Origin of the sequence: Neochlamydia sp. EPS4 (assembly GCF_000813665.1) — a bacterium.
Taxonomy (GTDB): Bacteria; Chlamydiota; Chlamydiia; order Chlamydiales; family Parachlamydiaceae; genus Neochlamydia.
Map to the genome: position 1 here is coordinate 1 of NZ_JSDQ01000030.1, position 88,965 is coordinate 88,965.

Here is an 88,965-nt window from a genome sequence, read left to right on the forward strand (position 1 = left end):
AGGTCGACTCACCTAGTTTTTGAAGAAGACAAGCAAAAATATAAAGACAAAACAATGGCACAAAATTTAAGTTGTTTGCGAAAAATGGCTTTAAATCTTTTAAAAAAGGATCCTCGCAAAGCATCTTTGCAAGCAAAGCGCTTGAGAGCTGCATGTAATATTACTTACAGAGAAGAACTTTTAAAAAATTTATTTATAATGCGTTAACCCTGAGTAGTAGTTCAGCCTGCAACTTAAAATTTTCATGATAAATAGCTTTATAGCTAAAATTGTAGTAGATAGGCCTCAATTTGATATTTGTGATAAAAATAAAGAAAACACGATCAACTTAAATCTTCCTGCAAATTTTCTGAATTTCTCTTTGCTAGAAAGCTTCCAAAAAATCATCATTATCTTCTTCAGAATATAGCCCTGGATTACCATAAATTTCAAGCGTCCTAAGCTTAGAAAGCTGAGGAAGAGAAGTTAGCTTATTATTGCTTAGGTAAAGCTCTTGCAGCTGAGAAAGCTGCCCAATGGTTGCAGGAAGAGCGGTGAGCTGGTTGTGCGCCAAGTCAAGCCCTTGCAGCTGAGAAAGCTGCCATAGCTCGGCAGGCAAAATTGTCAGCTGGTTGTTGCCTAAGTCAAGCGTGCGCAGCCGAGAGAGCTGCCCAATGGCTGCAGGAATAGAAGTTAGCTTATTATTGCTTAGGTAAAGCTCTTGCAGCTGAGAAAGCTGCCCTATCTTAGCAGGAATAGCGGTTAGCCGGTTGTTACATAAGTTAAGCGCTATTAGCTGAGAAAGCTGCCCGATTTCTGCAGGCAGGCTGGTGAGCTGGCCCTGGCTTAAATCAAGCCATTGTAGCTGAGACAGCTGCTCGATTTCTGTAGGCAGAGCGGTGAGCTGGTTTTGGCTTAAATCAAGCTCTTGCAGCTGAGAAAGCTGTCCAATGCCTACAGGAAGAGCTGTTAGCTGGTTGTTGTCTAAGCCAAGCCTGCGCAGCTGAGAAAGCTGTCCAATGGCTACAGGAAGACTGGTGAGCTGGTTGTTGCCTAAGTCAAGCGTATGCAGCTGAGAAAGCTGTCTAATGGCTGCAGAAATGCTGGTGAGCTGGTTGTTTTGTAGGTAAATCTCTTGTAGCTGAGAAAGCTGCCACAGCTCGGTAGGCAAAATTGTTAGCTGGTTGTTGTCTAAGTCAAGCGTGTGCAGCTGAGAAAGCTGTCCAATGGCTGCAGAAATGCTGGTGAGCTGGTTGCTGCTTGCATGAAGGTATTGCAGCTGAGAAAGCTGTCCAATGACTGCAGGAAGAGCTGTTAGCTGGTTGTTGTCTAAGTCAAGCCTGCGCAGCTGAGAAAGCTGTCCAATGACTGCAGGAATAGAGGTGAGCTGGTTGTTGTGTAGGTAAAGCTCTTGCAGCTGAGAAAGCTGCCCAATGGTTGCAGGAAGAGTTGTTAGCTGGTTGCTGCTTAGCCAAAGCTTCTTCAGCTGAGAAAGTTGCCATAACTCTGCAGGAATGGTCGCTATTTGGTTTTCGCCTAATCCAAGTAATTTCAGCTTAGCAAGCTGTCCAATGGATGCAGGAAGACTGGTGAGCTGGTTGTTGTCTAAGTCAAGCGTGTGCAGCTGAGAAAGCTGTCCAATGGCTGCAGAAATGCTGGTGAGCTGGTTGCTGCTTACATGAAGGTATTGCATCTGAGAAAGCTGCCACAGCTCGGCAGGAAGAGCGGTTAGCTGGTTGCCGCTTAACTCAAGTTTTTGCAGCTTAGTAAGCTGCATAATTTCTGGTGGTAAAGAGGTCAAGCGTAACTTATCTAAGTTCAGAGAGGTGATATCTTTACCGTACTCTTTTATCCACCGCGTTAGCAGCTCTCCTTTTTTCTTTAAAGGTAAAGCTTTAATGTGTGGTTGGTTTAAAAACCCTGTTCCCCCTGGTAGCTTCTGCCAGATTAAGAGGCGGTTAATATTCAGCAGATAGGAGGAATAATTAGAAAGGGTAAAAGCCTTGCTTTCCGTAGCATTTCCTTCAAATTCTACAGGAGAAAGAGAAGCGGCTAAGGTAAAAAGCTTCTGAAAGATGTAGGGTACTTTTTCTTCAATAGAAAGATTAGGCTTAATTTCATAAATCTCATCTAAAATGCCAGCTTGCGCTATGAAATTTCTGTTCTCCTCAGGAAAATGAACTTGGATGATTGCGTTGTAAAGAGAGGCCATAGAAATAGGTGTGATGGATAGAGGAGAAAGAGGTTGAATCTCTTTAGTAGCACTAAACAAAGAAGTGTTAGTAGTAGCAGGTCGAGATGTAGGGCTAAGTAAAGAAGCGGTAGAAATAGAGGTTTGAGGAGCCACTGTGGGAAGGGGAGAAGAGGGCTCTTGGTAGATTTGGCGCAATTTTTCGACAGCAAATTGCCTAATCTTTTTATTCTCTCCTAATAATTTTTCCGTCCATTTATAGCTTAGCTTATCTTTCTGGGTCAGTTCTTCACTGTCCTGGCTCATCAACTCTTCCAATTGATTCTCTAGCATTTTCTTTAAGGTTGAATGCTCTTGAATGGAAGGTTCTTCTAAAAGATTGAATAAGAGTTCGGTATAGCGCTCTTTATAAGAGTCTGCAGAAGGAAGGCTTTTTTCTTTACCTTTTTCTTTATTATCAAAACAAACAGGGAGCGGCTGTGAGGATGAAGAAGTTTCTGAGGAGCGTTTAAGGCAAAATTCAAGATAGGCTTGGGCTTTTTCATAGGTAGGAGTTAATTGCAAAGCTTGCAGTAAAGCTTCTATTGCGATTGCATGCTCTCCTTTTTCAGCAAGTTCCTTACCACGTAAGAAATGCCCTACAGCTTCCTCGCTAGGCTCATGCTTAAGCTCTTCTAAAGGATGGGATTCAGCCGTTTCAGCTAGGTGCCTGACCGTGTAGTTGGGTGCATGCCTTTCAATAAGCCTTCTATCTAGGGGGCAAAGTTTATTACGTGCTAAACATTGGATGACGGTATCTTCGTTAAAGGTATGACCACAAGGAAACAAAGTAACAGCTTGAGTCATCAGCTCTCCTGAGACCGCGTCTTCTATATTCTCTGAAACTGTAGTGCGGAAAGTTGTCAGGGTGCTAGAAGTAGAATTTGACGGCATCATATAAGCTCCTTAAGGTTTTTGTGGTAAGAAATTACCTTACCTTTTTGCCAAAAACTTACTCTTTTCCCTCTTTATTAAGCAATTTTTATTTTGAAAGTTAAAAAAGAGAAAGACTTTCCTGTATTTCACAGGTATATCTTATAGTCGATATCTTATCCAAAAACCGGATGGGAGGGCTGGTTGGCAATAAAGGTTAACTTTAATCTTAAAGTTGGGGCAAAAGATCCTCGATCGTGGTTTAGAGCTATTAACAAGCATACGATCTATTATGAAATAAATCTTGATGTCCTTTCAGGACAAAATTCCGCTAAGAAAAAAAATTATAATCGAAAATGTAAACGATCAATTAAAAAAACTTTATTAAATCGAGCATAAAAGGCATAAGAAGTGGAAGAAACTCTCTAGCCAATATGCTGGCAGGAATAGCAGCCTATTGCTATCAGCCAAAAAAGCCTTCTTTAAGGTTTGCTGGTCAAGAAACAGGCTTCTTGATTACCGCCTGAATAACCCAAAATTGAAGTTAATAGATGACCTTCATAAGAAATAGAGCGTGCGGAGGAGCGGATTTACCAGCACAGCGGCGGTCTTTAGAGGCAAAAATCTCAGGAATAGAGGAGATTGAACGTTTATTACAAGCAATCTCTAGAAGAGTACCCGTAATATTGCGCACCATTTTATAAAGGAAGCCTTCGGCTTCAAATTCTAAGCACAAACCTTCCTCGGTAGGAACGACGTCAAGCCTTTGGAGAGTTCTTATGGGGTCATGGGCCGCAACTCCTGAATGGGCTTCATTGGCAAAGGCAGTAAAATCATGAGTGCCTATAAAAAGTTGAGCTGCTTCTTTTAAAGAATTGCTGTCTATATTCTCGCCCACATGGAGGGAATACAAGCGATTGAAAGGATTTAAAGTAGGCTTAAGATGAAGATAATAATGGTAAATCTTTCCTTTTGCGCTATAGCGGGCATTAAAGTTAAGAGGAACATTTTCGAGGCTATGAATGCGAATATCTTTAGGCAATATCCCATTTAGAGAATGCAAGAAACGTCTAGGCTCAACTCGAAGGGAGGTTTTAAAGTTAGCCACTTGTCCTAAAGCATGGACTCCAGCATCTGTTCTTCCTGACCCTATTAAGGAGGTAGGGTGCCTTAGCACTATCTTAAGGGTTTCCTCAATCTTTTGCTGAATAGCTATACCATTAGGTTGAATCTGCCAACCATTGTACTGAGTGCCATCATAGGCAATAATCATTTTATAATTATATTCTTGCATCGTCTAGATAGGCTTATTGAGCAGATATTTAGCCAGGATAAGATCTTCGGCCGTGGTAATCTTAAGATTTGTATAGCATCCCTCCACTAATTTGACGGGATGTCCTAGATGTTCGACTAAGGAGACATCGTCAGTGACCTTTAAATGATTTTTAAGAGCATAAGCAAAGCCTTGTTCCAAAATATCTTTGCGAACTACTTGAGGAGTCTGAACTTCCCAATAGGTGGAGCGATCAGGTGTGTGCTTGACTATATGATTTCCGTCGTGCTCTTTAATCGTAAATTTAATAGGCATGCCAGCTGCGGCGGCTCCGTGCTGGAAGGCTGCTTTTAAGACACGTTGCACTAGGGGAGGGGTAATAATAGGGCGAGCAGAGTCATGAATGCAGACAAAGCCTGCTTGCGAGGTAAGAGCCTTTAAGCCATTGAAAACAGAGTCTTGCCGATGCCTACCAGGACAGGCAAACTTTAACGGTACTGAAAGCTCGGGAGAAGCAAAAAATTTTTGATAGGCAAGGTCACAAACTACTACAATTTCAATCACCTCAGGTAGGGCTTTAAAAACATCCAAACTATAAGTAGCGATGATCTTATTATGGAGAGTAAGAAATTGTTTAGGAGTAGCATTTTGCATGCGCAAACCTTGGCCCCCACATAAAAGAATAACGCTTACTTCTTGAGAAGTCATGATTTTAAGCCTCTAAGGTCAACAGAAGGAGTTCAGGCATAGAAAACCATCGAAAGGGCATGATACTCCCTATGCCCCGGTTGACATAAATCCATTTATTTTGCATGCATATTAAACCTTTTTTCAAGTAAGGATTTTCCATCAAAGTAAATTTTTTCCATAGCCAGGGAAGATTAACTTGGCCTCCATGGGTATGTCCACATAGGATAACATCCCAGGGAAAATTTAGCAAATGAGGTACAATGTCTGGATTGTGAGCAATGACAAGTCCAGGGAAATGGGGATCAACAGTTTGAAAAGCTAATCTAGGGGCATGCCGACCTGTGGAATACTCTTCCAAACCAATTATATTAATAAAGCTACCTTTTATGGGAATCAACAGGGATTCGTTTTTTAGTAATCGAAAATGAGTGTTTTTTAAAGCTTTTTCTAATTCCTCATGAGGTTTTACCGCCCTAGCATGATCTGTTACTCTTCTTGCCAAAATTTTATTTGTCCATAAACGTTTCAAAACTTTATTTATGGAGCCCGTAGAAGATGGGAGGACATCATACTCTCCTTTTTCATTTACAGAAACAAAAGCATTATAGTCATGATTGCCTAGAACGGCAAAGCATCCGTAAGGCGCTTTTAACGAAGCAAAAAATTGCTCGAGCCTTATCAAGTCACGAGAAAGAGAAAAACAAAGAAAATCTCCTGTAAATACAATGATATCAGGTTGGAAGCTTTCGATTTTTCTTTTAATTTTTTTTAGAAATCGCTGGGAAACTTGAGGATGAAGATGTAAATCTGAAAATTGGGCTATTTTTAATCCTTGTAGATCTTTAGGCAAATAGGGAATCTTAAACCTTTTGAAGGTCTTACTAACCAATTTATTTTCAATAAAACGTGGCCAAATCCCTATAATCGACAGACAGCACCAAAGGTCCCAAAAAAAATTAGGCAAATTAATAATAAATTTGTTGAGTCTATGGTTTTTTTTCATGGAGTTGTTAAAATTTTAAGGAAGAACCTTACAAATGAAAAGAAAAAAATGCTAACCATTAATATATAAGGCATTAAAGATTAGCATTTTTATAGAAGAGTCTAAGAACTAGCTGCTTCTGGCTCTTTAATATGCTTAGAAATCTTGCTTGTCATTTTAAACATATCAATACTCTGACTTCCAAGAACCTTAGCTAATTTAGCATCAGGATTGATATTTCTTTTATTTTGAGCATCTTGAAGATTATGCTTTTTAATATACTCCCATACTTTTTTTGTGATCTCCGTACGCGGCATAGAGCCTTGTCCGACGATTTCTGCCAATTCAGGGCTCACCTGTACGGGTTTCATAAAGGCTGAATTTTTTTTTGCCATCATTTACTCCTTATGCGTTGTTAAAGGATATTTCTTTCTTCCTACTGTTAAATCAAGTTAACTAGATTGTCTTGGTAACATTCCTAGCTAGGGGATTCTTTGTAGCGCTGTTTTCATTTATAAGTCAAAAGAAATTATAAGAAAAAAGCGTTAAGATCGGTTATTGGATTAGGGATAAAATCAAATTCTTTGCTATAAATGCTTCCATCTTAACCAAGTAAAAGAAAAATACCATGTCCACATCTACTTCTGCTATTCATTCTATCAAACATAGCCTTAAAAGGTTAAAATCTCTTAATGAGCAATTGAAAAATGCTAAGAAGATTGACGAGCGGCTTGACATATTGAATCGAAATCTCGAAGTACAAGCTTTTCTACAGCAAAACTCCTGCTTAAAGGATTTTCTTTTTTGCTGTAATGCACACGCACAAGTCATTATTAAGTCTTTATTAGCTTTAGGCCAAGGACCTATAATTTTCCAAGGGATGCACCAACATTCGAATCCTCATTTAGCTTTTACTCAATTAATTGAAAGCTTAGCACCTGTTGAAAACTTTTATGCAATGATGGGTGGCTTGGTTGGCTATCATTGTATGATGTTACAGCTTATTGAAGAAAAAGAATTAGGGAAGAAGGAAGATAACTTTTTACCACCTGCGGAACGTTATAGTAAGCCGCCAGGCTACGATATATCCCAGGAAACTTCTTTTGTAAGGAAGGCGATTCGAGAGGCTGTGGAAAAGATGCCTTTGATAGCAGAAATATATCCAGTAGGTGGAGCCGGGGATCGCTTAAGATTGCAGGACGAAAAAACTGGCGAAGATTTGCCTTCAGCAGAGCTGCTCTTTGAGGGGAGAACATTATTAGAAGGATTAATTCGCGATTTGCAAGCGCGCGAATACCTATATTATAAATTGACGGGAAAATATTTAATTGTTCCAGTGGCTATGATGACTTCTGATGAGAAGAATAATTATAGGCATGTCTTCGATATCTGTAAGCGGTCGAGTTGGTTTGGGCGGCCGCAAGATACGTTTGATTTCTTTAAGCAGCCTTTAGTGCCTGTCCTGACTAAGCAAGGAAACTGGGCAGTAGCAGAATCCATGAAAGTTATTTTTAAGCCCGGCGGACATGGAGTGATTTGGAAACTGGCAGTAGAAGCAGGTGTGATCGATCGTTTATTAAAGAAAGGTTACACTAAAGCTCTGGTGAGGCAGATCAATAACCCTGCCGCTTCGACTGATTATGGGCTGCTTGCTTTTAGTGGCTGTGGAATTCTAAATAACCAAAGTTTAGGATTTGCCTCCTGTCCGCGCCTGTTAAATACAGCCGAAGGTATGAATGTGCTGATAGAGAAAGAGAGTAATCAAGGATATGAGTACTGCATTTCCAATATTGAATATCCAGATTTTGTAAAAAGAAATATTCCCGAAATAGCTGAACAGCAAGGAGGCTTTTACTCGGCGCTTCCTGCAAACACTAATATACTATTCATTGATTTAATGGCGATTAAAAATTTAGTGGAGAGTTGCCCAATTCCTGGCATGTTAATTAACATGAAACATAAGGTCACTTGCCTTACTTTAGAAGGAAGAAGACAGCAGGTGTATGCAGGACGTTTAGAATCGCTTATGCAAAATATTGCCGATGGAATGACTACTCATTTTCTTCAGAGGCAAGAGCAGTTGCAAGCTAAAGACCTTGATACATTTGTTACCTATAACCGAAGAAGGAAAACCATTTCGGTGACAAAAAGAGCATTTACAGAAGGACAATCTTTTTTGGAAACCCCTGAAGGATGCTACTGGGATCAACTACAAAATCATTACGAATTGTTTACTCATTATTGCAAAATGCAGCTTCCCGAAGTTCCTAATGAGGATAAATACATTCAAGAAGGGCCTACTTGTATTACCTCCTTTCATCCCGCTCTAGGCCCTTTATATTCGGTAATTGCTCAAAAAATTCATGGAGGAAGTTTAAGTTTAAATTCCGAGATGGTCTTAGAAATTTCTGAGCTTATTCTGCAAAAAGTGAATATAAAAGGCAGTCTGTTAATTTATGCAGAAAATATAGTCGGCCATAAAAATGCCCAGGGGATCATCACCTATAGTGAAAAGGTAGGACGCTGTGTGTTGAAAAATGTATACGTGGTTAATCGAGGAATTAATAAAAAGCTTTCCTCTTCTTATTGGAAAAAGCAAATTATTAGAGAAGAATCTTTGAAGATTACCTTGAAAGGGTGTTCAGAATTTATTGCTGAAAATGTAACTTTAGAAGGAGACCTAGAGATTGAGGTGGCTGATGGAGAGCGTCTAATTGCTCAGAATAGGGAAGGAGAACTAACGTTTATTAGAGAGCAAATAAGGGTTCCTCGTCCTCTATTTACCTATTTCTTTGATAAAGAGGATAAGATGATTTTAGAAAAACACTTAGACACATGAATGCGTCTAAGTGTTAAATATGTACCTGGATTAAAAGGTATGACGAGAAAAGGTAACAGGATTGCGGCCAAAAGCAAACATCACTGCACCTGCAACAAATAGTAACGCACCTGCTGCTACTGTGGCAACAGCGCGAGCAACCTGCTGCTTTTTAGATTTAAGAGTCAAGCTTGCTCCTAATCCAGAGAGACCAGCTGTTCCTAAGATAGCTCCAACACCGTAACCAGAGCGGAGATAAGCAGGGAAATTTTTAAAAAAATCAACAGTTGCAAACCACATTCTGGCCACAAGTGTTTTAATTGCTCTAGCGCCATGGTTAAATTGGCGCCCTAGCCATGTTGCGCCTGACTTTACAGTATCTCCTAGTGATCTTACACTTAAAGAAGCCGTGCTTTGTACATTAGTAGTTTCGACCATAAAAATCCTCCAGGATTTCTTTTGAAAGTTAATAAAAAATATTTCAAACCAACCGAGCTTACATTTTTTCAGAAAGAAAATATCCTTACTATACGATTTGCCTCATTTTCTTGCAACAAAGAGGCAAGCTAACAAGAAATAGAAAATTTTTAATTTCTTTGCTTTCGATAAAGTTTGAGCTTGTCAAAAGTTCTTTAACTTTATAATTATCTCATCCTATCACTTTTTATATTAAAAGGAAAATTATTTTAAACGGCCTTTACTATACTGTTTAAAGAGGGTGTTATAGTAAAATTTTATTTTCGTGATTTAACTTTGCTTTATAAAATTGTTTAGGAATGATTGGCATAAAAGGACGAGTGAAAAAGATTTATGTCTCATCATCTTTCACACGATTAAGAAAAGAATAAAAGTTATGAAAAGCTTTTATTTCAGAAGGATTGTTTTTTTGAATTATTGCGCTAGATAGTAAGGGTAAGACAGTATTGAGAATCACCTTATCTTTCCAACTTTTTTTTAATAAAGGTATAGGTAAGGCTTGCTTTTGACTTTCGAAAGTATAATGATGCCTCCAATATTCGTCCGAGTAAGAGGGTAATCGATCTTTAATTCTATTGAGTAGTAGCTTCCAATCTTTTTTCAAATAAGCTTCAGGCCAGCCCTGGTGCCAGCATGCATATATTTCGGTAAATAAGGAGGGCATTAAAGGGTCTTGAATTAATTTGACTAAATAAGCTATCCCCCTGATGGGATGATTTAAAGGCCTTATTTGGTTTAGTAAAAGACGAATTGAGTGAGGGATAAGGGTGGAAAACTGAGTATAAATTTGAAGAAGCTCCTGATAAAAGAGGGAATCTTTCCATTTTAACTTGTATTTTTCAGCAAAAAAACCGCTCATTCCTAAAGCTATACTTAGAAGTTCATTCTCAGTTTTATCTTTGTATTTTAGAAGCCTTACAAATAATTCAAAGAACGCTTCCGCATTTTGCTTGTCTCCTAAGGCCATAGCAATTCCAGTGGGTAGAAGAAGGCGGGCATCTTCCATATGCCCTTTAAGATATTGAACTTTTTGGGCAAGCCCCCAACTTACAGATGAGGGCAAAAGATTAAATATTTTTTCCTCTGCAAAAGAGCTAGAGGGTGAAAAGCAAGAGGGATTATTTCCCAAAAATTTTCGATAAGGGTATTGTTCAATATCGATAAGTTGAAGGATTCTCGTTTGCGAAATTGTCAGATAAGGAGCTAGGTAAGTTTGATAAACCTTCTCTCCTTTTGCATTCTTTATTGGTGTAGGCGCAGCAGAAAGGGGAGGCCATAAACAGACATGTAAAATAACTTCTTTGTAACGGTTATCAGAGTCATGCTGTAAATTTGTCCAAGACTCACCCTCTAGGTGAACTTCAATGTCCCCCCTTAGCTCCTGATCGCCAATTTTAAGATGAGCGTTTAGAAAGACAGGGCCTGCTTCATGATTCCATATTCCTGGGGAAATGACTGTAATGGGTAGCTGATCGCTTGTTTTTAAGTTTTTAAAATATTTTTGCTCCCACCACATGGCTTGGAGGTGGTTTTCAGTCCAATAAAGATAAGGATACTTGGTTTCAGCAACATTATAGCTGTTTATAGCTAATAAGTTGGAATACCAATCATTTTCTTCTTCGTAAAGGGAAACGTGCATGACTGCTACCCACCTTTTAATATCTATCTATTTAAAATATTGCTTTTTTTTTGCACAAGAAAAAAAAGCTTATAAAGCGCTTAAGATATAAAATCATTTAAATAAAATAACAGGCTGCTCTTTATATTCTTTCGATAATTAAATCTAAATTAAATTTTATCCATATAGGAGGTTAACAACTATCCACCCTAGATGGTAAAGTTAAACTTTTCTATCCTATTTTAAGAAGTGAATTAAAAAATTTAATAATCTATAGACAAAGTTGTAAAACTTCTTCTTAGGTTTAATTTTTTGTGCCTTACCTATTATCAAAAGAAGTGGAAATAGATTAAACTAAATTTAACGAAAAAATGAGTAGGAAGAACGTAGGTACCCTATTAAAAAGCAATTATATCTACTTTGACTTTTTATGGCTCTATGAGATATATTATTTGACAGTTCTTAACTTATAAGGAAACCTATGAATTCGGAAACTCAGCAACGTTTAAAAATTATCGAAGATAAACTTTTGCATATGCTGAGGTATCTTTGACTTAGCTTCCAAAGAAGCACGCATTAAAGAATTAGAAGCTTTTATGGAAAAGCCCTCTTTTTGGGAAAATCACGAAAAAGCTCAGCTAGTAATCGAGGAAGCAAACACTTTAAAGGCTTGGAGCGTTCCTTATCAAAATTGCAAGGGGCTTTTCTGCGATCTTAAAGAACTTTTGCCTGAAGCTTATGCAAGTGGGGATGAAGCATTAGTGAATGAATTAGTCCAAGAACTGGATGGAGTAGAGAAAAAATTAAATGATTTAGAAATTCGCAAAATGCTTGCGGGTGAGCTAGATAATAAAAATTGTTACTTAAGCATTAACTCAGGGGCAGGAGGAACAGAAGCTTGCGATTGGGCTTTGATGTTATCTCGTATGTATCAACGTTGGGCAGTTAAACGCGGATGGAAAGTAGAGCTGATCGATAGGGTAGAAGGCGATGTCGCTGGTATAAAAAGCATTACCTTTAAATTTGATGGAGAATTTGCTTATGGGTATGCTAAAGCTGAGAAGGGTGTCCATCGTTTGGTGCGTATCTCTCCTTTTGACGCCAATGCCAAAAGGCATACAAGTTTTGCTTCCGTAGATGTAACTCCAGAAATTACTGATGATATTGTGATCGATATTAAGCCAGAGGAGATCCGAGTGGATACTTATCGTGCCTCTGGAGCTGGTGGACAGCATGTTAACAAAACGGATTCAGCTGTACGAATGACACATTTGCCGACCGGAATTGTGGTCTCTAGCCAGACTCAACGCAGCCAGGTGCAAAACAGAGAATCCTGTTACAAGATGTTGCGCTCAAAATTATATGAGAAAGAAGTAACAGAAAGAGAGAACGCTCTTAAAGCACTTTCAGGTGAAAAGAAAGAAATTGCCTGGGGCAGTCAAATCCGTAATTATGTTTTCCAACCCTATACTTTAGTTAAAGATACTCGAACTAAACATGAATCAGGAGATATCCAAGCAGTGATGAATGGTGAACTTGATGATTTTGTAAATGCTTATTTGAAGGAGTTTGAATGACAGAGAAAAAAAACTCTCCAGAAGGAATAGAGCTGCGCTATTCAGATTTAAGTGATGGAAAATATTTGAAGCAGTGGCTTTTAGATCCTAGCGTGGCCCGTTGGTTTCCTATGTTTGATGAAGTTGAAATAGATGATGCAGTGGCACGGTGGATAGGGTTTAGCCGGTATAAATGCAGCTTAACAGCCACCAAAGAGGGCGTTCCCTGTGGAATTACTACCTTATATTTACAGCCCTACCGCAAGCTTGCTCATCAGTGTGAATTTGGTATTATTGTGGCACCTGAAATGCGAGGGCAAGGCGTAGGAACTTTGCTAATTAGTAATCTTAGCCATATGGCGAAAGAAAACTTTAAGATTGAAGTATTGCATCTCCAAGTCTATGCCGAAAACCCTGCCATTAATCTTTATACTCGTATGGGCTTTCGAGAATTTGGAAGGCAGACGCATTGGATTAAAGAAAAAGACGGCTTCTATGTCGGACGAGTTTTCATGGAACGTTGGTTATAATAGTTAAGAATTCCTTGTTTTTTATTAAAATAATTTTATTATGTTATGACACTAACTGTTTTTCAACAAGAAGTCGAAAATTTATCAGGTATTAAATTAAAGCTGAAAATTAATGACAACCGCTCTACTATGTTAAGTGTACGATGGGAAACTGATTGTACGAGAGTTTCTTTACATCGCATGTTTTTAGAGGCTCCTCAAAATGTTTTAGATTCTTTGGCTTGTTACATTCGCCAAGAGCATAAGATGATTTCTTCTGAGATCAAAATCTTTATGGAAAATAGCCTTAAAAAGCTTGATTATTCGCATACCTTAGACAGATCCAAACTGTCCTGCCAAGGAAAGGTTTATAATCTCCAACATCTTTACGATGAACTTAATGATCAATATTTTGAAGGGAAAGTAAAATTATTTATTACGTGGTTTGGTAAACATACTCAACTTAATAAAAGGTGTGTGACTTTTGGCCTTTATCATCACCCTCTTAAGCTAATAAAAATTAATCGTTTGTTGGATAACACGAACATCCCGAAGTATGTAATTAACTACGTTATTTTCCATGAAATTTTGCATCATATTTGTCCTTCTTACATGGACGAAAAAGGCCTACATCGCATTCATAGCAAAGAATTCAAAGCAAAAGAAGAAAGTTACGAGCATTTTGACATAGCCCACCAATGGATTAAAAAACATCGGGTGCACCTTTTCGCGCATCTTGACTAAGCTTGCAGATTTAAAAAATGCTCTATAAATTAAAGGAATTTTATCATGGCTGGCCATAGTAAATGGGCAAATATTAAACATAGAAAAGGGAAAGCAGATGCTAAGAAAGGCAAAATATTTTCTCGTATTGCCAAAGAGATCATTAGCGCTGTAAAGGTGGGAGGAGGCCCGGAGGTAAAAAACAATCCTCGCTTAAGGTTAGCTTTGGAAAAAGCACGCGCGGCAAATGTCCCTAATGAAATTGTAGAACGGAACATTAAAAAAGCTTCTAATGCCGATCAAGCAGATTATACAGAGATGATGTATGAATTGTATGGCCATGGAGGAGTAGGAATTATTGTTGAAGTGATGACGGATAATAAAAATCGCGTAGCCTCTGAAATGCGCATTGCTACCAATAAAAGGGGGGGAACGATCGCTACGCCGGGTGCCGTATCTTTCAATTTTGATCGTAAAGGCATTCTTCAGATTAATAAAGGGCAGGCCCCTGAAGAAGAGCTGTTTTTAAAAGCCACAGAAGCAGGCGCAGAAGATTTTGATAGTGAAGATGGGATTTATCTCATCACCACAGATCCTACTGCTTTATATAGTGTTAAAGAAGCCTTAAATCAAGCGAATATTGCATGCGAGGAAGCTAGCTTAGAAATGATACCTAAGTCTTTTATAGAATGTAATGAAGAGTGTGCAAAAGCTAACTTGGCCTTAATAGAATGGTTAGAAGCGCTGGATGATGTAGATGCTGTTTATCATAACATGAATTTTTCAGAATAAGTAACGCATAGAAGGAATTCTCGGCTTAATTTTTATCTTTCCCATCAAAGCTTAAAAAGCTTTAAGGCTTTTTTTTCTTTGCTTCCATCTTAATAATCGCCTCGTATGAGGAAGAGTTGGTTAAAGCCTTACCCCCACCTTATCTCCCCAATTTTTTCTTAAGCTAGTTCTAAAGAGCACATAAAATTTTATTCATTTTTCCCTCGTAGCCAGATTTCAAAAAAAATGTTTAAAGTTTTTTGATGTTTTTCCCTGTCATACTTAAAAACAGGGTGGTTGTTACCCCTTATTAATTTTTCTAATGACAAGCTTAAGAAGGCTAAGCAGCAAATTTAGAAAGCGTGACCCTTTTGCTTACTTTCTTTTATTTAACTTTATCTACATTACCTTTTAAGAGAACTGTTTATAAACATTTAAATAAAAATCTTGGGGAATATTTAATATTAATAGTTTGTTAACCGCTAGCCATTTAGCCTATCTATTTAGTAAATACCAAAGAATTAATCGTTAAAGAGCAATTTGCTTTTTACTTGTGTAAAATATATTTTTGAATATATAGATGAATTTATTGGGCTTGTAATATTAGGAGGCATCTATGACGAGTGTATTAAACTCTAAAATAGTAAGTATGTTAGAAAACCCGCGGTTGGCAGAAAACCAAAAAGGCAATTTAAATGGGCGCAAAACGCTCCCTTTGCCTTACTATCTACTCAAGAGTGGAGCTGTTATCGGAGGAGTGGCTACAGTAGCTTGTGGCGTAGCTGCCATTGGCTTTTCAACCTTGCCTATGCTAGTAGCTGCATTGGCTTGTGGATTAGTATGTTTGAGCAGCGCAGTAGGCTCCTTTTATATTGAGCGTCTTAGCCACCCTAACAAATCTCATCCTCTTATTAATCCTCAGCTTCCTGAAAGGACGCATAATTATAATAAAATTGACGAATATCTTAAAAATGCTAATGAAAATCTCCTCAAGGCGGAGAACAATATAGAAAAGCATACGAGTGAAATAAATATTTTACATGCGCAACTGCGGCTAAAAGAAGCAGAAATAGAAGAGAAAAATAAGATGATTAAGAGTTATCTCAAGACTTTAGAAGAGGGCCGAAAAAATGTTGAAAAAGATTTACAAACCATTGTGCTTTTTTTAAAAGAGAAAGGTGAAAATGAGGTGCAAGTACAGCAAGTGCTTTCTCTCCTTAATCACATGCGCTCCCTCGCTAGGCGGCAAGAAAAAGAAGAAGAATCATCAGATTGTGATAACCTCTTAAAAGACTATCTTGATTTGAATGCGCGCTTGCTCTCTATTCTATCTATTCTTCCTCACTGTTTTGATAAGTATAGAGTCCAGATGAAAACGGAAAGCAATTTAGAAGGGGGAACTGTTAAAGGCGTCATTAATGTAAAGGATAACCGAGAAGTAGAAATTCAAAACTTGAAAAGCGAAGTGAAAAAACTGAAAGAAGAATTAGAAAAACAGTACGCCCATTACCAATTTATTGATCAGATAATCGACCAGAAACAGGAGTTGGAAAAGACCAATCTATCTAAAAGCCAGGAATCCTCTAATTTGTCGCACAGCTTTATAGTCGTAGAGCCTCATTTGTAGATCATCAAGTGTTCATAAAATTTCTTAGAGTTTTGGAGAATAGTGCCAAAGCTCTTTTTTATTTTTGCTCTCTAAAATTTAAAAAATCTAATCACGTTCATTTCTTACCCTCTTAGGCAAACTGAGAAATGCAACGCTTGCAAGAGAAAGGTTTACTTGGCTTAAGCCTAGGTTTGTTTAATTGAGTAGACGAGAGGTTATTTGGAGACTTTTAGCAGGAGGGATGCAAAGTAAATTCCATTCTTTATGCTAAGTAGACTTTTCCTTGTAGGATAACATAAAACACGCTAGATTAATTGCTTTCATCAATGAAATGGAAGTATCAAATGTCTCAAGCTAAAGTCCAAAGCGCCATTACTCCTACACGCGAACAAGATTATGCCGAATGGTTTCAGCAGGTAGTTAAAGCAGCTGATATGGCCGAGAACTCTCCTGTCAGAGGGTGTATGGTTATCAAGCCGTGGGGTTATGCAATTTGGGAGAATATCCAATGCCAGCTTGACGAGCGCATTAAAAAAAGCGGGCACGAAAATGCTTATTTTCCTCTCTTTATACCCTTAAGCTATTTAGAAAAAGAAGCTGAGCATGTAGAAGGATTTGCTAAAGAATGTGCTGTTATTACCCATCATCGTTTAGAAGAGAAAAATGGTCGTTTAGTTCCTACCGGAGAATTAGAAGAACCGCTTATTGTTCGCCCTACTTCAGAAACAATTATTGGAGAGTCTTTTTCGCGTTGGGTAGAATCTTATAGGGATCTACCTTTGCTAATTAACCAATGGGCGAACGTGGTACGTTGGGAAATGCGTCCCCGCATATTTTTGCGCACTACCGAATTTTTATGGCAAGAAGGGCATACTGTACATTCTACCGCCCAAGAGGCTTTAGATGAAACCCTGCGGATGCTAGAAATGTATAGAGAATTTGTAGAAAACGTTCTGGCTCTTCCTGTTATCATAGGAGAAAAATCTCCCGGTGAGCGGTTCCCTGGAGCTGTAAGCACCTACACTCTTGAAATGATGATGCAGGATCGTAAAGCATTACAAGGGGGAACTTCGCATTATTTAGGGCAAAATTTTGCTAAAGCTTCTAATATACGCTTTAGCAACAAAGCGGGGCAGGTGGAGTATGGGTTTACAACTTCATGGGGAATTACTACTCGTCTGATTGGGGGTATGATTATGTGCCATGGCGACGATGATGGCCTAAGAATGCCTCCACGTATAGCAGCAAAGCAAATTGTAATCATTCCTGTAGTCCCGAAACCTGAGATGGAAGATGAAGTGTGGGCCTATGCGGAGAAGATTGCGCGCAGCTTGCAAGAAGTTCAATATGCGGGGAGACCTCTCAGCGTGTGGATTGATAAACGCGACAAACGAGGCGGAGAAAAAAGTTGGGAGTGGATTAAAAAAGGAGTGCCTTTGCGTATTGAGGTAGGACCACGCGATATAGAAAAACAATCGGCAATTGTTTATAGAAGAGATAAACCTCATAAAGAAAAACTTTCCATGCAAATAGAACAGATTCCTACTGAAAGTTTAAGGTTATTAGAGGAGATTCAATCGACCCTTTATCAGCAAGCTAAAGAATTCCGGGATGGAAATATTCGCCGCGATATTCATACTTTTGAGGAGATGAAAAGCTTTTTTACTCCCTCCAACCTGGATAAGCCTGAAATTCATGGCGGATTTGTTCTTGCCAAATGGTGTGGAGAAGAGGGAACAGAAAAAATGCTTGATGAATTGAAAGTCTCTATCCGCTGCTTGCCCATGCATCAAAGCGGTACGCAGGGCCATTGCATTTTGACTGGGAAACCTGCTACCTTAGATGCTATATTTGCAAAATCTTATTAATCCTAGCTTCATTGCCTAGTATTCTAAGGCTCTAATCTCTTGCCTTTTGAGTTTTTTCTTAAAAAGGGCTTTAAGCTGTTAGATTTTTTATAGAGAGAAACTTACCAAATGTTATAAAAATTTTTTGTAGCTCTTTAAGTAGGCTGAAAAATTAGGAGATGAAGAAGAGAGAAGGAGTCTAAAGCTTTTAATCTACAGCAATAAAAAATGAGGGCTTGCTATCGGACATATAGCCAATGGCGAGCTACATTTAAAGAGGAAAAAATTTGCTTAGATTGTAGAGGATTGCGAATATTGTTAAGCTCTGTTTCTAATTTGTCGTCCATCTGTTTTTTTTGTTGTTGAAGCTCCTGCCAATTGTCATCAGTGAAATTTTCTTTTTGAGAAATAAAGGTGGTCAATTGCTCGGGAGAAATTTCCAGTTCTTCTAAAAAAGCATGGGTATCTTCATCTAGCTTTTCTAAACGAATAGCCAACTCTCGCATTTTCCTTTCATTTATATTGAGTTTTTCTTCTAAAATGTCGGGAGAAAACATAAATAACCTCTTTAAATGAACGATAACTAACACTTTATCATCAAATTAAATAAAATTCAATTATTCATTAGTATTTACTGCTTTTTTCAAGGATGGACCGTGCTAAATCTAATTTACTTTTTTCCTGTTTGTGGAGCTGTAATAGGAATAGTGAGCGTGCTTATGACCTACTTTCTGCTAAGAAGAAAGCTAAAGAGGAGCCAGCATGACTTGGTTGCTCAATTAGGTAAAACTCTCAATCAAATGGATTTATTGCCTAATGCTCAGGAGCTGTTGGAAGATAATTTACAGGAAATTATAGAAGATTTAAAAAATCAGATTCCTATGGGCGCTATGCTTTTTACTAAGGCAGTATCAGGAAAAGTTCAAGGTTTAGTCAAAGAGAATCTTTTAAAAAGAATGCCTGCATTAAAAGAAAAAGCCTTCATCTATCTATCTTCTAGAATAGAAGTGGAAAAATTGCTTTTACCTTTAGTTTACTCAGAGCTCTATACTCTATTATTTTATGGGGCGTTAATGGGATTTTTAGTAGGGTTACTCACTCTTATGTTGGTTTTTTAGAAAAGACAATCCAATAGAAGCAACAAGAATAACGAATATTACACTTAAGGTCACCCCAATAGGAAAATGTAAAAACCCTGAAAGCAGCATTTTTAATCCAATAAATACCAAAATGATAGCTAAGCCATAATGAAGATAATGAAAAAGGCGTAGCATGTTCGCTAGAGCAAAATAAAGGGAGCGCAGCCCTAAAACTGCAAAAATGTTAGAAGAGTAAATAATCATTGCATCCTGAGTAATACCCATAATGGCCGGGATGGAATCAATAGCGAAGACAACGTCAGTGGTCTCGATAGCTAAAAGTACAAGAAAAAGAGGGGTAGCGAAAAGTTTTTTCTCTCTTTTTACAAAGAAATTATCGCCTTCATAGCCTTCTGTTAAAGGAAAATAGCGTTTAAAAATTTTAATAATTAGGTTGTTTTCTGGGGAGTTGCCAGCAGTTGAAGCCTTCCCTAGCTTAACACCTGTAAAGATAAGGAATGCGCCGAATAAATAGATTACCCATGAAAAAGTCTGGATTAGAGCTATCCCGCATAGGATAAAGAAGGCCCTCATAACGATAGCTCCCCAAATGCCCCATAAAAGAGCTTTATGAGTGTAGCGCTCGGGAACTTTAAAGTAAGAAAAGATAATGAGAAAAACAAATAGATTATCTATACTCAAAGAATATTCAATAAGATAGCCTGTTAGAAAACTTAAGGCATCTTCAAGCCCTCTTGTCCAGTAGATCCCTAAATTAAAAGCTAGGGCGAGGCCGATCCAAAAACTTGTAGCAATGAGGGCTGTCTTTATGGAGAGTGTTTTTTCTTTAGCATGAAAGAATTTAAAATCCAACCAAATAAATATTAGAATGGCAAGATTGAAAAGAAGCCAAAAACTGATCGTGTTTTCAAACATAGGGTTGATACCTTAAGCCTTCATAATCGTTTATATTCCTGAATGAGTGGAACTTTTACTCGCCGTCTCTCATTTTCCTGCGCTGTTATTTTTCCCTATCTTTTTAGATTTTTAGCTTTAAGTAATGAAAGCAGTGGAAATTTACTTTACCTTTTGATTTTTTAAAAAATTAGCTTTTGCAGAAAGCCTCATCTTTTGCAGGCTATCCAAGAATTTTCTTTTTAAACTCTTTTGAAAAAGAAATAAAGTTTTTTATGTTTTTTGCTTGTTTTTTATAGAGACCCTCTCCTGTTCGATAGAACTTAACTCCTTTCCTTTATAAGCAAGCTTCTTTTGCTCTATTTAAAAAAATATGCGACTTCCTAAGATAGCTTGCTGCTAGGCCTATTCTATATTGAAACAGAATCTCTCATTCTATATCCTAGAAGGTAATTATTAGGTAAAGAAAAGGTTGGAGTATGCAATTAAAAAAGATAAAACTTTTCGGATTTAAGTCATTTGCAGAAAGCACTACTCTTGAATTTAACGAAGGGATTACAGCTATTGTAGGCCCCAATGGTTGTGGAAAATCTAACATTGCCGACGCTTTTCGATGGGTGTTGGGTGAGCAATCTGCTAAGTCTATGCGTGGGCATAAAATGAATGATGTTATTTTTGCTGGTACCTCTACACGTAAAGCTCTTAATTTTGCCGAAGTGGCTATAGTATTGGATAACTCTGACAAGACTTTACCCATTGAATATACCGAAGTAGCCGTTATGCGACGCCTTCACCGCAGTGGGGAATCCGAATACTTTATTAATGGTCATCAAGTACGCCTTAAAGACATCCATAGCCTTTTGCTTGATTCGGGTATGGGGAAAGATGCTTATTCTATCTTTGAGCAGGGAAAAATTGATCAGGTTATTAACTATACCCCTTTAGAAAGACGATATATTTTTGAAGAAGCTTCAGGAATTCTTCGTTTTTTGCAACGTAAACGCGAAGCTTTGCGCAAGTTAGAGCAATCCGATCAGAATCTTATGCGAGTTAAGGATATTCATTTAGAAGTTGAAAAGCAAATCATTGTTTTGGAGCAGCAAGCTGAAAAAGCGCGCCTTTTTAAAGAGCACAAGCAACAATTAGAAATTTTGGAAAAAGGCATTTTTGTTATTAAATATGACAACTTACAACATAGATGCCAAGAGATATTTAAAAAAGAAGAGACGCAGAAGTTGTTGCATGCGGAAATGTTAACAACTATAGAAGAAGTGAAAAAAGAATTACAAGCAGCCAAAGCTATTCAAGAAGAAAGTGAATTGGATTTACGTAAGCAGCAAGAAAAGCTTTATCAAACTCAAAGTGAAAAAGAAATTAAGAGACGCGAAAAACTTTCCTATCAAGAGCGTTTAAAAGAAACGGTTACAAAAGAAAAGCGCTGGCAGCACGAACTGGAAAATATGTTAGAAAAACGGCAGATGCGACAAGCTGAAAAAGTTAACATACAAAAACAGCAGCAAGAGAGGGAAGAGTGCTTACAACAAATGTTAACAGCTTCGCAACTGCAACGCGATAAAGTTAAAAGTATGGAAAACGAGTTGTCTGCCGTGCGCGAACAATATCAGCATGCTCAGCATAAGTTGATAAAATTTGTACAAGCCGAAAGTGAGATAGAAAGTAATCTTAAGCAAAACAATGTGCGATTAGAGAACCATCAAGAACGCCGAGAATATTTACTGAGCCGTCAAGAACGCTTAAATGAGCTAATTAAAGAACTGCAATCTCAAGTTATCGAAAAGAAGAAAATTGTGGAAGAAGTTGTTGAAATTGTAGATAACCAAAGAGAAATTTTAAATGAGCAAGAACAGCAGATTCAGGTATTGAGTGCTGAGATTAATGTCCTTCAATCTAATTATATAAGCTCTCAAAGTGAGCTAGCTGAAGATAAAGCACGCCAGAATGTTCTCTTAAGATTGCGCGAAGATAAAGAAGGCTTCACAGCTAGCAGTAAACACCTTTTGCAAGAATCATCCAATATTAAAAGCCCTTTATACAATAAGATTTATGGCTTATATGAATATCTAACCCCCCAAGAGGGAGCTGAAAAGGCTTTAGCCCAGATCATGAAGCCTTATGCACAAACTTTAGTGGTCCATACATCTCAGCATCTTAAAGAGGTAATAGAATATGCAGCCGCAAATAAGCTAAAAGACTTTTCTTTAATCTGCCTCGATCGTCTTACTGCATCATCCCTCGAGCTATCTCCTCTCTCTCCTAAGGCTAAAGAGTTAGCCCAGCTTGTTGGGGCTCCTGTAGGCTTAAAGCAATTTTTGAAGGATTGTTTTATCGTCGAAACATTAGAGCAGGCTGAAGAGCTTTCTGAAAATTTCCCTGAAGCTAGCATTTGGATAATAGATGGCTCTTATATCGATAGGCATCGTGTCTTTTTCTCGATTTCTCAAGGGGAAAATAATGTTTTTCTACGTGAAGCTGAACTTAAAGCTTTACATAAAAGCGTAGAGGAAAAAGAGCTACAAATAAATAATCTTCAGACGAGATTGAAAAAATTAAAAGAAAGACACACCCAACTTCAATTAGAAAGAAACGAGCTGGATAAAGGTATTCGTCGAGAGGAAATGAAGCTGGTAGAAGTAAACTTTGCTTTACAACGAACCCAAGGGGATCTAGAAAAAGCGTTAAATGAAGTTAAGCAGCTTGAGGCCGAAGATAAAGCTCTTGAGCTAGTTAGCGAGCAACTCTTAAACCTTCTTAGCGAACTTGAGTTAAAATATCATGATGCTAAAACAACCTTAGAAATTGAGCAAAAATTATCCACCTCTCTTCATGAAGAAGTAGAGAAAAGATTACATCTTTTAAAAAGTGCCCGTCATGAGATGCAAGAAAAAGAGGCTATTCTACAGGAGATAGCCGAAGAAAATCGCAAGCTTATCCATGCCTTAAATGTATTAGAAGTGAAGGATTTGGAGAGTCAACAACACGAAGAGCATTTGTTAGAAGAGATTGAAAATGGACAGCAAGTAAAAACACAGCTCAAGCAAAGTGTGCAAGAATTTGATTCCATGTTAGAAAAGACGGAAGGCAATTTGAAAGAATTGGTAAACTTGCTTGCAGGAAAAGAGCAAACAGTTGCAGAAAAAAAATTAACCCTTGCTGGAATAGATGAGCAATTATCTCGATACTACCAGGAGTTAAAACAGCTAGAGAATGAGCTCCATCAAACGGCCATTCAGTTAGCTCATATAGAATCTTCCCGCCAATCATTAGAGAATGAACTGCAGCAGCGCTATCAAATAACTATCCATGAAGTTAAAGCTTTAGATCTTCCTCTAGAAAAAAGTATGGAGCAAGGAGAGAAAAAAATTCGCGCTTTACGCCAAACGATAGAGTCTGCAGGTGATATCAATATGACTTCTATTCATGAATTTGATCAACATAAAGCTCGTTATGAATTTTTGAATCAACAGATTGATGATTTGAGCGGATCTAAACAAGAGCTTATACAAATCATTGCTCATTTAGAAGGAGAAAGTAGAAAGATTTTTAAGGAAACTTTTGAGCTGATTTGCCACAACTTTAAGAAAAACTTTAAAATTTTATTTAATGGAGGGGAAGCTGATCTTCAATTTACTGACACAGAAGATATTCTGGAAGCAGGCATAGAAATTATTGCGCAGCCCCCCGGTAAGCAGATGCGTTCGATTAACCTGTTGTCTGGGGGTGAGAAATGCCTAACAGCTTTAGCTTTATTATTTGCTATCTTTGAAGTTAAGCCCGCGCCTTTTTGCATTTTAGATGAAATTGATGCTCCCTTGGATGATACGAATGTGGAAAGATTTGTCAATGTCGTAAAACACTTCTTAGAAAAATGTCAATTTATCATCATTACCCATAATAAAATTACGATGTCGATTGCAGATGTGCTCTTTGGTGTCTCGATGCAAGAACGCGGAATATCTAAACTCCTCTCTCTTGAATTTTCCAACCACAGTGTTTCTGCCTCTACTTTATAGATGAGGTTGTGAGAGAAAAGGATAAAATTCAAATTTCTTAGAAAAGAGGGGTGTTTTAAATAAAAATGTTGATGTTATTAAGAAATTTAATAGAAGGTAATTTGTTTTCTCTTTTTATAATAATACGCTTTTGAACTACTCCTTATGTATCCCCATACTATATAAAATCCCTTTCGCTAAGCAGAAAGACATCTCTCAGATGGTTGGACATGTAGACTAAGTTTCTTTAAAGCGTATAAAGACTTAAATTTTTCAAATCTCCTCAATAAGCAAAGGCTATTGGTTTAAAGCCCCATTAGCGAACTATTAAGCTAATAGCTTTCCTCTGGCAAACTAGAAATTTTTTATAGCCAACGCCCAAACTTTTTTATAAACCATATTTTTATTAGCTGGGTGAGAAGGCAATATCCTAATAAAATGATTAATAGCCAAGGAAAATAACTCCAGGGCAAAGGTACCAATCCAATGCTTGCTCCTATGCATGCATAAGGAAGGTAAATTCCTATAGCTATAATTACCCAGGTGGTTAATGTAAGCGGCCATGCGGCCATGCTTTGAATAAAAGGAATCTTGGGAGTTCGAATCATATGAACGATTAATGTCTGAGAAAGTAATCCTTCTATAAACCAGCCCGTTTGGAATATAGATTGTTTCTCAGGAGTACTGGCAGCAAAAATGAACCACATAACGGCAAAAGTTATATAGTCAAAAATTGAGCTTATAGGCCCTACTACCAGCATGAATTTAGCTATATCTCCAGGCTCCCAACGCTGAGGATAGGCTAAAAACTCTGGATCCATGTGGTCCCAAGGTATGGTCGCTTGTGAAATCTCATACAAAAGATTTTGAATTAGTAATTGAATAGGCAACATGGGTAGAAAAGGAAATAAAGCACTAGCTCCTAGAATACTAAACACATTTCCAAAATTTGCACTTAGAGTCATCTTTAGATATTTGAGAATATTACCAAAGGTCTTACGCCCTTCGACCACCCCAGCGTTTAAAAAAAGTAAACTTTTTTCTAGCATGATGATATCAGCTGATTCTTTAGCGATATCGACAGCTGTATCAACAGAAATCCCTACATCAGCTTCACAAAGGGCAGGAGCATCATTAATTCCATCTCCTAAATATCCTACTGTATGGCCATTAGATTTTAATGAGGCAATTACTCTAGATTTTTGAAGAGGCGTTAATTTAGTAAAAAGGGTTGTGTGGTCCACTATATCTGAAAGTTCTTTATCGTTCATTTTTTCAAGTTCATGCCCGGTAAGAGAATTTTCAACTTTAAGATTGACCCACTGGCAGATTCGATGGGTTACCCACTCATTATCTCCTGTTAAAATTTTAACCTGAACATTTTGGCAGCGTAATTGAGCGATGGCTTCTGCGGCTGTTGATTTAGGAGGATCAAGAAAAGTTAGTAAGCCGAGAAGTATCATCTCCTTTTCATCCTTTTCCGTATATTCCTTGCTCTCAGTAGGCTCTACGCATTTGTAAGCCACAGCTAAAATACGCATGCCTTCTTGATAAAGTTCCTTCGCTAAGCTATTTATTTTATCTTTGAGAGAAAGAGACAAAGAAAGAGTAGAGCCTTTTATTTTGACCTCACTACACAGGCTTACAACTTCTTCAAAGGCACCTTTACAGATTAAAAGATGTTCTTGTGCATTTTTTTCTACGATAACAGACATTCTTTTACGCACAAAATCAAAAGGAATTTCGTCTATTTTTTTATAATTGCTTCTTAAATCTAAAGTTTTTTCTATTTCGCTATGTTCTAAAATAGCTTTGTCTAGAAGATTCCTGAGGCCGGTTTGATAAAAGCTGTTTAAATAACCAAAAAGCAACACTTCTTGATTATCGTTTCCCTCGATATCTAGATGCCTCTCTAGGATGACTTTATCTTGAGTAAGTGTGCCCGTTTTATCTGTACAAAGGATATTCATAGCTCCAAAATTTTGGATGGCATTTAAGTGTTTGACGATTACCTGATGACGAGACATGCTTACGGCACCTTTAGCAAGATTAACAGTGATAATCATAGGAAACATTTCAGGTGTTAGACCTACGGCTACTGACAACGCAAAAAGTAAAGACTCCAGCCAATCTCCTTTAATGAATCCATTCAACAAAAAAACTATGGGGACTGTTATGCACATTAGCCGAATGAGCAGCCAACTGACCTTACTAATTCCTGTGTCAAAAGCGGTTAGGGGACGAGGGTGGGTTATGCTTTTTGCCATTCCACCAAGATATGTATGCTCTCCCGTTGTTAGGACAACTGCTAGAGCAGTTCCGTTGAAAACATGAGTGCCCATGAAACAAAGATGGGGCATTTCCCATAAATTTTCTGTACTCCTAGCAGGATGAGAAATAGCTTCTTTTTCGACGGGTAAAGATTCTCCTGATAGGGATGACTGGCTAACATATAATTCTTTGGCAGAGAGTAATCTCACATCTGCTGGTACCATATCCCCCGCTGATAGATGGATAATGTCGCCAGGTACTAAAAGCTTAATATCTATCTCTTGCTTTTGTGGCTCACTATTCGAGTCTTGACGCCGCAGCACGGTTGCTTGGGTACTTACCATGGCCTTAAGTTTCGCTGCCGTCTTTTTCGACTGCCACTCTTGAAAAAATCTTATTATCACGCTGATAGCTACCATCACTGAAATAATAATGGCTGCGTCTATATTACTTAAAAATAAAGAAATGCCTGCAAGCATTACCAACAAAACGATAAAAGGATTAATAAAATACTTTAATAGCAGAGTGTATTTATTAGCAGGTTTATCGCCTTTAATATCATTTAGCCCATACTTCTCAAGTCTAGCCTCAGCTTCATCAGTCGTTAATCCCTTAAGCGTTGTATTTAATTTTAGCAATACTTCTGTAGAAGAGATGTTTAAAAAGGGAGTTAAAAGAGAAAAAGTTTGCCTGCTCTCTTCAGGAAGTATAGGGGAATGCAAAGAAAATTTGAAAGCTAGAGGGAAAGAAACTTTACTGAGAAAAAACTTTCTCATCTAGGGTCCCTTTTATTAAAGAAAGCTGAAACTTTTAAGCAAAATAGAGGAATTTGCAGGCATTTAATCGAGCCCGCCTGCTTATCTAAAAAAACTCAAGTAGTGCGTCTAATTTTTAGTTAAACTCTCTTGCTAGCCTTATTCCAAAAGATGTTTTTTAGCCTTAAGAAACAATAACTTAAGACTTAGAAACAATCTTCGATTCTAACCGTTTGTAGCTTATTAGATACACTTTAAGCCATCTTAATTTTTAGGCGAATGGCGGCGAATAAGAGCTAGGGTCACCTCGGTTTTAGGTTCAATTTTTTTTAAGTCTATTTGAGCAATTTGTTGAGGAGTTAAAGAGAAAGCTGATCGCATATCAAATAGATCTCTTTTTAAACAGTCTATAATTTGCGCTGGCATAAAGAATTCTAAAGTTTTTATAGGCCTAGATATGTGATCGACTCCTAGAATTCCTTTTAACATGTCTGGAGTTATGCTCTCTTTTTTAAAGTCAATCGCTTGGATTTGTTCACGGCTAAGATAATTAAGTAAGGAAAGCGGTATAATCGGCAATAAATATAAAAAGCTACTTTTCCCAAGGTTTTGCAGACTCTTATCTTTTGTAGTAAGGGTATGCATAAAAACATTGATAGCAGCCTTACTAGCAGGAGAGAGCGTAAGAAGTTCAATTTTAGTGAAATCTATCTGCTTAATTTTTTTTGCAGAAAGTAGACGTGCAGCTTGAGGGCTGAGTAAATCTCTTTGTAGGCAGTCGATGATTTGCTGAGGTTCAAAAAATTCCAGTGGATTATTTTTTTTATTTGTTCTGGATTCTCCTACAATTCCATCCACCATAGCTTGCGTAATGTTTTCTTTTTTAAAATCAAGCCGTTGAATCTGTTGCTGGGTCAAATAATTAAGATAAACGGGCTTTAACAAAGGCAATAAGTATAAGAAGCTAGGCTCTTGGAGGCTTTTTAAACTAGAGTCTTGTATAGTGAGCCTATTTATGATTGTATTCAGGCAATCAAAAATAAGGGGATCCTGTTCGAGCTTATATAAATCCAATTGTGTAAAATCTAGCTGTTCTACCTGTTTTCCTGAGATAGACTGTAAAGCTTCAGAATTGAATAAATTTCTTTGTAAGCAGTTGATAATTTGCTGAGGCGTAAAAAATTGAAGGTTGCTAGGTGAATTTGTTTGCTGCCATCCTTTCCATCCTATTATCCCGCTGACCATAGCCTGTGTAATTTTCTCATTTTTAAAATCAATCGCTTGAATTTGCTCTGGTGTTAAATGACGAAGATAAATAGGGTTGATGAAAGGCAATAAGTATAAAAGGCTAGCCTGCTGAAGGCTTTGTAAGCTCTTATCTTTCTTGGTGATTGTATCGATGATCGTATTGAGGATCATTTGATTATGCTCTTGTTTATATAGATTCACTTGCGTAAAGTCTATATTTCTCACTTGCTCAAAAGAGATTAGCCTACTAATTTTTCCATCAAATAAGCCATTATTTAAGCCAACCACTAGAGCGCTTGCAGATAAAGCTTTGATTCTTTTCTCATTCTTGTAAATAATTCTAAACTGCTTAGCACTTAGAAGATCGATATTAAGGCCTAACTTTTGCTCTTCAGTCAAGCATTCGATTAAATTGCTTGATAAATGCTCTATCACCAGCTCAAGGGAACTTATATTTACTTGGCGTAGATCCCATAAAGTCAATTTTTTCAAAGTCTCGGCGGAATTAATAGCTAAGCCAAGCTCTTTCTTTCTTAACATCGTGGCTTGCTGGCTTAAGAACTTTGCCTGCCTGGTAGATAATTTGTTAATAGCGTCTATGCTCATATTAGACACTTCTTCTTCATCTAGCAGAAAAATTTTAAGAGTCGACTGCTCCCATGCAGCTTCGAGGTCTTTAATTTTCAGCTTCTTGAGAAGAGGATTTTTTGCTAATCGTCGAAAACGAGGTAGCAACTGAAAAGATTGGTTAAATTGATTGAGCCTATCCTCAATACGCTTCTGAAAACTAAACAAGCCCTCTTCATGTAAGCCTGTAATTTGTCGCATTTCATGTTCTTCTCTTTGGAGCCATGTATGCAGCGGTTGCTTCATGACACCCTCTATCCGATTATGATAGCGATCATGCGTTTCTGTAAAAAGATTACCTGGCTGATTTAGCTGTGCCTCTTTTGGCTCTAAGGTAAGGATAGGAGGGATCTCTTTTGTATTTAAGCTTTCAATTTCCTTAGTAGAAGGAAAAAAGAGTTGAAAAAGTAGAGATTGGCTTTGAGGTAAAAGAGCAGACTTAGGTATTGAGGTGCTTTCTTCAGGTAGAGCTTGCGGGGTAAACGTAGAGGAAAGCTTTTCCTTTTCTAAAGAGTGATAAGTAGGAGAAGAAAAAGAGGGAAGAGGATTGACCTCTTTTTTAACTGCAGAATGCTTTTGCTCAAGTAGAGTTGGGGAAGAAAATTTATTACTGCCTATATTTTTGGTTTTCTCATCGGTCGGATTTAACCTGGTCAAGACTTTAATCTGCTTAGTTTCGATGCCGCTTATACATTCGTGCCAAAATTTTCTTACACTTTTTGATATCAATGCTAATCCACAAGAAAAAAAGGTAGCAGCCAAAGCTATTAAGCCTTTTTTTACTCGCCAGGCATAGCTAGAATGATAAATATTTTCAGTGTAGATGGTGTAAGATCTGCCCGCTGAATCTTTCTTTACAATGGACGGTAAGCTGTGATCCCTTAACTCGTGTGTCGCAACATCTAAATCTTCCATTTTCTCAGATCTTCTAGAAGCAGATGTTTTAAAAGCACTGGCATATGTCATATTATTTCTCACTAAATAATGAAAATTGATTTTATTATATAAAAATAGAGTTTAAATAACCAGATAAAATATGAATAATACTCCCAAATTATTATGATTAATGAATTTTTAAGGGAAAGACTTTAGTTAGTAGCTTAAATGGAAGGATCTATTGATTCCATCTACTAAGACCTTATCCATTCACGCGTATACGTTCCTTCTTGAAAATGGCTTAAAATTGACCTTTTTCCTGCTCTACAGAAATAATCACAAAGTATAGGAAAAGAATTTTTGTATGTCAAATAAACCAAGGTTTGCCATTAAAGAAATAATTCTTGTGGCAAATAAGAGGAAATAAATGAAATAAAATTTTTTATTCTTTTTCCTTGCATAAGTTGCTATTCTACTTTTTACCTTCCTGGAAGGTGTGCCGATGGAATGAATTGTTGTATGTTATATTTTTCTTTTGCATTTCTCTTAACTAAAGGTAGCTTATCTAACTATCCTCATACTAAAAAAGTCCCAAGGTAGAGAAAATTCTCAATTACAATTTGCAAATGTACTAAAGAAAATGTAAAATTTCCTAGGAAATACAAGATGCTATAAGCTTGGTGAGCCTTGCCCTTGCTGTAGGGAGCCGGTTTGGGCTAAAGCAGAACATAAAGTAGCTTTGTATTATCGGACGAGCAAAGAAATCGGGTGCAGCTTCTTTTAAATTTAAGAGATAAAAGTTTCTGAAGAGCGATTAAGCCCCTTCAATAATCTGGGTGGATGAAGGTTACACGTGGCTTTTTCTCTGTTTGAGTATTAGAAGGTCTCTTTAAACATATTGTAGTCTACCTCGCTAACCCCTAGAGGATTAATAGGTCTTACTAGATAAAAGAGCTGCCAAACTGTTATTTGGTAAAATGTTTTTTAAATTAATTTTAACTTGTCTTGTTATCTAACATGGCTCCTCACTAGAAAGTAATCAAAGGGTTTCAATAAAACCTATAGATTTTATAAAAAATTCTACCCTTGCCTTACATGCTAGCTCCCCATAGGTGAGCCTGCCCTATTTGCAAGGATTTATTAATAATCGTTAGGCCATGGGAGAAACCCTACGCTTTATAGCTTTATATCAATATTAATTCAGGCAAGCAGGAATATCCTATTTAAAATGGCTAATAAAATGTTTTGAGCTATCTCTAATTAAAACTTAAGAGATAGCTAAGAGTCTAAATAGATGCCATGGCTAAGATATTAACCAAAGCGGTGGGGGCAAGTGTGACCCCACTTGCCTGTCCTTTTTTTAAAGTGTTTTTGGAAGCTTTAGCTTTAAACGGGAGAAATAAGAGATGAGATATATTATTGGAATTGATTTAGGAACGACAAATAGTTGCATTTCATATGTGGATACTCAACATCCCAAAGCTTCCATTCAATCTTTTGCTGTACCTCAGCTGCTGGGGCCCAGCTATATAGGACTACGCCATACCTTACCCTCTTTTGTATATCTTTCAGCTCCCATGGAGTGGCAAGGAGCAGCTTTAGATTTGCCTTGGAAAAAAAATAATGACACATTTGTAGGCTTTTTTGCCCATGCACACGGAGCTAGGGTCCCCACGCGGCTTGTTCAGTCGGCTAAAAGCTGGCTAAGCTATTCAGTTGCTAATAGAAATGATAAAATCCTTCCCCCTGAAGCTAGTGAAGCGGATCAAAAAATCAGCCCCTTGGAGGCCACAGCGCATTATTTGAACCATATTCGTCATGCCTGGAATTACCTCATGGCTAAATCGAATCCTGAGGCAGAGTTTGAACAACAAGAGATTGTTCTGACAGTTCCTGCTTCTTTTGATGAAGTAGCAAGACGTTTAACTGTTGAGGCTGCTAAGATAGCAGGATTTATTCATTTAACCTTGCTTGAAGAACCCCAAGCAGCTTTTTATAGTTGGATCTCTTTACATGAAAATCAATGGCAGCAACAGATGCAGGCAGGACAAACTATCCTTGTCTGTGATGTAGGAGGCGGTACTACGGATTTTAGTTTGATAGAAGTGCAGCAAGGAAAAAGCGAGCTAACTTTAAACCGTAGGGCTGTAGGCGATCATCTGTTATTAGGGGGTGATAACATGGATATTGCTCTTGCCCACTATCTTGAAGAAAGGCTATCTCATGAGTATGGAAAAAGAGATTTTCAGCTTATTCAATGGCTGCAGCTGAAACATCAAGCTAAAGCTGCTAAGGAAGCTTTGCTAGAAAATGCAGCCTCTGCTGTAGACCATTTTACAGTTTTGTTGCAAGGTTCAGGGTCTGCGGTAGTTAAAGGAAGCTTATCTATCCAGGTTAAACGCCACGAAGTGGCTCATTTATTGTTAAATGGGTTTTTTGCACAATATTCTCTTGAAGAAGCCCTTCAATTACGCAGATCTACAGGATTTCGGATGGTAGGCCTTCCCTACGAAGAAGAGCCTTCTATTACTAAACATTTAGCTACGTTCTTAAAGCGCTCGCAGTTTCAAAAAGCTCCTGACTACATTCTTTTTAATGGGGGTTCCATGGAGCCTACTATTTTTCAGCAAGCTCTTATATGCTCGTTGGAAAGATGGTATCCGGGCTCACAAACAAAAATTTTGGAAAGCGTAGGTCTTGATATAGCTGTGGCCCGAGGAGCCGCTTACTATGGAAAAGTACGTCGAGGCTATGGAGTAAGGATAGCTAGTGGAATACCAAAAACCTATTATCTAGGAATTGATGTTAAAAAATACGATGGCACAGTTTCAAACCAAGCTTTGACTCTTTTGCCTCGAGGAGCTGAAGAAGGTGCAAGCTATCAATGTGAACATACTTTTTCATTGCGGCCCAATGTACCCGTCTCGTTTAGCTTATATACATCACAAGTGCGTTTAGATGACCAAAAGGGAGATATAATAGAGATCGATAATCAAGAACTGCAGGCAATGCCTGCCATTCATACCATTTTGCGTGTAGGGAAAAAGCAGCTCTCTGAAAGTGTCTTAGATAATATCCCTGTAAAGCTTCATATAAAGCTGACAGCTATCGGCACATTAGAAGTATGGTTGCAATCGTCAACAACCGGGCATCGCTGGCCTTTAGAATTTCAAGTACGGCAGATATCAGGCCAAGAAAATAATGTTTCCTCCTTAGAGTCGAAACGTCAGGATGAAAGTTTTGATTCCTCCTATTTAAAGTCATCTCAAGAGTATCTTCGTGAAATATTTACAAGCTCGACTAAAGCAGAAAAAATGATGGAAAAATTGGAGAATTATTTAGATAGAGCACGCCTGGATTGGCCTTTAAGCCTATTGAGAGGATTGTTTGATACCTTGTTAAGCTTAGCTGATCAACGTAAAGCTTCTGCTGATCTTGAGCCACGCTGGTGGAATATGATAGGCTTTTTTCTGCGACCTGGCTTTGGCTATCCTTTGGATGATTTTCGCATTAAAGAATTATGGAAAATTATTTTAGGAGATTTTAAGTTAGCCAAGTCTTTTGAATGCCTCATTCAACAGTGGATCTGTTATCGCCGCATAGCGGGTGGTTTAAATAAAGGCCAGCAAATTCAGTTAGCTAATGATATTCTGGCCACCCTATTACCTAATAAGACTTCTAAGATTATTCTTAAAAGTAAAAATGATATCTATTCTTATTCAGAAAAAATAAGAACGTTAGCTTCATTTGAATGGCTCGATCTGGCTCTAAAAAGAAAAATAGGACTAGCCATTCTCACCCGCATTTGTGCTGGTGAAGCAGTGGCTGCAGATTATTGGGCTTTGGGTCGTATAGGGGCCCGTCATTTAATCTATGGATCTCTAGCTTATGTAGTTCCCAGCGAGGAGTGCTCTAAATGGATTGAATCTTTACTTAAGCTTTCTCCCCACGATCCATTAGCTCATCTTCTAGGTCAATTAGCTAGGAAAACGGCTCATCGTGAAGTAGATATTTCGCAAACTACTGTAGATAATATTTTGAACACTTTTTCTCTTCTTCCTCAACATGAGCATTTGCAGAGAATGTTGACTCAAACTGCTACTTTAACCTTACAAGAGCAAGAGCAGGCTTTTGGTGAGAAATTACCTGCCGGCTTAATTTTAGAAAGAGAAAAATAGGGATAGAAAAACTTTTTATCATAAGGAGCAAAGCCGAACGAGTATAAAGCTTAGAGAAGTTAAGCACTTATGCTATTAAGTATGATGCAAACTTTTTAAAGAACTTGTTTATTAAAAGGTCTGGGTGGGCAAGTAATACCCTTTAAAAAAACTAAGTCTGCATACCTAACCTTATGAAAGTTACCTCTCTACTTAATGAGAGGAATTTTATAAAGTACGGGATTACATAAGAAGTAGCTTGAAAGCGTATAATTAATAAATAGATTGTTTTGAATTAGGGGGCAGTCGGTAAGCTTGTAAAAAGCGTTTCTACTTCTGGAGAAGGAGGAGAAATTGATGAATGGCTGACAAGTTCATGGGCTCGTGATAAAGCTTTTAACATATGATGCTGAGGCTGCCGCTCATCAAAGACAAAAAGGTTTTCCTTACCTAACGATTCAATAATCCCTGAGGCACAAAATACATCCCATAAAGGAGGCGTAATTCCGCAAGTGATTAAGTGGCGTTCTGAGTTTTTAAGATAATTATTCAGCTGTTGCAAGGCAAGGCAGGAGGTGGCATCAATATCGCGCGCATTTTTAAGTTGTAAAATGATAACTTTAGTTTTGTTATCATCTTCTGTAATGGACTTCAATGTGGATTGAAACAAATCAGCTGCCCCAAAGAAAAGTTCTCCTTCTACTTTGATGAAACGTATGTTTTTTTCTTTATGAGCCCCAGATCTATCGAGGTTAATAAGCTCACCTGCCTGGTCAAAATCATATTCGATTAGTTGTGGGATAGCTGCTTTTTTTAGATATAAGGTAATTGAGATGATGATACCAATGTAGAAGGCAACATCTAGGCTAAAAAATAGGCATGATAAGATGGTAGCCCACAAAACTAAGGCATCCGAATTAGTCGCCTTCATGCATACAAGGAATTGTTTAGGATTTACAAGATTGGCGGCAGTGATTAATAAAATGGCAGCAAAAGTTGTTAAAGGAATCTTGGTGATGAAAAAGACAAAAGCTCCTAACAATAAGGCAACAACTAGTGAGTTCATAATACTAGCAAAGCGTGTTTTGGCTCCCAAGGTAACATTAAGGTTACTGCGGGAAGCACTGCCTGAGATAGGCATAGCTCCAATAAAAGAGGCGAGTAAGTTACCCATTCCAATCCCGAAAATCTCTTGATTGATTGAAAGGGCATGACCTGTTCCTGCAGCGATTGATTTGGCAGCCGAAGTTGTTTCCATAATACTTAAGAGCGCAATAGCAAAAGAGACAGGAAGCAATTCATTCATAATACCGGTATTAAAAAAGAATAACTTAACATGAGGAATAGCATTTTTTAATTCCCCAGTGTCTTCTACTAAAAGAATTTTATGCACGGATTGCTGGGCATCAAAGGCAAAGAAATGATCAATAAAATTGCCAATAGCGGGGATCTGTAAAAGATAAACGCTTACAGCAGCAAAGATTAAAGAGAGAAAAGCTGCTGGAATACGCTGATTGGTGCGTCTTAAAAAAATAAGCAAGGCCAAGCTTGCCATTCCTATCAAAGTCGTAGGAATATGGATGCTACGCCATTGAGCTAAAAGATAGGCTCCTCGTTCATAAAGTGAATGGACGCCAGGCATGAAGCTGAGGCCTAGGAGAACGTAGGATTGAGTAATTACCATTGCAAGGGCAGTGCCGACAATATAGCCTATAATAACGGTATAGCTGACAAATTGGGTAAGCCTTCCTAACTTGCATCCTGCTGCTACGATCTGTAAAAAACCGGTTAAAAAGGTTAACTGCGTTAGGATTTGCAGAGCAATAATATCGCGATCTACTCCGACTACTTCACGATAATGATGATAAAGAACTTCTGCTGTGCCTGCTTGTACCAAAATAGCAATGGCGTTACTAGGACCTACTACAAGTTGAGGCGAAGATCCTAATAGACTCGCTAAAATAGAGGAATAAATGGCTGCAAAAAGACCACTCGATAAAGGCAGGCCGGCAAGAAGAGCTGCTGCCATCGCTTGAGGCAAAGTAATCAAGGCCACGGTTAGAGCAGCGATTGCATCACTGCGGAAAGTGTTCCAAGAATAAGCGGAAATTTCCCTTTTTAAAAGAGAAAATGAGATGTCATCTGAAAGGTAATTGGCGCCCATAAAAAGAGATTTGTTTTTACACCAGTATACTAAATTAAATTTATAGAAAAGTCTATTTATTTTTAACATTTAAAATGTTATGATTTGTCAACTAAACATTAAAATCGATAGAGTTATGACACATTTACCTAAACTAGCTATTGTAGGACGACCTAACGTAGGAAAATCCGCTCTTTTTAATCGTATCTGTAAAAAAAAGATCGCCATTGTTGATGAAGCTGAAGGAATTACACGCGATCGTTTGTATAGTCAAGCTGAGTTTTTTGGCAGAGCTTTTGAAGTAATCGATACTGGCGGGATGGATTACCATTCGCACGCAGATTTTAATGAGCATATTTTACGCCAAGCGGAAGTAGCGATTGAAGAAGCGGACACAATTGTAATGGTAGTAGACGCTCATCTGGGAATTACTAAGTTAGATAAAGAAATTTCAAAAATTTTGCTAAAAACTAAAAAACCTGTTTGCTTGGCTGTCAATAAGATTGATAATGGAGCCCAAGAATACCTCTTGCATGAATTTCACTCTCTAGGAATCAAGAAGATGATTTCAGTATCTGCTGCGCAAGGCTGGCACATGGCTGAGCTTTTAGAGGAAGCCTTTGAAGACCTAGAGCAAGACGACTTGCAAGCAGAAGAGGATTTGGCTACCAAAGTAGCAATTGTCGGGCGTCCCAATGTAGGGAAATCCTCACTTATTAATTTTCTATTAGATGAAGAGCGTTGCATTGTGAGTCCCATTCCAGGTACGACTAGGGATAGTATAGATGTTTCTGTAACCCACCAAGAAGATCATTTTCGCTTAATCGATACAGCTGGTATACGTCGTAAGCATGCTGAACATGAAGTGGTAGACAAATTTGCAGCTATTCGTACGGAAAGGGCTATAGAACGCGCAGATATTTGTGTGCTGATGTTAGATGCCCAACAGGGTATGACCGTACAGGATAAAAAGATTGCTAATAAAATTGAAGAAAGTGGCAAAGGATGTATTCTGGTATTTAATAAATGGGATCTGGTTAAGGGATTTCGTATGGAACATTGTTTAAAAGACATCAATGACGAGGTTTCTTTTTTAAGCCATTGTCCTAAGATCTTTATGTCGGCTACCACAGGAAGAAATGTTGAAAAGCTTTTTGAAGAAATTAAAAGCGTGCAAGAACATTCTTTAAAGCGTATTCCTACGCATCAGCTTAATAAATTTATTGAAAGTGCGCTACAGAAGAATCATCCTCCCATGATTGGCGGTAAACGCTTAAGGATTTACTACATGGCGCAAGTTGATGTACAGCCGCCCAAGTTTATCCTTTTTGTTAATTATCCTAACCTGATGAGTGAAAGTTATAAGAAATATCTTTATAATCAGTTCCGTGAAACTTATGGATTCGTAGGAGTTCCTTTAGAACTGTATGTAAAAGGAAAGAAAAAAACTACTTTCTCTGAACGAAAGGCCAAAAGTCAGCTTCAACCTCAGGAAAAGTATCAAGAAGATGATGAAATCGTACAGGCTTACGAGGATTTTGAAGAAGAAGAAAACACCTTATAAGTTTCTTATTATCCCATAATTTTAAAATAGAAAGCTTCTTTCAGTCCTTTACCCTTTATTTATAGCTGATGGCTTTTAAAATAATTTGTAATCAAGCTCTAAACCTTTATGAAGAGGCATGCTTACTTAACCGCTCTCTGTGAGTTGTGATTACCTCTTGATTATAAAAAGGAGAGGGAAAATTAAGTGCTTTCTGAATAAAAACTAAGTGAACAGACTTTCCCGGTTAGCTTATGAATGATAAAAAGCCTTTTCCATGTTTTGCTTTACATGTTAAAAATGAAACCTCTTTAGATGAAGCATGGGAATCGTTGCAAGAGGCAGGCTTAACCCCTCTTTATATGGAAGAAGATTTTAAAGCTTTTCCTCGTATTTATATTTTGGCTGAAAATGAGCCGACCGTTAAGTCTTTACTGAACCTTTTCCCTTTCATTCAATTTGCTGAGCCTAGTGAGCTAGGAGAAATTGATTGGCAATCACAATGGGAAGCCCATGGCCTTAATTTTTATGACGGCTGCGTGCATATTGATTTACCGTATGCCTGCTCTTCTTACGGAAAGCAGCTTAAACTTATGCCAGGAGCTGGCTTTGGGGACCTTTCTCATCCGACTACCCGATTAATAGTGGATATGTTAAATGATAATGTATGCGGGAAAGAGGTCGTAGATATCGGTTGTGGTAGTGGGGTATTAGCTTTATGTTCAGTCGCTTTAGGGGCAAAACATGTGTATGCTCTGGATATTGATCCTAAGGCTTTAAAGCATTCCCGAGAAAATGCTCTGCTAAATAAGATGCAGGATAAGGTAACCATTAGCCTCCCTCAAGATTTTATAATCTCTTCTCTCTCTGCACCGCCTGTAATCTTAATGAATATGATTATGGCTGAGCAGCAGAATGCTTGGGAGGCATTAAAATGTCTCCATGGTTACCATGATATTTGCTTAGTATCAGGTATCTTATCGGAGCAAAAGCATGATTACCTTCATTTAGCCCAAGCTTGGGGGTGGAAAGTGCTTAAAGAGCAAGAGGAACAAGGGTGGGTAAGTCTACAATTTGAAATTTGCAAGCCTTAACTTTTATCTTATGAGAATCCAGTTTTATTTCCTTTGAAGCATTCTCTAAAAAGCTCTCATTTAATCTAGCCGCTCAATTAGCTATCATATTCCTACAGGAAGGAGAGGTGGGAGGGTTGTTATTAAATTAAAGCTTCTAACTGATAAAATTGTCTTGTTTCTTCCGGGAGGAAAAAGATTTGTTTAAGTTGTAATTGTAGGCTGTAGAACCGGATTAAATTTTTAAAAGAGTTTAGGCTTTAAAAGCTCAAACTTTGGAGGCTAAAGCCTTCTATAGGTTTTTCTTAGTATTCTCTAAATATTAGATACCTAGAAAAAGATCGTAAAGTTTTACAAAAAAGTTGCCGACCCTATCGGAGAATGCGAAGAGCTTTCAGTAGAGGCCCCTAGGAGGGTTTTAAGTGAATAAGCTCTTTTTTTATTCGCATTTATTCTTGCCGCAGGCACAGTTATCTGGGCCAGAAGCTTTTTCTTCCCCAGGAGAGGCGCCTTTTCCGTAATCGTTAATGTAAAATCCTTTTCCTTTGAATGCTAATCCAATTCCTCCTCCGGGGCCCCTTTGCAAGGTAGGCTTTCCACAAGATAGGCATATTTTTATGGGTTCTTCGCTAATCTTTTGAAAAGTTTCATGATTAGCATTACAACTTGTACAATGATAGGCATATGTAGGCATAACTACTCCAAAAAATAATCCGGAAGCCAACATTGCTGACTTCCGGTTAGGTTAAGACTTTTTAGCTGGTATTTTTACATCATGTCCATGCCACCCATACCACCCATACCACCCATGCCGCCCATACCCATACTGCCCATGCCACCCATATCGCCCATACCAGGAGCTCCGGTCATAGCAGATTTAGGCTTTGGTTTATCGGTAATCATTGCAGCGGTAGTTAAAAGGAGAGAGGCTATAGAAGAGGCGTTAATCAAAGCAGTTTTAGTTACACGTACAGGATCGATTACGCCTGCTTTGATCAAATCTGTGAACTCATCGGTTAAACCGTTGTATCCTAAGGCTCCCTTAAATTCATAGACTTTCTCGGCAATTAAATTACCTTGCTTGCCACAATTATTGGCAATAGCCGTGGCTGGTGCATAAGCAGCTTGAAGGACTAAATTTACCCCGATCGCTTCATCGCTAGATAACTTAAGTGACTCTAAGCTCTTGATAGCACGTAAAAGAGCCACTCCTCCTCCTGGAACAATTCCTTCTGCTACTGCTGCGCGCGTTGCATGAAGGGCATCTTCCACCCGAGCTTTTTTCTCTTTAAGTTCCGTTTCTGTAGCTGCTCCTACATTGATGACAGCCACTCCGCCTACTAATTTTGCTAAGCGCTCTTCAAGTTTTTCTTTGTCATAAGTTGAGACAGCTGGATGATTGATCTGAGCTTTAATCTGATTTTCTCTTTCTTTAATCTTTTTCAGCTCACCCGCTCCATCAATAATTACTGTTTCTTCTTTAGAAACTTTAATTGTCTTAGCGTGTCCTAAAACTTCGCTATCTACTTGATCAATGCGAAGACCTGTTTCTTCTGAAACTAACGTCGCTCCGGTAAGAATAGCCATATCTTCAAGCATAGCCTTACGACGATCTCCAAATCCTGGTGCTTTAACGGCACAAATGGGAAGTCCGGCTTTAAGTTTATTGACAACTAAAGTGGCTAAAGCTTCTCCATCTACATCATCAGCAATAATAAGAAGAGGCCTTGTTCCTTGTTCCATCACTTTTTCTAGAAAAGGCACTACATCTTTAACTGTAGATAATTTTTTATCGGTAATTAAGATAGCCGCGTTGGATAATTCTACCGTCATGTTTTCTGGGTTAGAAACAAAATAAGGAGACAGATAGCCTTTATCAAATTGCATCCCTTCGACCACATCTAATGTGGTTTCAATGCCTTTGGCTTCGGCTACTGAAATAATACCATCTTTGCCAACTTTTTCCATAGCTTCGGCAATAATGGCACCTATGCTACTATCATTGTTAGCAGAAATGGTAGCAATTTGCTTGACTTCTTCGGGAGTATTAATAGGACAAGCTAGTTGATCTAAAGCTTGGCAAGTTACATTCACTGCTTGATCCATGCCTCGCTTGATTGCCATAGGGTTGGCACCAGCGGTCACATTTTTAACACCAGCACTAAAAAGAGCTTCAGCAAGCACAATGGCTGTAGTCGTTCCATCGCCAGCTATATCGGAAGTTTTAGAGGCCACTTCTTTAACAAGTTGTGCGCCCATATTTTCAAATTTGTCTTTCAAAGTAATTTCTTTAGCAACGGTTACTCCGTCTTTAGTAGATAGTGGAGAGCCAAAGCCTTTGTTGATCACCACATTGCGTCCTTTGGGACCCAAGGTTACTTTGACTGCTTTAGCTAAAGTCCGCACACCCTTAAGGATGGACTTTAAAGCTTCTTCGTTAAATTGCAATAGTTTTGGCATAAGTAGAGCTCCATAAAGTTTGAATAGGAATCACAGTTAAGCAAGAACACCAAGTATATCATCTTCAGACATGATTAGAAGCTCATCTTCTTCATCACTATTTTTGATCTCAGTTCCAGCATATGAGCTGAATAAAATGCGATCACCCACTTGTACATTAAGGGGCTCTCTTTGTCCTTCATCGTTTAATTTACCAGGACCGACAGCTACAATCACTCCTTCTTTTGGTTTTTCTTGGGCTGAGTCTGGCAGTAGGATACCACCTTTGGTAGGCTGAGGTTTGGAACGTTTAATTAAAACGCGATTACCAAGAGGTTTTATTTTTGTCATAGCACAGTGCTCCTGTTTAGAAAAATTGTTTAGGGAGATACGGATTCTAGGTTTTAGTGTAATTTTTGTCAATAGAAGGATAAAGGTTTTTAGCAGTTTGTTTGTGAGAGTGCTAATCTTCTGCGTAGGAAGAAATTAAATATTTTTTTCTTTGATGGGCAAATGCTTCTCTTTCTTTTTCATGAAAGCTACGCAACTTCCAGACAATATTTTTTTCTTCTTTTATAATCTGATAAACTTTGTCTGTCCCATTAACTTTACAAAACATTGCCTTACGATCCTGTGAATTAGCTAAAGCTTCTTTAAATTCTTTTGGATAGAGGCTTTTAAGGATTCCAATGAGTAGATATTGAGTGCTTACAGGCTTATATATTAAATGGTTAGTTATAATAATGATGACACCTTTACACTCCTCATTAGCAAACCTTCCATAGAAAGGACGGTAATAAAAAGGTTCAAAGTAAACGCCTGGAAATTTTTGGCTATTGAGGTGATGAGCAAAGATCTTAGCATCAATCCAGGGAGCTCCCAGGACTTTAAAAGGAAGGGTATAGCCTATGCCAGTATTTACTATTTGCAATTCTCCTAAGATGCCTGTCACAGGATAGTAATAAGCCGTGGTGGCTTCAGGAATATAAGGGCTGGTAGGAATCCAAGGAAGGCCTGTGTCTTGAAAAGTCATGTTTCTATGCCATCCTCGCATGGGAATAACTTCAAGCTGACAACCTACTTTGGATTGATCATTAAAATAGCGCGCCAGTTCACCGACTGTCATTCCATGGCAATAAGGAACATTAATGTAACCTACTATCGAGCGCCATTTCTCTTCTAGCAAAGGACCATCAATCACCCTACCATTAATAGGATTAGGACGATCAAGAACAATGACAGGGATCTGACGTTTTGCTGCCTCCTCCATTACGTAAAATAAGGTGGTGATATAAGTATAAGAGCGTGACCCAATATCCTGAATATCGTAAAGAAGTAGGTCTAGCTGGGCGAGCATTTTATCTGTTGGGCGACGCGTGGCACCGTGCAGGCTAAAAATAGGAATACCAGCAGAGTCTTTTTCATCCTTTATAAACTCAGCGGCATGGGCAGAACCTGTGATCCCATGTTCGGGAGCAAAAAGAGCAGCAAGAGTAAAATCGTATTGCTTGGCATGAGATTGGAGCAAAGAAGCAGTGGATTTCATTTGGCTGTTGACAGCAGTATGGTTAGTAATTAACCCAATTCTTTTGTTTTTAAGCAGGTGAACATATTCTTTTGTGAATAAAAGATCTGCACCTACCTGAACTTGCGGAGTCGGAGCTGCTTGTAAATAATTAACTAAAAAATTAACGAGGATAGTTAAGGAAAGAAAATAGCGCATATTTAAGCAAGGATATCTAAGGGTTGAAAAAAAGCAAGTGAAATAGAATATACAAAGTAAGCAATAAAAATCCTAAAAGTTTCTTCTTTTAACTTTTCTAATCAAGTATGCATGCAGGAGTATTAACTAAAATTCAGGGGCTCAAAAGCAGAACTTAATCAGGATTTATAAAGGGGGATAAGAAAATCATCTTCATCTCGCTTTTGCTTTTTTTTAAGGTCATTTCTAAACTTATTCTTTTTTCAAAAACCCGGACGCTTAATCGTCTATTTGTGCTTAAGAATCAGCTTATTCTGCTGCCAATAAGCCTGAAGAGTCTTTCATAATTAATTTGCTAATCTGAAATTTATTCCTATCATCTTTTTTAGCATCGCTATGTTAACCGCGTACACAAAATTTTCTTAGCCACTTAAAGATCCTGAGTAGCTTTATGCTTTTAACCTAATAAGGCAATAAGATTGATGCCTCTTTAATGATTGTATATATAGATCATTATTATTTGATGCAAATATCTCTTTTATAGTATGCTTCTTAATAAGTAATTATTTAATAATTTCTTTGTGTGATTTTTTAACATTAATTTGAATGAAAAAGGAAAAAAGCGATGGGAGTAAATTTCAATCCTAGCTTTAATCACCTACCTACTGAGCTACAAGTAGCTATCTTTAGTTTATTGCCAGAAAAAGATTTAGGCATGGCCGCTTTAGTCAGTAAGCCATGGAAGCAGCTAGCAGAAGACTCCTTTTTATGGAAAAAGCTATTTTGCCGGCGCTGGAGCAACCTTACCCAAATTAAAACTTCCCGCTTTGGCTGGAAAAAGATTTATAAAAAAAAGTATGTTCCTGGAAAGCCGCGCTCCTCTTTTTCTCCTGAACATTTTCATCATCAGATGCATAAGCTTCCTCTGACTGGCTCCCCAGAGATTTTAGAATTAAAGGTTAAGAAAGACCTAGCCTTTTTGAAAATGACACCGGGGACAGCCCAGCTCTATAAACTAAGCAGAAAAACAGGAAAGGTAATCTTTGATAACTTAAAGGATAAGCATGCCCACTTAATCCATTGGAAAAGCAACCATCTTCACTTGCTTACTACCGATGGCTATCTTTACCGTTGGAAAGACAATGAGCCTAGAGCTAAACAAGCCGTATGTTTCCTAGGAGCATTTGAACAAGCCTATTTTGAGCAAAACTTTCTTCTCCTTATTCTGCCTGAACGCAAAAAGATTAAAGTAATTAATATAGCCACTGCAGAGGGGCATGAGATAAAAACATCTTTTGCCTATCCCATTCTTTGCCTAGACTGCCGTGATAATCAAGCCTTGATTCATTGTATAGATGGTTCACTTTACCTTCTTAAAGATTTAGGGGGATATTTTTCCTCCTTACCTGCTGATCAGCTTATTCGTTTAGAGGGTAAGATCATCGAATTACCCCTGAAAGAGCTATGCCAGTTTGATGATTCTCAAGTGATGATGCTATGGAATAATGGCTCTAAAAGAGAGTATCGGGTATGGAATGCGAAAAATGGAACCAAAATATATGAAGGAGAGCTTGAGCCTTTACCTTCAGATAAGTATCTCAAGAAAAACCAAGTTAAGCTTACGGTTTGCGACTACAATCAAAGCCAATTAGTGGTCGGGTTTAGCGATGGAGCAATTGCCTGTTATGAGTCTGCTAATGGAAAATTTATAAGAGAGAAATTGATGACTTTTCTTGCTATTAGATTTCTTCAGGTGGGCAAGGAATACTGTATTACTGCGGCTAATCCGGACTTCTTCTTTGAAGTGCACCCACTTTCTTTTACTGATCTAGATAGGAAACGTCTCTATGCTAAGCGGCCAGGAAAAGCTAAAGAGGTAATTGCCAAATTGAGAAGCTTTTATTCTAATAAACGAAGCTTAGCCAGTTGTGATACCGATGGCTGGCTAGAGCAATGGAAGTTTGATGGGATCATTGGTCCAAAAAAGGGAAGTATTTCTCAAGATAAGGATAAGAATGAAAGGCCGTTTGCTTGTGGCCTTCCATCCTTTCTCTTAAGTTAAGAGGAGGGGCTGTGAGGTCTAAGGCGTTTAATTAAAAATATTTGTAAGTCATGAAGATTTGACTCTTCTTCGGAAGTATTCCCTATCTGCTCCGTTAGCTGCTGGGTGGCTTTAAATTGTAATTCAACATATGTTTGGTATATGGGTAATGCTTGTTTAAGTTCATTTATTATTACCGGGGTATCTAGTCGATTGCTTGCGAGGAAAAGATGCAGGTCATCTAAAATTGGAAGGATCCTTCTCTCCCTTTCTTCATTATGAAGCATCTCTAAGAGGGATATTTTTAAATGATTGTATATATAGATCATTATTATTTGGAGCAAATATCTTTCTTATAATATGCTTGGCAATAAATAAGTGTTTAAAAATTCTCTGTTTAATTTTTAACATTAATTTGAATGAAAAAGGAAAAAGCGATGGGAGTAAATTTTAATCCTAGCTTTAATCACCTACCTACTGAGCTACAAGTAACTATCTTTAGTTTATTGCCAGAAAAAGATTTAGGCATGACCGCTTTAGTCAGTAAGCCATGGAAGCAGCTAGCAGAAGACTCTTTTTTATGGAAAAAGCTATTTTTTCGTCGCTGGAGCAACCTTACCCAAATTAAAACCTCACGCTTCGGCTGGAAAAAGATTTATAAGAAAAAGTATGTTTCTGGAAAGCTGCGCTCCTCTTTTTCTCCTGAACATTTTCATCATCAGATGCATAAGCTTCCTCTAACTGGCTCTCCAGAGATTTTAGAATTAAAGGTTAAGAAAGATCTAGCCTTTTTGAAAATGACAGCGGGGACAGCCCAGCTCTATAAACTGAACAGAAAGACAGGAAAGGTAATCTTTGATAATTTAAAGGATAAGCATGCGCATCTAATCCATTGGAAAGGCAACCATCTTCACTTGCTTACTACCGAGGGCTATCTCTACCGTTGGAAAGACAATGAGCCTAGAGCTAAGCAAGCCCTATGTTTCCTAGGAGCATTTGAGCAAGCCTATTTTGAGCAAAACTTTCTTCTCCTTATTCTGCCTGAACGCAAAAAGATTAAGGTAATTAATATAGCAACAGCAGAGACGCATGAGATAAAAACATCTTTTGCCTATCCTATTCTTTGCATGGACTGCCGTGATAATCAAGCCTTGATTCATTGTGTAGATGGTTCGCTTTACCTTCTTAAAGATTTAGGGGGATACTTTACCTCCTTACCTGCTGATCAGCTTATTTCTTTAGAAGGTAAGATCATCGAATTACCCCTTAAAGAGCTATGCCAGTTTGATGATTCTCAAGTGATGATGTTATGGAACAATGGCTCTAAAAGAGGGTATCGAGTATGGAATACGGAAAATGGATCCAAAATATATGAAGGAGAGCTTGAGCCTTTACCTTCAGATAAGTATCTCAAGAAAAACCAAGTTAAGCTTACGGTTTGCGACTATAATCAAAGCCAATTAGTGGTCGGGTTTAGCGATGGAACAATTGCCTGTTATGAGTCTGCTAATGGAAAATTCATAAGAGAGAAACCGAGGACTTCTCGAGCTGTTAGATTTCTTCAGGTAGGCAAAGAATACTGTATTACTGCGGCTAATCCACCTTACTTCTTTATAATAGATTCACTTTCTCTTGCCGATCAAGAGAGAAAAGATCTTCATTTTAAACGGCCAGGCGAAGTTAGAGAGAGAATCTCAGTAATAAGAACCTTTTATTCTAGTAAAAGAGGCTTAGCCAGTTGTGATACCGAAGGCTGGCTAGAGCAATGGAATTTTGATGGAATCATCAGTCAGAAAAAAGGAAGCATTTCCCAAAGTAATGATAAGCATAAAGATACGCTTGTTTATCTTGCACCTTTCCTCTTCAGTTAGGATGTTAGAGGCATAAGGCATTTAATTAAAAATATTTGTAAGTCCTGAAGATTTGTCTCTTCTTCAGAAGTATTTCCTATCTACTCCGTTAGCTGCTGGGTGGCTTTAAATTCTAATTTAACTCTTAAATTTTTAAGCTTTTCCTCATATCCTCGAATGGCCGCTGGCACTTCCTTTTTTGCTGTCTTATATGAGATGCTAGCTTTTTCAGCAAGAAAAGGACAAGGAGCAAGAGATTGATAAAAAATAGAAAGAAAAAGAGGCTATTATTCATATAATTGAGGCAAAAGGCTTACTTGTAACTTTTAAAGAATAGAGTTGTTTCTAGAAACGAAGTTTCAAACAGCCTAATCGTAAAGGAGCGAAGTTTCCTATCTGCCATTAAATTTCATGGGGGGCAGAGAATAATAAACGCTAAAAGATTAGGGGCAAACCATGACTTTAACTATTTACATAAGTAAGGGCAACTTCAATGTCTTTAAACATAAGATCTTTTCCTATGGCTTCTGCTATTCCTGAGTTAATAAATAAATCATAGTTTTTATCATCGACATCAGCGAGCATGAATAGTATGCCTTTCTTTTTGCACTTCAACCCAAATTGTTTAATAGCTTGTAATCCAGTCGCGTCAATTAAGGGAGTTTTATGAAGACGTAGAATAAAAACTCGGGGGTGATAGTTTAATTGAAAAAGAACCTCATCGAGTAGATCAGCCACGCTATAGAAAAATGGCCCTCTAATCTCAAAAACTGTCACATCAGAGGGGATATCTTTTCGAAAAAGAAGTTCAGCATCAGAAGGTTCTGCTATTTCATTTTTATTCTCCTTCACTAAATTTTGACAAATTTCTACGGTAGTTTTGTCAGTCATTCGTTTTAGAAATAGCAGAGCTGCCAAAATAATACCGACTTGTACAGCAACCGTAAGATCTATCAAAACGGTTAGCAAAAATGTGATGAGTAAAATAATTGCGTCACTCTGATGCCCTTTTAAAATTTCTATAACATGCGGCAGCTCGCTCATATTCCAAGCAACAAATGTTAGGACACCCGCCAGAGCCGCTAAGGGAATTTTCCCTGCGAGAGGAGCCAAAAAAAGCATAAGCAGAAGAAGGGTAATGGCATGAATCATACCTGCTACAGGCGTTTTGGCCCCCATTCTTATGTTAGCTGAGGTACGGGCAATGGCTCCTGTTGCTGGAATGCCTCCAAAGATTACTGATCCTATATTTGCTAATCCTTGAGCCACTAGCTCTCCATTTGATCTATGTTTGGTTCCTATCATTCCGTCGGCCACAACAGCGGATAATAAAGACTCTATGGCTCCTAATAAAGCTATTGTAATGGCGTCAGGAAGCACGGCTTTAAAAAGATCATAGGAAAAGTGGGGAAGGGCTGGGCTGGGAAGAGTTCTAGGGATTTCTCCAAATTTGGATTCAATAGTTTCAATAGGAAGATCAAAAAAATAGGCAGCAGTCGTAGCTAGAGTGATTGCAATGATTGCACCTGGCCATCTAGGATGATAATGCCTTAATACAAATATTAAGGTAAGCGTCGAAAAGGCAATTAAAAATGCCCACAGATTCCATGTAGGTGCGATTTCATAATAAAATTTATACTTTTCAAGGAACTCAGAGGGAACTCTATCTGCCTCTAGCCCAAAAAAATCTTTAATTTGCGAAGAAAAAATAATCAGTGCGATGCCTGTGGTAAACCCTGTGATTACAGGGTAGGGAATAAATTTAAGAAGGACACCGAAGCGTGCCAACCCCATCAATACGATTAGGATACCCGCTATGAGGGTGGCCAAAGCTAAGCCTTCATATCCGTGCTTTTGTATGGCTGCATCTACGATGATAACAAAAGCTCCTGTTGGGCCCCCAATTTGCACACGGCTACCACCCAGCAAAGAAATGAGAAAACCTGCGATAATTGCTGTAAATAATCCCCTTTCCGGTGACACCCCTGAAGCAATGGCGAAAGCCAGAGCCAATGGAAGCGCAATAACACCTACGCTGATTCCTGCAAAAAGATCATTTAAAAAGTACTCTTTTGAATAACCCTCACGAAAACATACAATGCTTTTGGGGATAAAGTCCGTATATTTAGATTGCATAACTTGTCCTACATAATTAAATAAGCCAGTATCCCAGCACAATAGCTTGCAAGGATGGAGAGATAATTTTTTGACTAAAAGAAAAAGTCTCTTTTTTCATGCTCCCTTTATATTTGCACCTGCTGCGAAATCAATCGTTTAAGTTTAACGACTTGAGTCCAACATAATAGCTTTTTGACTGCTAGTAGGTTACATTACTAGGAAATGGTAAAACGGCATATTTCCAAAGTAAAATTATAAGCGGCTGTTTCATCCTTTTCTATCTAGCATAGCTTAAAATGTAAGCTCATTCATGCTAAAAATAAGGCTTTGCTCTTAAGTTTATAAATTAACTGAATATTTAGTTTAATTTACCATTCATGCTAGGCGGCGTAAATTTTTCAGCTAAATCATCTTTTCTCTATTTTTTAAGCAGTTTTTCTTAGTCGTCAGGATCTCTTTCTCCCAAGTTTATCGATTGCATTAAGTCCGTGTTAAACTCACTTCAACGGTTGAAGATTGAGGATAAATAAAAAGTAAGTTGTTAACTCTTCCGTATTTTTTAAGAACAAAGCTTTAATATTGGCGTCTTTGCTGAGCATTGCCTAGCTTGAGTTCTGCTCGATATTTAGCTATTGTACGTCTAGCGCAGTCCATTCCTTTTTCCGTTAATAGTTTAGATAAAGTGGCATCGGACAAAGGATGCTTTTTATCTTCTTGGCTGATTATCTCCTTTAGTAAGCTTTTTATAGTAGTGGAAGAAATGTCTTCTCCTTTTTGTGACTGTAAAGCGTTTGTAAAAAAAGAGCGTAAAGGAAGAATCCCGCGGGGAGTATCGATATATTTATTAGCAACTGCGCGGGCAATAGTGGATTCATGCAAATTCAATTGTTCGGCTATCGATTTCATTGTTAAAGGCATAAGCTTGCCGCAATCATCCAAAAAAAATTCCTTTTGCTGATTGGTAAGTAGTTCTAAGATTTTTAAAAGAGTGTCATTACGCTGATGCACATTTTTAAAGAGCCATTTAGCCGAAGATAACTTAGTACGAATAAACTCTTTGGTATCTGAAGAAAGAGATTCATCCTCTAACATCTGCAAATAGCGTCTATTAATCCGCATAGAGGGTAGAAAATCATTGTTTATGCGTACAGCTAAGTTATCATTGCTTATTTCAATAGTGGCATCCGGAGTAATATATTGGACAAAATGTTTGAAATGTCCTGTTCCAGGATGCAGATCCAAGCGAGAAATATCTTTTTGCAAAGCCTTTGAGATTTCTTCCGAGGAGCAAGCAAGCTTTTTATTAATAGAAGGAATGCGATTATGAATAAGGTCTTCATAATGTTCTTCAAGAATTTTGTAAGCGAGAGTATGGTGCTTTTGGCGACAACGTAATTGAATAAGTAAAGATTCTTGCATATTGGCGGCTCCAACCCCATAGGGCTCGAAAGCTTGTATTGTTTTTAAAAGACTTTTAATTTTTCCTATAGGAAAATTATAAAGCCCAGCGATTTCTTGAAGGGGAGTTTGCAAAAATCCATTCTCATCAAAGTTACCAATGATTGCTTCAGCAATTGCTCTATCTTCTTCATGATCAAAAGATTCTTTTGCCTGTTGCATTAAATATTCAAAAAGAGAACTTTCAGCGTAAATAGAGCTTTCCTGAAATGTCTTAAGCTTTTCTTCTTCTTGTGTGCGATGGCTGGAAGGAGGAAGATCGTATAGATAGTCCCGAAACTCTTCATCGAGTTTTTTCATAATCTCAAAATCATTTTCATTAAAAGATAATTCTTTTTCAGGTTGTTGTTCGCCTTCCTCAGGAATTTCTGCATTCTCTTCCTCTAACTTCTTTAAATTAGAATTCTCCTCTTCTCCTTCAATAAAATCGAGCAAAGGGTTTTGTTGAACTTCTTGCTCCACGGTTGCTGAAAGCTCTAGCACAGGCATTTGTAGCAAATGAATAGCCTGTTGCATTTGTGGCGACATCATCAGGCGCTGCGTTTGCTTAAGGCTTGTGGCTTGGCGAGCTAATAGGTTTAAAGAAATTGGATCACTCATACCTCACTATTTAAAAGATTTTTATAGAATTGACAAGAATTTTTTTAGTTTAGCCTTAGATGTCTGATGAATGTCACTTTGAGCTTTAGTAGGTTGCAAGACAGCTTAAAAAAATAAGGCCAAGCCTGCAATTAATTCAGTGCTTAAACTACTTTTATTTCTCTTGTTTTTGCTAATAGCCGATAAATCTTAACTTATAGCATTTCTTTAATGGTGAGCTTTAATCGATGTAAATAAATATTTACTAAAACCTGGATTAAAAATATTTAAGCTATTCATAATAAACGGCTTAAATTAAGAAAGTGAAAGAGGGATAAGGGCGAAAGCTAAAGAAGTAAACGGCAATTTCTTGGGATAAACTACAGGTTTATAGTATAGTTTTATCCAAATTTAATGGGATGTGGATATGTCAGATAATCCTTCTAAAGTTCGCGTGGCTCCTAACTCTAAAGAATCTGAAATGATGGTTCTAGGATGCATGCTTACCAGTGTCAACGGCCTTAACATTGCGGCGGATGGCCTAGATGAGGCCGATTTTTATTACACCGAGCATAAAATCATTTTTGAGGTTCTTAAGACTTCTTATAAAAATGATAAGCCTGCTGACGTGCATCTTGTCTGTGAAGAGTTAAAGCGCTTAAGTAAGCTAAAAGCGGCAGGTGGAGCTGCTTATATAACAACTTTAGCTCAATATGCTGGTACTTCCGCTTATATTGAAGAATACACCGACATTGTTCGCAACAAAGCTATTTTAAGACGCATGATTAATACGTCTCAAGTGGTTGAAAAAAAAGCCCTGGAAGAGCCACAAGATGTGCTGGGTGCTCTAGATGAAGCCCAGCAACTTTTTTATCAAATAAGTCAAACTGCCAATCAAACGACAGGTAAGCTGATTAGCCAAATTTTATCCGGCGTTAAGGCTGAAACGGCTACTCCTTTTTTGAAAGCTTTAGAAGAGCGGCAGGTTCGTTACCAAGAACGTGGGCCGGAAGAAAGTGGTATTACTGGTCTTCCTACTTTCTATACCGACTTGGATAAGTTAATTAATGGACTCAATAATTCTAATTTGATGATCCTTGCTGCTCGCCCCGCTATGGGTAAAACGGCCTTAGCTATCAATATCGCCGAAAATGTCTGCTTTAAGAGCAATATGCCAGTAGGTGTTTTTTCCTTAGAGATGAGTGCAGAGCAACTCGTGCATCGAATTATTTGCTCTCAGTCAGAAGTAGAATCCGATAAAATTAAAACAGGTTCTTTAAATGGCATTGAGTACCAAAGGATTGTTTCAGCGGTCAATATGATGCAAAATCATGTGATGGTCATTGATGATCAGCCAGGACTTAAAATTACAGATTTAAGAGCACGTGCCCGACGTATGAAAGAAACTTACGGCATAGGGTTTTTAGTGATAGACTACTTGCAATTAATTACAGGCTCCGGCTCTTTTCGAGGACAGGAAAATCGTCAGAATGAAATCTCAGAAATTTCACGTTTACTAAAAAATTTGGCAAGAGAGCTTAATATTCCTGTCCTATGTCTATCCCAGCTGTCAAGAAAAGTAGAAGAGCGTCAAGGACATCGTCCGATGATGAGTGATTTGCGTGAAAGTGGTAGTATTGAGCAAGACTCGGATATTATTTTATTCTTATTGAGGCGAGAATATTATGATCCTATGGATAAACCTGGCATGGCTGAATTGATAGTAGCTAAAAACCGCCATGGCGGGGTAGGAAGTATTAACTTTACCTATCGTAAAGAAATCGTGCAGTTTGCTAATTATATTCCTGTTAAATACGATCCCAATGCCTCTGCAGAAAAAGAGATGGCCTCCGAATTTGGTAATTTTAATTAAAGCGTTCTTCGGCCTTTCTAGCTCTTTTCCTATCCTTAGCAAAGAAGATAACTAGTTGAGTTTAAACCTATCACGGTCTATCGGTACTTTATGCTTTTTATGAATTTTTTGGATGTTTATAGCAAGAATTAAAGAAGGCTGAAGAGTTGTTGGATAAGAGTAAAAGAAGCTTAATGGGTGCTTTAATGAATTTAAAGAAATTTGCTAGGAAAGACAAAAAGTTTTAACCCTTCTTCTCTTCAAGATATGACTTTACTTTTTAATCCCAAATAGAGTATTATTCCCAAAATTAGTCTTTAAGCGTTTAAATTTAAAATATATAACTGTTGTTTGGGAGAAACTATGTCATCTGTAAAAAAGAAGCGCAGATACAAAATTGCAAAGCATAAGCGCAAGAAGCGTAGTAGACGTGATCGTCACAAAACCTAACCGGCTAAAAAAGCTGGCAGAGTTTTAAAGAGAACCCCTGCGTTCTCTTTTGCTTCTCAACTACTTCTTTTAATCTTTGAGTTTTATGTGGAAATATCCAACCAAGTATGATGTTATTATCATGGGAGCTGGCCATGCAGGCTGCGAAGCTGCTTTAGCTTCTGCTCGCCTAGGTGCAAGAACACTTTTATTAACAATGAACTTGGATACGATTGGAAAAATGAGCTGCAATCCTGCTGTAGGGGGAGTGGCTAAAGGCCATATTGTCCGGGAAATCGATGCCCTAGGCGGAGAAATGGGCAAAGCTATCGATTGCACAGGAATTCAATTTCGGATGTTGAATGCTACTAAAGGTCCTGCGGTATGGGCTCCTAGAGCACAAGCCGATAAAGCTGCTTATCAGCTGGAGATGAAGCATCGCTTGGAGAAAACGCCTGGCTTAGAAATTAAACAAGGCACCATTGAAGAATTAATTGTTGAGCAAGATCGCATCCAAGGGGTCATTACTAAGGAAGGTATTCTCTACTATTGCTCAGCTTTAGTGATTTCTTCCGGAACTTTTATGCGAGGCTTGCTGCATATTGGAGAGACCAATTATGCCGGTGGCCGTGCTGGTGACCAGCCTGCTGTTGGCTTATCAGCTAGCTTGATAAAGCTAGGCTTAAAGTTAGGGCGTCTAAAAACAGGTACTCCGCCACGGGTGAACCAGCGATCGATCGATTATAGCCACACTGAAGAGCAGCCTGGCGATCCGAATGTCAAGTTTTCTTTCGATGATGAGCCAATCAATCGCTTGCCCCAAATATCTTGCTATATCACTTATACCACAGAAGAAACTAAAAAAATCATTTTAGAAAATATTCATCGCTCTCCTATGTATTCAGGTAAAATCACCGGAGTGGGCCCACGCTATTGTCCCTCGATTGAAGATAAAATCGTGCGATTTGCTGATAAAGAGCGCCATCAAATTTTTCTGGAGCCTGAAGGCTTAAAAACAGAAGAGGTGTATGTGAATGGGGTCTCTTCTTCTCTCCCTTTTGATGTACAAATGGCTTTCATTAAAAGTATTCCTGCTTTAAGAAATGCTGAAATCATGCGTCCTGCTTATGCTATCGAATATGATTATGTAGTAAGCGGGCAAATTGATAGCTCTTTGCAATGTAAGACGATAGAAGGACTTTTTCTAGCGGGGCAGATTAATGGAACCTCAGGGTACGAAGAAGCTGCTGGACAAGGATTAATGGCAGGAATCAATGCAGCTCATCATGTACAAGCTAAGCCCCCGTTAATCTTGAAAAGATCAGAAGCCTACATTGGTGTAATGATCGATGATCTAGTTACTAAGGGTTTAGATGAGCCTTATCGCATGTTTACCAGTCGAGCCGAGCATCGCCTTTTGCTCAGGCAAGATAATGCCGATCTTAGATTGCGTCATTATGGTTATGAAATTGGCCTGATAGAAGAAAAACGCTATGCTTCTCTTAAATATAAAGAAAAAATGATTCAAGAAGGTGTGAATCGACTTGACAAAGTTTTCGTTCAGCTCAAAGGAAAAGGATATAGCTTAGCGCAGCTTCTTTGCCGCCCAGAAAATAATTATGCAAGTTTGTTAAATGATTATCCCGCTGCAATGCAGGATTACGGCATGGAAATTAACTTTCAGATCGAGCTTGCTTTAAAATATGCAGGGTATATTCAACGCCAGCATAGCGAAGTCGCTAAATTGGCTCATCTTGAGCATATTCTCATCCCTAAAGATTTCGATTTTGCCTCTATTACAGGCTTAAGAAATGAAGCCTTACAAAAACTAGCGGATGCCCATCCCTTAAATTTAGGACAGGCCTCACGCCTTTCAGGAGTTTCGCCAGCAGATATTTCTGTTCTAATGATTGCCTTAGTGCGGTTTAATGCTAATAAAAATTCTGAGCTAGTCAATCAAGAGGCTCTTTCTTCTTTTTCTAGCAGTGAAGGAAGTGAGTAAGACCCCCTTTCGCCCCCCTCTTAATGTTTTGCTTTTAAGTCAATCTACCATTCTCGAGCAGCTGCAGCTGGAAGAAGCTCTTTTGCGCGTTGATCAACGTAATTGGTGTTTAATCAACCCAAACCCTCCAGAAGCCATCGTCATGGGGATATCTTCTTCTCCTGAAAAAGTCATTGATCTAGATAGACTTCAAAAACAGCCTGTGCCGCTGATTCGCCGATTTAGCGGGGGAGGGACCGTTTTCATAGATGCGGATTCTATCATAAAAACTTTTATTTTTAATCAGGCAGATCTAGGCATTCCCTGCTATCCTCATGCTGTTTTCCAGTGGAGCGAGATTTTTTATCGTTTGGTCTTTCAGGAGATAGAATTGCGTTTATGTGAGAATGATTATGTGATTAAAGGGAGAAAATGTGGAGGGAATGCTCAATATATGACGAAAAATCGTTGGCTCCATCATACTTCATTTTTATGGGACTACCAGGCAGAAAACATGGCTTACCTAAAAATGCCCCCTAAAATGCCTGGGTATCGTGAACAACGCTCTCATGACAATTTCCTATGCAAGTTAGGTGAGTATTTGCCATGCAAGCAAGAAGTAGTGAATAGATTTTTAAAAACCTTAGAGGTTTATTTTAAAGTGGAAATTTCCTCTCTCTCTGAAGCCTACAAAGTTACCCAAATTCCTCATCGAAGAACTTCTCAAAGAATCCATCTATTCTAAATAAGAGCAATGGAGTTATGTAAGGTTAAATGGAGAAATGAGCTTGACTCAACCGGCCAGCTTAAATAAAAGAGCTTAGCGAGGGTAAAAAGGGCCGCTGTAAGGGGCTTGGAAAACTGCGTAATCAACACAGTCTGTATAGGTGGGTTCGCTCCCTAGCGATCGATGCCTCGAATAGCACGTATTCTGGCAACGGATGGCTAGCGTCGTGAGCCCCCAAAAAAATAATTATCGTTGATTGGCTTTATCTTCCCAAGGAGTCCCAAACAGCAGCTAGAATATTCTGCTTTCATGATCTCATGATAACGTAAACGCTTATTAATATTCTAGATGTAAAGCTTTAAAATCGAAAAAGAAAGGGCTTTTTGTCGCCTATCTCTTGATAACTTAGTCCGTAGAATTTATTGGTCTGATTTTTTTTAAACGTTTCTTTAAGATCAATATAACTCTGGATCAGCAGGAGTGAGGCCCTGATAATTTATACATTTAAATAAAGCAGCTTCTTTAACCTTCTGATGGCCAAGGGAAAAAAGAATTTTTTTCTCTTTAAATTCAACTGTCTGAAAATATTTTGCAAGTAAGTGGCAGTAGTGCTGAACCTGAAGATCATCCAGCTGATCAAGATGGGGATGATTCTCAGTTACAATAAAATAGCCTGTTTTTCCTAGCTGCTCTTCTTTTATGCTAGGCCAAAAGGAAAATTGATTTTTTCTTGCTCCCTGTAAATTTAAAAAGTAAGCTCTTTGCTGAGCTGGATTATAAAAGCTTAAGAGGCTACTCATCTGGTATTTATCGCTAAATAAAAATTCCTGGGCAGGATCTACATTTAGGGTAGCCAGTTCCTGGCGCAATGTGCTCCATCCTAGGTTGTGCTTAAAGGGATTAATTTTATAAGGAGTGTTAAAAGGGAGGGAGGACTGCAGAATGGGGAGTAGAAAAGCTAATAGACATAATAAAATGGAGAGAACGAGCCCTCCCTTTAGCCAAAAAAGCATTTTCTGCGCTCGTTCACAGCAAAACCAACAGAGACATACAATTCCTGAAGGAAAGGCAAAATCTCCCCAATTGCCTTGCAATTTTTTAAAAATAGAGAGCGTTAAAAATAGGCTAAGCAAAGAAAAACAAAGGAAACCGCAAAAGCATAAAGCGGAAGGAAGAGTATGCCGCTCTTTATATAACCTGTAAAGGCTAAGGAGTAAAAGTATAAAAACAACAGGAGAGAGCAAAGCTGATTGAGCTCCTAGAAACTCCCAAAAATTGCCATTAAAAAAGGTAGATTTTGCCTGCAAAGGAACTTGGGGGACATACAGGGTAGAAAAAACATGACGAAAAGTTACCCAATCATGCTGGGCATTCCAAACGAGTGAAGGAAAAAGCCCTAAAAGAGAAATAGCTAAGCCTATCAAAAAATGGCGATGAATGAGTAGAGGATACAGAGGGAAAAAGCAAAGAATCCCTAGCCATAGAATATAGATAGGCCATTTAAAAAGAGCTCCTAATCCTACGATTAGGCCTAAAAGCCAGTAAGAAGGCCTCTGACCTCTGTTTAAAGAATAGGCGATCACTAGGCACGCCAAGATCCAAAAGAGCATCATCCCCCCATCTGTAATAGCGAAAAAGCTCCCCGCTATACCTAGAGGGGTTAAAGCCATAACGAGCCCTGCCCAAAAGCATGTCCTAGGCTTTAATCTACAAGCCCGCGCTAGGGAGTAAATCAAAAGAGGATAGAGGGCTGCTAAAACCACAGACATACAGCGTACCCCTAGCTCTGTATTTCCTAACAAATGAGTGCCCAGCCAGATTTGCCAAGCAATGCCGGGCGGCTTACTATAATAGCCCCAGCTAAGATCTTGGCTCCATGTCCAATATTGAGCCTCGTCTGGTCCCAAGCCAATAGGGCTATAGAGAATGGTTAAAATCATGATGGCAGCTTTTCCAAGGACAAGAAATAGGAGTAGGGAGAAGTTTTTTGAAGAATTTAGGAAGCCTTGCATGGTAGTGCGCTCAATTTTTTTATCTCGATCATACAATAGCTTGTAAGAATTGAGAAGAAAAAATTAAATAAGCCTCTACCGGAGCCTAAAAAGCAGTGCAAGGAGCTTAAAAAAACTTTAAGCGCCCATTCCTACAGCTAGTAACTGCTCTCGATAAGTTTGCTTTTGCTTAAAGAGATGAATGTGCTGCTTAGTAGCTTCGATAATGCCATGATCAGCCTTAGTCAGATGTTCGTAAAGCTTTTGCTTGCGAAAGGTAAGCATGCGATTAATTTGGTCAATATTAAGAAGAGTGATTTTATTATGTCGAGCAATGGAAGGATCTATATTTCGAGGCACCCCTAAATCTATAAGGAGTTTAGCTGGAATTTCCTTAAGAGGTAAGTGGGAGTAACTAATCAATGCCTGAGGAGCTTTCGTGCCACAGATAATCCAATCAAATTGATGCCATTGGGCAAGAGATTGCCACTCTAAAAGGTTAAGTTGGTAGGTTCTTGCAAGATCGATAGCATGCTTTTTTGTTCGATTACAAATCGTAATGTCGGTAAAATTTTTACTCATCAGAAAGCGAAGAATTTTTTGATTGATAGCCGAGGCGCCCACCAAAAGGATTTTAGCCTGAGAAAGATTTTTAAAAAAATGGCTGCCTGTGTTGAAGATCGCATGTTCAATATCAGGAAGAGCGCGGGTTAAAAGGTGTTGCGAGCGGATTTTTTTAGCTATCTTTAAAGACTTTTGAAAAAGATAATGCATGTCTTCGGGAAGCTGAGAAAATTGGCAAGAGATCTTGTAAGCATGCTTAACTTGGCTTTGAATCTCTGTTTCGGCGACGATAGCACTATCAAGCCCTGCCGTCACGCGCGAAAGATGATAGAAGCAATCATGTCCAAAATAAGAGTAGAGCTTTTGATCAAATTGCATGTCGACTTCATTTCTAAAAATATTAAGAAGATAGGTATGAGTATCAGCTAAATCATCTGAGCAAAAATAAATCTCTGTGCGGTTACAAGTAGAGAGAAGAATAAAGTGGTGATGGCCATGCACAGACGTTCCTGCTCCCAAGCGTTTTTGGCAAGCCTTAGCCAATAATTCTCGAAGTTTCAAATCAGCAAGCTTATAATTGATTCCCAGTACTCCAATTCGCATGGCATTCCTTAATAGATATAAATTACGCCCTTATAAATAATTTTAAAATTATGGTCAAAGCTGGAGGATCAATTGACGCAGAGCTTCAATTCCAAGCCATTGAGAATTAGTGTTGGAGGCATAAGAAAAATCTTCAGGCAATCGTCGACCCTCTCCTCGTGTTAACAGCTTCTCTTTCAGTAATTCATCGTGATGGTAGAGTTCTGGAATGATCAGATAATGATCGGTAAATTCCAAGGTATGACGAGCATCTTCTAAGCCTATCATAAGTTCATGCAGCTTTTCACCTTCTCGAATGCCGGTATATTTGTGAGGGATTGCAGGTGCAAATGCCTGAGCTAAATCTACAATTTTCATGCTAGGAATTTTAGGCACAAAAATTTCTCCCCCTTGGGAACGTAAAAAAGATTGAAGCACAAAATCGACAGATTGCTCAAGGGTGATCCAAAAACGTGTCATTCTTTTATCTGTGATAGGCAATGCCTGGGCACCCTCTGCTAGTAGTTTCTTCCAGAAAGGAATCACGCTTCCTCGACTACCAAGCACATTTCCATAGCGTACTACAGCAAAGGTAGGGTGACTACGGGCGCCTACATAGGAATTTCCTGCCACAAACAGCTTATCTGCACATAGCTTAGTCGCCCCGTAAAGGTTAATAGGATTGGCAGCTTTATCGGTTGAAAGCGCCATAACTTTTTCAACGCCACTATCGATAGCAGCATCAATGACATTCATGGCACCTATAATATTTGTTTTAATGAATTCCGTAGGATTATATTCAGCAGCAGGCACTTGCTTTAAAGCAGCTGCATGCACAATATAATTAACTTCACTAAAAGCGCGTTTAAGGCGTGATTTATCGCGTACATCTCCTAGGAAATAGCGGATTTTAGGATGAGAAAAAATAGGAGCTGATTGACGCATCTCCCACTGCTTCCATTCATCTCGACTGAAGATAATCACTTTACGACATTGATCTTCTATGAGTAGGCGCTTGGCTAGTGTTTGTCCAAAGCTGCCGGTGCCCCCAGTAATCAATAACGTTTTATCTTTAAAAAAATTTGTTGTATGCATTTGTGTAGGTGCTCCTGTTCAAAAACCTGGATTTAGAATTCGTTTTTATATATTCTGTTTCCATAAATCATTCAAATTCCTTTTAACATAGTGTTTAACTCATGGCAAAGCAATATGACGAAAGTAGCGTAAAAACTTTAGACGCCTTATCCCATATTCGATTAAGATCGGGGATGTACATAGGGCGTTTAGGCGATGGCTCCCATCCAGATGATGGTATCTATATCATGCTTAAAGAAATTATCGACAATAGTGTTGACGAATTTATTATGAAGCATGGGAATAAAATTGTCATTGAATTAGACGAAGAAAAAGGAATGCTTGCCGTAAGAGACTATGGGCGAGGGATCCCTCTTGGTAAAGTGATTGAATGCGTGAGCCAAATCAATACGGGCGCCAAATACAATGATGATGTTTTTCAGTTTTCTGTAGGGCTAAATGGTGTGGGAACCAAAGCGGTAAATGCTCTTTCTAGCCGCTTTATAGCGCGCAGTCATCGGGATGGCCATTACTTTGAGGCCCAATTTTCTCAAGGAGTTTTAAAGCACAAAATTGAAGGGACCACAAAAGAACCTAACGGCACTTTTGTTCAATTCATTCCAGATATAGAAATTTTCAAGAAATATAGTTTCCATAAAGAATACATCATTAAACGTCTTTGGCATTATGCTTATTTGAATGCTGGATTGGTGATTCACTTTAATGGTGAGCGTATTGAGTCCAAAAATGGTTTACTCGATCTATTAAATGCTGAAGTTGCCGTCGACGATCGTTTTTATGAGCCGTTGCATTATCGTGGCAAAATGCTTGAATTTGCTTTTCTTCATACGCAAAGTTATGGAGAGACCTACTTTTCGTTTGTGAATGGTCAATATACGGCTGATGGAGGTACCCATTTATCAGCTTTTCGCGAAGGTCTTTTAAAAGGCGTCAATGAATATGCTAAAAAAAATTTTCAAGGTGTGGATGTACGGGAAGGCATAGTAGGAACAGTTCTTGTTAAGGTTAAAGATCCTCTTTTTGAATCGCAGACTAAAAATAAATTAGGCAATAATGAAGTGCGTGGGCCGGTCGTTCAAGAAGTAAAAGAAGCTGTAGTTGATCTTTTATATAAAAATCCAGCGACTGCTAATCAAATTATTGAGAGAATCGCTTTTAATGAAAAGCTTCGCAAAGAGCTTGCAAATGTTAAGAAAGAGGCCAAAGAAAAGCAAAAAAAAATTTCCTTTAAAATTCCTAAGCTTCGTGATTGCAAATGTCATTTTCAAGATGGAACTGCCGATGGAGAAAAGAGCATGATTTTTCTTACAGAAGGAGATTCTGCAAGCGCTTCCATTGTAGCTGCTAGAAATCCCTTTACGCAGGCTGTTTATTCTCTACGTGGCAAGCCCTTAAATGTGCATGGCATGAAACTGGATCAACTTTATAAAAATGAAGAATTGTTTAATCTGATGAGTGCCCTTAATGTGGAAGACGATATTTCTCAGCTTCGCTATCAGAAGGTTATTTTAGCTACCGATGCGGACGTGGATGGCATGCATATCCGCAATCTATTGATTACTTTTTTCCTTACCTATTTTGAAGGATTGGTTTTAAACGGACATCTCTACATACTAGAAACACCTTTATTCAAAGTAAGGAATAAAGAAAAAACTTATTATTGCTATAGCCCTGAAGAGCGTGATAAAGCGGTAGCTAAATTAAAAAAAGGAATAGAAATTACCCGTTTTAAAGGTTTGGGTGAAATTTCCCCAGGAGAATTCAAGCAGTTTATCAGCCACAATATCCGCCTTCTTCCTGTAACCATTCATGCTTTTTCTGATATTAAAACTACTGTGCAATTTTACATGGGTAAGAATACACCGGAACGTAAGCAGTTTATCATGCGTAATTTAATCAACGAAGATGAAGATTCTTTAAAAGAAATAGCTACCCTAGCAGCAGATAAACCAGGCAATGAAGAAAAATAGCCTTTCGGGCAAGAAATAAAAAGAAACTCCTACTAAATATAGCCAACATTAAATAAAGGTTGTTTCAACTGTTTTATTAAATTTGCGTTATTATTTTTTTTATTACGGTTTTTTGTTAAGCCTATAGTGTTGTTGACTATGAGCATCCCTAAACTATCTAAATGGATTATTGAGTATAAAATTTTATGGACGACATTAAGCAACTCATGCAGCTTAATTATCTTAAATATGCATCTTATGTGATTTTAGATCGCGCCATTCCTAATGTAGTGGATGGTCTTAAGCCGGTGCAGAGGCGTATTTTATTTACTTTATGGATGATGCATGATGGCAAATTGCATAAGGTGGCCAATGTAGCTGGCCAAACTATGGCCTACCATCCTCATGGGGATGCGCCTATCGTGGAAGCCCTGGTGAATATGTCTAATAAAGGTTACCTGCTAGACCAGCAAGGAAATTTTGGTAATATGTTCACTGGTGATCCTGCGGCAGCAGCACGCTACATTGAAACACGGCTTTCTGATTTAGCTCAAAGCACCATGTTTAATCCTGAACTCACCCAAACGATTCCTTCTTATGATGGGCGCCATCAAGAGCCTATTTCGCTTCCTGCCAAAATTCCTTTAGTGCTGATGCAAGGTGCCGATGGTATAGCGGTAGGAATGGCAACGCATATCCTCCCTCACAATTTTGTAGAGTTACTGGAAGCCGAGATTGCTATCTTAGAGGGGCGCGAGTATACGATTGTGCCCGATTTTCCTACAGGCGGTATCATGGATGCTTCGGAGTATGAGAAAGGTAAGGGTAAAGTCAAGCTGCGTGCTAAGATAGAGATACGAGATCCTAAGACTTTGGTGATCACGGAGATTTGCTATGGAACTACCACAGAATCCCTAATCCGCTCGATTGATGAAGCAGCCAAGAAAGGCAAAATTAAAATTGATTCAATCAATGATTACACCGCTGAAAAAGTAGAAATTGAGATCAAATTACCGCGAGGACAGTATGCACCCGATCTTATTGATGCTTTACATGCCTATACCGAATGTGAAATAGTATTAAACTCTTCCCTTGTAGTCATTAAGGATAATTTACCTTGGGAGCCTACTGTTAATGAAGTCTTAGAGTATCATACCGAATTGCTACAGGGTTATTTATCTCAAGAGCTAGAAATTGAGCGTAAAAAACTCTATGAAAAAATTTTTAATAAGACTTTGGAACAGATCTTTATAGAAAATCGCCTTTATAAAACCATTGAAAATATCTCTTCCTATGATAAAATTCATGGAGCGATAGAATTAAGTTTAGAACCTTTCCATCAGCAACTTTCTCGTATCCCTACTTATGAAGATCGAGAAGCTTTGCTGAATATTCCCATTCGACGTATTTCTCGTTTCGATTTAGATAAAAATCAAGAAGAAATTGCTGCTACACGTAAGCAACTAGCGAAAGTAGAAAAAGATCTTAAAGATATTAAGAAGTTTACGATTAATTACATTCGCGGAATAATTAACAAATATGGCAAAGCTTATCCTCGTACCACCCAATTGCAAGCTATCCAACAAGTAGATAAGCGTGCAATGACTCTACGAAATGTTAAAGTAGGGTTTGATCCAGTTTCTGGATTTGTCGGCACTAAAGTAGGCGGTAATAATCTTTTTGAATGTACCAATTTTGATAAAATTTTGCTTATGTTTAAAGATGGTACCTACACTGTGATTAATATACCTGAAAAGCAATATGTTCATCATAACGGCAATAAAGTCGTGTATGCAGGTATTGCTGACAAGAAAACCCTTATAAATGTAGCCTACAAAAATCCTCAAACTCATATTTGTTTTGCTAAACGCTTCATTATTACTCAGTTCATTTTGGATAAAATTTATAATTATATTGAAGAAGGAATGGAGCTACAGTATATTTCTACTGCCGAGCAAGCGCGTGTAGAATTACAGCTTATTCCCAAAATTAAACAGAAGCAATCTAAAGTCATATTTGATTTTGCTGCAACCACCGTTAAAAGTGTTTCTTCCAAAGGAATTCGTATGGACCAAAGGCCTGTAAAAAAGATCGTTCTCATGAAGTGATCAAAAAGGGGAGCCACATGAAAATTAGCTGTCTGCCCAAAGAAGGATCTCGCTTGCTAATGACTGTACTTATTGAAGAGGAACCTTGGCGAGATATCCATACCAAAATATTCGGACGCCAACCCTTGCTTCCAGAAAGCGATAGCTTAGCAGCCTTTCAAGAAAAGTTTAAAAAGCTAGAATATGTCAAAGCTAAAAAATACGCTTTAGATTGCCTAGCCTTGCGCAGCTATCTATCTATTCAAATGAAAAAATTGTTAAAAAGAAACCTAGTTTCAGAGGAAACTATAGAAGAAATTTTGCAAGAGTGCACACGCCTAGGCTATTTAAATGATAATGAGTGGCTTGAAGGATTTGTTAAAAGGCAATTGGCTCGTCATACAGGGCCTCAACGAATTATCTGCCAGTTGATGAATAAAGGAATATCTCGTGTAGAAGCCCATAAATATGTGGAAATGTATGTCCAAGCCAATACTTCTCAGCACAGCATTCAGCATTTAATAAATACCAAATATAAAACTCGCAATCTGGCTGATTATCGAGAAAAACAAAAAGTTTTTGCCGCCCTTATCCGTAAAGGGTTTGATATTCAAGCGGTAAAAGATGCATTAAAAGTAGAAGAATAATAAAAATTATCTCTTAGCTCTACTTATTCCTTTTTGCTCTCCTCTTTTCTCTTTACCCTAGCGCGTAAGAGGTAGTAAAAAACATGAAAAAATAAATTTTTAAGAGTTAGCTACTTAACGTTTAAAAATTTCACCTCTTAGGATTAAGTGCTTTCTTCTATTAAAGAATATAAAAAATAGCCCTCTTCTAAAAATAAAATCCTCCCTGTTAAAAATTTTCTTTTTTTATTAAATAGATAGCTTTAACTGGAGAGAGATAATTCTTAAAACTATTATAAGATAGTGTTTGTAAAATCATAATTTTAGTATAATAAAGAAAGAGAAGAAATCTTTTACCAGAAGGTGTATGATGAGTGATCCTACTATAACCTCTCTTTCCACTGTAACTTCTTCTGCAGCAGGAAGTCCTGCTAATGCTGCCACCCCTTCGACGAGCTCGGCAACTAACCCAACCGCTGCGGTAGAAGGAGGCAGTGTGAGTAATTTAGCGGAATTAAAAGATCAATCTCCTGAAGTTTACTCAGCGATGATGCAAGGAATTGCGATGAATGTATGCAGTAGAATGGCTCAACAGCAAGCCCATTTAAAGCAAGTGCAAGAAGAAGCTCGTCGTGCCTCAGAAGGCTAAGCGCAGGTAGGGGCAAACTAAGCTAGCTAAATTCTTAAAGTTTTTTTGTCTCATTAACTTTCTTTAGAAGGGTTAATTGGGCGTTTATACCAAAACTTAAGAAAAGCTAAAGCTAATTTATTTGGTAAATTCTTCATTTTTTTGCTATAGTACCAATAGAAGAAAAATAAATTTAAGTTTATTCAAGGAGCAATATGGGAGCAGAAAGATCCGAGGCAGTAAATGCTGCTAGTGTAACAGAGGCTATGAATACTTCTTCCTCTACTACGCCTTCCTCCATGGCCGCATCTCCACAAAATAGTGAGCGATTTACAACTATTAGCAGCATGTCTGATCTTAAAGAAAAGGCGCCAGAGATGCATAAGGCTATGATGCAAGGCTTAGCCATGAACATCTGCAATGGCATGCAAAAACATCAACAGCGTTTTAAAGAGATTCTTAGAAAAGGTCGTAGTCAACAATAAATAATAATGAATTTTATTATCCCCTCACTTTTTCTTGGCTTTTTGGTAGATGAGGCCTTTGCAAGGGCCTTAGAAAAAAATACTCCTGAATACCTTCATTTCTTCCTTCAGCCAGGCAGCGGATATTTAGAAGAAGTCACTTATCAAGAAGAGCACTATATAGGCAAATTCGTTAGTAACGAACAAAATGTCGGGCAATTAGAGCTTTTAGAAGCTCATATTTTTAGCCTCTTAAAGAAGCTAGCACCTGATTACAATTATACGCACTCTAATCTAGTCTTACTTGCCCTTCCTCAAAAGGAAGTTGCCCCTGCGGTTATTTCTTATAAAAACAAAAAAAGGAAAGCTTAAAAAAGGCTATAGTAATTTTCATTAGCTGTTAAAGCGATTTTCCTCTAATAAATATAAGTTTCGTATGAAAAACGATGAAAGTGAATGTGTGATTATCCGCGAGGAGGAAGAGGGAGAGCGTTTGGATAAAATTCTTTCCCAGCGTTTTTTAGGCGTACATTCTCGTACATATTTTCAATATTTGATCGAGCAGGGAAGAATTTTTGTTAATGGCGAAGTAGTTAAAAAACGTTATCGACCCTCAGTAGATGATGAAATCCATATCCATTACATCCTTACCCCTGAAATTGGACTGCAGCCGGAAGCTATTCCTTTAAATATTATTTTCGAAGATAATGACCTGATTGTCGTCAATAAACCGGCTGGTATGGTTGTACATCCTGCACCTGGTCATCCTACTGGTACCTTCGTACACGCCCTCATTTATCATTGCCAGAATCTACCAAAAAATCAGGTAGAGGAGCTTTATCCACGTCCTGGCATCGTTCATCGCTTAGATAAGGACACTTCCGGCTTACTGGTGGCTGCTAAAACTACTGAGGCCCATACCCGTTTAATTGAAATGTTTTCTAATCGAGAAGTTTATAAAGAATATTTAGCTATCTGTGTAGGTAATCCTGGTAGCCAGGAAATTAGAAATTTTATTGGGCGACATCCTGTTTTCCGACAAAAGATGAAGGTTTTAGAAGAGGGAGGACGTCTGGCCATTAGCGTGTGTGAAACAAAAAATCATTCCGCTCCTTTTAGCTTAGTACAGGTCAATTTAAAAACCGGCAGGACTCATCAAATACGGGTTCATATGCAACACTTAGGAGCCCCTATCTTAGGAGATCCTCTGTATGGAAATCTACAGATAAACAAAAAATATGGAGTTAGTAGGCAGCTTCTTCATGCTCATATTCTTCAATTTAAGCACCCTGTTAAAGGCCATCTTTTAAGCTTTAAAGCAGACATACCTTCGGATATGAGAGTGTGGGTAGAAAAATTAATAAAACATGCAGGGGAGGAGAAAAAGGTGACTATTTCTTCCTAAAGCTGAAAAAGCTAGCATTAAAGAGTAGAGAAAAAGTTTCAACCAAAATCTAAAAAGGACGAGAGTTTTCTTGAAATTCATTAAAACGACCAACTGAAGGAAATAATATGGCTGGCAAGCAAATTTGTCTCCTAAGAGGTTTTAAGGTAAACAAGAGAAAATGAATCTTTATTTAGCAAATATTGCAGGGAAACTTTTGATAATTAGTCAATTTACTCTATATAGAAATTACAAAAAAGGCAGAAGGCCTGACCTTTGGAAGCAGGCCTCTTCGTCTTTGGCAGAAATCCGTTAGTGAAAGATTTTTAGCCAAGTTGGGAAAAGAAAGGGGCTAGATGTTCAACCCGTTAAAGCTGGTACTCACAAGCCAATCGATTTAATTAACGAGAGGCTCATTCCTAGCGAAGAAGGGCTTTCTTATGAGGGGGTAATCAGAGCTTTTTTTATAAATCACCCCTTTAATAGATATACAAATTTTATGTAGATTTATAAAAATAATTGGGATACCCTAGATGTAAGGGCAGAATAAGGGCCACACAAGTCTAAATTTGGAAAACTTTTGTCAAATATACACATTGAAAAAGGATCGAACTATGAAAGAATTTGTAGCATACATAGTCAAGAATCTGGTCGACCATCCTGACAAGGTAAAAATTAATGAGATTGGGGGAACACAAACTCTGATTATTGAACTATCGGTTGAAAAATCGGATATAGGAAAAATCATTGGTAAAAAAGGTAAAACGATTAATGCCATTCGTACTCTTTTAATGTCTGTGGCTAGCCGCAATGGCATTCGTGTGAACCTGGAAATACTTGAAGATGGTAATCCAGTTAAGCAGGAAGGCTAAATAAAAGGTGGAGGGTAAGTTTGTAATATGGGCTATCCCTCCTTTACTCCGCATCATCCGCTTTAGCTAACAGCAAAAGCAAATGTTTCTTTTTTTTTGCAAAGATTTATAGCTGAATCTTTTCGCTTTACTTACGATCGTTTTTTTAAACTTCTCTATTAGATTTCTTGAAATTCTATGCCCCTATAGTTTGCTCCTCTGATTCAAATAGGTGCTTGCTAATCTGCTGGAATTATCCCTAAATCAGGGAAAAAATGATTGCCTAGAATTCAAAATGCTTTTTTACAAAGTTTACAATGTAATCAAAGATTAAAGAAAAATAGGGAAGGGAAGTAAAATTGGACCGAGTAGGATTCGAACCTACGACCACCCGCTTAGAAGGCGGGTGCTCTATCCACTGAGCTATCAGTCCAAAACAAGTAATAAAACAATACAGTAATCTCTACCTTATTTTCAAGTTCAAATGGATAAAACGTCAAATAAAGATAGAAAAAAGTGTTTGGTAAAAGCCCTTATTTTTTTCTCCATACCTCTCACCTATAGAACTGGTTTTTTGCATTTTTTATGGTAAGAAATATAAGCTTAGAGAAATAGCTTAATTGAAAAGAGCGGTAGTTACACGCTTTTGAGCTACTCGTTATGCACCTCCATACTTTATACAATCCTTTTCGTTAAGCAGAGAGACATCTTTCAGAGGGTTGGGTAGGCAGGCTAAGTTTTTTTTAAAGCATATTATATGTTTTTCTTTCATCGATAAAAAGCTTTTTAAAGAAAAGAATAGATGTGTGCTTTTTAAATTCTCTGTAAGGCAAAAAAATTTTTTATAAAGGAGCCAAAAGAGAGAGGGATTATCCTCTCTATCATTTTTTATATGACTGATTTTAAGATTTTTTGTCGTAAAAAGTGTCATAAAAATGTCGTAAAAGATTAATCTAGGCTGGGGTTAATTCTATAATGGGTAGCTTTTTTGATCCCTTCCTGTAAAATCAGCCCTATTTCTATCAGATGGGAAAGGTCTCGTTGGAGCGAACGTCGGTTAATGCCAGGACAGAGCAACTCGTATTCCTGAATAGTAAACTTTTTTTCTGTTTCAAGTAAAATTTCTAGGGCCTGTTTTTGCCTTTCAGACAGTTTATATTTTAGGGCTAAAATATCCAATTTAATTGCCTGAGATCCTTTAAATTGGATTTCATGCATTTGTGTCTCTAATGCTGTAGAAAAATACTCCAGCCAGCTTGTCATATCCATATGATTATTTCTAACAGACTGGATGGCTTGATAATACTCCTGTCGATTGCGATCATAATATTCGCTAATCGTAAAAAGCTTTTTAAAATCATATCCCGACCGATGAAGACATAAGGTGGATAGCAGCCGAGCTGTTCTGCCATTACCGTCTAGAAAAGGATGGATATGAACTAGCTGAAATTGGGCAATTCCAGCTAACAGCACAGGAGGGATCTTTTCTTCGTGTTGTAACCAATCGACTAGTTCAGCCATGAGTAGGGGAACATCATAGAGTGCAGGGGGAGTATAAATGATTTCTTTGGTTTTTGAATTAGCTACGTAATTTTGAATGGTTCTATATTGGCCCGGTTGAGCACTATTTCCTCGCACACCTTCGACTAAGCGTTTGTGAATTTCTCTAATCAAGCCTTCAGTAATGGCCCCGCGAGAAAAAACATAGTCAGCGACAAAATCAAAAGCCTTTTTATAATTTAATAATTCCTTTACGTCTTCAGAATTAACATCCGACATTTTCACCCCGGAAAGCAGCTTTTTAGACTGATCGAGGCTCAAGTGAGTCCCTTCTATATGAGTGGTATGATGTGCTTCCAAAATTAGTGCACGGGCTTGCATTTTGGATAACCAATTCTCTGAAAGCTTAGCAGCTTCTAAAAAACCTCGCGTTCGTTCAATCGCTGTAAGAGCAGATGCTAACGGGATAGTAATAGTAAAATTAGGATGAAATGGCAATTTTTTAATGACACCTTTTTTCTAATTGTGTCATAAAAATGAGCAGCTGGCAATAAATTTCTCACTCTACTTTATTTTTAAGGTGCTGCTTATAATAAATGATGTAATCAAGGCTTTATAAAATAAAAAGAGGCTTAAAAAATATGTAAATTTTTAGCTTGCTACCGTTTGTTTAAGTGGTAGAAACTTGGAAGGGCTTCTCTATTAACCTCCCAATGATTTTTTTAAGAAATTTTTTAGCCTTAGTCCTTGCTCGGGGAAAGTTTATCTTTTTTAAGATCAGCAATTTAATAAAATCTCTCAATTTTCTACTCACAAGCTAAGCCGTGGAGTTAACGTAATAGCTTTCCTCTTACATTTCATAAATGGCAAGAAAATTGTATTTGTATGAAAAGGTGTGAATAAATAGGTGTTGAAAAATTATGTTATTAAACATTATGTTACTAAGCATAATAATTAGTAAGAAAAAGAGTGTATATGAGATTCATTAATCGGCAGCAAGAGCTGTCTCGCTTGGATCGCTTAGCAAATAGCGAGGAAGCAGCAATGGCTGTTATTTGGGGAAGAAGGCGGGTGGGAAAGACGCGTCTACTTTTAGAATGGGCTCATAAATACCAAGGTATTTACTATACAGCAGATGAATCGGCCCCCGCCATCCAAAGAAAATATTTTGCTTTAGCCCTTCAGCAAGCTTTACCGGACTTTGCAGCCGTTGAATATTCAGATTGGCATTCCTTATTCATGCGATTAGCTAAAGAGGCGATGTATACTGGCTGGCGGGGCCCCTTAATAATTGATGAGCTTCCTTATCTTATCTCTTCATCTCCTGAATTGGCTAGTGTATTGCAAAGATTTATTGATCATGAAGGGAAAAAAGCAAAAATGATTGTGGCCCTATCAGGCTCAAGTCAACGCATGATGCAAGGTGCCGTATTAGATGCTTCGGCTCCTTTGTTTGGTAGAGCTAACGAAATTATTAAACTAGGACCTATAACTGCAGGCTACATGGCAGAAGGTTTAAATATTAAAAGTTCTCGAGAAGTGGTGGAAACATATTCTATTTGGGGAGGCATTCCCCGTTATTGGGAACTAGTAAATAACAATAGGGGTTCATTTTTTGAAAATATTGATCAGCTGGTTTTAGATCCCCTTGGAGCACTAAACGATGAGCCTAATCACTTGCTTTTAGAAGAAGCTGCCATAAGTTTAAGGCCTATTTTAGATGCCATGGGCCTAGGAGCCCATCGCCTATCAGAGATTGCAGCTCGCATTGGGCAGCCTGTCACTTCTTTTATGCGCCAAATTCAACGATTATTAGAACTTGATTTAATTGAGCGAGAGATTTCTTTTGGTTCTACTGAATATAATTCTAAACGCACTCTTTATAAAATAAAAGATCCTTTCATGCGTTTTTGGTTTGAAATTGTAGCTCCTCAGCGCAGTTATTTTACTCAGATCAGCTCGGCCCAACGTCAAGCTTATCTTAAAAATTCCTTTCAGCCTATATTTTCTGTCACATGGGAAGAACTTTGTCGAGCCGCGGTTCCACGTTTCCCCTATCAATTGAGCAATATTGCTTTTGGAAGGGCTAGTCGTTATTGGCATAAGCAAGATTCAGAATGGGATATATTAGCTAATTCAATCGAGGGTAAAGCTTTATTTATTGGAGAAGCAAAATGGATAGCAAAGCCCCCTTCCGCTCAATGGATCTATAAAACTATTGAAGAGTTAAAATATAAAGGTCTTCCTCCTACAGCTAGGCAATCTAATAAGCAAGTTGTTTACGGATTATTTATTCCTGAAAAGCCTAAAGACTTGGACTTACCTGAAAACATACAAGTAATCGATGCAAATGAAGTACTACAAGTTTTAAGGTAGGCATGAGGGGGTTAATAAGCTAGGAAAAAGGAAACGTTAATTAGTGCAACCCAATTTACCCAAAAAATTTCACGGCTGCATTAATTTAAAAATAGAGTTTTTTCAAACAAGGAAAAGAATAATAATTATTTCCCTTGCTTGGCCAACTTAAATCTTCATACGATTCTACTACCTTCATGTTATATCTCTATAATAAGCCGCAGGCTCTCTATATCTTTAAGATTTTCTATGCCTACTAGTTTGTCCTTTTAGTATTATAAATGATAAAAACAAGTCCCTCCACAGGTACAGCTTAACACGCTGCTTTAATTTTTCTGAAGGATTTGGCGGAGAGTTTGCTCCAACGCAAGATATAAATATTCAGGTAGCTGCGCTATCTCGGCAGGAAGAGAGGTAAGTGGGTTATTGCCTATGAGAAGCACTTTCAGCTGTGAAAGCTGCCCTATCTCTGCAGGAAGAGTGGTGAGCTGGTTGTCGTCTAATTGAAGGCCTTCCAGTTGTGAAAGTCGCCCTATCTCCGCAGGAAGCGTGGTGAGCTGGTTGCTGCTTATGGCTAGGTGGTAGAGTGAAGAAAGTTGCCATATTTCTGGAGGAAGAAAGGCAAGCTGGTTCTCGCTTAAATAAAGCATTTCCAGCTTGGAGAGCTGCCCTATCTCTGCAGGAAGGGTGGTAAGTTGATTGTAGTCTAAGTGGAGAGTGCACAGTTGAGACAAGCCTCCTATCTCTGCAGGGAGAGCAGCTAGCCGGTTTTGTTGCAAGCCAAGATATTGCAATTGAGACAGCCGCCCTATTTCTATCGGCAGAGAGGTGAGCTGATTGTTGTCTAAGTAAAAATTTTCCAGCTGAGAAAGCTGCCCTATCTCCGCAGGAAGGCTGGTAAGCTGGTTACCGCTTAGGAAAATGTCTTTCAGTTGAGGCAGCTGCCCTATCTCGGCGGGAAGAGCAGTTAGCTGGTTGTGTTGCAAGCCAAGACATTGTAAATGAGACAACTGCCCTATCTCGGCAGGAAGGGTGGTGAGCTGGTTGCTGCCTAGGGAAAGTCTACCAAGCTGAGAAAACTGTCTTATCTCCGGAGGTAAAAAGGTCAGGCCGCTTCCTTCTAAATTTGCTTCTGTGATCCCTTTACCATGGTTCTCAATCCAATCTTTAAAAAGGTCTCCTTTATTTGCTAAAGGCAGATACTTGATTTTCTCTTGCTCTAAGTACTCCTTTCCACCAGGAAGGCTTCTCCATATTAATAGGCGATTAATATTTATAAGATAGGAAGAATAATTAGCCAGGGTAAAATATCTTTTTTCCTCAGTTACCCATTTAAATTCTAACTCCATAGGAGAAAGTGAGCTAGCTAGAGCAAAAGTTTGCTTAAAAATTTCCTTGACTTTTTCTGTTTCAGAAAGCCCACCTTCTAGCTTGTAAATCTTATCCACAATAAGGGACTGCTTGCTAATATCTCCTTGTGGAACATGAATGCTGCCTATTTGCCTATAAAGAGAAGGCATGACTTCGTTAGCCAGCAGATGATGCCATCTTGTACAAACGCTAGAAAGGGCAGGCGAGGTGCAATACTTTAAAATGGGGACTAATATTTCATTAGGCAATTGTTCAAGGGTGATAGAAGAGCTAGGATTCATGGTATCGCCTCTTTAGGATGTGTACATGTTTTTAGTCGCTTTGTAGAAGTATCGCCTATACATGAAAAAATAAAATAAGCAAAAAAATGGTAGGAATCAATCTTTAACATTAAGCATTAAAAATAAAGGAATATAAAAAGCTGTTAGAAAATTTTACCTTAACTTTAGCAGAAAGACAGACTTTTAGATCCTACGCTTCTATAATAAACCAAAAGCTCTATATCTTTGAAGCCTTCTGGGCCTGCCAATCTGCCTTTTTAATTTCATAAAAGATAAAGACAGGTACCTTTTAAGGTACAGCCTAACACGCTGCTTTAATTTTTCTGAAGAATTTTGCGGAGAGTTTCCTCCAACGCAAGATATAAATATTCAGGTAGCTGCGCTATCTCGGCAGGAAGAGAGGTAAGAGGGTTATTGTCTAACTGAAGGCTTTCCAGTTGCGAAAGTCGCCCTATCTCTGCAGGAAGGGTGGTAAGCTGGTTACTGCTTAGAACTAGATTGTAGAGCGATGAAAGCTGCCCTATCTCTGCAGGAAGAGTGGTAAGCTGGTTGTTGTCTAATTGAAGGCTTTTCAATTGCGAAAGTCGTCCTATCTCTACAGGAAGAGTTGTAAGCTGGTTGTTGTTTAAGTAAAGGTATTCCAGCTGGGATAACTGCCCTATCTCTGCAGGAAGGGTGGTGAGCTGGTTTTGGTTTAATTCAAGCGCTCGCAGCTGAGACAGCTGCCCTATCTCTGCAGGAAGGGTGGTAAGCTGGTTACTGCTTAGAACTAGATTGTAGAGCGATGAAAGCTGCCCTATCTCTGCAGGAAGGGTGGTAAGCTGGTTACTGCTTAGAACTAGATTGTAGAGCGATGAAAGCTGCCCTATCTCTGCAGGAAGGGTGGTGAGCTGGTTCTGGCTTAAGTGAAGCATTTCCAGCTTGGAGAGCCGCCTTATCTCTGCAGGAAGAGAGGTGAGCTGATTGTTGTCTAAGTAGAAATTTTCCAGCTGAGAAAGTTGCCCTACTTCCGCAGGAAGGGAGGCCAACTGGTTGCCGCTTAGGAAAATGTTTTTCAGTTGAGACAGCTGCCCTATCTCGGCAGGAAGGGTGGTGAGCTGGTTGTTGCCTAAGAAAAGTCTATCAAGCTGAGAAAAATGTCTTATCTCCGGAGGTAAAAGGGTCAGGCCACTTCCTTCTAAACTTGCTTCTGTAATCCCTTTACCATGGCTCTCAATCCAATCTTTAAAAAGTTCTCCTTTTTTTGCTAAAGGCAAATACTTGATTTTCTCTTGCTCTAAATACTCCCTTCCACCAGGCAGCTCTTTCCACATTAACAGGCGATTAATATTTATAAGATAGGAAGAATAATTAGCCAGGGTAAAATATCTTTTTTCCTCAGTTTTCCATCTAAATTCTAACTCCATAGGAGAAAGTGAGCTAGCTAGAGCAAAGGTTTGCTTAAAGATTTCCTTGACTTTTTCTGCTTCAGAAAGCCCATCTTTTAGCTTATAAATCTTATCCACAATAAGGGACTGCTTGCTAATATTTCCTTGAGGAACATGAATGCTGTCTATTTGCCTATAAAGAGAAGGCATGACTTCGTTAGCCAGCAGATGATGCCATCTTGTACAAACGCTAGAAAGGGCAGGCGAGGTGCAATACTTTAAAATGGGGACTAATATTTCATTAGGCAATTGCTCAAGGGCGATAGAAGAGCTAGCGTTCACAGTATGGCCTTTATACATGTTTTTATTGGTTTTTTAATAACGTGCTTGTACATGTAATAAACAAAATACAATTTATTCTTTTATAATGCTATGGTTTTTTATAATGTTCTTCCCTCTCCAAATATTGTGATGAAAATTATTTGGTAAGCTGTTGCCTAACAATCCTCTCAAATAATCAAGCGCATAAATGGCACTTTATCGAATATCAATCATCTTTTGTTACGGATCGATAGTTCTTAGTATGTGAGCAGCTAAGCGATTGATTAAAGCCATGTTTTTAAGCCCCAAAGCCTCTATCGCTTAATGAGCATCTTCTTTAAAACCACCCTGATGTAGACTATTTTCTATGAAATCCCCTGCGCTCGCATTCAGTTTGTAGATTCTTTAGCCCCCTGCATTTTTATAATAACAGCTCACATCTTCTACTTTAACCGCTATTATCCCTTCAGAACGCCTTTAATCATTGGCAGTAAATGCTCTTTCTTCTAATGGGTAAGCTACTCAATGCGTTGGCTTACACACCTAGCGAATTTCTATGCGACTATGATCTTTCTCATGAGTTTCCTCTTGAGTAATTCCCTCTCCTCTCTCTTAATTAGCTACTTTTGCTTATCTAAAAAAAGTTATACACTTTGGTTTTTAAGATAACTTTGAGTACTTTTAATTTCTATCCATAGCCAGCCTCCCTATTCAAAATCTCATCCATAGTCTCCCCAGTGGCTGTAAAGAGCATCCATCGATACAATCGCTCCATTTACACATTCATGTCCTCTAGCAAGGCAGGCAATGCTTGTGTTTCACTAGCTTTTTTTAAGCCATGAGCCATAGATAGCCTCTTTTTAATGGAGTAGGTGCCAAAAAAAATTATCAAGGCACCCTGTTTTGCCCTGAAAAAGATTAGCACGACGTTTTGCTTTAAATATTTAACCATTATAGTTTGTGGCTCTATTTAGGGTCTGTGCCAGCCTCCGATTTATTCCGCCCAGTAGAAAAGTATTTTTGCTGGATAAATTTAAGGGAGATCCTTATGATTAGAGTACGATAAATTTTCTAAAGCCATTAAGGTTGAAATGCATCTGCCAGAAGTTTTTGTGGGCTTAGGAGGCAATGTGGGAGATAGCTATGCAATTTTATCCCATGCTATAGAAAAAATGGCTGCTCTTTCTAGCATTTACGATTTAGAGGTTTCTCGCTTTTATTGTACAACACCTGTAAGCTCTATCTCTCAAAGATTTTATATCAATGCTGTTTGTCGCTTTAAAACAACTTTTTTACCTCAAGAACTGTTAAGACAATTGCAATCTATTGAGATAAGCTTAGGCAAGCAAGTAAAGCCTAAAGAAGCCCCCCGAAGAGTGGACTTAGATATTTTATTTTATGGAAGGGAAATAGTGAATGAACCCGGTCTACAAATTCCTCATCCTTATTGGCATGAAAGACTTTTTGTTATAGCCCCTCTAGCTGACCTGGTCACTCACTTATTTGTTCCTCAACCGGGCCATTCTAAATCTTTAGAGCCCTTTAATGTAAGGAAATACCTTCAAGAATTTCCCAATATTCATCAAGAAACTGTTACCCCACTTGCAGAAATTTCAAGGAAAAACTTATGCAGACTGTACCCTTTAGAAAATTTTCCATCGGTAAAGGACAACCCTTAGCTATTTTGTCAGGCCCATGCGTCATTGAAAGCGAAGAGCATTGCTTAGCAACGGCAGAAGCGCTTAAAAATTTATTCTCTAAGCACAATATTAATCTTATCTATAAGTCCAGCTATGATAAAGCCAACCGCTCTTCCTACCAATCTTTCCGCGGACCTGGATTGGAAGAAGGTTTACGCATTTTGGAAAAAGTGAAAAAAGAACTCGATTTGCCCATTGTGACCGATGTGCATTCTCCCCAAGAAGCGCAGGCAGCAGGTCAGGTTTGTGATCTAATTCAGATTCCTGCTTTTTTGTGTAGGCAAACCGATCTTATTAATGCAGCTGCCCAAACAGGAATTCCTGTTACTGTAAAAAAAGGACAGTTTATGGCTCCTTGGGATATGCTTAATGTGGTAGAAAAATTCCGTGCTGCTGGCAATGAAAATATTATCTTAACTGAGCGCGGAGCGACATTTGGCTATAACAATCTAGTCTGTGATATGCGAGCGATCCCTATCATGCAGGGATTTGGTGTGCCTGTGTGTTTTGACGCTACGCATGCTGTACAATTGCCTGGAGGGCTAGGAAATAAATCAGGGGGACAAAGGGAGTTTATTCCTATCTTAGCCAAAGCCGCTATCAGTGCGGGGGCTAATTGCTTGTTTATGGAATCTCATCCTCATCCCGCGGAAGCAAAAAGCGATGCTTCTTCTGTTTTAGATTTCAAAGATTTACCTGCTTTGTTAACTATACTAGAGAAATTATATGATTTGATCCAGGGCCACTAACTCTTATTTCTTAAGCATGCTAAAAAAAGCTTTTAAAGCTTATATCAATTAAAAATATTCAGGTCATGGTCAAAAAACATTCTTTTTCTCCTTTTGCATTCTCCCCTAAATGTCAGCGTGTCTCTTTGCTTTCTCCTCAGTTTGCGCTGATAATTTTGCTTTTGATAGCCTTATTAAGCGGAATAGTTTGGCAAATAGGGCAGGTGAATGAAAAAGATGAGCTAGAATATCGTAAACTGCTTGCCGCATCTCAATCCTCTAAGTCTGCCATGCAGCTAAATTCTTATACAGCACGCCAAGAAAGAGAAGGTGTTCAAAAGGATATCTATTTTTACAAAAGAGGCGAACGTTTGCACATGCGTTTAATAGCGGATGCGGCTCAGCTGCTTTTAAAGCAGCAAGATTCTCATCCTCAGGTAGTAGAACATCTGCAAAATGTTAAATGCTTGATGCAAGAAGAACTTTATTACCTTCTTCCTGATGGGCGAGAAGCTGTTTTACAACCTGATGGGCAATTACGTCTACGTTCCGCTCATGCCGCCCCTCTTGCCTCTTCCTGGTCTCCAGAGAGTAGGTTGGAATTGCGTCCTATGCAACTTTTACGCTTTATAGAGGCAGAGACAGCCGAGTATCATTATAAAAAAGATCTTTTAGTGGCTAATAAAGTAAAAATGAAACGGTATGCGATATCCGGTCATCAACTGAAAGAAGTAGTCGAACAGGAAAAAATTTTAATGCAAGGGACAGCAGACAAAGTCGAATTTTCTTTGAAGGGCGAGGAAGAAGCTTTTCATTTAAAGGCCTATCATTTTAAAGCTAAACTTTTTGGTCCAGACGGTAGGATTTTATGAGAAAATACCTCTTCTTATCTTGTGTCCTTTTCAATTGTCTGCTTGCTGAAGAATCAACACCTTTGAGTGTTGAAGCAGAAAATATGCATTACAAGGGAGAATTAGTTCATCTAAGCGGCAAAGTGTTCCTTGAGCATGAATTAGGAAAGGTGAGGGCTCAAGAAATAATTATTTTTCCAGCAAAAGAGACTAAGAAAAGGAGCCTTTCTCACCTTAAAATGGTCCAAGGCGCTGAAATTGCCTTGCAAGATGGTGGGCAGATGAGCTGCTCGGAAGCAGAAATAGACGCTCAAAACTTGGTAGGAAAATTTTTGAATGGCCCTAACCATGAATATGTTGTCTATAAAGAAAACATTCAAGAAAAAGCTTCCCTTCTTACTAAACCTCTAGAAATTAAAAGCCATCAACTGACCATCTATCTGCAACGGCAGGAACAAGAGGGGAAATCTTCTCTTGCTATAAGTGAAATTTCCGCCTCTCCTAACGTTACTATCAATTACAATCATGAAATTTTCGCACAAGCTGATCATGGAACCTATAAAAGAACAAAGTCACCCTTTGTTCTAGATAAGCAAAACACTTTGCAAACTAAGAGGGTGGGGATCTTATCTTTGCAAGCCAATACATCCTCGGGAATGTGTCGCCTAAGTAATCCTAAAGGAGATTTTATCGATGCTCAAAAAATTGACTGGGATGTTTTTAGGCGGCAATTAGAGTTTGATAAACCTAGCGGCTCTCTTTATACAGGCACAGTTAATGAGCCTGCCCATAGAATAAATTTCTCCTGTGCAACAATGAGCTGGGATGAGCAACAAGATATTCTTACTTTATATCAGCAAATTGAAATTGATTATTTAGGTTTAGGCAAATTGACAACCCCTGAAAAAGTTTATATATCCAGACACTCAATCGATGCAAGCAAGCAAGTAAGCTTGATTGAATGTAGAGGTCTTTCGGTTTTAAAATACCAAGACAAGACAAAAAGTCTAGATTATACTCTTTCTACTTATCATAAGCTTATAGTGGATCGAAAGTTAAGACAGGCTCATCTGGAAAGTCCACGTGATGCTAATGGCCAAGTTATGAAGGGCCAGCAGGTGCATCTTACAGGCTCTATGGGTGAGATATATGCTGATGAAGTTTTTATTTATTATGATGAAATTGCTCAGCAGCTAAAGCCAGTGAAATTATTTCTTAAGGGTAGCGTTTGGTTGCTTAAGCGCAAGGCTAATGACAAAGAAAAGCAAGAGCAATTTTCCCATCTAGCCATCTCTGATCGCTTAGAATATAATATAGAGACCCAAGAAATGTTGTTTTTATCAGATTATGGAAAGCGTGTGCTTTTTCTTGATGGATCTAATCATTTGCAGATTAGTGCCCCTTCTGTAAAAGTATTAAAAGATCCTCATACGAAAAAAGATAGGGTGCAAGGAATAGGCGATGTGCGTTTTAATTTTATAGAGAAGGAATGCAAGATGTTGCAAGAACGGTTTCCAACTTTTGAAGCAAAAATAGGTATAGGTAGCTAGATCATGCATAATAACGAGCATAACATATGTTTGGAGGTTCAGGATCTTCAGAAAAGCTATAATGGACGTAAGGTCGTTAATGGCCTATCTTTCTACGTTAAAAAAGGAGAAATCGTGGGACTTGTAGGTCCTAATGGAGCAGGTAAGACCACGGCTTTTTATATGACGGTAGGGCTTATTCGCCCTGATGCAGGTAGTGTATCCTTCAATCAATATGATGTCACCCGTTCTGCTATGCATATGCGCGCACGTATGGGAATGGGCTATCTAGCTCAGGAGCCTTCTGTTTTTCGTTACCTAACTGTTGAAGAAAACATTATGTGTATTTTAGAGTGCTTGCCCTTAACTAAAGCAGAGCGTAAATTACGCTTAGAAAAGTTGTTACAAGAACTTCATCTTGAGCCTTTAGCCAAGAAAAAAGCTATAGCGCTCTCAGGAGGGGAAAGACGTCGCTTAGAAATTACTAGAGCTCTTGTGACCGATCCTACCCTTTTAATGCTCGATGAGCCTTTTGCGAATATTGATCCTCTATCGGTTCACGAGGTCAAGCAGATGATTTCACATTTGGCGCAGAAAAATATCAGCATTTTAATTACAGACCATAATGCACGAGAGATTTTTTCTATTGTCGATCGTAGTTATCTAGTGAGCGAGGGAAAAGTCATCCTATCCGGAACAGTCGATACTTTAGTTAATGATCAGCAGGCTCGTCGTACCTACCTTGGAGAGGATTTTAAATTATAAAAGATCGATAGAACTACTAGGCATTAAATTTTAAAAAAGGGCAGCAGAGAAAAAGGATAAAACGCCAGGTTTGACCCCTCTATCTCCACTTTTAATTTTTTGCCCTTTTTGTAAAAGTCTACAAATGCTTACTTAATAGGATTGACAATCTCTTCGGGTTTAAAAAAGAAAGCAATCTCTAGTTTAGCATTTTCTACTGAATCTGAGCCATGTACAGTATTTTCTGTGACGGATCTAGAAAAATCTGCACGAATAGTAGAAGCAGCAGCTTTAGAAGGATCGGTGGCACCCATTAATTGACGATTTTTAGCTATAGCATCTTCGCCTTCTAGTACCATCACCATGACAGGCCCTGAGCTCATCATGTTAATAAGATCTTTGTAAAAGGGGCGATCTTTATGGACTGCATAAAATTGACCCGCTTGCTCGGCAGTCAAATGGAGCATTTTTGCAGCTGAAATTTGTAAGCCATTTTTCTCAAAACGTGCAATAATTTCACCTACATGTTTGTTCGCGATGCCATCAGGCTTTATCATAGATAAAGTTTGTTGAGGAGAAGTATCGCCAGCAGCAGCCATTAGCGAAAAAGGAGCTAAACAAGCAAATAGAAAAAATAGGGTAGTCCTTAACATAGTAAATATCCTTATTGTTTTAACGGGTATGAGGGCAGATTTCCGTGCTTTTAAAGAAATAGTTAATTTCGGTTTGAGCATTTTCAGCAGAATCTGAACCATGTACGCAATTTTCATCAATAGAGTGTGCAAAATCTGCACGAATAGTGCCTGGAGAGGCTTTTTTAGGGTCAGTAGCTCCCATAATTTCTCGGTTTTTAAGGACGGCCTGGTTACCTTCTAATACTGTAATAAGTACAGGACCTGAAATCATGAAGCTGACAAGGTCTTTAAAAAAAGGACGTTCTTTATGAATAGCATAAAAACCCTCGGCTTCCTGCTGGCTTAGATGTTTCATTTTAGCAGCCACAATCTTTAACCCATTTTTTTCAAAGCGAGCAATGATTTCACCTATCTGATTTTTACCTACAGCATCTGGTTTAATGATGGAGAGTGTGCGTTCTTGTGATGTCATTCTTCTTTATTTCCTCCTTTAAAGGTTATTAAATAAAAGGTAGTATAGCAAACTTGAAAAAAATACACACTATTAAACCATTTTGAGGCTCAAAAAAATGATGGATTTTAAACAAAAACTCTATACTTATGCACAGTTACTGATAGAACATGGCTTAAATGTACAAAAAGGGCAGATTGTTAACATTACAGCAGAAATTTGCCATCGTGAGCTTACCCATCTGCTTTGCCAAATAGCTTATCGCCGAGGAGCCAAGCATGTGAATGTAGATTTTATTGAGCCCCGTTTAATACGAACTCGCCTCTTAGATTCGATAGAAGACCATGATTTAGCGTATGTGCCTCACTATCTTAGTCAAAAATATGAAGAATTTGTAAAAGAAGGAGCTGCTGTCTTACGATTGATTGGTAGTGAACTTCCCGATAACCTTACAGATTTAAATCCTCAAAAAATTAACACTCTTTCCAATAGTAATTTTAAAGCTCTTAAAAAATATTATACTGAGGGTGTAAGTAAATCGAAAGTTCAGTGGACAGTTGCAGCAGCAGCTACCCCGCGGTGGGGAAAAAAAGTTTTTCCTGAACTTGAGGAGGCAAAAGCTTGTGAAGCATTATGGGAGCAGATTTTCAAAATTTGCCGGGCTGATCAACCTAACTGCCTTGAATTATGGAAAAAACATAATAGTGTCTTGCAAGCACGTGCCAAGCACCTGACTAAAATGAAAATTCGCGAATTGCATTTTACAGGCCCGGATACCGATTTAAAGGTTTTTTTAAGCCCTCAAGCTCTTTTTGTGGGAGGGGGAAGCCAAGGACCTCGAGGGGAATTTGAGCCTAATATTCCCACAGAAGAGTGCTTCACTACTCCTGATTATCGTTTAACCACCGGTAAAGTAAAAGTTACGCGTCCTGTACTTGTGAATGGTAAAATAGTTAAAGATTTGCATTTGGAATTTAAAGAAGGAAAACTTGTTCATTTTGAGGCTAGTGAAGGGGAAGAAAACTTTGCAAGATATATCGATAACGATGCAGGTTCTCGCTTTTTGGGTGAGGTGGCTTTAGTAGGGACAGACTCTCCGATATTCCAAACTGGTAAGATATTTGAAGAGATTTTGTATGATGAAAATGCCGCCTGCCATATTGCCGTGGGTTTTGCGTATAGTATGTGTATAGATGGAGGCCCTTTAATGTCGCCTGACCAGCTTGCAGATATAGGATGTAATGTAAGTACCGTACATGTCGACATGATGATCTCGGATGAGCATGTAGATGTGGAGGCAACTACTTATGAAGGTAAAAAGGTTAAGTTGATTTGTAAAGGGCAATGGATGCAAGGGTTGTAAATGGGTAGCCGCAAGTCCAAATTAAGAGAGGGAATAGCAAAAATTCATGCTTGGCATTTGATAGAAAAGGTTTAAAAATTTTCCATTAAGTTATCTTTTATAAGATATAAAACTTAGCAAGAAAAATAACAAAAAGGGATAGGCTAGTAAAACTTTAAATAGAAATTTTACTCTCATCTTTTTTAGCGGCTTTAGCCTTCTTACCTTACAAAGCTTTTATACATGGATGCAGAGAAAATGCAGGTGGCTTATTCTTTATGGATTAAGAGAAGGAAGTTTATCCTGAATGTTTTTTTTACTAGGGCCTTGCAGCTTGTGGATTTCATTCTCTTCGCTAAATTTTTGCTTTTTCGCAAATAGGGCCCTGTTTTCCAACAGCATTTATTTATAATTTTAGCAGCAACTCTGTTTTTAAGCTTTTTTAAAAGTTTTCTAGGTAGAAAGTTTACTAGGTGACTTATAATAAATTTCTGCTAAAGCATTAGAATAACATAGTTAGATTTTTTCATTACTTAGATGAAAAAATAATTAGTTTTCTCAATACAAGGTTTTTCTTTCTTGAAAGTAATATTTTTATCCTTTATCCTTATGTTTTAAAATAACTATTAGGTTTAAGTTTAGTAATCAATATTTTTAAAAGATTGAGGGAATAGGATATGGTAGTGAATATAAATATGACAGCATTTACCGATGCCGCAGGGCAAACTTCCAATGTGCTCAATACAGGGGATATTACTTCAGTAATCAGCCATATTGACGCCTCTAACGCTACTCTTACAAATAAATTCATCGCTTGTATGCAATGTCTTTCTCAAACGCTTAATAGTGATGGGCCTTTTCAAGGAAAGTGTGAAAGCTATTTAAAGGAAAAAATTTTTGATCTAGCTAAGAAAAAACCTGCCGAGGCGCAAGAGGCCATCAATGATAGTACGATTAGATATGATGAGAAGCTTTCTTCTACAATTAAAAAAGTGAAGTATTTATCAGCTGGCGTCTGGGGGCTCCCTGGGGGCAACTATGTGAGGAAACTTGGTCATCATATCTTTGAGACCTATGGGAATAATAGGAATTTGGGTACTACCTACCTTTTAGCAGGTGCAACTGTTACCTTTACTCGAGGTGTATCTTCCATATTTGCTTTAAATGCTACCGATGGCGGGCAAGGAGCTGGCAGCGCTGATATGTTCATAGGAGCAAGCCTTATGGCTTTTCCTCTATTAAACTCTATTATTAAAGCGAGGGGCGACGAACCTTAAAACTTTTGATAGACTGCCTTTACAAAAAAGAATATGATAGTTTTAAGTCCAGCGTGTAATGAAGGAGCAAATTTCTAGTTTTTTAGCTAAAAAGAGTAGAGTTTTGCTCTAATATTTTTATTCATTAACCTATAAAAAAGAGAGGAAATAATGAATTATATTTTTAGTTTGTTTACTTCATGTGGAGCCCCCTCCTATCAAGAATATGAGATTTTAGAAAAAAAAGATGAAGATAGAGGAATAGAAGAGTTGCGTCAGTGGATAGAGACTCACCCTGTTAATTCTTCCATTAAAATGTTAGAAAGCGCCAAAAAACTTGATAAGTATACGAACGAATTGATGAAAAGCTTAAAAGAAGTACCTTTGACTACTTCTAACGTTGACCTATTGAAAGATCATTTGGTTCTTCTTGCTAAGCAAAATGACAGTGTAAGACGAAGATTAATAGACAAAATTTCTAATCTTAAAGGCGAAAAATCTCTCCTCGAAGATTTGCAAGTTAAATTGATTTTTACATGTGCTCATTAAAAATGTTAAAGAAGGAAGTGTGCTTTTATTATACCGGCCCATGTCTAAGCAATAATTTAAACGGGCAATTTTTTATTAAGAGATGAAAAATCTCTTCTTCCCGGCTTTTTTTAAAATCTTCCTATTTTCCTACTTATCGTCTCTTTCCTATTTCCTTCTCTAAAATTTTTTCATTAGTATGCAGGACGAGCGGGGTTCAAGAGGTGAGAGCGAAACGCCCCCTGCTAAAGGGGGCAATGCCTATCAACACCATCCTTATGCTTTTTTCCAACCTTTAATTTTTAGCTTACCAAGATTAAAATTCCTGCTTAAGCCGAATAAAATGTTAGAACAAAGCTTTGGCTAGTTGAACCACAAGGCGTGGTTCCTGTAATGGTCACGGTAAATATAGGTCCCGATCCTATTGAACTTCCTGTGATTACCCCTGTTGTGGGATTAATGGATGAGCCAGGAGGTAGTCCTGTAGCCGTAAAGGTGAAGGGCTCACCGTTTGGACTAAAAAAATGTCCTGTGACTTGATTTAAGGTATAGGGCTGACCAACAAGCGAGGCCACATTTACTGGATTCTCCAGGGGGGTAGAGGTAGGCGGAACACAAGGAAAGTCAATGGTAAAAGATTGGCTTACGCTTGCACAAGCATCACTAGCTGTAGCCGTGATGACAATGTTGTATATCTGATTGTCTTGCAAACCTATCCCTGAGATGAGTCCGGTTGTTGGATTAATACTTGCTCCTGCCGGTAATCCGGAGGCACTAAACGTTAAAGCTCCTCCACTGGGATTGCTAAAGTAAGGGCTGATATCGAAGCTATAGGGCTCATTACCTAAAAAGCTAAAATTAGGAATAGGAGAATAATTCAATTCATGGCAGGAGGGAGGCACAATCATTTTCTTTCTTTTTTCTTCCGCAATCGCTAGCACTTCAGGCATATAAACCGCAGGTGCACTCACCCAGCCTGCTAAAGCAGGGTCACAATAGCAGGGGTTGCAGGCATTGTTATCCATCTGTTTTTGCGTTCCAAAAGCGTAGGTAAGCTCGATACCTGCAGTGGTAAGGTTGGGAAGGTGAGATTTTCCTCGCGTATGTGCACCAAATAATCCTATAGTCAATCCTGTCCATTCAGGCTGAGACCAGCTTAAACGTACTTTTCCATAATTATAAGGGCGTTTAAATTGGGCTAAGAGATCAAGAAGAAAATGAGAAGCAATTTGTTGTTGATAGCCAAAGCTTGCCCCTAAGCCAGATAGATGTTTTCTAGATTTATATTTTCGACGGTAGCTTACGCTATCAAAATCTGCATCTACCTGAAAGCGGCTGGAATACCAAGGGGTTATGGTTATCCCTAGGGAGCCTCCATAGCTGCTAGAGCCAGCAATACGGCGCCAGTAAAGAAAATCTTTACATCTCTTAGGCTTTAAATTGTGAGACGCGGCGTAAGAGTAATAGGCTGTAGCCTCCACCTTATTGAAAAACTGATGATAAAAATCATGCTGATATTTAGCTCCAAGAGCATACTGATGCATCCAACGTTCTTTTTTCCCGGTGGAAAAACGATAGCCTAATCTTTGTGTTAAATATTCAGCTGAAAGCTTGAATCGATCTTCATGGCTGTAGAGCCAACCTACTGTTCCATTGGCACGATAATTCCTCCTGCCTACTTCCCCAAAAAAAGCTATAGCTGTTTCATCGGTGGCAGGGCGAGGCGCCAAGGCTAATTTAAAAGTAGGAATCAAGGCGTTGTGGGTCCTTCCTCTAGCATGGTCACAGCTTTGGCTGTACAAATGGCTAAAAGATGCCATGATTACAAGCAAAAACATTAAAATTTTTTTCATTTTTTTTTACCCCTTATTTTTTTGAAATTTTCCTTTTAGAATATTTTTGCTTTTGGCGTCAAAGTTTTTTCTTAATAAAAGTTTAATTAACGCGAGTTATCGGATAAGAAAACACTCTAAGCCTGCTTCAATTCTACCTAAACTGTAAGCCAACTCATTAAACATTTTGCCAAAAATATTTTTAGATAGATCAGAGACAGGGGCTTGGGCCTCCACATTTCCTTGTGTTAACATAGAAGCAAGAATTTCTCCTTTATCATTAATAATTAAATGTAGTTTGAATCCATAAAAGTACCTGCTAGAGGCTTTTCCTCTTTTGGCTATTTTTTTAAAAACTTGGAAGGGAGTGGATGCGAAGATTATGGCACACTGCCAATAGAGTAGAAGAATCAATAAATGAAATGCCTGTACACTCTCTTTAAGCAAGCTTGTGAATAAACAAAAAGGACAAATAAGCATGTTTTCATTAAAGTGAGGAACTTATGGTAGGAAAGAATATGAGGAAAACATCTCTTCAGCGAGGGAATGACCTGTCGCATAGAGTAATCTTTAAACGTTCTATAGCCACTTTTATGAAAAATGATGACAAGAGTCATCGTTTCACTTAATGATCATTTTGGCCTTCTACTTTTTTCATTGCTTTTTCAATGAGTGGTTTTTAAATGGATTTCAACCCATATTGTATGTCATTCCACCTCCAATTGCTTCCAAAAAATCATCTACATCGCAAAAAATGGAGATTAATAAGTAGATATCTTTTTCAACCATTTTGACCTTCCAGCTTTAAGTTTTTTAGTACAAAATACTTTTGCAACATGTGAAGGCCTTTTTTCAACTATTTCCTTATCTGATAACTCGCGTTAATTAAAGAGGTAGGATGGATAGGCAGCGCCTGGTGCCAAAAGTCATACCCACAAAAATATTGCCAGTAAGCGTTTCCTACCCATCGATACACCTCATTTTCATCAGAAATCTCCTCGAAGTGTGGCAAGATAAGGGAGCCCTGCAACTAATCTTACAGGCCTAGCTGGTTGGCTTATTTTTGTACAAACAGCTTATCAAATTCTTCCTCTAGCTGCTTCCATACAATCAACTTAAGATAATTTTAATAAGAGAATGATTTTGATTGAGTTCGCCGCTAAAGCAGAATTTAAAAAGGTAGCCCTATTAGTCATCTAACTTGTTTGGTTTCACAGTAAGCTTTGCAAGAAATTAAGTGCTTTGTAATGAGTGACTTGTAAAGAAAATATAGCATTAAAAAAAATGCTCCTAAAGTCTTTCCTTAGCGCAAAATGCTCTAAATCATGTTGGACTATAGAGTAGGAGATAGTGCTCTATATACGCTAACTCCCTTGCAAGCTTTTAAAAGAGAACAAAGCTTATTTGTCACGCCTGTTCCCATGCAAACCAAGGAGGCCAAAGAACTCATATTTGAAGTGCCTTACGACAAATCTGTAGAGATAGTAGAAGGCTATCGAGCTTTTGAGAGTACCTCTTGCTATGCAGGCGTTGAACAAAGATGGGTAGTTATCTTCAGCCAAGTGACCTGTTAAAAAGAATGCCCTACTTTAGCCAAGCATTACCTTAAGGACAGTGAAAAAGAAGCCAAAGCCTTTATTAAGCCCATGCAGCAAGAGTTTTCATGTCCAAGCGATACTAAACGCCAATTAGATAAGTATGTAAAAAAATTAAATATATACGGGTTATAAAATCTTAAGTGATAGCAATTCAAAAGCATACTACGTCTAGTCGGCCCAAACCTGAGCAAAAACCTTCTACATCTAGCTATCGCCTACAAGGCATAGTAGATTGCTCTTTGCTTAACAAGTTAGCTGATACCCACCCTGATGATAAGGATACAAATTCGTTTGACTTGCTTATTCAATTTTTATATTTTGTCTTTAAAAAATAAAAATAATAAAAGGTCATCCCTACCCAAGGAAATAAAATGCATCCTATCTCTTCGGCCTCTATTGAAAGCTTGCCCAATGAATTGTTACTCCCTATCTTAGAGGCTTGCGTAGTTCCTTCCTTATTTGGCGTCTGTAAAAGATGGCATCATCTGCTGGCTACTGAAGTCATGCCCCCTCTTTATAAGCAAATA

At 38.2% G+C, this 88,965-nt stretch carries 66 protein-coding genes, 1 tRNA gene and 1 pseudogene; 38 read left to right on the plus strand and 30 right to left on the minus strand.

What is annotated here, in order from left to right:
* Positions 1-207: pseudogene (locus tag DB42_RS02535) on the plus strand (hypothetical protein); the annotation flags it as partial.
* A 157-nt stretch (positions 208-364) separates the two neighbouring features.
* Here DB42_RS02535 and DB42_RS10240 read toward each other — a convergent pair.
* From DB42_RS10240 to DB42_RS02565, 5 genes are all read right to left on the minus strand, one after another.
* Positions 365-3,106, minus strand: a complete 2,742-nt coding sequence (locus tag DB42_RS10240) for a leucine-rich repeat domain-containing protein (protein ID WP_052435925.1) — start codon at positions 3,104-3,106, stop codon at positions 365-367.
* Between the two features lie 520 nt (positions 3,107-3,626).
* The gene (gene truA / locus DB42_RS02550) at positions 3,627-4,376 is read right to left on the minus strand and encodes a tRNA pseudouridine(38-40) synthase TruA (RefSeq protein WP_044881604.1); all 750 of its coding nucleotides are present in this window, start codon (positions 4,374-4,376) and stop codon (positions 3,627-3,629) included.
* A 3-nt stretch (positions 4,377-4,379) separates the two neighbouring features.
* Positions 4,380-5,063 carry a 2-C-methyl-D-erythritol 4-phosphate cytidylyltransferase gene (gene ispD / locus DB42_RS02555; protein ID WP_044881605.1) on the minus strand — a complete coding sequence of 228 codons (684 nt, stop codon included), beginning with the start codon at positions 5,061-5,063 and terminating at the stop codon, positions 4,380-4,382.
* 4 nt (positions 5,064-5,067) lie between these two features.
* On the minus strand, positions 5,068-6,048 hold the full coding sequence (lpxG, locus tag DB42_RS02560) for a UDP-2,3-diacylglucosamine diphosphatase LpxG (protein ID WP_052435926.1): 981 nt from the start codon (positions 6,046-6,048) through the stop codon (positions 5,068-5,070).
* Positions 6,049-6,149: 101 nt separating this feature from the next.
* Positions 6,150-6,425, minus strand: a complete 276-nt coding sequence (locus DB42_RS02565; protein WP_044881606.1) for an SWIB/MDM2 domain-containing protein — start codon at positions 6,423-6,425, stop codon at positions 6,150-6,152.
* A 230-nt stretch (positions 6,426-6,655) separates the two neighbouring features.
* Here DB42_RS02565 and DB42_RS02570 point away from each other — a divergent pair, with 230 nt between their 5' ends.
* Positions 6,656-8,866 carry a UTP--glucose-1-phosphate uridylyltransferase gene (locus tag DB42_RS02570; protein WP_052435927.1) on the plus strand — a complete coding sequence of 737 codons (2,211 nt, stop codon included), beginning with the start codon at positions 6,656-6,658 and terminating at the stop codon, positions 8,864-8,866.
* Between the two features lie 30 nt (positions 8,867-8,896).
* Here DB42_RS02570 and DB42_RS02575 read toward each other — a convergent pair whose 3' ends face one another.
* Entirely contained in the window at positions 8,897-9,283 is a 387-nt protein-coding gene (locus DB42_RS02575; protein WP_044881607.1) for a hypothetical protein, read from the minus strand.
* A 370-nt stretch (positions 9,284-9,653) separates the two neighbouring features.
* Positions 9,654-10,961 carry a DUF2851 family protein gene (locus DB42_RS02580; protein WP_044881608.1) on the minus strand — a complete coding sequence of 436 codons (1,308 nt, stop codon included), beginning with the start codon at positions 10,959-10,961 and terminating at the stop codon, positions 9,654-9,656.
* Positions 10,962-11,421: 460 nt separating this feature from the next.
* Between DB42_RS02580 and prfB the strand changes: the two genes are divergently transcribed.
* The 6 genes from prfB (at position 11,422) to proS (ending at position 17,976) form a co-directional block, all read left to right on the plus strand.
* A protein-coding gene (gene prfB / locus DB42_RS02585) for a peptide chain release factor 2 (protein ID WP_202965065.1) occupies positions 11,422-12,517 on the plus strand; the annotation gives its coding sequence in 2 pieces (ribosomal slippage) (positions 11,422-11,490 and positions 11,492-12,517; 1,095 coding nt in all).
* Positions 12,514-13,026, plus strand: coding sequence for a GNAT family N-acetyltransferase (locus DB42_RS02590; protein ID WP_044881610.1), 513 nt, complete (start codon positions 12,514-12,516; stop codon positions 13,024-13,026). The genes prfB and DB42_RS02590 overlap by 4 nt, the downstream gene beginning before the upstream one ends.
* Before the next feature lie 45 nt (positions 13,027-13,071).
* Positions 13,072-13,749 carry a hypothetical protein gene (locus DB42_RS02595; protein WP_044881611.1) on the plus strand — a complete coding sequence of 226 codons (678 nt, stop codon included), beginning with the start codon at positions 13,072-13,074 and terminating at the stop codon, positions 13,747-13,749.
* 45 nt (positions 13,750-13,794) lie between these two features.
* A complete protein-coding gene (locus DB42_RS02600) occupies positions 13,795-14,520 on the plus strand; it encodes a YebC/PmpR family DNA-binding transcriptional regulator (protein WP_042240546.1) in 726 nt (241 codons plus the stop codon).
* A 595-nt stretch (positions 14,521-15,115) separates the two neighbouring features.
* Positions 15,116-16,126 (plus strand): hypothetical protein, encoded by a 1,011-nt coding sequence (locus DB42_RS02605; protein ID WP_044881612.1) that lies wholly within the window; start codon positions 15,116-15,118, stop codon positions 16,124-16,126.
* A gap of 326 nt (positions 16,127-16,452) precedes the next feature.
* The gene (gene proS / locus DB42_RS02610; protein WP_044881649.1) at positions 16,453-17,976 is read left to right on the plus strand and encodes a proline--tRNA ligase; all 1,524 of its coding nucleotides are present in this window, start codon (positions 16,453-16,455) and stop codon (positions 17,974-17,976) included.
* Positions 17,977-18,194: 218 nt separating this feature from the next.
* Here proS and DB42_RS02615 read toward each other — a convergent pair whose 3' ends face one another.
* Positions 18,195-18,512: a hypothetical protein gene (locus DB42_RS02615; protein WP_039386350.1), complete on the minus strand. Its 318-nt coding sequence runs from the start codon at positions 18,510-18,512 to the stop codon at positions 18,195-18,197.
* Positions 18,513-18,611: 99 nt separating this feature from the next.
* On the opposite strand from DB42_RS02615, the gene DB42_RS02620 reads away from it, so the two are divergent.
* Complete coding sequence (locus DB42_RS02620; protein ID WP_044881613.1) at positions 18,612-19,073, plus strand: hypothetical protein; 462 nt, start codon at positions 18,612-18,614, stop codon at positions 19,071-19,073.
* On the opposite strand, the gene DB42_RS02625 is transcribed toward DB42_RS02620, so the two are convergent.
* Positions 19,047-19,970, minus strand: coding sequence for a TerC family protein (locus DB42_RS02625; protein WP_044881614.1), 924 nt, complete (start codon positions 19,968-19,970; stop codon positions 19,047-19,049). The two genes, DB42_RS02620 and DB42_RS02625, sit on opposite strands and share 27 nt — an antisense overlap.
* Before the next feature lie 458 nt (positions 19,971-20,428).
* On the opposite strand from DB42_RS02625, the gene smc reads away from it, so the two are divergent.
* Positions 20,429-23,980 (plus strand): chromosome segregation protein SMC, encoded by a 3,552-nt coding sequence (smc, locus tag DB42_RS02630; protein ID WP_044881615.1) that lies wholly within the window; start codon positions 20,429-20,431, stop codon positions 23,978-23,980.
* A gap of 344 nt (positions 23,981-24,324) precedes the next feature.
* On the opposite strand, the gene mgtA is transcribed toward smc, so the two are convergent.
* Together mgtA and DB42_RS02640 are read right to left on the minus strand one after the other, a co-directional pair.
* Complete coding sequence (gene mgtA / locus DB42_RS02635; protein WP_080502687.1) at positions 24,325-27,006, minus strand: magnesium-translocating P-type ATPase; 2,682 nt, start codon at positions 27,004-27,006, stop codon at positions 24,325-24,327.
* A gap of 243 nt (positions 27,007-27,249) precedes the next feature.
* On the minus strand, positions 27,250-29,826 hold the full coding sequence (locus DB42_RS02640) for a hypothetical protein (RefSeq protein ID WP_044881616.1): 2,577 nt from the start codon (positions 29,824-29,826) through the stop codon (positions 27,250-27,252).
* Positions 29,827-31,142: 1,316 nt separating this feature from the next.
* On the opposite strand from DB42_RS02640, the gene DB42_RS02645 reads away from it, so the two are divergent.
* A complete protein-coding gene (locus DB42_RS02645) occupies positions 31,143-33,914 on the plus strand; it encodes a hsp70 family protein (protein ID WP_044881617.1) in 2,772 nt (923 codons plus the stop codon).
* 274 nt (positions 33,915-34,188) lie between these two features.
* Here DB42_RS02645 and DB42_RS02650 read toward each other — a convergent pair whose 3' ends face one another.
* Positions 34,189-36,057: a SulP family inorganic anion transporter gene (locus DB42_RS02650; RefSeq protein WP_044881651.1), complete on the minus strand. Its 1,869-nt coding sequence runs from the start codon at positions 36,055-36,057 to the stop codon at positions 34,189-34,191.
* Positions 36,058-36,172: 115 nt separating this feature from the next.
* Between DB42_RS02650 and der the strand changes: the two genes are divergently transcribed.
* Together der and DB42_RS02660 are read left to right on the plus strand one after the other, a co-directional pair.
* The gene (gene der / locus DB42_RS02655) at positions 36,173-37,600 is read left to right on the plus strand and encodes a ribosome biogenesis GTPase Der (protein WP_044881618.1); all 1,428 of its coding nucleotides are present in this window, start codon (positions 36,173-36,175) and stop codon (positions 37,598-37,600) included.
* 233 nt (positions 37,601-37,833) lie between these two features.
* A complete protein-coding gene (locus tag DB42_RS02660) occupies positions 37,834-38,673 on the plus strand; it encodes a 50S ribosomal protein L11 methyltransferase (RefSeq protein ID WP_044881619.1) in 840 nt (279 codons plus the stop codon).
* A gap of 418 nt (positions 38,674-39,091) precedes the next feature.
* Here DB42_RS02660 and DB42_RS02665 read toward each other — a convergent pair whose 3' ends face one another.
* The 4 genes from DB42_RS02665 to DB42_RS02680 form a co-directional block, all read right to left on the minus strand.
* Entirely contained in the window at positions 39,092-39,346 is a 255-nt protein-coding gene (locus DB42_RS02665) for an FmdB family zinc ribbon protein (RefSeq protein ID WP_044881620.1), read from the minus strand.
* A 74-nt stretch (positions 39,347-39,420) separates the two neighbouring features.
* Positions 39,421-41,112 carry a chaperonin GroEL gene (groL, locus tag DB42_RS02670; protein ID WP_044881621.1) on the minus strand — a complete coding sequence of 564 codons (1,692 nt, stop codon included), beginning with the start codon at positions 41,110-41,112 and terminating at the stop codon, positions 39,421-39,423.
* Positions 41,113-41,148: 36 nt separating this feature from the next.
* Positions 41,149-41,442, minus strand: coding sequence for a co-chaperone GroES (gene groES, locus DB42_RS02675; protein ID WP_039386337.1), 294 nt, complete (start codon positions 41,440-41,442; stop codon positions 41,149-41,151).
* Between the two features lie 112 nt (positions 41,443-41,554).
* Positions 41,555-42,814: an exo-beta-N-acetylmuramidase NamZ domain-containing protein gene (locus DB42_RS02680; protein ID WP_044881622.1), complete on the minus strand. Its 1,260-nt coding sequence runs from the start codon at positions 42,812-42,814 to the stop codon at positions 41,555-41,557.
* Positions 42,815-43,418: 604 nt separating this feature from the next.
* On the opposite strand from DB42_RS02680, the gene DB42_RS02685 reads away from it, so the two are divergent.
* Positions 43,419-44,855: an F-box protein gene (locus DB42_RS02685; RefSeq protein WP_044881623.1), complete on the plus strand. Its 1,437-nt coding sequence runs from the start codon at positions 43,419-43,421 to the stop codon at positions 44,853-44,855.
* A 416-nt stretch (positions 44,856-45,271) separates the two neighbouring features.
* Positions 45,272-46,705: an F-box protein gene (locus tag DB42_RS02695; protein WP_044881625.1), complete on the plus strand. Its 1,434-nt coding sequence runs from the start codon at positions 45,272-45,274 to the stop codon at positions 46,703-46,705.
* 441 nt (positions 46,706-47,146) lie between these two features.
* On the opposite strand, the gene DB42_RS02700 is transcribed toward DB42_RS02695, so the two are convergent.
* Positions 47,147-48,820, minus strand: coding sequence for a SulP family inorganic anion transporter (locus tag DB42_RS02700; RefSeq protein ID WP_044881626.1), 1,674 nt, complete (start codon positions 48,818-48,820; stop codon positions 47,147-47,149).
* A 555-nt stretch (positions 48,821-49,375) separates the two neighbouring features.
* Positions 49,376-50,860, minus strand: coding sequence for an RNA polymerase factor sigma-54 (gene rpoN, locus DB42_RS02705; protein ID WP_044881627.1), 1,485 nt, complete (start codon positions 50,858-50,860; stop codon positions 49,376-49,378).
* Between the two features lie 406 nt (positions 50,861-51,266).
* Between rpoN and dnaB the strand changes: the two genes are divergently transcribed.
* The 4 genes from dnaB (at position 51,267) to DB42_RS02720 (ending at position 55,846) form a co-directional block, all read left to right on the plus strand.
* Positions 51,267-52,712 carry a replicative DNA helicase gene (gene dnaB / locus DB42_RS02710; protein ID WP_039386302.1) on the plus strand — a complete coding sequence of 482 codons (1,446 nt, stop codon included), beginning with the start codon at positions 51,267-51,269 and terminating at the stop codon, positions 52,710-52,712.
* 342 nt (positions 52,713-53,054) lie between these two features.
* Positions 53,055-53,141: an AURKAIP1/COX24 domain-containing protein gene (locus DB42_RS11820; protein WP_079979849.1), complete on the plus strand. Its 87-nt coding sequence runs from the start codon at positions 53,055-53,057 to the stop codon at positions 53,139-53,141.
* Between the two features lie 85 nt (positions 53,142-53,226).
* Positions 53,227-55,122, plus strand: a complete 1,896-nt coding sequence (mnmG, locus tag DB42_RS02715; protein ID WP_044881628.1) for a tRNA uridine-5-carboxymethylaminomethyl(34) synthesis enzyme MnmG — start codon at positions 53,227-53,229, stop codon at positions 55,120-55,122.
* Entirely contained in the window at positions 55,115-55,846 is a 732-nt protein-coding gene (locus DB42_RS02720) for a lipoate--protein ligase family protein (RefSeq protein WP_044881629.1), read from the plus strand. Before mnmG ends, DB42_RS02720 begins: the two co-directional genes overlap by 8 nt.
* Positions 55,847-56,283: 437 nt before the next feature.
* On the opposite strand, the gene DB42_RS02725 is transcribed toward DB42_RS02720, so the two are convergent.
* From DB42_RS02725 to pseB, 3 genes are all read right to left on the minus strand, one after another.
* Complete coding sequence (locus DB42_RS02725) at positions 56,284-57,768, minus strand: glycosyltransferase family 39 protein (protein WP_238578976.1); 1,485 nt, start codon at positions 57,766-57,768, stop codon at positions 56,284-56,286.
* Positions 57,769-57,957: 189 nt separating this feature from the next.
* Entirely contained in the window at positions 57,958-58,986 is a 1,029-nt protein-coding gene (locus DB42_RS02730) for a glutamyl-tRNA reductase (protein WP_044881630.1), read from the minus strand.
* A gap of 54 nt (positions 58,987-59,040) precedes the next feature.
* The gene (gene pseB / locus DB42_RS02735) at positions 59,041-60,060 is read right to left on the minus strand and encodes a UDP-N-acetylglucosamine 4,6-dehydratase (inverting) (protein WP_042239678.1); all 1,020 of its coding nucleotides are present in this window, start codon (positions 60,058-60,060) and stop codon (positions 59,041-59,043) included.
* Positions 60,061-60,161: 101 nt separating this feature from the next.
* Between pseB and DB42_RS02740 the strand changes: the two genes are divergently transcribed.
* The 9 genes from DB42_RS02740 (at position 60,162) to DB42_RS02775 (ending at position 68,070) form a co-directional block, all read left to right on the plus strand.
* A complete protein-coding gene (locus tag DB42_RS02740; RefSeq protein WP_044881631.1) occupies positions 60,162-62,030 on the plus strand; it encodes a DNA topoisomerase IV subunit B in 1,869 nt (622 codons plus the stop codon).
* 185 nt (positions 62,031-62,215) lie between these two features.
* Positions 62,216-64,117: a DNA topoisomerase IV subunit A gene (locus DB42_RS02745; protein WP_039386295.1), complete on the plus strand. Its 1,902-nt coding sequence runs from the start codon at positions 62,216-62,218 to the stop codon at positions 64,115-64,117.
* A 17-nt stretch (positions 64,118-64,134) separates the two neighbouring features.
* Entirely contained in the window at positions 64,135-64,743 is a 609-nt protein-coding gene (locus tag DB42_RS02750) for a regulatory protein RecX (RefSeq protein WP_044881632.1), read from the plus strand.
* A 346-nt stretch (positions 64,744-65,089) separates the two neighbouring features.
* Positions 65,090-65,371 (plus strand): hypothetical protein, encoded by a 282-nt coding sequence (locus DB42_RS02755; protein ID WP_155117394.1) that lies wholly within the window; start codon positions 65,090-65,092, stop codon positions 65,369-65,371.
* Between the two features lie 194 nt (positions 65,372-65,565).
* Positions 65,566-65,835: a hypothetical protein gene (locus DB42_RS02760; RefSeq protein ID WP_039386290.1), complete on the plus strand. Its 270-nt coding sequence runs from the start codon at positions 65,566-65,568 to the stop codon at positions 65,833-65,835.
* A 6-nt stretch (positions 65,836-65,841) separates the two neighbouring features.
* The gene (locus DB42_RS02765) at positions 65,842-66,186 is read left to right on the plus strand and encodes a hypothetical protein (RefSeq protein WP_052435929.1); all 345 of its coding nucleotides are present in this window, start codon (positions 65,842-65,844) and stop codon (positions 66,184-66,186) included.
* 64 nt (positions 66,187-66,250) lie between these two features.
* Entirely contained in the window at positions 66,251-67,219 is a 969-nt protein-coding gene (locus tag DB42_RS02770; RefSeq protein WP_044881634.1) for an RluA family pseudouridine synthase, read from the plus strand.
* 160 nt (positions 67,220-67,379) lie between these two features.
* On the plus strand, positions 67,380-67,514 hold the full coding sequence (locus DB42_RS10805) for a D-aminoacyl-tRNA deacylase (protein ID WP_080502689.1): 135 nt from the start codon (positions 67,380-67,382) through the stop codon (positions 67,512-67,514).
* Between the two features lie 298 nt (positions 67,515-67,812).
* The gene (locus DB42_RS02775) at positions 67,813-68,070 is read left to right on the plus strand and encodes a KH domain-containing protein (protein ID WP_039386287.1); all 258 of its coding nucleotides are present in this window, start codon (positions 67,813-67,815) and stop codon (positions 68,068-68,070) included.
* 339 nt (positions 68,071-68,409) lie between these two features.
* Here the strand turns inward: DB42_RS02775 and DB42_RS02780 are convergent.
* Positions 68,410-68,482, minus strand: a tRNA-Arg gene (locus tag DB42_RS02780).
* A 515-nt stretch (positions 68,483-68,997) separates the two neighbouring features.
* Positions 68,998-70,047 (minus strand): Fic family protein, encoded by a 1,050-nt coding sequence (locus DB42_RS02790; protein ID WP_044881636.1) that lies wholly within the window; start codon positions 70,045-70,047, stop codon positions 68,998-69,000.
* Positions 70,048-70,524: 477 nt separating this feature from the next.
* Between DB42_RS02790 and DB42_RS02795 the strand changes: the two genes are divergently transcribed.
* A complete protein-coding gene (locus DB42_RS02795) occupies positions 70,525-71,925 on the plus strand; it encodes an ATP-binding protein (protein ID WP_044881637.1) in 1,401 nt (466 codons plus the stop codon).
* Positions 71,926-72,230: 305 nt separating this feature from the next.
* Here the strand turns inward: DB42_RS02795 and DB42_RS10245 are convergent, their stop codons facing one another.
* The gene (locus DB42_RS10245) at positions 72,231-73,556 is read right to left on the minus strand and encodes a leucine-rich repeat domain-containing protein (protein WP_052435930.1); all 1,326 of its coding nucleotides are present in this window, start codon (positions 73,554-73,556) and stop codon (positions 72,231-72,233) included.
* 314 nt (positions 73,557-73,870) lie between these two features.
* The gene (locus tag DB42_RS10250; protein WP_162180744.1) at positions 73,871-75,265 is read right to left on the minus strand and encodes a leucine-rich repeat domain-containing protein; all 1,395 of its coding nucleotides are present in this window, start codon (positions 75,263-75,265) and stop codon (positions 73,871-73,873) included.
* A 1,070-nt stretch (positions 75,266-76,335) separates the two neighbouring features.
* Here DB42_RS10250 and folK point away from each other — a divergent pair.
* From folK to lptB, 5 genes are all read left to right on the plus strand, one after another.
* Positions 76,336-76,923 carry a 2-amino-4-hydroxy-6-hydroxymethyldihydropteridine diphosphokinase gene (folK, locus tag DB42_RS02810; protein ID WP_238578977.1) on the plus strand — a complete coding sequence of 196 codons (588 nt, stop codon included), beginning with the start codon at positions 76,336-76,338 and terminating at the stop codon, positions 76,921-76,923.
* Positions 76,872-77,693 (plus strand): 3-deoxy-8-phosphooctulonate synthase, encoded by an 822-nt coding sequence (kdsA, locus tag DB42_RS02815; RefSeq protein WP_042239883.1) that lies wholly within the window; start codon positions 76,872-76,874, stop codon positions 77,691-77,693. Before folK ends, kdsA begins: the two co-directional genes overlap by 52 nt.
* 65 nt (positions 77,694-77,758) lie before the next feature.
* Positions 77,759-78,544 carry a hypothetical protein gene (locus DB42_RS02820; protein WP_044881638.1) on the plus strand — a complete coding sequence of 262 codons (786 nt, stop codon included), beginning with the start codon at positions 77,759-77,761 and terminating at the stop codon, positions 78,542-78,544.
* 83 nt (positions 78,545-78,627) lie between these two features.
* Positions 78,628-80,073 (plus strand): hypothetical protein, encoded by a 1,446-nt coding sequence (locus DB42_RS02825; RefSeq protein WP_155117395.1) that lies wholly within the window; start codon positions 78,628-78,630, stop codon positions 80,071-80,073.
* Positions 80,074-80,076: 3 nt separating this feature from the next.
* Positions 80,077-80,817, plus strand: a complete 741-nt coding sequence (lptB, locus tag DB42_RS02830) for an LPS export ABC transporter ATP-binding protein (protein ID WP_044881640.1) — start codon at positions 80,077-80,079, stop codon at positions 80,815-80,817.
* A 128-nt stretch (positions 80,818-80,945) separates the two neighbouring features.
* Here lptB and ndk (DB42_RS02835) read toward each other — a convergent pair whose 3' ends face one another.
* Together ndk (DB42_RS02835) and ndk (DB42_RS02840) are read right to left on the minus strand one after the other, a co-directional pair.
* Entirely contained in the window at positions 80,946-81,395 is a 450-nt protein-coding gene (gene ndk, locus DB42_RS02835) for a nucleoside-diphosphate kinase (RefSeq protein WP_044881657.1), read from the minus strand.
* A gap of 73 nt (positions 81,396-81,468) precedes the next feature.
* Entirely contained in the window at positions 81,469-81,903 is a 435-nt protein-coding gene (gene ndk / locus DB42_RS02840) for a nucleoside-diphosphate kinase (RefSeq protein WP_044881641.1), read from the minus strand.
* 97 nt (positions 81,904-82,000) lie between these two features.
* On the opposite strand from ndk (DB42_RS02840), the gene DB42_RS02845 reads away from it, so the two are divergent.
* The 3 genes from DB42_RS02845 (at position 82,001) to DB42_RS02855 (ending at position 85,029) form a co-directional block, all read left to right on the plus strand.
* Positions 82,001-83,245 (plus strand): aminopeptidase, encoded by a 1,245-nt coding sequence (locus DB42_RS02845; protein ID WP_044881642.1) that lies wholly within the window; start codon positions 82,001-82,003, stop codon positions 83,243-83,245.
* 656 nt (positions 83,246-83,901) lie between these two features.
* The gene (locus DB42_RS02850) at positions 83,902-84,501 is read left to right on the plus strand and encodes a hypothetical protein (protein WP_044881643.1); all 600 of its coding nucleotides are present in this window, start codon (positions 83,902-83,904) and stop codon (positions 84,499-84,501) included.
* A 150-nt stretch (positions 84,502-84,651) separates the two neighbouring features.
* Positions 84,652-85,029 carry a hypothetical protein gene (locus tag DB42_RS02855; RefSeq protein WP_042239896.1) on the plus strand — a complete coding sequence of 126 codons (378 nt, stop codon included), beginning with the start codon at positions 84,652-84,654 and terminating at the stop codon, positions 85,027-85,029.
* Positions 85,030-85,337: 308 nt separating this feature from the next.
* Here the strand turns inward: DB42_RS02855 and DB42_RS02860 are convergent, their stop codons facing one another.
* The 3 genes from DB42_RS02860 to DB42_RS10810 form a co-directional block, all read right to left on the minus strand.
* Positions 85,338-86,861 carry an Ig domain-containing protein gene (locus DB42_RS02860; protein ID WP_044881644.1) on the minus strand — a complete coding sequence of 508 codons (1,524 nt, stop codon included), beginning with the start codon at positions 86,859-86,861 and terminating at the stop codon, positions 85,338-85,340.
* A 96-nt stretch (positions 86,862-86,957) separates the two neighbouring features.
* Entirely contained in the window at positions 86,958-87,320 is a 363-nt protein-coding gene (locus tag DB42_RS02865; RefSeq protein ID WP_052435932.1) for a transposase, read from the minus strand.
* Positions 87,321-87,696: 376 nt separating this feature from the next.
* On the minus strand, positions 87,697-87,852 hold the full coding sequence (locus DB42_RS10810) for a transposase (protein WP_162180745.1): 156 nt from the start codon (positions 87,850-87,852) through the stop codon (positions 87,697-87,699).
* A gap of 313 nt (positions 87,853-88,165) precedes the next feature.
* Between DB42_RS10810 and DB42_RS02870 the strand changes: the two genes are divergently transcribed.
* Positions 88,166-88,414 (plus strand): hypothetical protein, encoded by a 249-nt coding sequence (locus DB42_RS02870; protein ID WP_044881645.1) that lies wholly within the window; start codon positions 88,166-88,168, stop codon positions 88,412-88,414.
* Positions 88,415-88,965 lie beyond the last annotated feature (551 nt).

Coding starts and splice junctions, on each gene's coding strand:
- DB42_RS02825 (WP_155117395.1), top strand. CDS start 78,628: ATGCATTACAAGGGAGAATTAGTTCATCTAAGCGGCAAAGTGTTCCTT.
- lpxG (WP_052435926.1), bottom strand. CDS start 6,048: ATGAAAAAAAACCATAGACTCAACAAATTTATTATTAATTTGCCTAAT.
- mnmG (WP_044881628.1), top strand. CDS start 53,227: ATGTGGAAATATCCAACCAAGTATGATGTTATTATCATGGGAGCTGGC.
- mgtA (WP_080502687.1), bottom strand. CDS start 27,006: ATGAGAAAGTTTTTTCTCAGTAAAGTTTCTTTCCCTCTAGCTTTCAAA.
- DB42_RS02645 (WP_044881617.1), top strand. CDS start 31,143: ATGAGATATATTATTGGAATTGATTTAGGAACGACAAATAGTTGCATT.
- DB42_RS02565 (WP_044881606.1), bottom strand. CDS start 6,425: ATGATGGCAAAAAAAAATTCAGCCTTTATGAAACCCGTACAGGTGAGC.
- DB42_RS02770 (WP_044881634.1), top strand. CDS start 66,251: ATGAAAAACGATGAAAGTGAATGTGTGATTATCCGCGAGGAGGAAGAG.
- DB42_RS02850 (WP_044881643.1), top strand. CDS start 83,902: ATGGTAGTGAATATAAATATGACAGCATTTACCGATGCCGCAGGGCAA.
- DB42_RS02685 (WP_044881623.1), top strand. CDS start 43,419: ATGGGAGTAAATTTCAATCCTAGCTTTAATCACCTACCTACTGAGCTA.
- DB42_RS02640 (WP_044881616.1), bottom strand. CDS start 29,826: ATGACATATGCCAGTGCTTTTAAAACATCTGCTTCTAGAAGATCTGAG.
- DB42_RS02595 (WP_044881611.1), top strand. CDS start 13,072: ATGACACTAACTGTTTTTCAACAAGAAGTCGAAAATTTATCAGGTATT.
- kdsA (WP_042239883.1), top strand. CDS start 76,872: ATGCAGACTGTACCCTTTAGAAAATTTTCCATCGGTAAAGGACAACCC.
- DB42_RS02680 (WP_044881622.1), bottom strand. CDS start 42,814: ATGCGCTATTTTCTTTCCTTAACTATCCTCGTTAATTTTTTAGTTAAT.
- DB42_RS02750 (WP_044881632.1), top strand. CDS start 64,135: ATGAAAATTAGCTGTCTGCCCAAAGAAGGATCTCGCTTGCTAATGACT.
- DB42_RS02605 (WP_044881612.1), top strand. CDS start 15,116: ATGACGAGTGTATTAAACTCTAAAATAGTAAGTATGTTAGAAAACCCG.
- DB42_RS02570 (WP_052435927.1), top strand. CDS start 6,656: ATGTCCACATCTACTTCTGCTATTCATTCTATCAAACATAGCCTTAAA.
- DB42_RS02700 (WP_044881626.1), bottom strand. CDS start 48,820: ATGCAATCTAAATATACGGACTTTATCCCCAAAAGCATTGTATGTTTT.
- DB42_RS02650 (WP_044881651.1), bottom strand. CDS start 36,057: ATGGGCGCCAATTACCTTTCAGATGACATCTCATTTTCTCTTTTAAAA.
- DB42_RS02575 (WP_044881607.1), bottom strand. CDS start 9,283: ATGGTCGAAACTACTAATGTACAAAGCACGGCTTCTTTAAGTGTAAGA.
- ispD (WP_044881605.1), bottom strand. CDS start 5,063: ATGACTTCTCAAGAAGTAAGCGTTATTCTTTTATGTGGGGGCCAAGGT.
- groES (WP_039386337.1), bottom strand. CDS start 41,442: ATGACAAAAATAAAACCTCTTGGTAATCGCGTTTTAATTAAACGTTCC.
- folK (WP_238578977.1), top strand. CDS start 76,336: ATGCATCTGCCAGAAGTTTTTGTGGGCTTAGGAGGCAATGTGGGAGAT.
- rpoN (WP_044881627.1), bottom strand. CDS start 50,860: ATGAGTGATCCAATTTCTTTAAACCTATTAGCTCGCCAAGCCACAAGC.
- ndk (WP_044881657.1), bottom strand. CDS start 81,395: ATGGCTGCTGCTGGCGATACTTCTCCTCAACAAACTTTATCTATGATA.
- DB42_RS02860 (WP_044881644.1), bottom strand. CDS start 86,861: ATGAAAAAAATTTTAATGTTTTTGCTTGTAATCATGGCATCTTTTAGC.
- ndk (WP_044881641.1), bottom strand. CDS start 81,903: ATGACATCACAAGAACGCACACTCTCCATCATTAAACCAGATGCTGTA.
- DB42_RS02865 (WP_052435932.1), bottom strand. CDS start 87,320: ATGCTTATTTGTCCTTTTTGTTTATTCACAAGCTTGCTTAAAGAGAGT.
- DB42_RS02625 (WP_044881614.1), bottom strand. CDS start 19,970: ATGTTTGAAAACACGATCAGTTTTTGGCTTCTTTTCAATCTTGCCATT.
- DB42_RS02745 (WP_039386295.1), top strand. CDS start 62,216: ATGGACGACATTAAGCAACTCATGCAGCTTAATTATCTTAAATATGCA.
- DB42_RS02795 (WP_044881637.1), top strand. CDS start 70,525: ATGAGATTCATTAATCGGCAGCAAGAGCTGTCTCGCTTGGATCGCTTA.
- DB42_RS02665 (WP_044881620.1), bottom strand. CDS start 39,346: ATGCCTACATATGCCTATCATTGTACAAGTTGTAATGCTAATCATGAA.
- DB42_RS02725 (WP_238578976.1), bottom strand. CDS start 57,768: ATGATTTTAACCATTCTCTATAGCCCTATTGGCTTGGGACCAGACGAG.
- pseB (WP_042239678.1), bottom strand. CDS start 60,060: ATGCATACAACAAATTTTTTTAAAGATAAAACGTTATTGATTACTGGG.
- DB42_RS02740 (WP_044881631.1), top strand. CDS start 60,162: ATGGCAAAGCAATATGACGAAAGTAGCGTAAAAACTTTAGACGCCTTA.
- proS (WP_044881649.1), top strand. CDS start 16,453: ATGTCTCAAGCTAAAGTCCAAAGCGCCATTACTCCTACACGCGAACAA.
- DB42_RS02755 (WP_155117394.1), top strand. CDS start 65,090: ATGATGAGTGATCCTACTATAACCTCTCTTTCCACTGTAACTTCTTCT.
- truA (WP_044881604.1), bottom strand. CDS start 4,376: ATGCAAGAATATAATTATAAAATGATTATTGCCTATGATGGCACTCAG.
- DB42_RS02845 (WP_044881642.1), top strand. CDS start 82,001: ATGATGGATTTTAAACAAAAACTCTATACTTATGCACAGTTACTGATA.
- DB42_RS11820 (WP_079979849.1), top strand. CDS start 53,055: ATGTCATCTGTAAAAAAGAAGCGCAGATACAAAATTGCAAAGCATAAG.
- DB42_RS02580 (WP_044881608.1), bottom strand. CDS start 10,961: ATGCACGTTTCCCTTTACGAAGAAGAAAATGATTGGTATTCCAACTTA.
- der (WP_044881618.1), top strand. CDS start 36,173: ATGACACATTTACCTAAACTAGCTATTGTAGGACGACCTAACGTAGGA.
- DB42_RS02870 (WP_044881645.1), top strand. CDS start 88,166: ATGTTGGACTATAGAGTAGGAGATAGTGCTCTATATACGCTAACTCCC.
- DB42_RS02760 (WP_039386290.1), top strand. CDS start 65,566: ATGGGAGCAGAAAGATCCGAGGCAGTAAATGCTGCTAGTGTAACAGAG.
- DB42_RS10245 (WP_052435930.1), bottom strand. CDS start 73,556: ATGAATCCTAGCTCTTCTATCACCCTTGAACAATTGCCTAATGAAATA.
- dnaB (WP_039386302.1), top strand. CDS start 51,267: ATGTCAGATAATCCTTCTAAAGTTCGCGTGGCTCCTAACTCTAAAGAA.
- DB42_RS02590 (WP_044881610.1), top strand. CDS start 12,514: ATGACAGAGAAAAAAAACTCTCCAGAAGGAATAGAGCTGCGCTATTCA.
- DB42_RS02855 (WP_042239896.1), top strand. CDS start 84,652: ATGAATTATATTTTTAGTTTGTTTACTTCATGTGGAGCCCCCTCCTAT.
- lptB (WP_044881640.1), top strand. CDS start 80,077: ATGCATAATAACGAGCATAACATATGTTTGGAGGTTCAGGATCTTCAG.
- DB42_RS02615 (WP_039386350.1), bottom strand. CDS start 18,512: ATGTTTTCTCCCGACATTTTAGAAGAAAAACTCAATATAAATGAAAGG.
- DB42_RS02765 (WP_052435929.1), top strand. CDS start 65,842: ATGAATTTTATTATCCCCTCACTTTTTCTTGGCTTTTTGGTAGATGAG.
- DB42_RS02730 (WP_044881630.1), bottom strand. CDS start 58,986: ATGCGAATTGGAGTACTGGGAATCAATTATAAGCTTGCTGATTTGAAA.
- DB42_RS02820 (WP_044881638.1), top strand. CDS start 77,759: ATGGTCAAAAAACATTCTTTTTCTCCTTTTGCATTCTCCCCTAAATGT.
- DB42_RS02775 (WP_039386287.1), top strand. CDS start 67,813: ATGAAAGAATTTGTAGCATACATAGTCAAGAATCTGGTCGACCATCCT.
- smc (WP_044881615.1), top strand. CDS start 20,429: ATGCAATTAAAAAAGATAAAACTTTTCGGATTTAAGTCATTTGCAGAA.
- DB42_RS02600 (WP_042240546.1), top strand. CDS start 13,795: ATGGCTGGCCATAGTAAATGGGCAAATATTAAACATAGAAAAGGGAAA.
- DB42_RS10805 (WP_080502689.1), top strand. CDS start 67,380: ATGAATCTTTATTTAGCAAATATTGCAGGGAAACTTTTGATAATTAGT.
- DB42_RS02660 (WP_044881619.1), top strand. CDS start 37,834: ATGAATGATAAAAAGCCTTTTCCATGTTTTGCTTTACATGTTAAAAAT.
- DB42_RS02695 (WP_044881625.1), top strand. CDS start 45,272: ATGGGAGTAAATTTTAATCCTAGCTTTAATCACCTACCTACTGAGCTA.
- groL (WP_044881621.1), bottom strand. CDS start 41,112: ATGCCAAAACTATTGCAATTTAACGAAGAAGCTTTAAAGTCCATCCTT.
- DB42_RS10240 (WP_052435925.1), bottom strand. CDS start 3,106: ATGATGCCGTCAAATTCTACTTCTAGCACCCTGACAACTTTCCGCACT.